The 113,307-nt window shown below is 71.2% G+C and carries 105 protein-coding genes and 2 tRNA genes (1 of these 107 only partly in view); 39 read left to right on the forward strand and 68 right to left on the reverse strand.

The features are described from left to right. Positions 1-23: 23 nt before the first annotated feature. Entirely contained in the window at positions 24-506 is a 483-nt protein-coding gene (locus tag R8Z57_RS08315) for a DNA starvation/stationary phase protection protein (RefSeq protein ID WP_318353287.1), read from the forward strand. Between the two features lie 52 nt (positions 507-558). Here R8Z57_RS08315 and R8Z57_RS08320 read toward each other — a convergent pair whose 3' ends face one another. The 7 genes from R8Z57_RS08320 to R8Z57_RS08350 all read right to left on the reverse strand — a co-directional run bounded on the left by R8Z57_RS08320 (position 559) and on the right by R8Z57_RS08350 (position 7,924). After that, the gene (locus R8Z57_RS08320) at positions 559-1,227 is read right to left on the reverse strand and encodes a response regulator transcription factor (protein ID WP_318353288.1); all 669 of its coding nucleotides are present in this window, start codon (positions 1,225-1,227) and stop codon (positions 559-561) included. 20 nt (positions 1,228-1,247) lie between these two features. Beyond that, on the reverse strand, positions 1,248-2,657 hold the full coding sequence (locus tag R8Z57_RS08325) for a sensor histidine kinase (protein ID WP_318353289.1): 1,410 nt from the start codon (positions 2,655-2,657) through the stop codon (positions 1,248-1,250). 187 nt (positions 2,658-2,844) lie between these two features. Further along, positions 2,845-4,389 carry an amidohydrolase gene (locus R8Z57_RS08330; protein WP_318353290.1) on the reverse strand — a complete coding sequence of 515 codons (1,545 nt, stop codon included), beginning with the start codon at positions 4,387-4,389 and terminating at the stop codon, positions 2,845-2,847. Continuing rightward, positions 4,386-5,027 carry an FMN-binding negative transcriptional regulator gene (locus R8Z57_RS08335; RefSeq protein ID WP_318353291.1) on the reverse strand — a complete coding sequence of 214 codons (642 nt, stop codon included), beginning with the start codon at positions 5,025-5,027 and terminating at the stop codon, positions 4,386-4,388. Before R8Z57_RS08335 ends, R8Z57_RS08330 begins: the two co-directional genes overlap by 4 nt. A 55-nt stretch (positions 5,028-5,082) precedes the next feature. Next, positions 5,083-6,081 carry an Fpg/Nei family DNA glycosylase gene (locus R8Z57_RS08340; protein ID WP_318353292.1) on the reverse strand — a complete coding sequence of 333 codons (999 nt, stop codon included), beginning with the start codon at positions 6,079-6,081 and terminating at the stop codon, positions 5,083-5,085. A gap of 4 nt (positions 6,082-6,085) precedes the next feature. Then, on the reverse strand, positions 6,086-6,640 hold the full coding sequence (locus tag R8Z57_RS08345) for a ribose-5-phosphate isomerase (protein WP_318353293.1): 555 nt from the start codon (positions 6,638-6,640) through the stop codon (positions 6,086-6,088). Between the two features lie 84 nt (positions 6,641-6,724). Next, complete coding sequence (locus R8Z57_RS08350; protein WP_318353294.1) at positions 6,725-7,924, reverse strand: ferrochelatase; 1,200 nt, start codon at positions 7,922-7,924, stop codon at positions 6,725-6,727. A gap of 207 nt (positions 7,925-8,131) precedes the next feature. Here R8Z57_RS08350 and pepN point away from each other — a divergent pair, with 207 nt between their 5' ends. The 9 genes from pepN to R8Z57_RS08395 all read left to right on the forward strand — a co-directional run bounded on the left by pepN (position 8,132) and on the right by R8Z57_RS08395 (position 18,352). Then, complete coding sequence (gene pepN / locus R8Z57_RS08355; protein ID WP_318353295.1) at positions 8,132-10,678, forward strand: aminopeptidase N; 2,547 nt, start codon at positions 8,132-8,134, stop codon at positions 10,676-10,678. 139 nt (positions 10,679-10,817) lie between these two features. Continuing rightward, complete coding sequence (locus R8Z57_RS08360; RefSeq protein WP_318353296.1) at positions 10,818-11,729, forward strand: ABC transporter ATP-binding protein; 912 nt, start codon at positions 10,818-10,820, stop codon at positions 11,727-11,729. Next, positions 11,726-12,535, forward strand: a complete 810-nt coding sequence (locus tag R8Z57_RS08365) for an ABC transporter permease subunit (protein ID WP_318353297.1) — start codon at positions 11,726-11,728, stop codon at positions 12,533-12,535. The genes R8Z57_RS08360 and R8Z57_RS08365 overlap by 4 nt, the downstream gene beginning before the upstream one ends. Positions 12,536-12,545: 10 nt before the next feature. After that, positions 12,546-13,850, forward strand: a complete 1,305-nt coding sequence (locus R8Z57_RS08370) for a histidine kinase (RefSeq protein ID WP_318353298.1) — start codon at positions 12,546-12,548, stop codon at positions 13,848-13,850. Beyond that, on the forward strand, positions 13,847-14,554 hold the full coding sequence (locus tag R8Z57_RS08375; protein ID WP_318353299.1) for a response regulator transcription factor: 708 nt from the start codon (positions 13,847-13,849) through the stop codon (positions 14,552-14,554). Before R8Z57_RS08370 ends, R8Z57_RS08375 begins: the two co-directional genes overlap by 4 nt. 46 nt (positions 14,555-14,600) lie before the next feature. After that, positions 14,601-15,716, forward strand: a complete 1,116-nt coding sequence (locus R8Z57_RS08380; protein WP_318353300.1) for a mechanosensitive ion channel family protein — start codon at positions 14,601-14,603, stop codon at positions 15,714-15,716. Continuing rightward, positions 15,713-16,225: a globin gene (locus tag R8Z57_RS08385; protein ID WP_318353301.1), complete on the forward strand. Its 513-nt coding sequence runs from the start codon at positions 15,713-15,715 to the stop codon at positions 16,223-16,225. Before R8Z57_RS08380 ends, R8Z57_RS08385 begins: the two co-directional genes overlap by 4 nt. 40 nt (positions 16,226-16,265) lie before the next feature. After that, positions 16,266-17,930 carry an FAD-binding dehydrogenase gene (locus R8Z57_RS08390; RefSeq protein WP_318353302.1) on the forward strand — a complete coding sequence of 555 codons (1,665 nt, stop codon included), beginning with the start codon at positions 16,266-16,268 and terminating at the stop codon, positions 17,928-17,930. 2 nt (positions 17,931-17,932) lie between these two features. After that, positions 17,933-18,352: a GNAT family N-acetyltransferase gene (locus R8Z57_RS08395; protein WP_318353303.1), complete on the forward strand. Its 420-nt coding sequence runs from the start codon at positions 17,933-17,935 to the stop codon at positions 18,350-18,352. Positions 18,353-18,370: 18 nt separating this feature from the next. On the opposite strand, the gene R8Z57_RS08400 is transcribed toward R8Z57_RS08395, so the two are convergent. Beyond that, positions 18,371-19,048: a hypothetical protein gene (locus R8Z57_RS08400; protein ID WP_318353304.1), complete on the reverse strand. Its 678-nt coding sequence runs from the start codon at positions 19,046-19,048 to the stop codon at positions 18,371-18,373. A gap of 111 nt (positions 19,049-19,159) precedes the next feature. On the opposite strand from R8Z57_RS08400, the gene R8Z57_RS08405 reads away from it, so the two are divergent. Next, entirely contained in the window at positions 19,160-20,020 is an 861-nt protein-coding gene (locus R8Z57_RS08405; protein WP_318353577.1) for an acyl-CoA thioesterase II, read from the forward strand. Between the two features lie 147 nt (positions 20,021-20,167). On the opposite strand, the gene R8Z57_RS08410 is transcribed toward R8Z57_RS08405, so the two are convergent. The 4 genes from R8Z57_RS08410 to R8Z57_RS08425 all read right to left on the reverse strand — a co-directional run bounded on the left by R8Z57_RS08410 (position 20,168) and on the right by R8Z57_RS08425 (position 23,714). Beyond that, complete coding sequence (locus R8Z57_RS08410; RefSeq protein ID WP_318353305.1) at positions 20,168-20,689, reverse strand: thioesterase family protein; 522 nt, start codon at positions 20,687-20,689, stop codon at positions 20,168-20,170. 71 nt (positions 20,690-20,760) lie between these two features. After that, positions 20,761-22,440 carry an energy-dependent translational throttle protein EttA gene (gene ettA, locus R8Z57_RS08415; RefSeq protein ID WP_318353306.1) on the reverse strand — a complete coding sequence of 560 codons (1,680 nt, stop codon included), beginning with the start codon at positions 22,438-22,440 and terminating at the stop codon, positions 20,761-20,763. Positions 22,441-22,596: 156 nt separating this feature from the next. Further along, on the reverse strand, positions 22,597-22,926 hold the full coding sequence (locus tag R8Z57_RS08420) for a DUF6993 domain-containing protein (RefSeq protein WP_318353307.1): 330 nt from the start codon (positions 22,924-22,926) through the stop codon (positions 22,597-22,599). Between the two features lie 245 nt (positions 22,927-23,171). Next, on the reverse strand, positions 23,172-23,714 hold the full coding sequence (locus tag R8Z57_RS08425; RefSeq protein WP_318353308.1) for a single-stranded DNA-binding protein: 543 nt from the start codon (positions 23,712-23,714) through the stop codon (positions 23,172-23,174). Positions 23,715-23,941: 227 nt separating this feature from the next. Between R8Z57_RS08425 and R8Z57_RS08430 the strand changes: the two genes are divergently transcribed. Continuing rightward, positions 23,942-24,202, forward strand: coding sequence for a hypothetical protein (locus R8Z57_RS08430; RefSeq protein ID WP_318353309.1), 261 nt, complete (start codon positions 23,942-23,944; stop codon positions 24,200-24,202). 21 nt (positions 24,203-24,223) lie between these two features. Here R8Z57_RS08430 and R8Z57_RS08435 read toward each other — a convergent pair whose 3' ends face one another. Beyond that, positions 24,224-25,648, reverse strand: coding sequence for a PLP-dependent aminotransferase family protein (locus R8Z57_RS08435; protein ID WP_318353310.1), 1,425 nt, complete (start codon positions 25,646-25,648; stop codon positions 24,224-24,226). A gap of 61 nt (positions 25,649-25,709) precedes the next feature. Here R8Z57_RS08435 and R8Z57_RS08440 point away from each other — a divergent pair, with 61 nt between their 5' ends. Next, on the forward strand, positions 25,710-26,318 hold the full coding sequence (locus tag R8Z57_RS08440; protein WP_318353311.1) for a hypothetical protein: 609 nt from the start codon (positions 25,710-25,712) through the stop codon (positions 26,316-26,318). 35 nt (positions 26,319-26,353) lie between these two features. Here the strand turns inward: R8Z57_RS08440 and R8Z57_RS08445 are convergent, their stop codons facing one another. Next, complete coding sequence (locus R8Z57_RS08445; RefSeq protein ID WP_318353312.1) at positions 26,354-26,566, reverse strand: methyltransferase; 213 nt, start codon at positions 26,564-26,566, stop codon at positions 26,354-26,356. Between the two features lie 107 nt (positions 26,567-26,673). Here R8Z57_RS08445 and R8Z57_RS08450 point away from each other — a divergent pair. The 6 genes from R8Z57_RS08450 to R8Z57_RS08475 all read left to right on the forward strand — a co-directional run bounded on the left by R8Z57_RS08450 (position 26,674) and on the right by R8Z57_RS08475 (position 28,759). Beyond that, positions 26,674-26,746: transfer RNA gene (locus R8Z57_RS08450), tRNA-Arg, on the forward strand. Positions 26,747-26,823: 77 nt separating this feature from the next. Then, positions 26,824-27,450 (forward strand): oligoribonuclease, encoded by a 627-nt coding sequence (orn, locus tag R8Z57_RS08455; protein ID WP_318353313.1) that lies wholly within the window; start codon positions 26,824-26,826, stop codon positions 27,448-27,450. 37 nt (positions 27,451-27,487) lie between these two features. Further along, a tRNA-His gene (locus tag R8Z57_RS08460) sits at positions 27,488-27,563 on the forward strand. A gap of 55 nt (positions 27,564-27,618) precedes the next feature. After that, positions 27,619-27,969, forward strand: a complete 351-nt coding sequence (locus tag R8Z57_RS08465) for a metallopeptidase family protein (RefSeq protein ID WP_318353314.1) — start codon at positions 27,619-27,621, stop codon at positions 27,967-27,969. Positions 27,970-27,977: 8 nt separating this feature from the next. Further along, entirely contained in the window at positions 27,978-28,268 is a 291-nt protein-coding gene (gene clpS / locus R8Z57_RS08470) for an ATP-dependent Clp protease adapter ClpS (RefSeq protein WP_318353315.1), read from the forward strand. Then, the gene (locus tag R8Z57_RS08475; protein ID WP_318353316.1) at positions 28,265-28,759 is read left to right on the forward strand and encodes a DUF2017 family protein; all 495 of its coding nucleotides are present in this window, start codon (positions 28,265-28,267) and stop codon (positions 28,757-28,759) included. The genes clpS and R8Z57_RS08475 overlap by 4 nt, the downstream gene beginning before the upstream one ends. Before the next feature lie 5 nt (positions 28,760-28,764). Here the strand turns inward: R8Z57_RS08475 and R8Z57_RS08480 are convergent, their stop codons facing one another. The 6 genes from R8Z57_RS08480 to gatC all read right to left on the reverse strand — a co-directional run bounded on the left by R8Z57_RS08480 (position 28,765) and on the right by gatC (position 34,457). Next, on the reverse strand, positions 28,765-29,358 hold the full coding sequence (locus R8Z57_RS08480) for a hypothetical protein (protein WP_318353317.1): 594 nt from the start codon (positions 29,356-29,358) through the stop codon (positions 28,765-28,767). Continuing rightward, positions 29,333-29,653 carry a hypothetical protein gene (locus tag R8Z57_RS08485; RefSeq protein ID WP_318353318.1) on the reverse strand — a complete coding sequence of 107 codons (321 nt, stop codon included), beginning with the start codon at positions 29,651-29,653 and terminating at the stop codon, positions 29,333-29,335. The genes R8Z57_RS08480 and R8Z57_RS08485 overlap by 26 nt, the downstream gene beginning before the upstream one ends. Before the next feature lie 90 nt (positions 29,654-29,743). Beyond that, positions 29,744-31,006 (reverse strand): DNA polymerase IV, encoded by a 1,263-nt coding sequence (gene dinB, locus R8Z57_RS08490; protein WP_318353319.1) that lies wholly within the window; start codon positions 31,004-31,006, stop codon positions 29,744-29,746. A 98-nt stretch (positions 31,007-31,104) separates the two neighbouring features. After that, positions 31,105-32,628 (reverse strand): Asp-tRNA(Asn)/Glu-tRNA(Gln) amidotransferase subunit GatB, encoded by a 1,524-nt coding sequence (gene gatB, locus R8Z57_RS08495; protein ID WP_318353320.1) that lies wholly within the window; start codon positions 32,626-32,628, stop codon positions 31,105-31,107. Continuing rightward, positions 32,628-34,148 carry an Asp-tRNA(Asn)/Glu-tRNA(Gln) amidotransferase subunit GatA gene (gene gatA, locus R8Z57_RS08500; RefSeq protein WP_318353321.1) on the reverse strand — a complete coding sequence of 507 codons (1,521 nt, stop codon included), beginning with the start codon at positions 34,146-34,148 and terminating at the stop codon, positions 32,628-32,630. Before gatA ends, gatB begins: the two co-directional genes overlap by 1 nt. Positions 34,149-34,157: 9 nt before the next feature. After that, positions 34,158-34,457 carry an Asp-tRNA(Asn)/Glu-tRNA(Gln) amidotransferase subunit GatC gene (gene gatC / locus R8Z57_RS08505; RefSeq protein WP_318353322.1) on the reverse strand — a complete coding sequence of 100 codons (300 nt, stop codon included), beginning with the start codon at positions 34,455-34,457 and terminating at the stop codon, positions 34,158-34,160. A gap of 121 nt (positions 34,458-34,578) precedes the next feature. On the opposite strand from gatC, the gene R8Z57_RS08510 reads away from it, so the two are divergent. Continuing rightward, positions 34,579-36,279, forward strand: coding sequence for a long-chain-fatty-acid--CoA ligase (locus tag R8Z57_RS08510; protein WP_318353323.1), 1,701 nt, complete (start codon positions 34,579-34,581; stop codon positions 36,277-36,279). A 3-nt stretch (positions 36,280-36,282) separates the two neighbouring features. On the opposite strand, the gene R8Z57_RS08515 is transcribed toward R8Z57_RS08510, so the two are convergent. From R8Z57_RS08515 to R8Z57_RS08530, 4 genes are all read right to left on the reverse strand, one after another. After that, positions 36,283-36,591, reverse strand: coding sequence for a YciI family protein (locus tag R8Z57_RS08515; RefSeq protein ID WP_318353324.1), 309 nt, complete (start codon positions 36,589-36,591; stop codon positions 36,283-36,285). Positions 36,592-36,598: 7 nt separating this feature from the next. After that, a complete protein-coding gene (gene ligA / locus R8Z57_RS08520) occupies positions 36,599-38,971 on the reverse strand; it encodes an NAD-dependent DNA ligase LigA (RefSeq protein WP_378722323.1) in 2,373 nt (790 codons plus the stop codon). 78 nt (positions 38,972-39,049) lie between these two features. Beyond that, positions 39,050-40,147 carry a tRNA 2-thiouridine(34) synthase MnmA gene (gene mnmA / locus R8Z57_RS08525; protein ID WP_318353325.1) on the reverse strand — a complete coding sequence of 366 codons (1,098 nt, stop codon included), beginning with the start codon at positions 40,145-40,147 and terminating at the stop codon, positions 39,050-39,052. 116 nt (positions 40,148-40,263) lie between these two features. Further along, positions 40,264-41,430 (reverse strand): cysteine desulfurase family protein, encoded by a 1,167-nt coding sequence (locus R8Z57_RS08530; protein WP_318353326.1) that lies wholly within the window; start codon positions 41,428-41,430, stop codon positions 40,264-40,266. Between the two features lie 121 nt (positions 41,431-41,551). Between R8Z57_RS08530 and glgX (R8Z57_RS08535) the strand changes: the two genes are divergently transcribed. The 3 genes from glgX (R8Z57_RS08535) to glgB all read left to right on the forward strand — a co-directional run bounded on the left by glgX (R8Z57_RS08535) (position 41,552) and on the right by glgB (position 47,971). Further along, complete coding sequence (gene glgX / locus R8Z57_RS08535; protein WP_318353327.1) at positions 41,552-43,636, forward strand: glycogen debranching protein GlgX; 2,085 nt, start codon at positions 41,552-41,554, stop codon at positions 43,634-43,636. Positions 43,637-43,850: 214 nt separating this feature from the next. Next, positions 43,851-45,797, forward strand: coding sequence for a maltotransferase domain-containing protein (locus R8Z57_RS08540; RefSeq protein WP_378723216.1), 1,947 nt, complete (start codon positions 43,851-43,853; stop codon positions 45,795-45,797). Next, positions 45,794-47,971: a 1,4-alpha-glucan branching protein GlgB gene (gene glgB, locus R8Z57_RS08545; protein ID WP_318353329.1), complete on the forward strand. Its 2,178-nt coding sequence runs from the start codon at positions 45,794-45,796 to the stop codon at positions 47,969-47,971. The genes R8Z57_RS08540 and glgB overlap by 4 nt, the downstream gene beginning before the upstream one ends. A 109-nt stretch (positions 47,972-48,080) precedes the next feature. Here glgB and R8Z57_RS08550 read toward each other — a convergent pair whose 3' ends face one another. Together R8Z57_RS08550 and R8Z57_RS08555 are read right to left on the reverse strand one after the other, a co-directional pair. Then, the gene (locus tag R8Z57_RS08550; protein ID WP_318353330.1) at positions 48,081-49,025 is read right to left on the reverse strand and encodes a tetratricopeptide repeat protein; all 945 of its coding nucleotides are present in this window, start codon (positions 49,023-49,025) and stop codon (positions 48,081-48,083) included. Beyond that, positions 49,022-50,896, reverse strand: coding sequence for a glycosyl transferase (locus tag R8Z57_RS08555; RefSeq protein WP_318353331.1), 1,875 nt, complete (start codon positions 50,894-50,896; stop codon positions 49,022-49,024). Before R8Z57_RS08555 ends, R8Z57_RS08550 begins: the two co-directional genes overlap by 4 nt. A gap of 145 nt (positions 50,897-51,041) precedes the next feature. Here R8Z57_RS08555 and R8Z57_RS08560 point away from each other — a divergent pair, with 145 nt between their 5' ends. Next, positions 51,042-52,109 (forward strand): AI-2E family transporter, encoded by a 1,068-nt coding sequence (locus R8Z57_RS08560; RefSeq protein ID WP_318353332.1) that lies wholly within the window; start codon positions 51,042-51,044, stop codon positions 52,107-52,109. 31 nt (positions 52,110-52,140) lie between these two features. Here the strand turns inward: R8Z57_RS08560 and R8Z57_RS08565 are convergent, their stop codons facing one another. The 9 genes from R8Z57_RS08565 to rpsB form a co-directional block, all read right to left on the reverse strand. Then, positions 52,141-52,869 (reverse strand): alpha/beta hydrolase, encoded by a 729-nt coding sequence (locus R8Z57_RS08565; protein ID WP_318353333.1) that lies wholly within the window; start codon positions 52,867-52,869, stop codon positions 52,141-52,143. Between the two features lies 1 nt (position 52,870). Beyond that, entirely contained in the window at positions 52,871-53,155 is a 285-nt protein-coding gene (locus tag R8Z57_RS08570; RefSeq protein WP_318353334.1) for a hypothetical protein, read from the reverse strand. A gap of 3 nt (positions 53,156-53,158) precedes the next feature. Further along, entirely contained in the window at positions 53,159-53,887 is a 729-nt protein-coding gene (locus tag R8Z57_RS08575; protein ID WP_318353335.1) for a lytic transglycosylase domain-containing protein, read from the reverse strand. Positions 53,888-53,945: 58 nt separating this feature from the next. After that, positions 53,946-54,509, reverse strand: a complete 564-nt coding sequence (locus tag R8Z57_RS08580) for a DivIVA domain-containing protein (RefSeq protein ID WP_318353336.1) — start codon at positions 54,507-54,509, stop codon at positions 53,946-53,948. Continuing rightward, positions 54,506-55,549 (reverse strand): phosphatidate cytidylyltransferase, encoded by a 1,044-nt coding sequence (locus R8Z57_RS08585; protein ID WP_318353337.1) that lies wholly within the window; start codon positions 55,547-55,549, stop codon positions 54,506-54,508. The genes R8Z57_RS08580 and R8Z57_RS08585 overlap by 4 nt, the downstream gene beginning before the upstream one ends. Positions 55,550-55,558: 9 nt before the next feature. Beyond that, positions 55,559-56,113 carry a ribosome recycling factor gene (frr, locus tag R8Z57_RS08590; RefSeq protein ID WP_318353338.1) on the reverse strand — a complete coding sequence of 185 codons (555 nt, stop codon included), beginning with the start codon at positions 56,111-56,113 and terminating at the stop codon, positions 55,559-55,561. A 51-nt stretch (positions 56,114-56,164) separates the two neighbouring features. Next, positions 56,165-56,884 carry a UMP kinase gene (pyrH, locus tag R8Z57_RS08595; RefSeq protein WP_318353339.1) on the reverse strand — a complete coding sequence of 240 codons (720 nt, stop codon included), beginning with the start codon at positions 56,882-56,884 and terminating at the stop codon, positions 56,165-56,167. 105 nt (positions 56,885-56,989) lie between these two features. Next, positions 56,990-57,817, reverse strand: a complete 828-nt coding sequence (gene tsf, locus R8Z57_RS08600; RefSeq protein ID WP_318353340.1) for a translation elongation factor Ts — start codon at positions 57,815-57,817, stop codon at positions 56,990-56,992. Between the two features lie 101 nt (positions 57,818-57,918). Beyond that, a complete protein-coding gene (rpsB, locus tag R8Z57_RS08605; RefSeq protein WP_318353341.1) occupies positions 57,919-58,824 on the reverse strand; it encodes a 30S ribosomal protein S2 in 906 nt (301 codons plus the stop codon). 336 nt (positions 58,825-59,160) lie between these two features. Between rpsB and R8Z57_RS08610 the strand changes: the two genes are divergently transcribed. Continuing rightward, entirely contained in the window at positions 59,161-59,721 is a 561-nt protein-coding gene (locus R8Z57_RS08610) for a M23 family metallopeptidase (RefSeq protein WP_318353342.1), read from the forward strand. A gap of 9 nt (positions 59,722-59,730) precedes the next feature. On the opposite strand, the gene R8Z57_RS08615 is transcribed toward R8Z57_RS08610, so the two are convergent. The 9 genes from R8Z57_RS08615 to R8Z57_RS08655 all read right to left on the reverse strand — a co-directional run bounded on the left by R8Z57_RS08615 (position 59,731) and on the right by R8Z57_RS08655 (position 66,928). Next, entirely contained in the window at positions 59,731-60,636 is a 906-nt protein-coding gene (locus R8Z57_RS08615; protein ID WP_318353343.1) for a tyrosine recombinase XerC, read from the reverse strand. 124 nt (positions 60,637-60,760) lie between these two features. Then, positions 60,761-61,945, reverse strand: a complete 1,185-nt coding sequence (gene dprA, locus R8Z57_RS08620) for a DNA-processing protein DprA (protein ID WP_318353344.1) — start codon at positions 61,943-61,945, stop codon at positions 60,761-60,763. Beyond that, positions 61,942-63,465 (reverse strand): YifB family Mg chelatase-like AAA ATPase, encoded by a 1,524-nt coding sequence (locus R8Z57_RS08625; RefSeq protein ID WP_318353345.1) that lies wholly within the window; start codon positions 63,463-63,465, stop codon positions 61,942-61,944. Before R8Z57_RS08625 ends, dprA begins: the two co-directional genes overlap by 4 nt. Continuing rightward, a complete protein-coding gene (locus tag R8Z57_RS08630; protein WP_318353346.1) occupies positions 63,462-63,830 on the reverse strand; it encodes a YraN family protein in 369 nt (122 codons plus the stop codon). Before R8Z57_RS08630 ends, R8Z57_RS08625 begins: the two co-directional genes overlap by 4 nt. 111 nt (positions 63,831-63,941) lie before the next feature. After that, complete coding sequence (locus R8Z57_RS08635; RefSeq protein WP_159843786.1) at positions 63,942-64,265, reverse strand: DUF2469 family protein; 324 nt, start codon at positions 64,263-64,265, stop codon at positions 63,942-63,944. Between the two features lie 80 nt (positions 64,266-64,345). Further along, positions 64,346-65,005 (reverse strand): ribonuclease HII, encoded by a 660-nt coding sequence (locus R8Z57_RS08640; RefSeq protein ID WP_318353347.1) that lies wholly within the window; start codon positions 65,003-65,005, stop codon positions 64,346-64,348. After that, positions 65,002-65,778 (reverse strand): signal peptidase I, encoded by a 777-nt coding sequence (lepB, locus tag R8Z57_RS08645; protein ID WP_318353348.1) that lies wholly within the window; start codon positions 65,776-65,778, stop codon positions 65,002-65,004. Before lepB ends, R8Z57_RS08640 begins: the two co-directional genes overlap by 4 nt. A 132-nt stretch (positions 65,779-65,910) precedes the next feature. Next, on the reverse strand, positions 65,911-66,261 hold the full coding sequence (gene rplS, locus R8Z57_RS08650) for a 50S ribosomal protein L19 (RefSeq protein WP_318353349.1): 351 nt from the start codon (positions 66,259-66,261) through the stop codon (positions 65,911-65,913). Positions 66,262-66,430: 169 nt separating this feature from the next. Continuing rightward, positions 66,431-66,928 carry an MFS transporter permease gene (locus R8Z57_RS08655; protein WP_318353350.1) on the reverse strand — a complete coding sequence of 166 codons (498 nt, stop codon included), beginning with the start codon at positions 66,926-66,928 and terminating at the stop codon, positions 66,431-66,433. 119 nt (positions 66,929-67,047) lie between these two features. On the opposite strand from R8Z57_RS08655, the gene map reads away from it, so the two are divergent. Next, positions 67,048-67,830 carry a type I methionyl aminopeptidase gene (map, locus tag R8Z57_RS08660; protein ID WP_318353351.1) on the forward strand — a complete coding sequence of 261 codons (783 nt, stop codon included), beginning with the start codon at positions 67,048-67,050 and terminating at the stop codon, positions 67,828-67,830. 35 nt (positions 67,831-67,865) lie between these two features. On the opposite strand, the gene treZ is transcribed toward map, so the two are convergent. The 3 genes from treZ to glgX (R8Z57_RS08675) are packed head-to-tail and all read right to left on the reverse strand — an operon-like array spanning position 67,866 to position 74,162. Further along, on the reverse strand, positions 67,866-69,599 hold the full coding sequence (treZ, locus tag R8Z57_RS08665; RefSeq protein WP_318353352.1) for a malto-oligosyltrehalose trehalohydrolase: 1,734 nt from the start codon (positions 69,597-69,599) through the stop codon (positions 67,866-67,868). After that, entirely contained in the window at positions 69,596-71,938 is a 2,343-nt protein-coding gene (treY, locus tag R8Z57_RS08670; protein WP_318353353.1) for a malto-oligosyltrehalose synthase, read from the reverse strand. The genes treZ and treY overlap by 4 nt, the downstream gene beginning before the upstream one ends. Positions 71,939-71,948: 10 nt before the next feature. Next, positions 71,949-74,162 (reverse strand): glycogen debranching protein GlgX, encoded by a 2,214-nt coding sequence (glgX, locus tag R8Z57_RS08675; protein ID WP_318353354.1) that lies wholly within the window; start codon positions 74,160-74,162, stop codon positions 71,949-71,951. A 310-nt stretch (positions 74,163-74,472) separates the two neighbouring features. Here glgX (R8Z57_RS08675) and nirB point away from each other — a divergent pair, with 310 nt between their 5' ends. Genes nirB through R8Z57_RS08695 form a run of 4 tightly spaced genes read left to right on the forward strand, consistent with a single transcriptional unit; the run spans position 74,473 to position 79,359 of the window. Continuing rightward, a complete protein-coding gene (nirB, locus tag R8Z57_RS08680; protein WP_318353355.1) occupies positions 74,473-77,052 on the forward strand; it encodes a nitrite reductase large subunit NirB in 2,580 nt (859 codons plus the stop codon). Further along, a complete protein-coding gene (gene nirD / locus R8Z57_RS08685) occupies positions 77,049-77,447 on the forward strand; it encodes a nitrite reductase small subunit NirD (RefSeq protein ID WP_318353356.1) in 399 nt (132 codons plus the stop codon). Before nirB ends, nirD begins: the two co-directional genes overlap by 4 nt. After that, positions 77,444-78,226, forward strand: coding sequence for a uroporphyrinogen-III C-methyltransferase (gene cobA / locus R8Z57_RS08690; protein WP_318353357.1), 783 nt, complete (start codon positions 77,444-77,446; stop codon positions 78,224-78,226). The genes nirD and cobA overlap by 4 nt, the downstream gene beginning before the upstream one ends. After that, entirely contained in the window at positions 78,223-79,359 is a 1,137-nt protein-coding gene (locus R8Z57_RS08695) for a uroporphyrinogen-III synthase (RefSeq protein WP_318353358.1), read from the forward strand. Before cobA ends, R8Z57_RS08695 begins: the two co-directional genes overlap by 4 nt. A 34-nt stretch (positions 79,360-79,393) precedes the next feature. Here R8Z57_RS08695 and trmD read toward each other — a convergent pair whose 3' ends face one another. Beyond that, complete coding sequence (gene trmD / locus R8Z57_RS08700) at positions 79,394-80,107, reverse strand: tRNA (guanosine(37)-N1)-methyltransferase TrmD (protein ID WP_318353359.1); 714 nt, start codon at positions 80,105-80,107, stop codon at positions 79,394-79,396. A 202-nt stretch (positions 80,108-80,309) separates the two neighbouring features. Here trmD and R8Z57_RS08705 point away from each other — a divergent pair, with 202 nt between their 5' ends. After that, positions 80,310-81,743, forward strand: coding sequence for an MFS transporter (locus R8Z57_RS08705; RefSeq protein WP_318353360.1), 1,434 nt, complete (start codon positions 80,310-80,312; stop codon positions 81,741-81,743). A 235-nt stretch (positions 81,744-81,978) separates the two neighbouring features. On the opposite strand, the gene R8Z57_RS08710 is transcribed toward R8Z57_RS08705, so the two are convergent. The 4 genes from R8Z57_RS08710 to rpsP all read right to left on the reverse strand — a co-directional run bounded on the left by R8Z57_RS08710 (position 81,979) and on the right by rpsP (position 87,520). Further along, positions 81,979-86,046 (reverse strand): bifunctional nitrate reductase/sulfite reductase flavoprotein subunit alpha, encoded by a 4,068-nt coding sequence (locus R8Z57_RS08710; RefSeq protein WP_318353361.1) that lies wholly within the window; start codon positions 86,044-86,046, stop codon positions 81,979-81,981. A 113-nt stretch (positions 86,047-86,159) separates the two neighbouring features. Beyond that, positions 86,160-86,804, reverse strand: coding sequence for a ribosome maturation factor RimM (gene rimM, locus R8Z57_RS08715; RefSeq protein ID WP_318353362.1), 645 nt, complete (start codon positions 86,802-86,804; stop codon positions 86,160-86,162). 49 nt (positions 86,805-86,853) lie between these two features. Continuing rightward, complete coding sequence (locus R8Z57_RS08720; RefSeq protein WP_109210617.1) at positions 86,854-87,084, reverse strand: RNA-binding protein; 231 nt, start codon at positions 87,082-87,084, stop codon at positions 86,854-86,856. 4 nt (positions 87,085-87,088) lie between these two features. Next, the gene (rpsP, locus tag R8Z57_RS08725) at positions 87,089-87,520 is read right to left on the reverse strand and encodes a 30S ribosomal protein S16 (RefSeq protein WP_318353363.1); all 432 of its coding nucleotides are present in this window, start codon (positions 87,518-87,520) and stop codon (positions 87,089-87,091) included. A 265-nt stretch (positions 87,521-87,785) separates the two neighbouring features. Between rpsP and R8Z57_RS08730 the strand changes: the two genes are divergently transcribed. Continuing rightward, positions 87,786-88,949 (forward strand): glutamate--cysteine ligase, encoded by a 1,164-nt coding sequence (locus tag R8Z57_RS08730; protein ID WP_318353364.1) that lies wholly within the window; start codon positions 87,786-87,788, stop codon positions 88,947-88,949. Between the two features lie 83 nt (positions 88,950-89,032). Here the strand turns inward: R8Z57_RS08730 and R8Z57_RS08735 are convergent, their stop codons facing one another. The 4 genes from R8Z57_RS08735 to R8Z57_RS08750 form a co-directional block, all read right to left on the reverse strand. Then, positions 89,033-90,733, reverse strand: coding sequence for a glycosyltransferase (locus R8Z57_RS08735; protein ID WP_318353365.1), 1,701 nt, complete (start codon positions 90,731-90,733; stop codon positions 89,033-89,035). After that, positions 90,730-91,890 (reverse strand): hypothetical protein, encoded by a 1,161-nt coding sequence (locus tag R8Z57_RS08740; protein ID WP_318353366.1) that lies wholly within the window; start codon positions 91,888-91,890, stop codon positions 90,730-90,732. Before R8Z57_RS08740 ends, R8Z57_RS08735 begins: the two co-directional genes overlap by 4 nt. Before the next feature lie 183 nt (positions 91,891-92,073). Next, a complete protein-coding gene (gene ffh, locus R8Z57_RS08745; RefSeq protein ID WP_318353367.1) occupies positions 92,074-93,636 on the reverse strand; it encodes a signal recognition particle protein in 1,563 nt (520 codons plus the stop codon). Positions 93,637-93,706: 70 nt separating this feature from the next. After that, positions 93,707-94,702 carry a TetR family transcriptional regulator gene (locus tag R8Z57_RS08750; protein ID WP_318353368.1) on the reverse strand — a complete coding sequence of 332 codons (996 nt, stop codon included), beginning with the start codon at positions 94,700-94,702 and terminating at the stop codon, positions 93,707-93,709. 190 nt (positions 94,703-94,892) lie between these two features. Here R8Z57_RS08750 and lipB point away from each other — a divergent pair, with 190 nt between their 5' ends. Next, positions 94,893-95,531, forward strand: coding sequence for a lipoyl(octanoyl) transferase LipB (gene lipB / locus R8Z57_RS08755; protein WP_318353369.1), 639 nt, complete (start codon positions 94,893-94,895; stop codon positions 95,529-95,531). Continuing rightward, a complete protein-coding gene (lipA, locus tag R8Z57_RS08760; protein ID WP_318353370.1) occupies positions 95,528-96,556 on the forward strand; it encodes a lipoyl synthase in 1,029 nt (342 codons plus the stop codon). Before lipB ends, lipA begins: the two co-directional genes overlap by 4 nt. 19 nt (positions 96,557-96,575) lie before the next feature. On the opposite strand, the gene R8Z57_RS08765 is transcribed toward lipA, so the two are convergent. The 3 genes from R8Z57_RS08765 to smc all read right to left on the reverse strand — a co-directional run bounded on the left by R8Z57_RS08765 (position 96,576) and on the right by smc (position 101,593). Then, complete coding sequence (locus R8Z57_RS08765; protein ID WP_318353371.1) at positions 96,576-97,076, reverse strand: DUF2004 domain-containing protein; 501 nt, start codon at positions 97,074-97,076, stop codon at positions 96,576-96,578. Positions 97,077-97,147: 71 nt separating this feature from the next. After that, a complete protein-coding gene (gene ftsY, locus R8Z57_RS08770; protein WP_318353372.1) occupies positions 97,148-98,020 on the reverse strand; it encodes a signal recognition particle-docking protein FtsY in 873 nt (290 codons plus the stop codon). 15 nt (positions 98,021-98,035) lie between these two features. Further along, positions 98,036-101,593 (reverse strand): chromosome segregation protein SMC, encoded by a 3,558-nt coding sequence (gene smc, locus R8Z57_RS08775; protein WP_318353373.1) that lies wholly within the window; start codon positions 101,591-101,593, stop codon positions 98,036-98,038. A gap of 482 nt (positions 101,594-102,075) precedes the next feature. Here smc and R8Z57_RS08780 point away from each other — a divergent pair, with 482 nt between their 5' ends. From R8Z57_RS08780 to R8Z57_RS08790, 3 genes are all read left to right on the forward strand, one after another. Continuing rightward, on the forward strand, positions 102,076-102,351 hold the full coding sequence (locus R8Z57_RS08780; RefSeq protein ID WP_318353374.1) for a hypothetical protein: 276 nt from the start codon (positions 102,076-102,078) through the stop codon (positions 102,349-102,351). A gap of 80 nt (positions 102,352-102,431) precedes the next feature. Next, positions 102,432-103,514 carry a GNAT family N-acetyltransferase gene (locus tag R8Z57_RS08785; RefSeq protein ID WP_318353375.1) on the forward strand — a complete coding sequence of 361 codons (1,083 nt, stop codon included), beginning with the start codon at positions 102,432-102,434 and terminating at the stop codon, positions 103,512-103,514. After that, positions 103,507-104,607, forward strand: a complete 1,101-nt coding sequence (locus R8Z57_RS08790; protein WP_318353376.1) for a GNAT family N-acetyltransferase — start codon at positions 103,507-103,509, stop codon at positions 104,605-104,607. Before R8Z57_RS08785 ends, R8Z57_RS08790 begins: the two co-directional genes overlap by 8 nt. Here R8Z57_RS08790 and mutM read toward each other — a convergent pair whose 3' ends face one another. From mutM to R8Z57_RS08825, 7 genes are all read right to left on the reverse strand, one after another. Continuing rightward, positions 104,608-105,543, reverse strand: coding sequence for a bifunctional DNA-formamidopyrimidine glycosylase/DNA-(apurinic or apyrimidinic site) lyase (gene mutM / locus R8Z57_RS08795; protein ID WP_318353377.1), 936 nt, complete (start codon positions 105,541-105,543; stop codon positions 104,608-104,610). After that, positions 105,536-106,237 carry a ribonuclease III gene (gene rnc, locus R8Z57_RS08800; protein WP_318353378.1) on the reverse strand — a complete coding sequence of 234 codons (702 nt, stop codon included), beginning with the start codon at positions 106,235-106,237 and terminating at the stop codon, positions 105,536-105,538. The genes mutM and rnc overlap by 8 nt, the downstream gene beginning before the upstream one ends. A 16-nt stretch (positions 106,238-106,253) precedes the next feature. Continuing rightward, complete coding sequence (gene rpmF / locus R8Z57_RS08805) at positions 106,254-106,463, reverse strand: 50S ribosomal protein L32 (RefSeq protein WP_050721097.1); 210 nt, start codon at positions 106,461-106,463, stop codon at positions 106,254-106,256. Positions 106,464-106,495: 32 nt separating this feature from the next. Continuing rightward, the gene (locus R8Z57_RS08810) at positions 106,496-106,978 is read right to left on the reverse strand and encodes a YceD family protein (protein ID WP_378722524.1); all 483 of its coding nucleotides are present in this window, start codon (positions 106,976-106,978) and stop codon (positions 106,496-106,498) included. 95 nt (positions 106,979-107,073) lie between these two features. Beyond that, complete coding sequence (coaD, locus tag R8Z57_RS08815; protein ID WP_318353379.1) at positions 107,074-107,571, reverse strand: pantetheine-phosphate adenylyltransferase; 498 nt, start codon at positions 107,569-107,571, stop codon at positions 107,074-107,076. 42 nt (positions 107,572-107,613) lie between these two features. Continuing rightward, complete coding sequence (locus tag R8Z57_RS08820; protein WP_318353380.1) at positions 107,614-109,776, reverse strand: ATP-dependent DNA helicase RecG; 2,163 nt, start codon at positions 109,774-109,776, stop codon at positions 107,614-107,616. Positions 109,777-109,814: 38 nt separating this feature from the next. Beyond that, positions 109,815-110,405: a hypothetical protein gene (locus R8Z57_RS08825; protein WP_318353381.1), complete on the reverse strand. Its 591-nt coding sequence runs from the start codon at positions 110,403-110,405 to the stop codon at positions 109,815-109,817. Between the two features lie 93 nt (positions 110,406-110,498). Here R8Z57_RS08825 and rsmD point away from each other — a divergent pair, with 93 nt between their 5' ends. Continuing rightward, a complete protein-coding gene (rsmD, locus tag R8Z57_RS08830; protein ID WP_318353382.1) occupies positions 110,499-111,071 on the forward strand; it encodes a 16S rRNA (guanine(966)-N(2))-methyltransferase RsmD in 573 nt (190 codons plus the stop codon). A 29-nt stretch (positions 111,072-111,100) separates the two neighbouring features. Here the strand turns inward: rsmD and thiL are convergent, their stop codons facing one another. Then, positions 111,101-112,096, reverse strand: coding sequence for a thiamine-phosphate kinase (gene thiL / locus R8Z57_RS08835; RefSeq protein ID WP_318353383.1), 996 nt, complete (start codon positions 112,094-112,096; stop codon positions 111,101-111,103). Positions 112,097-112,170: 74 nt separating this feature from the next. Here thiL and R8Z57_RS08840 point away from each other — a divergent pair, with 74 nt between their 5' ends. Beyond that, complete coding sequence (locus tag R8Z57_RS08840; RefSeq protein ID WP_318353384.1) at positions 112,171-112,671, forward strand: DUF3515 family protein; 501 nt, start codon at positions 112,171-112,173, stop codon at positions 112,669-112,671. On the opposite strand, the gene R8Z57_RS08845 is transcribed toward R8Z57_RS08840, so the two are convergent. Continuing rightward, positions 112,660-113,307 carry the 3' portion of a D-alanine--D-alanine ligase family protein gene (locus R8Z57_RS08845; RefSeq protein ID WP_318353385.1) on the reverse strand. It continues 471 nt past the right edge of the window, so the window shows 648 of its 1,119 coding nt (coding positions 472-1,119); its start codon lies beyond the right edge, outside the window; its stop codon occupies positions 112,660-112,662. The genes R8Z57_RS08840 and R8Z57_RS08845 overlap by 12 nt on opposite strands.

The following is a 113,307-nucleotide window of genomic DNA, read 5'->3' on the forward strand; positions in this document are numbered from 1 at the left end:
TCCGCACGATGGAGGCGAGAGACATGACGAACACCCAGACCACCCCCGCAACCGCCGCGAACCCCGACGTCGCGGCAGCCACGGCGCAGTTCCTCACCCCCGTCGTCCTGGGCCTGCAGGCCCTGGCCGTGAACGGGAAGCAGGCGCACTGGAACGTGCGCGGCGCCAACTTCATCGCGATCCACGAGCTCCTCGACTCGGTCGTTGCCCACGCGCAGGACGGTGCCGACCAGGCCGCAGAGCGCATCGTCGCTCTCGGGCTCCCGATCGACGCCCGCGTGAGCACGATCGCGGCCAAGACGGCGACCGCCGTGCCGGCCGGCTTCACGCAGTGGGACGCGCTCATCCGCACCGTCATCAGCGACATGGACACCGTCATCGCGGACGTCCAGGCGGCGATCGACGGACTCGACGAGTTCGACCTCACCAGCCAGGACATCGCGATCGGCATCAAGGAGTCGCTCGAGAAGGACCGCTGGTTCCTCTTCGCGCACCTCGCCGAGTGAGCGGAGTGCTCGACCACGAAGACCCCCGGATCATTCGGGGGTCTTCGTCGTCTCACGGATGCTGCAGGTAGGCGAGCACGGCGAGCACGCGCCGATGCTCGGTGCCGGACTCCTCGAGGCCGAGCTTGGCGAAGATCGCGCTGATGTTCTTCTCCACCGCTCCGACGCCGATGAAGAGCCGCTCGGCGATGCTCGCGTTGCTTCTGCCCTCGGCCATGAGCGTGAGGACGTCGCGCTCGCGCGGCGTGAGGCTCGACAGCGGATCCGGACGCGCCGAGAGCAGTCCCTGCACCACGAGCGGATCGAGCACCGTGCCGCGTTCGCGGACCCGGCGCACGGCGTCGGTGAACTCGTCGAGCGAGGTGACCCGGTCTTTGAGCAGGTAGCCGACGCCGCCCTCTCCCCCGGCGAGCAGCTCCCGGGCGTACACCGCTTCGACGTACTGGCTGAGCACCAGGATTCCCACCTCGGGCAGCGCGGCGCGCAGCGCCAGGGCGGCGCGGATGCCCTCGTCGCGGAATCCCGGCGGCAGGCGCACATCGAGGATCGCGACATCGGCGCGCGCCTCCCGCACCCGGTCGACGACGTCCTCGGCATCGCCCCACGCACCGGCGGTGGCGTAGCCCGCCTCGTCGAAGAGCCGGACGAGTCCCTCGCGCAGGAGGACCGAGTCCTCGAAGAGGACGACGCGAAGGGCGGCGGAGGCGTGCGGGGCGGCCATCCCCTCAGGATAGGGACCGTTCATGGTGCGACCGCCAGCGGGATGTGCGCCCCCACCGAGGTCGGACCGCCGAGCGGGCTCTTCACCACCAGCTGCCCGCGCAGGCCTGCCACGCGCTCCCGCAGGCCTTCCAGGCCGTGACCCGACCGGAGGGCAGCGCCGCCCCGTCCGTTGTCGACGACCCAGACGTCGAGGTGGGTGTGCGCGCCCGACGCGGAGCGGCGCAGCGACGCCCGGAGCGTGACGCCGGTGGCGCCGGCGTGCTTGACCACGTTGGTCATCAGCTCGGCCACGACGAAGTAGACGGTGCGCGCCACCTCCTGGCTCACCGCGCGGTCGATCGCCGGATCGATCTCGATCTGCACCCGCAGGGGCGAGCCGGCCGCCAGCGCATCGAGCGCCGCGGCGAGACCGCGGTCCTGCAGCAGCGGAGGGGCGACGCCGCTGGAGAGCGCTCGCAACTCGTCGAGGGCGGCCTTGGCGTGCCCCCGGGCCTCTCGCGCGAGGTCGGCTGCGGCATCCGCGTCGCCTGACTCCGCCCGTCGCTCGAGGGCGGCGAGGTCCATCTGGAGGCGGACCAGCCGCTGCTGCGGGCCGTCGTGGATGTCTCGTTCGAGCCGGCGGAGCGCGACGTCCTCGGCGTGCACCGCGGCGCCGCGGGCAGCCGCCTCGGCGCGCACCTCGGCGGCCAGGTCGTCGGACTCCCATCTGCCGAGCATCCCGCGGCCGATCGCGTGATGAGCCCGCGCGAGTCCGCCGAACACCCACGGCATCGTGCCGGTGAAGAGGATGCCGGCGATCAGGTACAGCACCACTTCCACGGCCCAGCCCGACCAGCCGCCGAAGAGCCACGGCACCGCGTCCGCCACGTAGTGGCCCCACTCCCCGCCGTCGCCGTCGCCGCGGTCGCCGCGCGGCAGGAAGGCGCCCCAGAACCAGTAGGTCAGACCGCCGAGGCCCACGCTCAGCCACACCGTCGTCAGCGCGAACGAGATCGTGCTGACGACAGGGCTCACGATCATGCCGTGGACGAGGTACACCCAGTAGTGGGGGTTGCGGATCGGGCGGGTCAGCGTCGCCCAGAAACCATCGCCCGCAGGGCTGTCGCGGTTCCACTCCGGCTCGACGATCGGGGGCAGCCCGGCGAGCAGCAGCAGGAACCGGTCGGCGACCCCGAAGCCGCGGGCGATGAGGAGCGTCAGCACGCCCAGCGGCAGGCCGACGACGATGACGAGCAGACCGACGCTCGTCCAGAACAGCGCGGCCAGGACGCTCAGCGAGAGCATGGCGAGCACGAACACCACGAGGAGGTAGACCGCGCTGCCCGGCGTGCGGGCCCACGCTCGACCGTACGCCGCCCAGAAGCCGCGGGCCTCGTGCACCGGGGGGCCGGCGGCGGGCAGGTCCGCTGCGGGGGTCGTGGTGGTCATGGCTGTCTCCCTCGGGACGAGTCCGATCGGGCTGCTGCCCGCTTCGACGCCCCGGAACCGTCCCCATCATGCCCCGGTGGGCGGGTGTTCCGGAGGTCGTGCCTCCAGCATCGCGAGCGGGCGTCGGCTGCGGCATCCGACCCGCTCCCGCACGCATACGGGGGTTCACCCCCGGACGCCCGTCGGTTCACGCGACGTGCGTCAGCCGCCCGCCCAGGAGGGTCGCCGACACGCGCATGGAGCGCAGCTGCGCCTCATCGGCCGCGAGCGGATCGTGCTCGCACACCGCGAGGTCGCCGAGGTCGCCGGGCTCGACGCGCGCCGGGCGGGCGGAGCCGCCGCGAGTCGAGGCGGAGAGCGCGGTCGCCGCGTCGACGCGCTGGTGCGGCTGCCACGGCTCGCGGCCGTCGCGGGTGCGGAACACCGCCGCCGCCATGGCCGCCCAGGGGTCCAGCGGCGACACCGGTGCGTCGGAGCCGAACAGCAGATTCGCGCCGCTGTCGGCCAGCGCGCGCAGCGGGTAGGGCTGTGCGGTCTGCCCCGCCCAGACCGTGTCGGTGAGGTCCCGGTCGTCGACCGCGTGCTCGGGCTGCACGCTCGCACCCACCCCGAGCCGTGCGAAACGCGGGATGTCGGAGTGCGCCACCAGCTGCGCGTGCTCGATCGTGCCCCACGCGCCCGTCGCCGTGAACGCGTCGAGGGCGTGGGAGTTGGCGACGTCGCCGATGGCATGGATCGCCGACGCGATGCCCGCGGCGGTGGCGCGCGTCATGAGGTCGACGAGTGTCGCCAGGTCGACGCTGATCACCCCGTGATTGTGGGGATCGCCCGGGTATGCGTGCGAGCACGCCGCCGTGCGGGTGCCGAGCGAGCCGTCCGTGATCACCTTGAGCGGGCCGACGCGGACGAGTTCGGATGATCTCGATCCGGTCGCAGAGCGAGCACTCGATCCGGATGCCGCGCCTCGCGCGACGTCGCCGGTCTGCAGTCCTTCGGCGATCGCGCGGTCCAGGAACTGCGGGTAGATCCCGAACGACACCCGCAGCGCGTCGAACCCAGCCGCGAGGCGGCGGACCCACGCATCCTCGTTCCACGACATGTCGAGGTCGACGAGCCCGACGACGCCGCGGGATGCGGCATCCGTCGCCATCCGGTCGACGAGCGGGTCGGACACCGACGCGTCGACGGCGTTGAGGCGCCGCGAGATCTCGAAGGCCGGCTCCTCGCGCAGGATCCCGCTGTCATCGGGCTCGAACCCCTCGCGGCGGAGCGCGGCGGTGTTCAGCCACACGCTGTGCACATCCGCGTTGATGAGATAGGTCGGCACGTCCCCGGTGGCCGCGTCGAGCGTTGCGAGCGCCGGGGTGTCGGGCCAGAAGGCGTCGCGGAAGCCGCTGCCGACGCGGCGCCCGTCCGGGAGCGGCGCGGCGGCGCCCATCAGCGCGGCCGCGTGCGCGGCGGAGGTCGCGCCGCCGAGCGGCACGCGCTGGGCCGACAGCGCCCACTGCACGGTGTGCACGTGGTGGTCCCAGAGTCCCGGGACGACCCATCCGCCGTCCGCGTCGAGCACGCGCCCGCTGCGAGGCAGGGCGCCGGCCGGTGCGACGTCGACCACGAGGCCGTCGGCGAGGTGGATGTCGACGGGGTCCGACCCGAACGGGTCGGTGCGGTCGGAGCCCGTCAGCCGAGCGTCGGCGATGACGTCGGGAGCCTCCCCGCGCCCGAGGCTCACCGGGCGGCCTTGCGGGTGTCGAGGTCGCGACGCATCTCGCCGGCGAGTCGTGGGTCGGCATACGGGCCGGTCCCGGCCTCGAGACCGGCGATGACGGTCTCGACGATCTCGTCGGACTTGTTCTGGCTGAGCTTGCGCTTGCCGACGACCCTGGTGGGCGTGAGGCGGAACCCGACGGTGCCCTTCTCGAGGCGCCGCACGAACTCCGGATCGTTCGGCGCCTCCCACATCAGCCGGGGCTGCGGCATCGCGCTCTCGAAGCGCGCCACGAGGCGCTCGAGCACCTCGAGGTTCTCCTGCGGGGTCAGGATCTCGGGGACGCCGCTCAGGTGCGCCGAGACGAAGTTCCAGGTCGGCACGCTCTGCACGTCGCCGTACCAGCCCGGTGATACGTACCCATGCGGGCCCTGGACGACCACGAGCAGCTCCCGCTCGCCGAGCCCGTGGATGAGGTCGTCGGGCTTGCCGACATGCCCGACGATGGTGAGGTCGTCGCGGTCGGGATCGAGCAGCACCGCGTAGTGCGAGGCGACCAGTCCGTCGTCGGTCGCGCTGACGAGAGTGACCCAGGGGTTCTGCTCGATGAGCCGGCGGATCTCGCCGACGTCGGCCATCGCGAAGCTCGGGTTCTGACGCATGCGCCCAGCCTAGGGTCGCCGGGATCACACCTTCGACGCGCGTTCGCCGCCGACGTCATCGCTGGCAGTACGGGCACCAGTAGAGCTTGCGGCCGGCGGCCTCCTCGACGACGATCTCGGTGCCGCAGACGCGGCACGGCAGGCCGGCGCGGTGGTACACCCAGTGGCGGTCGTCCCGACTGGCCATGGCCCGCCGGTAGGCGTCGGGGTCCAGGTCGTCCATCGTCATCATCTGGCCGGTCTCGACGCCGATGGCGAGCAAGCGCACCCAGTCGCGCCAGATCTCGCGGACGACCTCTTCCGGCACGTCGCGGCCCGGGGTATGGGGGTTCTGGCGGGCACGGTACAGCAGCTCCGCGCGATAGACGTTGCCGATCCCGCTCACCACGTTCTGATCCATCAGCAGCAGGCCGATCGGCGTCGGCTTGCGGCGGACGACGGCGGTGAACCGCTCCTCGCCCTCGGCGATGTCGTCCACCAGCGGATCGGGACCCAGCTTGGCGACGGTCGCGGCCACCTCATCCGGAGTCTGCAGCTCGCACGCGGTCGGTCCGCGCAGGTCGGCGCACGTGACCTCGGTGAGCAGCCGGAGGCGCACCTGGCCGACGACGGGCGGCGGCCACTGGTCGCCCTCGTCCGCGAGCCCCGTCGTCTGCTCCGACATGCGCACGTGCACGCGTGCACGTCGCGGTGCGCCGATCGAGCTCAGCGAGTTCTCGCCGGCGGCATCGAGGATCGGCTCGCCGAGGTCGGTGCCCCGCTGGTTCGTCTGCCCCATCCGGCCGTTGGCCGACGCGATGGTCGGATCGACGAGGATCTCGCCGGCGAAATCCCAGGCGCCGTACACGCCGAGGTGCACCCGCAGCCACAGGTCGTCGTCGAACTCGAGGAACATCTGCTTGCCGACGGCGCGCACCGACATGGCGGTGCGACCGCTGATGAGGGCCGCGCCCTCTGCGAACCGGCCCTGAGGGCTCGAGGCGGCCACCGCGCGCCCCACGATGTTGCGCTCGAACTGCCGGGCGATGCGGTGGACGGAATGGCCCTCGGGCATCGGGTCAGCCGGCCTCGGGATCGAACGAGCTGTCGTCCGCAGCGAGCACGTCGGGCTGCACCGGTGCCCCCTGACCGGCGCGCGGGTCGGGCTCGAGCGAGCCGTCCTGCTCGTAGGCCGCCAGCTGCGCGATGCGGCGCGCGTGGCGCTCCTCGCCCGAGAAGGGGGTGGCGATGAAGCGATCGATGAAGGCCGCAGCCTCGTCGAACGTGTGCTGGCGCGCGCCGATCGCGATGACGTTGGCGTCGTTGTGCTCCCGCGCGAGCTCGGCGGTCGCGATGCTCCACACCAGCGCGGCGCGCACGCCCAGCACCTTGTTCGCGGCGATCTGCTCGCCGTTGCCCGAGCCGCCGAACACGACGCCGAGCGTCTCGATCCCTTCGGCCTGATCGCGCACGACCGCCTGGGCGGCGCGGATGCAGAACGCCGGGTAGTCGTCGAGCGGGTCGTAATCGATCGGACCGTGGTCGACGACCTCGTGACCGGCGGCGGCGAGATGGTGCTGCAGCTGCGTCGAGAACTCCAGGCCGGCGTGGTCGGTCGCGATGTGGATGCGCATGCGCTCCATCCTAGAGAGGGCGCGACAGCGGAGGACGACGGGATGCCGCGACCCGGCGGGCGACCGGAAACCCGCCCTCAGGGGTCAGGGCGCGATGCCGGCGGCGGCGGGCTTGAAGCCCGCGCGCACGTTCTCGCAGCAGGCCGGGCGGCAGACGTCGAACCAGGGCCCGAGATCGGTGAGGTGGGGCCGCTCTGCGGCGGACGTGCCGTTGAGCCGCTCCTCCACGAGATCGACCAGCCCGGCGACGAAGGCGGGGTCGACGCCCGGGGTCGGCGTGCGGACCGCGCGGATGCCGGCCTCCTCGGCCGCTTCCATCGCCTCGGTGTCGAGGTCCCACAGGACCTCCATGTGGTCGCTCATGAAGCCCAGCGGCGCGATGGCCACCGCCGCGACGCCGGCCGCAGGAAGCTCGGCGATGACGTCGTTGACGTCGGGCTCGAGCCACGGCTGGCTCGGCGGCCCCGACCGCGACTGGTAGACGAGGTCCCACGCGATGTGCTCGGCGCCCGGCACCTCGGCGGCCACCGCGGCCATGACGACCTCCGCCACGGCCAGATGCTGCGCGGCGTAGGCGCCGCCCTCTCCCAGATCGCGGTGGAGCTCGTCCCCCTCGCGCGGACCGGAGCGCTCGGCATCCGCGGTCGGGATGCTGTGGGTCGAGAAGAGGACGCGGACCGCGTCGGCTGGGACGCCGTCGGCGAGAAACGCCGCGATCGCGTTGCGGACGCCGTCGATGAACGGCTGCACGAAGCCCGGGTGGTCGAAGAACTGCCGCACCTTGTCGATGGTCACGGAGCCGGCGAGACCCGTCTCGGTGAGCACGCGCGCGAAGTCCTCGCGGTACTGACGGCAGCTCGAGAACGACGAATAGGCGCTGGTCGCGAGGCCGAGCAGGTTCGTCCGGCCGGCGGCCGCGGCATCCGTCACCGCCTCGCCCAGGTACGGCGCCCAGTTGCGGTTGCCCCAGTACACCGGCAGGTCGATGCCACGGTGCGCGAGCTCGGCCTCGAGCGCTGCCTTGAGCGCGCGGTTCTGCGCGTTGATGGGACTCACACCGCCGAAGTGGCGGTAGTGGTGCGCGACCTCTTCGAGGCGCTCATCGGGGATGCCGCGCCCCCGGGTGACGTTGCGGAGGAACGGGATGACGTCATCCTGGCCCTCCGGGCCCCCGAACCCGGCGAGGAGGATCGCGTCGTAGGCGACCGGCTGCTCCACGTGCGGGGAGCCGGCGACGGCGGCGGGTGAGGCGAAGGGGACGACGTGCTGCTCGGCGGAAGTCACCCCACCATCCTGACACTCCCCCCGCCCGCGGCCGCCGCTTCCCGACACGCCGGCCCTCCTTCTCCACAGCCTGGGCCGCCCCCACGCGCCTGGCATAGGCTGGGACGGTTGTCATCGGGGCCATCAGCGCTGGTGGCGGCCGCCGGACCGACGTCCGTGCAACCGGCCTAAGAGACCGACCACACCACACCTTTGGGAGCCGAAGCAGTGCCTGGAGAGAATCTCACCCGCATCGAGGCGCAGGAGCGCCGAGCGATCGTCGACACGCAGTCGTACGAGATCGCCCTCGACCTGACGAAGGGCGACGAGGTCTTCGGGTCGCGCACGGTCGTCCGGTTCACGGCGACGCCGGGTGCTGCCACGTTCATCGATCTCATCGCGCGCGACGTGCGCGAGATCACGCTCAACGGCCGTTCGATCGACGCGGCCGCCGCGTTCGCCGACTCGCGCATCGCGCTGGACGACCTCGCCGCCGACAACGAGCTCGTGATCGACGCCGACTGCCTCTACACCAACACCGGCGAGGGCCTGCACCGCTTCGTCGACCCCGTCGACGGCGAGGTGTACCTCTACTCGCAGTTCGAGGTACCCGACTCCCGCCGGGTGTTCGCCGTGTTCGAGCAGCCCGACCTCAAGGCGACCTTCGCCTTCACCGTGACCGCCCCCGAGCCGTGGAAGGTGGTCTCGAACTCCCCCACGCCCGAGCCGAAGAAGCACGGCGACGGCACCGCGACGTGGCGCTTCGAGCCGACGCCGCGCATCTCGTCGTACATCACCGCGCTCATCGCCGGCCCGTACGAGGCGACGTTCTCCGAGCTCACGAGCGCGTCGGGCCGTGTCATCCCCCTCGGCGTCTACGGCCGCAAGAGCCTCTGGCAGCACCTCGACGCCGACTACATCTTCGACAAGACGCGTCAGGGCTTCGCCTACTTCGAGGAGAAGTTCGACTACCCGTACCCGTTCGCCAAGTACGACCAGCTCTTCGTGCCGGAGTTCAACGCCGGCGCCATGGAGAACGCCGGCGCGGTCACCTTCACCGAGACGTACGTGTTCCGCTCAAAGGTGACGGATGCCGTGAAGGAGCGCCGCGTCGTCACGATCCTGCACGAGCTCGCGCACATGTGGTTCGGCGACCTCGTCACGATGAAGTGGTGGAACGACCTCTGGCTCAACGAGTCGTTCGCCGAGTGGGCCTCGACCATCGCCACCGCGGAGGCCACCGAGTGGACCGAGGCGTGGACCACGTTCAACGCGATGGAGAAGACCTGGGCGTACCGCCAGGACCAGCTCCCGTCGACGCACCCGGTCGTCGCGCAGATCAACGACCTCGAAGACGTTCAGGTGAACTTCGACGGCATCACCTACGCCAAGGGCGGGTCGGTGCTCAAGCAGCTCGCCGCGTGGGTCGGCATCGAGGCGTTCTTCGCCGGCGTCGCCGCGTACTTCAAGAAGCACGAGTGGTCGAACACCGAGGTGGGCGACCTGCTCGCCGAGCTCGAGGCCACCAGCGGCCGCGAGCTGTCGACGTGGTCGAAGAAGTGGCTCGAGACGGCGGGCGTCAACACGCTCTCCCCCGAGATCGTGACGGACGTCGACGGAACCATCACGCGCTTCGCGATCGTGCAGACCGCTCCGGCCGACTACCCCACGATCCGCCCGCACCGCCTGGGGGTCGGCTTCTACGACCTCGACGGCGGCGCACTGGTGCGCGTGCACCACGTCGAGCTCGACGTCGACGGCGACCTCACCGAGGTTCCCGAGCTGAAGGGCCGCAAGCGGCCCGCACTCGTGCTGCTCAACGACGAGGACCTCGCCTACGCCAAGATCCGTCTCGACGACCAGTCGCTGCGCACCGCGATCGACCACCTCGGCAAGATCAGCGATCCCCTCGCCCGCTCGCTCGTGTGGGGCGCCGCATGGGACCAGACGCGCGACGCCGAGGCATCAGCCTCGGACTACGTCGACCTGGTGCTGCGCAACATCGGCGCCGAGTCCGAGTCCACCACCGTGCGCACGACCCTGGCGCAGCTGCTGCTCGCGGCGAGCTCGTACGTGGCCCCCGAGAAGCGCGACGCCACGCGCGCCAAGGTCGCCGACGCGCTGTGGGAGCTGGCGCTCGGGGCCGAGCACGGCAGCGACAGCCAGCTGCAGTTCGTGACCGCCTTCGCCTCCGCCGCCGCCACGCCCGGTCAGTGGGGGAAGGTCCGCCAGGTTCGCGACGGCGAGGTGACGTTCGGCGGCCTCGAGATCGACACCGACCTCTCGTGGCAGCTGCTCGTGTCGCTCGCCGCGGGCGGCGTCGTGACGGCGGCCGACATCGATGACGCGCTGGCGGCCGACAACACGGCCAAGGGCGGCGAGTTCGCCGCTCAGGCGAAGGCCGCGCTGCCGAGCGCCGAGGCGAAGGCCGCCGCGTGGTCGTCGCTCGTCGACAGCGACGACCAGCCGAACACGATCGTGCGTGCGGCAGCGGCGGGCTTCGTCCACCCGGCCGGGCGCGACCTCCTCGACGAGTTCGTCCCGCGCTACTTCGACGCACTGCTGCCGATCTGGGACTCGCGCACCTACCAGATCGCGCAGTACCTCATCGTGGGCCTGTACCCCGCCCCGCTCGCGAACGTCGCGCTGCGCGACGCGACGCGCGCCTGGCTCGAGGCGCACGGCGACGCGGCTCCGGCGCTGCGCCGCCTCGTGGCCGAGAACCTCGCCGGCGTCGAGCGCGCGCTGTCGGTGCAGGACCGCGACGCCCAGTAGGTCATGACCGGATGCCTCGGCCCCGCGCGACGCGGGGCCGAGGCATCCGTCGTCTTCGGCACCCAGGTACCACTCCGTCGCCGACTGTTCATCCCGCAGGCGGACGCGCGCGACCATAGCGGCCTCATAGCGTGGGGCCATGATCGTTGCAGAACAGCTCACGAAGCGCTTCGGAGACAAGACCGCCGTCTCGAACGTCTCGTTCACCGTGCAGCCGGGGAAGGTCACCGGGTTCCTCGGACCCAACGGCGCCGGCAAGTCCACCACCATGCGGATGATCGTCGGCCTCGACCGCCCGACGTCCGGCACCGTGACCGTCGGCGGGCAGTCCTACGCGCACCTGCGGTCGCCGCTCACCGAGGTCGGCGTGCTGCTGGACGCCAAGGCCGTCCACACCGGGCGGTCCGCCCGCAACCACCTCCGGGCGATGGCCGCGACCCACGGCATCGGCCGCGCGCGCGTCGACGAGGTGATCGAGCTCACCGGCATCCAGTCCGTCGCCGGCAAGCGGGCGGGCAAGTTCTCGCTCGGCATGGGGCAGCGGCTCGGCATCGCCGCGGCACTCCTCGGCGACCCCCGCACCCTCATCCTCGACGAGCCGGTCAACGGGCTCGACCCCGAGGGCGTGCGGTGGGTGCGTCAGTTCGTCCGGCATCTCGCCGCCGAAGGGCGCACCGTGCTGCTGTCCAGCCACCTCATGAGCGAGATGGCGCAGACCGCCGACCACGTGATCGTGCTCGGGCGCGGTCAGGTGCTCGCCGATGCGGAGCTGTCGGAGCTCGTGCGCGCCTGGACCACCAACAACGTCGTCGTGCGCTCGCCCCGCCTCTCGGAGCTCGCCGCCGCGCTGGCGGGGCCCGACGTCACCGTGACCGCCTCGGCACCCGGCGTCGCCGAGGTGTCGGGGGTCACCGCCGCTTCGGTCGGCGACCTCGCCGCCTCGCTCGGCATCCCCGTCCACGAGCTCACCTCGCGCACCGGGTCGCTCGAAGACGCCTACCTCGCGCTCACCGGCGACGCCGTCGAGTACACCTCCAAGGAGATCGCATGACCACCGTCGCCCCCGCCACCCGCGCCGAGTCCGCTGCCCGCGCCGACTCGACGCACCGCCTCTCGTTCGCCCACCTGCTGCGCAGCGAATGGATCAAGATCACGACGCTGCGCTCCACCTGGTGGTCGCTCGGCATCACCGCCCTGCTCTCGATCGGCATCTCGATGATGATCGCGTCGGCCTCGGCCGAGTTCGGCGGCGGCTACCCGGCCGTCAGCGCGATCCTCTCCCCCACCCAGTTCACGATGCTGGTCGCGGGCATCCTCGGGGCGATCGTCATCACCGGCGAGTACTCCACCGGCATGATCCGCTCCACGCTCACCGCCGAACCGCGCCGCGGCGCGGTCGTCGCCGCGAAGGCGGTCGTGGTGGGAGTTCTGATCGCGCTGACGACGGTGGTGATCTACGCCGTGGCCCTCGCGGCGACCGCGCCGTTCGTCGCGGAGGGGATCGACTGGTCCGACCCCGCGCAGTCGAGCATCCCGCTGGCACTCGGCGTGGTCTCCATGGTGGTCTTCACGTTGATCGGTCTGGGCTTCGGCTTCATCCTGCGCAACGGCGCGGGCGCGATCGCCGTCACGGTCGGCGTGCTGTTCGTCCTGCCGATCGTGTTCAGCCTCTTCGGCATGTTCGGTGAGAGCTGGAGCTGGGTCGCCGATCTCGCCGAGTACCTGCCGATGAACGCCGCCGCAGAGGCGACCGGTCCGGGCGCGGAGGAGCTCCTGGCACCCGTGCTCACGCTGGCCGCCTGGGCGCTCGTGCCGCTGGTCGGCGGCTGGGCGGTCCTGCGAAGCCGCGACGCGTAGAGTCGACCGGATGTCGCAATCCGACCGCACGGCCGTCGTCGGTGCCCCTCAGGGCGCCGACGACGGCCTGCTGCTGCCGCGGCCGCCGGGAGTCTTCCGCCGCTTCTGGGCGCGTCATCCGCGGACGGCCGACGGGATCGTCGCCGCCATCGCCTTCCTGCTGTCGGCGCCCTCCGCCGCGATCCGCTCCGAGTATCCGGTGCCACCCACGGGCGGTCAGACGGCGCTGGCGATCGCCCTCGTGCTGATCGGGTGCGCCGCGCTCCTGCTGCGGCGCTCGCGCCCCGTCCTCGTCTTCATCGTCGCGGCACTGCCGCTGGTGATCCTGCCCCCCAGCCTCGTGCCCGCGGCGCACCTCGTTCCCGCCTTCGCGATCTACGCGATGGCGGTGTATCGCTCGGTGCGCGCCTGCTGGATCGGCTTCGGCACAGCTTCGGGCCTCATGGTGCTGTACACCGTCGCGGCCGGCCTCGCGGCTCCGGCGACCTGGGGATTCTTGATCACCTCACTGGTGTCGGGGGTCATCGCGCTCCTCATCGGCGCGCTCATCGGAATCAACGTCGGCAACCGCCGCCGGTACCTGGAGGCGCTGATCGACCGGTCGCGTCAGCTGCTCGTCGAGCGGGACCAGCAGGCGCGTCTGGGGGCGGCGGCCGAGCGCACGCGCATCGCCCGCGAGATGCACGACATCGTCTCGCACAACCTGACCGTCGTCGTGGCCCTGGCGGAGGGGGCAGCCGCGACGCCCGACCCCGCCCGTTCACGCGCGGTCGCCGAGCAGATCGCCGACACCGCGCGCGGTGCGCTCGGTGAGATGCGGGCGATGCTCGGCGTCCTGCGCGATCCCGATCTCGCCCCCGACGCTCCCCTGGCGCCGGTCGAGTCGGCGTCGCTCGCCGATGCGGTGGAGGCCGCGCAGCGGGCGGGGTTCCCGGCCGTGCTCCACGTCGAGGGGCGGCTCGACGACGTGCCGGCCGAGGTCCGGTTCGCGGTGGCGCGGATCGTGCAGGAGTCGCTCACGAACGCGATGCGGCATGCACCGCTGGCCACGACCATCGACGCCCGGATCACGGTGCGTTCCGACGCCGTCGGCCTCGACATCGTCAACGACGGCGTGCGCTCCGGTGCCGACCTCGGCGACCCCGGCGGGCGCGCGGGCTTCGGCCTCCCCGGACTGCGCGAGCGCGCCGCGCACGTGGGCGGAACACTGGAGGCCGGGCCCGTCGACGGCCGGAAGTGGGCGGTGCGCGCCACACTCGCCGTGCCGGCGCCGCAGCCGGCGGCGACCGCCGATACGGAGGATCACGGACGATGACGACACCCATTCGCGTGCTCCTGGTCGACGACCAGGAGCTCATCCGGCTGGGCTTCCGGCTCGTGCTGGAGGCCGAGCCCGACATCGCCGTCGTCGGGGAGGCCGCCGACGGCGAGGAGGCGGTGCGCGCGGTCGCCGAGAGTGGGCCGGACGTGGTCCTGATGGACATCCGGATGCCGCGCACCGACGGCATCGCCGCCACGCGGGCCATCGTCGGTGCCCATCCCGAGACGCGCGTGCTCGTGCTGACGACCTTCGACCTCGACGAGTACGCCTTCGGTGCGCTGGACGCCGGCGCGAGCGGGTTCCTCCTCAAGGATGCCCAGCGCGCCGAGCTCACGTCGGCCATCCGTGCGGTGCACCGCGGCGATGCCGTCCTGGCGCCGGCCGTCACGCGGCGCCTCATCGAGCGGCTTCACGACGCGCCGGCACCCGCAGTGGCCCACCAGGCGCCCGAGCTCACGGCGGCGCTCACGGACCGGGAGAACGACGTCTTCCTCGCGATGGCCGAGGGCATGACGAACGCCGAGATCGCCGGGCACCTGTACCTCAGCGAGTCGACGGTCAAGACCCACGTCGGCCGCGTGCTCGCGAAGATCGGGGCGCGCGACCGCGTGCACGCGGTGATCCTCGCCCACCGGCTGCGTCTGGTGGACCCGGCCGCGCCGCTTCCCACCGACGCGCGCGGCGAGGCGTCAGGCTGAGTGACGGCTCAGTTCGGCGTGCACCGATCTCGTTAGGATCGTCACGATGATCAGCGCCCCCCTTGCGACCACGCCGCCTCCCGATGCCCCCGATCTGACAGACGCGGAGCTGTGGAAGGGCATCGGCGAGTTCTTCGTGAAGGCGGGCTGGAATCTTCTTGCGGTGGCCGGCATCATCGTCGGCGCATTCCTCCTCGCGTGGATCCTGAAGTTCGTACTCCGCCGCGTGGTGAACCGGATCGTCAACGGCGCCAAGTCGAAGGCCAACGTCGACGACACGCAGGCACTCGAGCGATCACCCCTGGCCTCCGTGCGCCTCGTGCAGCGCACGCGGACGCTCGGCTCGATCCTCCACAACGTCGTGAACGTGACGATCGTCGTGATCGCGATGCTGCTGATCATCAACGTCCTCGCGCCTACGGCGCTCGGCTCGCTGACGCTGCTCACGGCGGCCGTCGGCGCCGGCCTCGGCTTCGGTGCCCAGAACATCGTCAAGGACGTGCTCAACGGCATCTTCATCGTCGCCGAGGACCAGGTCGGCATCGGCGACGTCGTGGATCTCGGCCTCGCCACCGGCATCGTCGAGTACGTCAGCGTGCGCGTGACGCACGTGCGCGACGTCAACGGCACCCTCTGGTACGTCCGCAACGGCGAGATCACACGGATCGGCAACCTTTCTCAGGGCTGGTCGCGCGTCATCATCGATCTCTCGGTGGCCGTCGACTCCGACATCGACGAGGTGGAGCGCACGATGCTCGACACCGCGAAGGGCCTCGCGAAGGACCCGAAGTGGCGCACGCGCATCCTCGAGCAGCCCGAGGTCTGGGGCCTGGAGTCCATCTCCGGCGACGCGCTCGTCATCCGCCTGGTGATGAAGACACGCGCGAACGCGAAGGACGACGTCGCACGAGAGCTGCGCATGCGACTCAAGCACAGCATCGACGAGATGGGCATCACGCTGCCCGCACTCACCGCCGTCATGCCCTCGGGGATCGAGGGAGCGCAGCGCGTCCGGGGCGCGAATCCCCCGAAGACCAAGCCGAACCCGGTGCCGCCGGCGGTCGAACGGCCGGTGTGGAAGCCCAAGCGCCCGAGCAAGAAGGCGCCCGGGGCGGGCGGGGACGGTGCGTCCACCGACGGCGCCTCAGGAGGAACCCCATGACCGATGAGCAGCAGCCCGCCGCCGAGACGGCCGCGGGGGCCGTCCCGCTCAGCTTCTACGACGAGGTGGGCGGGCACGAGACGTTCGTCCGGCTCGTCGACGCGTTCTACCGCGGCGTCGCCGACGACGACGTGCTGCGGCCGATGTACCCCGAGGAGGACCTCGGCCCCGCGAAGGAGCGCCTCACGCTCTTCCTCGCGCAGTACTGGGGCGGTCCGACCACGTACAGCCAGGAGCGCGGCCACCCGCGGCTGCGGATGCGTCATGCCGCCTTCCACGTCGACCCCGACGCCCGCGACCGCTGGCTCGCGCACATGCGGGTCGCGCTGGACGAGCTCCAGCTCCCGCCGCTGCATGAGGCGACGCTCTGGGACTACCTGCAGCGGGCCGCCTATGCCATGGTGAACACGTTCCAGCCGTCGGGCATCGGACCCGCGGCCGGAGCCAGGGCCGCGGCATCCCTCCCCGTCACGGCGGCGCCGCCCGCCGACACCGATCCCCCTCGCTGACTCAGCCTGATCCCCCACCCTCGCCGACGAAGGAGTCGCCATGCCCGCCGCCGTCCACCACACCGACGTCCTCGTGATCGGCTGGGGCCTTGCCGGCCTCGTCGCCGCGTCGGAGGCCGTCGCCGCCGGGAAGCGCGTCACGATCCTGGATCAGGAGCCGCGCTCGAACCTCGGCGGGCAGGCGTGGTGGTCGTTCGGCGGGCTCTTCTTCGTCGACTCCCCCGAGCAGCGACGCCTCGGCATCCGCGACTCGCTCGAGCTCGCGCGGCAGGACTGGTTCGGCAACGCCGGGTTCGACCGCGAGGAAGACCTGTGGCCCCGCCGCTGGGCCGAGGCGTATCTGCAGTTCGCCCACGAGGAGAAGCGCTCGTGGCTGCGCGAGAAGGGCGTCGGGTTCTTCCCGATCGTGGGCTGGGCGGAGCGCGGCGGCTACACGGCGACCGGCCCGGGCAACTCGGTTCCCCGCTTCCACATCACCTGGGGCACCGGCCCCGGCATCGTGGCGCCCTTCCAGGCGGCCGTCGAGGCGGGCGAGGCCGACGGCCGGGTGACGATCCTCCCCCGGCATCGCGTGACGGCGTTGAGCGTCGTGGACGGCGTCGTCACCGGCGCGACCGGCGACGTGCTGGCGCCGTCGGGCGCCGCGCGAGGGGCTGCCAGCTCGCGCGAGGTCGTCGACGAGTTCACGGTGACCGCCGGCGCGACGATCGTCGCCTCGGGCGGGATCGGCGGCAACCACGATCTCGTCCGGCAGTGGTGGCCCGAGCGACTGGGAACTCCCCCGGCGACCATGGTCACCGGCGTGCCCGCCTACGTGGACGGGTCGATGCAGCCCGTCAGCGCCGCGGCCGGCGCCCGCCTCATCAACGGCGACCGCATGTGGCACTACGTCGAGGGCATCCAGAACTGGGATCCGGTCTGGCCGGATCACGGCATCCGGATCCTCCCCGGTCCCTCCTCGGTCTGGCTCGACGCGACCGGCACCCGTCTGCCCGTCCCGCTCTTCCCGGGATTCGACACGCTCGGCACGCTCGCACATCTGCGCGGAACCGGGTACGACCACTCGTGGTTCGTGCTCTCGCAGAAGATCATCGAGAAGGAGTTCACGCTGTCGGGGAGCGAGCAGAACCCCGACCTGACCGGCAAGGACGTGCGGCTGCTGGCGAAGTCCCGGCTCGGCAAGGGCGCGTCGGGGCCGGTGCAGGCGTTCATGGACCGCGGTTCGGACTTCGTCGTGCGCGACACCCTCGACGACCTCATCGCGGGCATGCAGGCGCTTCCGGGCGGCGAGGCCCTGGACGCAGAGCGCGTCCGGTTCGAGATCGAAGCACGGGACCGCGAGGTCGACAACGACTTCACCAAGGACGCGCAGATCGCCATGCTCCGCTCCGCGCGCGCGTTCCGCGGCGACCGCCTCATCCGCACCGCCAGTCCTCACCGCATCCTCGACCCGCAGTCGGGCCCGCTCATCGCGGTGAAGCTCCACGTGCTCACCCGGAAGTCGCTCGGGGGCATCGAGACCGACCTGTCGGCGCGCGCGCTGGGCGCGGGCGGCGAGCCGGTGAGCGGCCTCTACGCGGCGGGCGAGGCGAGCGGATTCGGCGGCGGCGGCGTCCACGGCTACCGCGCGCTGGAGGGCACGTTCGTCGGCGGATGCCTGTTCTCCGGGCGGGTCGCCGGCCGCGCCGCGGCAGCCGCGCTCTGACGATGCCCGCCATCGAGCTCGCAGACCGGATCCCGACGCCGGCCGAGCACCGCGCGATCGCCGAGGCCGTCGGATGGACCCACGCTTTCGACTGGGACACGATCGGCGCGTCGCTGGCGGGTTCCATCGCCGGTGTCGTCGCGCTGCAGAACGGCGTGGCCGTGGGGATGGGCCGATTGGTGGGCGACGGCGTGAAGTACTTCTACGTGCAGGACCTCGCCGTCGTTCCGGCGGCGCAGGGCCACGGACTCGGCACGGCGCTCCTGGACCGACTGCTCGATCAGGTCGCCGCACAGGCGCCCTCCGATGCCTTCGTCGGCCTCTTCGCGACGCCGGAGGGCGACGCGCTCTACCGGTCGCGGGGATTCGCCGCAGGCGACATGACCGGCATGTTCCGCATCGTCGCGCCGCACGGCGCGTGAAGCCGCGCGGAACGGGCGTCAGTTCGCGGAGGTCCCCGTCCGACGGACCGGAGTGAGACCGGTCGCCACCGGTCCGCGCACCAGCACGTGGCCGCGCGCGAGGCTGACGCGGGTCCAGGGGCCGTTCACGAGCACACGCGCGGTCTCGCTGCCGCTGATGAAGCCGAGGCTCAGCGCGGCGAACGCCACCCCCAGCGGCAGCCCGCCGAGCTCCGGATCGGGGGCGCCCCATACGGCCGCGCGGACCGTGCGCACGACGTCCTCGCCCGAATCCGTGGGCACCGTGTCGGCCACGCGCGCGATACCGCCCTGGGCCTTCGCGGCGAGAGCCGTGGCCTCGATGCCGGGGCGGGCTTCCCACCCGCTGCGCGGCGGTGTGATGCCGGCCCACGCCGGTGAGAGGGCCGTCTCGGGGAGGAGGATCGCCCGGCGGTCGTCGGGAGCCGGCACGAGGGCGGATGCCTCGACCACGAGGTCGCAGACGAGCTCGGGATCGGCGGCGAGAGTGCGCAGTGCCAGCACCGTCGGGGTCGGGTCGCCGAAGCCCCGCGGCGCAAGAGCCGCCGCCGTCATCGCCAGGATGCCGCCGGAGGCCTGGAGGCGCACACCTTCGACCGTGAAGCGCGCCGCGCGCCCGGCAAAGGTGAGGGCGTCGGAGGCGGAGTCGGGATCGGCGAGCAGCAGGCGCGGAGACATCGCCCCTAAGCTACCAAGCGGACCGACGGGCGGCCGTCGCGCCGGAGAGGAGCACCTGTGGACGCTGAGCCGAACGCCGAGGCCGAGCCGGAGCCCGATCCCGTCGCCTCGATGCTGTCGGTGATCGACCTCAGCGAATCGGACGCCCGCACCACGGAGGACATCTTCACCGGAACGTCGCAGTCGATGCCCCTCGGGCGGGTCTACGGCGGCCAGGTGCTCGCGCAATCGATCGTCGCCGCATCGCGCACGATCCCCGAGGACCGCAACGTCCACTCGATGCACGGCTACTTCCTCCGCCCCGGGGACTCTGCCAAGGGGATCACGTTCGCGGTCGACCGGATCCACGACGGCCGATCGTTCTCGACCCGGCGGACCCAGGCCTTCCAGGAGGGGGTGCCGATCTTCTCGATGATCGCGTCGTTCCAGGACGAGGACCCCGGTGTCGACCACCAGGCGCCCATGCCCGGCGACGTCCCCGGCCCCGACGAGCTCCCCGACATCGAAGCGCACCTGCAGGGGCTGCATCCGATGTCGAAGCGGCTGTTCACCGATCGGCCGGTCGACCTCCGGCACATCCCCTCCCCCATCTACCTCACGGTCGAGGGTGAGCGGGTTCCGCGGCAGGCGGTCTGGATGCGGGTCCGGCGCCAGATCCCCGACGATCCCGCGATCCACCGCGCGGCCCTCGCCTACCTGAGCGACCTGACGATTCAGGAGTCGATCCTGCGCGCTCACGGCGTCGCCTGGTCCACGCGCGGCCTCAAGGTGGCCAGCCTCGACCACGCCATGTGGTGGCACCGCTTCGGGCGCGTCGACGAGTGGATGCTGTACGTCCAGGAGTCGCCGAGTGCCCGCGGTGGCCGCGGGCTCGCGACCGGCCGCATCTACGCCGCCGACGGCACCCTGCTCGCGAGTGTGGCGCAGGAGATCATGGTCCGCATCCCGGACGAGGACGCCGCCGGTCGCTGAGCGGTCGGTCAGGGCGGCGACTCCGCGGCGCGACGGTGGCGTTCAGCGGCGCCGGGTGCCCATCAACGCCGGGTGCCCGGTGCCCCGTCAACGCCCGGCGCCGGGTACCCGTCAACGCCGGGTGCCGGGCAGCGTCGTCGGGTCCCCTCAGCGCCGATGCGCGTAGGCGAGCGGCTCGCCGACGTACGGCTGCCACGCGGCGCGCTCGGCGGCGCTGAGGCGCATCGGGCGGCCGGTCTCGGCATCCACCTTCACGATCACCGTCGTGGCTCGAGCGTAGAGAGTGCGTCCGGCGTCGGCGCTCTCGGGGGCCGTGCGCACCTCGTAGCAGACCTCGATGCTCGAGCCGCCCAGCTTCCCGAACCACATCTGCACGTCCAGCGGATGCCGCTGGTACGGCACCGGTGCGAAGTACTCGATCTCCTGTCGCGCGATGAGCGTCAGCATGCCGCTGAAGATGCTGGAGTCGAGCACCGCGGTGTCGGGAGCGTCCTCACCCGCCTCCGGCAGCCAGAAAGCGCGCACGCGGGCTTCCTCGAGGAGTTTGAGCATCGAGGTGTTGTTGACGTGATTGAACGCGTCGAGATCGCCCCACCGGAGGTGAATCGGGATGTGGAGGCGGCGGCCGCCTCCGAGGGGCGCGGCCGCCGCACCCGTGCTGTCAGTCACGTGTGCTCCTCGCTTCGCTCGTCAACACGCCCGCATCGTCCCGGCATTCGAGCGGGCTCGGTGCCTTCGAATCAATCGCGCGTGAGCTTGCGGTAGGCGGTGCGGTGGGGGCGCGCCGCCTCGGCGCCCAGACGCTCGATCTTGTTCGCCTCGTACGCCTCGAAGTTGCCCTCGAACCAGTACCACTGGTCGGGGTCCTCGTCGGTGCCCTCGTACGCGAGGATGTGCGTCGCGATGCGGTCGAGGAACCACCGGTCGTGCGTGATCACCACGGCGCAGCCGGGGAACTCGAGGAGCGCGTTCTCCAGCGACTGCAGCGTCTCGACGTCGAGGTCGTTGGTCGGCTCGTCGAGGAGCAGCAGGTTGCCGCCCTCCTTGAGCGTCAGGGCGAGGTTCAGGCGGTTGCGCTCACCGCCTGAGAGCACACCGGCCTTCTTCTGCTGGTCGGGTCCCTTGAAGCCGAACTTCGAGACGTACGCGCGGGAGGGGATCTCGGTCTTGCCCACTGTGATGATGTCGAGCCCGTCCGATACGACCTCCCACAGGGTCTTGTTCGGATCGATGCTGGCGCGCGACTGGTCGACGTAGCTGATCTTGACCGTCTCGCCGATCTTCAGATCGCCACCGTCGAGGGGCTCGAGCCCGACGATCGTCTTGAACAGCGTGGTCTTGCCGACGCCGTTGGGGCCGATGACGCCGACGATGCCGTTCGGCGGCAGGCTGAAGGTCAGTCCGTCGATGAGCGAACGGCCGTCGAAGCCCTTCTGCAGCTTCTTCGCCTCGATCACGACGTTGCCCAGACGCGGCCCCGGCGGGATCGTGATCTCCTCGAAGTCCAGCTTCCGGGTGCGGTCGGCCTCTGCCGCCATCTCCTCGTAGCGGGCCAGGCGGGCCTTCGACTTCGCCTGACGGCCTTTCGCGTTCGAGCGGACCCAGTCCAGCTCCTCGGCGAGACGCTTGGCGAGCTTCGCGTCCTTCTTGCCCTGGATCGCGAGGCGCTCCGCCTTCTTCTCCAGGTAGGTCGAGTAGTTGCCCTCGTAGCCGATGAGGCGGCCGCGGTCCACCTCGGCGATCCACTCCGCGACGTTGTCGAGGAAGTACCGGTCGTGGGTGATCGCGATCACGGCGCCGGGGTACTTCTGCAGGTGCTGCTCGAGCCACAGCACGCTCTCGGCGTCGAGGTGGTTGGTGGGCTCGTCGAGGAGCAGCAGGTCGGGCTTCTGAAGCAGCAGCTTCGTGAGGGCGACGCGGCGCTTCTCTCCGCCGGACAGCGGGCCGATCTGGGCGTCGCCCGGAGGCGTGCGCAGCGCGTCCATCGCCTGCTCGAGCTGGGAGTCGAGGTCCCAGGCGTCGGCCGCGTCGATCTCCTCCTGGAGGACCCCCATCTCGGCGAGCAGGGCGTCGAAGTCGGCGTCCGGGTCGGCCATGAGCCCGGAGATCTCGTTGAAGCGATCGACCTTCGCCTTAATGGCGATGCCGTCCTGAATGTTCTCCAGCACCGTCTTGGTCTCGTCGAGCTCGGGTTCCTGCATCAGGATCCCGACGGTGAACCCGGGGCTCAGCTTGGCCTCGCCGTTCGACGGCGTGTCGAGGCCCGCCATGATCTTGAGGATCGTCGACTTGCCGGCGCCGTTCGGACCGACCATGCCGATCTTCGCCCCCGGGAGGAACGCCATGGTGACGTCGTCGAGGATCAGCTTGTCTCCGACCGACTTGCGGGCGCGGACCATCGAGTAGATGTACTCAGCCATGCGGGTTCTGTTCTCCTTGGACTTCAGACGTCAGCGTCCCAGCCTACCGGCCGTCGGCCCGACGGGCGTGAGCGGGCCGTGACGCGAGTGGCCGGGTGCGTCGGCGACGCGCCGTGACGCGAGTGGCCGGCTGCGTCGGCGACGCGCCGTCCGGACTCACCAGTCGATCGGGCGGGTCTGTCCGACGAGGCAGGTGCCCTCGGCGAGCACCGGTACCACTACGGCCACCGGCTCCCCGGTCGCCGGACCGACCTGGCCCACGAGGCACTCGTCGCCCCAGCGGACCGAGAACTGGATGCTCTCCGCGGGATTGCCCACCGTCGACCGGTCCTCGGTGACCTGCATGGCCGCTTTGTCGAACCCCGCGCCGACGAGGGCATCCACGTACGCGCGACCGGACGCGCGGTTCTCCGAGTCCCACACCGTGACCGTGACGGTCTGGAACAGCGGCAGATTGTCGCTGGCGGAGCCTTCCGGCACCAGCACCGGGGCCGCCGGCGCGGTCGGCGCAGAGGTGGGACTCGCGTCTCCGGTGGCCTCCCGGCTCGTCGACGGTGCGGGTGTCGCCTCAGGGGCGTCCGGCGTGCACGCCGCGAGGACGACAGCGAGCGCTGAAGCTCCCGCGACGGCGGCCGCCCGTCGACGCAGGCTGTCCGGTCGGGAACGGATCGAAGGGTCGCGGCGCACGGGGAGAGTTTAGGGCCGTCGACCTCCGCACGCGCCGAGACGCCTCAGAAGGGAGTGTCGCCGATCTCGCCGCTCGGATCGCCCCCGCCGACGGCCACGAGCATCGGCGCCTGGGTCTCGTCGACCGTGGCAGCCACCTCGCCCGAGCTGTCGAGGCCGGGCGCCGCCCAGGAATCCGTCGTGGACGGGGGCGTCACGTGGGAGGCGGAGTCGGCCGACCCGCGGGCGTCCTTGACGAACGTGGTGGTTCCCCACAGCAGATCGTGGCCGATGGCGTCGGCGTCGATCTCGACGGCGATCCCCCGCCGGGTGCCGTTGTCCCATTCGCGCAGGCGGAGGCGACCGGTGAGCAGCACGCGATCGCCCTTTTGCAGCGAGCGGTACGCGTGATCCGCCAGCGAGCGGAAGACCGAGACGGTGTACCAGTTGGTTCCCGAATCCGCCCAGGTGCCGGCGTCGCGGTCGTACTTGCGCCGGCCGCTGGCCACGCGGAACGTCGTGATCGCCACGCCGGCTGCCGTGCGCTTGAACTCGGGGTCGCTGGCCACGTTCCCGGTGATGGTGATGGTGTCGCCGGTGTCGCTCATGTCTCATCCTTTCGTCGCTTCCGAGGACCGTCCCCGGGTACCGCCGGCGCCCCGTGCCCGATGAAGGCGCCGGCGGTCCTCTCAGCCTTGCGAGCACGGGCTCGCTCGAGACACCGGAGGCCCCGATCTGGGGATGACTTGCGGCCCGGGGGTGCTGTGGAGGAGCGGGCATCTGCCGCCGCCGCGATGTCGGAGGTCGTACATATCTTCGAGCGAAGGAGGATGACATGATCCAGGATCACGACGAGCTCCCGCTCATTCCCGCCCTCGCCGCAGGCACGCGCCTACGACTGACGCCGGCCGCGCCGTCCCTCTGGCGGGTCCTCGACGCGCGCGGGCTGGTCGTCGGCCATCTGCAGGAGATCGCCAACGCCGCAGGCGTCCGCTTCCGCGCGCGGAGGTTTCACGCGGCGACGCATGCCTTCCGCGATCTAGGGGACTTCTGGAACATCGACGATGCGATCGATTGCCTGAGGTTCACGCGATGAGGCGACGCAGCGATCCGGCGCTCAGATCACGGCACCGGCCGGCTCCGCCAACGACACCCTGGCGCCCGCCCTCACCGACGTCCACGCGTCAGCGAGGACGCGCGCCGCTCGGTCCATCTCGTCCGGCGGTCCGGTGAAGGGCAGGCGCAGGTGGCGGTCGTGGCCACCGTCCACCGAGAACCTCGGGCCGGCGGTCAGGAGCACCCCTCGGGCCCGCGCCTCCATCACCAGCGCCGAGCTGAGCGCGGCATCCAGCCCGATCCAGAGCGAGACCCCTCCCGGCGTCTCGGGGAGGTGCCATGCGGGCAGGTGTCGCTGCACCGAGGCCACGACGGCGTCCCGACCCTCGCGCAGGAGGTGCGACCGCTGGGCGACGACGTCGTCGAACCGGGTGAGCAGGCGGGTCGCCAGCGCCTGCTCGAACTCGGGCGTCCCCAGGTCATGGGTCGGGCGCGCCGCGACCAGGCGCCGGATGAGGTCGCCGTCCGCCCGCACCCACCCCAGCCGCAGCCCGCCCCACACGGTCTTGCCGAGCGAGCCGATCCGCACGACCGTGCCGGGCTCGGCGCCGTCGAAGCCGGGTGCGAGGCGTCCGCGGTCGATGTCGAGGTCGGCCGTGGTCTCGTCCAGCACCAGTACCGACCCCGCCCGCTCACCGGCGGCGAGGAAGACGCTGCGCTCGACGTCTGTCATGCTGCGCCCCGTCGGGTTCTGGAAGTCCGGCATCAGGTACGCCATCACCGGAAGCGTGCGGCCGAACGCCTGCTCGGCGCGGTCGGTGTCCCATCCCTCCCCGGCGGTCACGGGGACGCCCACGAGACGCGCCCCGGCGCGACGCAGCGCGTCCACCGCGTGCGGATAGGTGGGAGTCTCGACGAGCACGCGATCGCCGCGACCGATGAGCACCGACGAGACCAGGTGGATCGCGCTCTGCGCGCCGGTCGTGACCAGCACCTCGCCGGGATCGGTGGCGATCCCGCGCTCCGTGTACCGGCGGGCGATCGCCTCACGCAGCTCGATGCGACCCAGCACGTCATATCCGACTCGCGAGACGAGCGCCGAGGCCGACGCACCGACCTCCGCCATGAGGCCGGCGAGACCGGGCCACGCCGGCGGGCTCGCCTGCTGCAGATCGATCATCCCGTCGGTGGGATCCATCCGGCCGGGATCACGTCGGCCCAAGGGCAGCGTCACACTGCCGGACCCGCGAAGGCTCGAGATGTGGCCGGTGTCGCGCAGGCTCCGGTAGGCGGCGGCGACGGTGCTCCGGCTGATGTGGAGCGCGGCTGAGAGCTCCCGCTCCGCCGGCAAGGCGGTCCGCGGGGCGAGCCGATTGTCCAGGCAGAGCAGCCGGATGCTGTCGGCCAGTGCTTCGTACGCCGGCTCCCGCGTGCGCCAGCCTCCGACGGCCGCGGCCAGCGCCCGCGCGGACATTCGTGAATCCATGAGGCCAGCGTATCGGCATTGGCCTGCCCGGTACGGGCCAATCTTGCGATTGGATGGGCATATGCCCCGCAGGATCGCCCAGCTGCTCGTCGGTCTCTTCCTCTATGGCGCCGGCTGCGCGCTGACGATCCAGGCCGGTCTCGGCGTGGATCCGTGGACCGTGTTCGCCCAGGGGCTCTCCGTCCGCACCGGTATCGGCATCGGCTGGATCACGAACCTCGTCGGCTTCTTCGTCCTCCTCCTGTGGATCCCGCTGCGACAGAAGCCCGGTGTCGGCACCGTGGCCAACATCCTCCTCGTCGGCACGAGCATGCAGCTGGTGCTGGCAGTCTTCCCGCCGGTGAGCGGATGGCTGGCGCAGTCCGCCACACTCCTCGGCGGGATCGTGCTCGTGGCCCTGGCATCCGGCCTCTACATCGGCGCGCACTTCGGACCGGGGCCGCGCGACGGGCTGATGACCGGCATGAACTCCCGGCTCGGCTGGCCGATCTGGACCTGCCGAGCCCTCGTGGAGGTGTCGGTTCTCCTCGTGGGGTGGATGCTCGGCGGAACGGTGGGCATCGGCACGGTCCTGTTCGCGGTGCTGATCGGCCCGCTCGTGCACATCGCACTGCCGCTGCTCGACACACGCCGCAGGCCTGCTCCGGTCGTCACCGAGACGCCCGCCTGACCCGATGCCACCGCCGGGTTCGCCCTGCGGGTCCCTCAGTGCTCGCGGAACAGCGGCCAATCGCTCCCCGGTGCCATGCGCGAGTGGAGGGCGCTCTTCGCGATCTCCATCGACGGATAGGTGCCCGCCGCCTGGTCGGCGCCCGCCATCGTCACGGTGTAGCCGTCATCGTCCTTGCGGATGCTGCCGGCGACCCCTGACGCGCCGTACGCGACCCAGAGGGGGTGGTGCGTCTCCGTGGTGCTCATCTGTAGAACTCCTCTCGATGCCTCCTTCGCCGACGCTACGCCCGCGCGCGCGGTTTTGCCAGCATCCGCGGCCATGCGGCACGACCCGGTAGGGTGAGAGCACCCATCCCTCCGTAGCTCAGGGGACAGAGCGAGCGGTTTCTACCCGCCAGGTCGGGGGTTCGAATCCTCCCGGAGGGGCACCGGGTTCCGGCGTGGGAGTCGGAACCTGCGTCCAGGCCCGTGGGATGTCTGGACCTTTCACAAGGATGGAGCACATGGTGGGGGCATCCGAGAACGATCGTCTGGTGTGGATCGACTGCGAGATGACGGGGCTCGACCTGGGGGTCGACGAGCTGGTCGAGATCGCCGTGGTCGTCACCGACTTCGAACTGCGACCACTCGATCCCGGCTTCGCGGTCGTGATCAAGCCGGACGACTCCGCGCTGGCCAACATGAACGAGTTCGTCACGAACATGCATCGCACGTCGGGCCTGCTCGAAGAGATCCCCCACGGCGTGAGCCTCGCGGATGCCGAGTTCCAGGTGCTGGAGTACATCCAGCGCTTCGTCCCGCTCGAGGGCAAGGCGCCGCTCGCCGGCAACACCATCGGCACCGATCGCATGTTCATCGCGAAGTACATGCCGCGCGTGGATCGCTGGCTGCACTATCGCAACGTCGACGTGTCGAGCATCAAGGAGCTCGCCCGCCGCTGGTACCCGCGGGCCTACATCCACGCCCCGGCGAAGGACGGCGGCCACCGCGCCCTCGCCGACATCCTGGAATCCATCCGCGAACTGGCGTATTACCGCCAGGCGGTGTTCGTGCCCGACCCCGGACCGACCAGCGACGGGGCACGCGCCGCGGCCGCTGCTGCCGTGTCGTCGTTTGCTCCCGAGGTGTGAGAGAATCGTCTGGTTGCCCGCGCAGGCGGGAGACATGGTGGGTATAGCTCAGTTGGTAGAGCACCTGGTTGTGGTCCAGGGGGTCGCGGGTTCAAGTCCCGTTACTCACCCCATTTCGACCGGATGGGGCGCGCGCATCGCGCCCCATTCGCGTCTGATCGAGGCATCATGATGGAGATGGATGCCGCGACGTTCGAGCAGCTGGTGATCGACGAGCTGGATGCGCTCCCCGACGACATGGTGGAGGGCCTCGACAACGTCGTCTTCGTCGTCGAAGACCGTCCCGAGGACGGCAGCCTGGATCTGCTCGGTCTCTACGACGGCTGGGCGCTCACGGAGCGCGAGCGCTACGGCGTCGGCGAGCTCCCCGACCGCATCATCGTCTATCGCGAGCCCCACCTGGCCGCGTGCGACGGAGACGACGAGCTGCGCGACGAGGTCCACACGACGCTGGTCCACGAGATCGCGCACTTCTACGGCATCGACGACGACCGGCTGCACGAGCTGGGGTGGGCCTGATGACGCCGATGGCAACGCCTTCCGTCGACGAGGAGCTCGACCAGGCGCTGCGCGTGGAACCCGACCAGCCCTGGCAGACGGTGGTCTGGGACGACCCCGTCAATCTCATGAGCTACGTCACGCACGTGTTCCGCGAGTACTTCGGGCTGCCCCGCCCGGTCGCCGAGCGCCTCATGCTGGCGGTGCACAACGACGGACACGCCGTCGTCGCCCAGGGCGCGCGGGAGCAGATGGAGCTTCACGCGCAGGCGATGCACGACTACGGACTGTGGGCCACCGTGCGGAAGGTGCCGCAATGAGCGAGCGGATCGTGGTCATGGAGCTGGCGCGCCTCGAGGCGGCGCACCTCTCAGGACTGGTGGGCCAGTTCAGCGAGCTGATCGACGAGTCGGCGCCGCAGGACGACGACCCGGCGCTCGCGCGGCTGGCGCCGCCGGCGTACCACGACGACGAGGCTGCGGCCGAGGAGTTCCGTGCGCTGACCCGCTCGGATCTGCTGGAGCGGCGGAGCGCCGATGCGGCCGTCGTGCTCGCCAGCCTGCACGAGGCAGCGCAGATCTCCGATGACCCCGACGACCCCGCGCTCCGCGAGCTGGTCGAGATCCGGCTGCAGCCCGAACAGGCGCGCGCGTGGCTGCGCACGCTCGCCGCGGTCCGGCTGGTGCTCGCGACGCGGCTGGGAATCACCGAGGTCGACGACCATGACTCGGAAGATCCGCGGTTCGGCATCTACGACTGGCTGGGATTCCGCCTGGACGGACTCGTCGCCGCCGTCGACGACGCGCACTGATCAGGTCACGGAACGCGAAAGACGTGGGTCGCGCGGTCGACCGGGTCGTCACGCTCGACGTGCCGCTGCTCCTGACGGGCCCATCGCTCCCAGTGGGGTCGGTACGTGTCGCCGTCGCGCGTCAGCGCACGCTCCTTGCGCGAGGACGGCGGAGACTCCAGCCACACCCGCACGTCACCGAGCCGAGCCGTCGCGTCCGTCAGCAGGCCCGATCCCTCGACGATGAGCGGCAGCGACGGGTCGACGGCGTGAGCCTCTGCGGACGCGCCGACGGTCCAGTCCCAGCGCTGCCAGACGCCGATCACCCCGCGCGCGTGAGGGATGAGGATCGACTCCCGCACGATCTCCACTCCGGCTTCGAGTCCGTCCCACCCCGGGTAGATCGAGTCCAGTGCGACGAGCTGCACGCGTCCCCGGAGCGGCCACCGTGCCACGAGGGCGCGTGCGACCGACGACTTGCCGGCGCCGCTGCGTCCGTCGATCAGGACGACGGGGTTGGATGCCGCGACCCCGGCGACCGCGGCCGCGATCTGCGCGACCGCCTGCGCCAGGGAGGAGCCGACTGCGTCCTGGCTACTTCTTGAGGGCGCGGATGACACGGCTGAGCGCGCGGCCGGCGAAGAAGACGAAGGGCACGGCGACAGTGAGCAGCGCGATGACGTTCGGCTCGAAGCGCAGGTCGTCGCCGCGGCGGATGTACGCCCCGACCGGGATCGCCCAACCACCGCCGCCGCCGGCGCCGTTTCCGGCCTCGTCGGATCCGCCGCCGAATCCCGACCACGTCAGCGCGACCGGGATCATGCGGACGCCGTCGACATCCTGCTGCTCGCCGTAGGCGCTGTTCACGCCGAGGGCCGCGGACTGCTTGCCGAGTTCGAGTGCGATGTTGGGCATGGGTCAACGGTAGCGGGCGCGCGGCCTCGCGCGCACCCGCCGACTCCAGCTGGGCGCCGTTGCCCCGCCTCAGCTGTCGGATCGAAGGGGTCAGCCGGGATCGGGGCGCGGGGCGGGTGGGCTGGATGGCAGCGTTCCGCCGCCTCGAGCGCCGAGAAGAGTCGCACGCGTGACCGCCCCGCGCCCGAAGCGCGCAGTGGCCCCGTCGAGCGCGTCCTCGATGCGCCGCCAGCCCTCGTCGTCGTCCCACAGCGTCGGCGCGGACGAGCCGGCAGGGCGCAGGCGCTCGGCACGCACGCCGATCAGGCGCACGGGAAGAGAGCGGTCGACGGATCGGAAGAGGTCGTGCGCGGCATCCCCGATCCGCTGGCCGACGGCCGTCGGCTCCGACAGGGTCTGCGACCGCGAGATCGTCGTGAAGTCGGCGAAGCGCACCTTGATCGCCACCGTCGACGCCTCCCAGCCGCTGCCGCGCAGGCGCGCGCCGACACGGTCGGCGAGCCGCCGCAGCTCCGAACGCAGGATCGCCGTATCGGCGATGTCTTCGTGGAAGGTCTCTTCGTGCCCGACGCTCTTCTCGACGCGCTCCGTGTCGACCTCGCGGGCATCCAGTCCGCGCGCGAGGTGCCACACGCGGTCCCCCATCGCCGGGCCCAGCGCGCGGTCGAGCACGTCCCGCGGCGCCTCGAGGATGTCGGCGATGGTGCGGATGCCGCGGCTCTCGAGCGCCTCGGAGGCTTTGGGCCCGACGCCCCACAGCGCCCGCACCGAGCGCGGCCCGAGGAATGCCGCGGTGTCGGCCGCGGCCACGATGAGCAGACCGTCGGGTTTGCTGAGGGTAGAGGCCATCTTGGCGACGTGCTTGGTCGCGGCGACGCCCACGCTGCACGTGAGGCCGGTCTCATCGACGACCCGCTGCCGCAGCATCCGCGCGATCCGACCCGGGCTCCCCCACAGCCGGCGGGCGCCTCGCACGTCGAGGAACGCCTCGTCGATCGAGAGCGGCTCGACGAGCGGCGTCACCTCGCGGAAGATGTGCATCACGCGCGAGGACATCTCGAGGTAGCGCTCGAAGTGGGGAGGCACCACGATCGCCGTGGGACACAGTCTCATGGCCTGGCCGACGGGCATCGCGGACCGCACGCCGAAGCGACGCGCCTCGTATGAGGCGCTGGAGACGACCGACCGGCTCTCGGGTGCGCCGATGATGATGGCCCTGCCGCGCAGCGACGGATCGTCCAGCTGTTCGACGGACGCGTAGAACGCGTCCATGTCGACGTGGAGGATGCCGGTGCCGTTGTCATCGGCCTCCGCCGGCGACACCAGGCGGCCCGATCCGTCACCGCGCCCCATGGTCCCGATCCTTCCACGAGGTTCCGACACGGCGCGAGGAGGGGCGCCCCCGACGGGGCCGCCCTCCTCGCGCCGTCGATCGGTGCGCGGCTCCAGGTCTACGCGTCGGCGGCCGCCGCGCGCTCGAGGATCAGCTCGCGCACGCGCGCGGCATCCGCCTGACCCTTCATCGCCTTCATGACGGCGCCGATGACCGCCCCGGCGGCCTGCACCTTGCCGTCGCGGATCTTGGCGAGCACGTCGGGCTGCGAGGCGAGCGCCTCGTCGATGGCCGCGATCAGCGCCCCGTCGTCCGAGACGACCGCGAGGCCGCGCGCGTCGACCACCTGCTGCGGCGTGCCCTCGCCGGCGATGACCCCTTCGAGCACCTGGCGGGCGAGCTTGTCGGTCAGCGTGCCGGCGTCGACGAGCGCCTGCAGCTCGGCCACCGTCGCCGGCTCGACGAGCTCGGCGGGTTCCCTGCCCTCGGCGTTCGCGATGCGCAGGAGCTCGCCCGTCCACCACTTGCGCGCGGCCGCGGGCGACGCGCCGGCGGCGATGGTCGCCTCGACCTCGGCCAGCAGCCCCGCGTTCACGACGCCCTGGAAGTCGATGTCGCTGAAGCCCCAGTCGTCCTTCAGGCGGCGACGACGCGCCGCGGGCGGCTCGGGAAGAGCGGCGCGCAGCTGCTCGATGAGCTCGGCGGACGGGGCGACCGGAAGAAGGTCCGGCTCGGGGAAGTACCGGTAGTCGTCGGCGTCCGACTTGGGGCGGCCGGGTGACGTGGTGCCGGTGTCCTCGTGCCAGTGGCGGGTCTCCTGCGTGATCGTGCCGCCCTCGGCCAGAATGGCCGCCTGCCGCTGGATCTCGTAGCGGACCGCACGCTCGACGGACCGCATCGAGTTCACGTTCTTCGTCTCGGTGCGGATGCCGAGCTTCTCCTGGCCGCGGGGGCGCAGTGAGACGTTGGCGTCGCAGCGGAGGTTGCCGCGCTCCATCCGCGCCTCCGAGATGCCGAGCGCGATCACGATGTCACGGATCGTCGCGACGTACGCCTTCGCGATCTCGGGCGCACGGTGCTCGGCGCCGAAGATCGGCTTGGTCACGATCTCGACGAGCGGGACGCCCGCGCGGTTGTAGTCCACCAGCGAGTACTCGGCGCCCTGGATCCGCCCGGTCGAGCCGCCGACGTGCGTGAGCTTGCCGGCATCCTCCTCCATGTGCGCGCGCTCGATCGGCACCGTCACGATCGATCCGTCGGTCAGCTCGATGTCGACCGAGCCTTCGAACGCGATCGGCTCGTCGTACTGCGAGATCTGATAGTTCTTGCCGAGATCGGGGTAGAAGTAGTTCTTGCGCGCGAACCGGCTCGACGGCGCGATGGAGCAGCCCAGCGCCAGGCCCAGGCTGATCGAGTACCGCACCGCGGTCTCGTTGACCACCGGGAGGGCGCCGGGCAGACCCATGTCGACCGGCGCGACCAGCGTGTTGGGCTCGGCACCGTGGTTCGCCGAGTGGGCCGGGTTGGCCGCCGCTGAGAACATCTTGGTCTCGGTGTTGAGCTCGACGTGCACCTCGAAGCCGAGCACGGGCTCGAACAGCTCGAGCGCCTTGTCGAAGTCCATCAGCTTGTCCTTCGCCATCAGCGGCCGCCTCCGTTCGTGCCGAGGGCCGGGGCCCGGTCGAGGAGCGGACCGCCCCAGGAATCGACGAGCAGCGACTCCAGCGCCGCTCCCACCCGGTACAGGCGCGCGTCCTCATACGCCGGCGCCAGGAACTGGATGCCGACGGGAAGGCCGTCCTCGGCGGCGAGCCCCGAAGGGATCGAGATGCCGGGCACGCCGGCGAGGTTCGCCGGGATGGTCGTCACGTCATTCAGGTACATCTGCAGCGGGTCGTCGATCTTCTCCCCCAGCCGGAACGCGGTGGTGGGCGCCGACGGCGTGGCGATGACGTCGACCTGGGCGAAGGCCTCCGCGAAGTCGCGCTGGATGAGCGTGCGCACCTTCTGCGCCGAGCCGTAGTACGCGTCGTAGTAACCGGCCGACAGTGCGTAGGTGCCGAGGACGATGCGGCGCTTGACCTCGTCGCCGAAGCCGGCGTCGCGCGTGGCCGCCATGACGTCCTCCACCGTGCCGCCGGGCACGTCGACGCGGAGCCCGAAGCGCACCGAGTCGAACTTGGCCAGATTGCTGGATGCCTCGGCCGGGAGGATGAGGTAATACGCCGCGACGCCGTACTCGAAGTGCGGCGCGCTGATCTCGACGATCTCGGCGCCCTGCGCCTCCATAGTGGCCAGCGCCGCGCGGAACGACTCCGACACACCGGCCTGGAAGCCGCTGTCGGGGAGTTCGCGGATCACGCCGACCTTGAGGCCCTTGAGCACCTGACCGGTGGCGCCCTCGCGCGCGGCCGCGGCGAACGACGGCCACTCGTGAGCGAGGGACGTCGAGTCGTGCGGGTCATGCCCGCCGATCGCGTCGTGGAGCAGACCCGCGTCGAGGACCGTGCGGGTGACGGGACCGACCTGGTCGAGGCTGGAGGCCAGCGCGATCGCGCCGTACCTGCTCACGCCGCCGTACGTGGGCTTGATGCCGACGGTTCCCGTCACGTGGGCGGGCTGACGGATCGAGCCGCCGGTGTCGGAGCCGAGCGCGAGCGGCGCCTCGAAAGCCGCGACCGCCGCGGCGGATCCACCGCCCGAGCCACCCGGGATGCGGGTCAGGTCCCACGGGTTGCGGGTAGGACCGTAGGCCGAGTGCTCCGTCGAGGACCCCATGGCGAACTCGTCCATGTTGGTCTTGCCGAGGGGCACCATGCCGGCCGCGCGCGACCGGGCGACCACCGTCGCGTCGTAGGGCGACATGTAGCCCTCGAGGATCTTCGACCCGCTCGTGGAGGGCATGTCGGTCGTGACGAGCACGTCCTTGATGGCCAGCGGCACACCCGCGAGCGGGCCGAGGTCCTCGCCGCCCGCTCGGCGGCGGTCGATGTCGGCCGCGACGTCGAGCGCGTGCGCGCTGACGTGCAGGAACGCGTGCACGTCGGCGTCCACCGCGGCGATGCGGTCGAGGTGGGCCTGCGTGGCCTCCACGCTCGACGCCTCGCCGGCGGTCAGCTTGTCTGCGAGCGCGGCAGCGCTCAGCTTCGTGAGATCGGTCACGGGGGCCCCTTACTGCTCTTCGCCGAGGATCGCTGTCACCCGGAATCGGCCGTCCGCGGAGTCCGGTGCGTTCTGCAGCACCTGCGCGGGCGTCAGCAGGTCGCCGGGGACGTCGGAGCGGAAGACGTTCTCGAGGGCGATCGGGTGGCTGGTGGCGGCGACGTCGGGCGTGGCGACCTCGGAGACCTTGGCGATGTTGTCGACGATCGCGTCGAGCTGGCCGGTGAGGCGCTCGACCTCGCCGTCGCTCAGCTGGATCCGGGCGAGCACACCGAGATGGCGCACGAGATCGGGAGTGATTTCAGACACCCGGACAGTTTAGACGGGCGCGCGCGTCCGCCCGCGGCGGGGAGGCGACCCTGGGAGGTGTTGCGGCGCCGCACCGCGACACGCCGGTGGCGATGCTCGCGCCCGGCGTAGGCTGTCGGCCGTGACGACGTACGACCCGCCTCGCCCCTGGATCGCCAGCTACGCCGAGGGGGTGCCGCAGGACCTCGCACCCGTCACGGGATCGCTCGTCGACATCGTGGACGCGTCGGCGCGGGACTACCCCGATGCCCCCGCGCTGCAGTTCTTCGGGCGCGAGACGTCGTATCGCTCGCTCCACGAGCAGATCGAGCGTGCGGCGGCAGGGCTCCGCGACCTCGGCGTGAAGGCCGGCGATCCCGTGGCGATCGTGCTGCCCAACTGCCCGCAGCACATCGTCGCGTTCTACGCGATCCTGCGACTGGGGGCCGTGGTCGTCGAGCACAACCCGCTCTACACGCCGCGAGAGCTCCGCAAGCAATTCGAGGACCACGGCGCCAAGCACGCGATCGTGTGGACCAAGGTCGTGAAGACCGTCCAGGACTTCCCCGCGGACCTCGCCGTCACCAATCTCGTGTCGGTGGAGGTGATCAAGGCGATGCCGTTCGGCACACGGCTCGCCCTGACGCTTCCCCTCAAGAAGGCACGCGAAGCGCGCGAGGCGCTGAGCGAGCGGGTGTCGGGAACCGTGCCGTGGGAGACGGTCGTCGGAGCGGCCGCGCTCCCGGCATCCCACCCGCGACCGGGAACCGACGACCTGGCACTGATCCAGTACACGAGCGGGACGACGGGCACCCCGAAGGGTGCGGCGCTGACGCATCGCAATCTGCTCTCGAACGCGGCGCAGGCGCGCGCATGGGTGCCCTCGATCGTCCGGGGTGACGGCTGCGTCGTCTACGCCGTGCTGCCGATGTTCCATGCGTACGGGCTCACGCTGTGCCTGACGTTCGCGATGTCGATGGGCGCGCGCCTGGTGCTCTTCCCGCGGTTCGATCCCGACATGGTGCTGGACGTGACCAAGAAGCACCCGGCCACCTTCCTGCCCCTCGTGCCGCCCATCGCCGATCGCCTCCTCAAGGCGGCGCGCGAGAAGGGCGTCTCCCTCGCCGGCACCGAGGTCGCGATCTCGGGCGCCATGGCCCTGCCCCACGAACTCGCCGTGCCGTTCGAAGCCGCCTCCGGCGGCTTCCTGGTCGAGGGCTACGGGCTCAGCGAGTGCTCACCGGTGCTGATGGCCAACCCGGTGGCCGACAACCGGGTTCCCGGCACCGTCGGTCTGCCGCTGCCCGGCACCGAGTGCCGCGTCGTGGATCCTGACGACCCGACGCAGGACGTCCCCGCGGGCGAGCGGGGCGAGCTGGTGGTGCGTGGCCCGCAGGTGTTCGGCGGCTACTACGGCAAGCCCGAAGAGACCGAGGCCGTCTTCGCCGACGGGTGGTTCCGCACCGGCGACATCGTCACGATCGACGAGGCCGGCTTCGTGCGCATCGTCGACCGCATCAAGGAGCTCATCATCACGGGCGGGTTCAACGTGGCCCCGACCGAGGTCGAGAACGCGCTGCGCCAGCATCCGCACGTCGAGGACGCCGCGGTCGTCGGCCTCCCGAGCGAGCATTCCGGCGAGGAGGTGGTCGCGGCGATCGTCGTCTCACCGGGCCAGGACGTCGATGTCGAGGCGGTCCGCGAGTTCGCCCGCGGCATCCTCACCCCCTACAAGGTCCCGCGCCGCATCTACGTGGTCGACGAGCTGCCCAAGTCCCTCATCGGCAAGGTGCTCCGCCGCCAGGTGCGCGACCGGCTCCTCACCCTCAACTCGGGAGCCTGAGAGTCACTCCTCCAGTCCGTCGCGGGCGACCGCGATGCGATAGGCGTGGAGCGTGGCGCGGAAGACGCCGGCCGCGACGGCGGGGGCGGACTCCATCACCGCGCGAGCCGAAGACTCGTCGGCTGCCTCGAAGACGGTAATGCCGAAGGTGCCCTCCGTCTCCTGTGTGCGCCCGGCGAGGATCAGCGCTCCCCGGTCGCGCAGCGCGACCAGGTAGTCGAAGTGGGCCGCGACGATCTTCTGCTCCTCCGGCGTCGCGTCGGCGACCATCTCAGGACGAGAGGGCTCGATGCGATACAGCCACTGCGACACGATCGGGTCACCCCGCATCGGGCGCCAGCGCGTCGAGGGCCTCGGGACCCTCGGTGACGAGGATGTGGAACTGGGCGGCGTCGAGGATGCGGATGCCGAGTTCCTCCGCCTTCGCGAGCTTCGAACCGGCACCGGGCCCGGCCGCGACGAAATCCGTCTTCTTCGAGACGCTGGAAGCCGCCTTGCCGCCGGCCTTCAGGATCGCCTCCTGGGCGCCCTCCCGGCTGTATCCCTCGAGCGAGCCGGTCGCGACGACCGTGAGGCCGTCCAGCACGCCGCCCGCTGTGACCGCGGCGCCGGGACCCGGGTGCCCGGGCGTGGCCAGCTGTGCGCCGGCGGCGGCCCATCGGTCGACGATGTCGCGATGCCAGTCGATTTCGAACCAGTCCAGGAGCGAGTCCGCGATGATGCCGCCCACGCCTTCGACGCCGGCGAGCTCGTCGCGGGACGCCGCGCGGATCGCCTCGACCGACCCGAACCACTGGGCCAGGGCGCGTGCCGCGACCGGACCGACATGACGGATGTTCAGAGCGACGAGGAAGCGCCAGAGATCCTTCGTCTTGGCACGCTCGAGCTGATCGATGAGGGTGAGCGCCTGGGCCGAGGGCTGCGGTGCGGTCACACCGGCCTTCTTCTCGGCCGGAGACGGATGGCGCCGGAAGGGCGCACGGCGCACGACCTCCCCCGTCTTCTCATCGATCCGGGGCTCGCCGGTCTCGGCGTCCCGCACCACGACCTCGATCGGCACGAGCTGCTCGAGGGTCAGATCGAACAGGCCCGCCTCGGTCTCGAGCGGCGGCCGTTCGGGCACCGAGGGCTGCGTCAGCGCCGCCGCCGTTACCTCGCCGAGCGCCTCGATGTCGAGCGCGCCGCGGGAGCCGATGTGCTCGACGCGGCCGCGCACCTGAGCGGGGCATGCTCGCGTGTTCGGGCAGCGGAGGTCGATGTCGCCCTCCTTCGCGGGCGCCAGAGGCGACCCGCACTCGGGGCAGTCGGCGGGCATCACGAACTCGCGCTCCGAGCCGTCGCGCAGCTCGACCACCGGCCCGAGCACCTCGGGGATGACGTCGCCCGCCTTGCGCAGCACCACGGTGTCGCCGATCAGCACGCCCTTGGCGCGCACGACGTCCTGGTTGTGCAGCGTCGCCTGCCGGACGACGGATCCGGCGACGCGCGCCGGCGCCATCACGGCGAAGGGCGTCGCGCGACCGGTGCGTCCGACCGAGACCACGATGTCGAGCAGCTTCGTGTTCACCTGCTCGGGCGGGTACTTGTACGCGATCGCCCACCGTGGCGCGCGGCTCGTCGCGCCGAGCTCGTCGTGGAGGGCGAGCTCGTCGACCTTGACCACCACGCCGTCGATCTCGTGCTCCACGTCGTGGCGGTGCTCGCCGTAGTGGGCCACGAAGTCGAGCACCCCCTCGATGTCGTCGGCGGTGCGGAAGTACGGGCTGGTCGGAAGCCCCCACTCGGCGAGCAGTCCGTACGTCTCGCTCTGCGAGTCGACCGGCGGCCTGCTCCACGCGCCGATGCCGTGCACGAACAGCCGCAGCGAGTCCAGGCGGGCCTGACCGGCCTCGCGCTCGAGGCCGTCCTTCTTGTCGAGCTGCTGGCGCAGCCCGCCCGACGCCGCGTTCCGCGGATTCGCGAAAGACGGGAAGCGCCGCTCCGCGCTCAGTCGCGCCTTGGCCTCGTCGAACGCCCGGCTGCGCGCCCGCGTCTCGGCGACCGCGCGGTCGCGCATGTCGGCCTGCAGGGCGTTGAGTCGCTCGAATGCCGCGACGGGGATGAACACCTCGCCGCGGACCTCGACGAGGTCGGGGTGGCCGGTGCCCGCCAGCCGCTGCGGGATGCCTGCGACGCGGATGGCGTTGATCGTCACGTCCTCGCCGGTGCGGCCGTCCCCGCGGGTCGCCGCCGACGTGAGCACCCCGCGCTCGTAGCGGAGGCTGATCGCGAGCCCGTCGATCTTCAGCTCGGTGAGCCAGCGCACGCGGCGGCCGGCAGCGGTCTCGGCCTTGAGGCACCACTCGCGCAGCTCGTCGAGGCTGAACACGTTGTCGAGGCTGAGCATGCGCTCGGCGTGCTCGACCGGGGCGAACATCGAGCTCTCGGCCGCGCCGACGGTCAGCGTCGGCGAGTCCTGCCCCTGCAGCTCGGGGTGCAGGCGCTCGAGCTCTTCGAGCCGCCGCATCCAGGCGTCGTAGGTCGCATCGTCGACGATCTCGGCGTTGCGGCCGTAATAGGCGTCCCGCGCGTCGAGGATCCGCTCGGTCAGCTCCCGCGCCTCGGTCCGCGACGCCTCCAGTCCGGCGTCGGCGGGAAGTCCCGGGGCCTCGTCGACCGCAGCAGGACCTGGCGTAGCGAGCTCATCCGTCACCCCGCCAGTCTAGGAGCGGGGTGCGACAGCGCAGGGGGACTCCCGGACGCGCCGGGACGCGGCATCCCTTCGCCGCCGTCAGGCCTCGGCGGGCACGGCGGAGACCGTGCGGTCGATCGTGAACTGGCCGATCACACGCGTGCCGTCGTAGAGGACCGCCGTCTGCCCCGGCGCCACGCCGTCGAACGGCGTCTCCGGCACCACCGTCAGCGCGCCGTCGACGAGCGTGGCGATCGCCGGCACCGGGTCGGCATGGGCACGGATCTGCACGTGGCACGCGAAGTCGCCGGGGGGCTGCGGACGCCCCGCCCACGAGTATCGCCCGCCCGAGATCTCGGCGGTCGCAAGCGCCTCCTTGGGGCCCACCACGACCGTGTTCGACACCGGCCGCACCTCGAGCACGAACCGCGGCTTGCCGTCCGGCGCGGGGACGCCGAGCTGGAGGCCCCGGCGCTGGCCGACGGTGAAGGCGTGAGCGCCGTCGTGCGTGCCCACCACCGCCCCGGCCCGGTCGACGATGTCACCCTGCGCGGCGCCGACCTTCTCGGCGAGCCAGCCGCGCGTGTCGCCGTCAGGGATGAAGCAGATGTCGTGGCTGTCGGGCTTCTGCGCCACCGTCAGGCCGCGGATCTCGGCCTCCGCGCGGACGAGCGCCTTCGACGGCGTCGCACCCAGCGGGAAGTAGGTGTGCGCGAGCTGCTCCGCGTTCAGGACGCCCAGCACGTACGACTGGTCCTTCGCCGCGTCCGACGCCCGGTGCAGCTCGAGCCCGTCGGGACCCTCGACGAGGGTGGCGTAGTGGCCGGTGCAGACCGCATCGAAGCCGAGCTCGATGGCGCGCTCCAGGAGAGCTGCGAACTTGATCTTCTCGTTGCAGCGCATGCACGGGTTCGGAGTGCGTCCCGCGCGGTACTCCGCCACGAAGTCGTCGATGACGTCGTCGCGGAAGCGCTCGGAGAAGTCCCACACGTAGAACGGGATGCCCAGGCGATCCGCCGCCCGCCGCGCGTCCATGGCGTCCTCGATCGTGCAGCAGCCCCGGCTTCCGGTGCGCAGCGTCCCGCCGGCGCGGGAGAGGGCCAGATGCACGCCGACGACGTCGTGGCCCGCCTCCACGGCCCGAGCCGCCGCGACGGCGGAGTCCACTCCCCCGCTCATGGCCGCAAGAATCCGCATGACCCCAGTCTACGAACCCCGCCTGATCACGGGCCGGACGCCGTGCGCCCCGCGAGCGACGGGGGACGGATGCCCCGCATGCCGCGAGCGACGCGGGACGGATGCCGCGTCCGCCGTCAGCGGCGCGTCGCCGCGCGTGCGCGCTCCACCGCGCCGGGCAGCACCGCGAGGAGCTCCGCGACGTCGCCGTCGACGGTGGTGCGCCCGAGCGTGAACCGCAGCACCTGGCGGGCCTCGGCATCGGTCCGCCCCATCGCGAGCACGACGTGGGACGGCTCGGGCACGCCCGCCTGGCAGGCCGACCCCGTCGACACGGCGATGCCGGCGCGGTCGAGGAGGAACAGGAGGGTCTCGCCGGAGGCTCCGGGGAACAGCACGTGCGCGTTGCCGGGCACGCGGTCGGCGGGATCGCCGAGCAGCTCCGCGCCGGGGATGGTGTCGTGGATGCCGCGCACCAGGCGGTCTCGCAGGGCTCCGAGGCGTGCGGCCTCGGCCTCGCGCTCGCCCGCCGCGAGCTCCGCCGCCACGGCGAAGGCGGCCGCGCCCGCGACGTCTTCGGTGCCGGCGCGCAGACGCCGCTGCTGGCCACCGCCGTGGATGAGCGCGGAGACCTCCGCCGAGCGGGAGACGACGAGCGAGCCGACGCCGGCAGGACCGCCGATCTTGTGCGCCGACACGCTCATCGCGACGAGTCCCGAGCGCCCGCTCGCGTCGCCGCGCCACCGGCGGAACGACACGGGCACGTGCCCGAAGGCGGCGACCGCGTCGAGGTGCAGCGGCACGTCCGACGCCGCGGCCGACGCCGCGAGGGCCGGCGCGTCGTTGACGGTCCCGGCCTCGTTGTTCGCGACGAGCGCCGTGGCCAGCGCCCCGCCCGGCAGCGCCTCGGCGAACGCCGCGGGCCGGATGCGCGCCCACTCGTCCAGGGCGACGGGGCGAACCCGCGCCCCCTGCGTCTCGAGCCACGACACCGCGTCGAGGGTCGCATGATGCTCGCCGTCCGGCAGCACGACGGTCGCGGCATCCGTCCTCCGCGCCCACCACAGGCCCTTGAGCGCGAGGTTCACGGCTTCGGTCCCCCCGGAGGTGAACACGACCTCGATGGGGTCGGCATCGACCACGGCCGCCAATCGCTCGCGCGACTCCTCGAGCAGGCGACGGGCGCTCTGGCCGGCGCCGTGGATCGACGAGGCGTTGCCCGCGCTCTCGGTGGCGGCGAGCCACGCGTCCCTGGCTTCCGGGCGCAGCGGGGTCGTCGCGGCGTGATCGAGATAGATCGGCACCCGGACTCCTTCGCTGTCGCCATGTCGGCGGGCCGATGACGGGGCCTGCGCTCCAGTGCCGCACACACTGGGACCCGGTGCCGTAACACCCGCGACTCGGACCATGGTTATGGTAGTCCGCATGATCAGCCCGGAGTCCGTCATGTCGCCGCCTGCCGAGGGCCTGCTCAGCGCGCAGCTCGACGGGCTGGGCGTCACGCTGCTCGGCGATTCCGCCCGGCTGCGGGTCTGGTCGGAGGCCGCCGACGCGATGGATCTCGTCGTCTTCGACGACTCCGACCTCGACTGGATCACGGCGACCGAGCCCCTCTCGCCGGTCGGTGGCGGGGTGTGGGAGATCACGACGACGCTGCTGCGGCCCGGCGTGCGCTACGCCATCCGGGTCGACGGACCGCCGGGCCCGGGCAACACGTTCAACCGGGGCACGCTCCTGCTGGAGCCGTACTCCCGCGGGCTCGTCCGCACCGGGTACGACGGCTGGCGGTCCGTCGTGGTCGAGGGCTCGTTCGACTGGGGCGGTGTGACGAAGCCGGCCGTCCCGCTGGACCGCACGGTGCTCTACGAGGGCCACCTCAAGGGTCTGTCGAAGCGGCATCCCGGCGTCCCCGGCGCCCTGCGCGGCACGTACGCGGGTCTCGCGCACCCCGCGATGGTGGAGCACCTCCTCGACCTCGGGGTCACCAGCATCGAACTGCTCCCGGTGCACGCGTTCACCACCGAGCCCCGTCTGCTGCAGCACGGGCTCGCGAACTACTGGGGGTACAACACCCTCAACTTCTTCACGCCCCACGCCGCCTATGCGACCGAAGACGCTCGCCGCGAGGGACCCGACGCGATCCTGCGCGAGTTCAAGGGCATGGTGAAGCTCCTGCACGAGGCCGGACTCGAGGTGATCCTCGACGTCGTCTACAACCACACCGCCGAGGAGGGCATCGGCGGACCCCGCTCGAGCCTTCGCGGCATCGACAACCGCGCCTATTACCGGCAGCAGGAGGACGGCGCGTACATCGACGTCACGGGCTGCGGGAACTCGCTGAACACGTCGACGGATGCCGCGTCCCGCCTGGTCCTGGATTCGCTGCGCTACTGGGCGCAGGACGTGCAGATCGACGGCTTCCGCTTCGACCTGGCCGCCACGCTGGGCCGTGACGCCGCCCATGCGTTCACCCCCGACCACCCGCTGCTGCGAGCCGTCCTGGACGACCCCGTCCTCGCCGGGGTGAAGAAGATCGCCGAGCCGTGGGACGTCGGGATGGGAGGCTGGCAGACCGGCAACTTCGGCGACGGCTGGAGCGAGTGGAACGACCGCTACCGCGACCGCGTGCGCAACTTCTGGCTCAGCGACGTCGACTATGCGCGGCGCGCCTCCACCTCCCCGGTGGGCATCGGCGGTTTCGCCACACGCCTCGCCGGCTCGGCCAACACGTTAGACGAAGCACGTGGGCCGCTCGCGGGCATCAACTTCGTCACCGCGCACGACGGCTTCACGCTGCGGGACCTGGTCTCGTACGACGTCAAGCACAACCACGGCAACGGCGAGCAGAACCGCGACGGCGCCGACACCAACAGGTCGTTCAATCACGGGGCCGAGGGCCCGACCGACGACGAGAGCATCCTCGCCACCCGCCGCAAGGCGATGCGCAACCTGCTCGGCACGCTGCTCCTCTCGGCGGGCGTGCCGATGCTGACGGCGGGCGACGAGTTCGCGCGCACCCAGCGCGGCAACAACAACGCCTATTGCCACGACTCCGCACTGACGTGGCTGTCGTGGGAGCACGCGCCCTGGCAGCGCGATCTCTACGCGCACGTCCGCCACCTGATCCGGCTCCGCCGTGAGAACTCCGCGCTGCGGCCCGGCCGCTTCGCGCGGCTGGGCGAGCACACGCCCTCGGCGTCGGTGATGGAGTGGTACGACGAGCACGGTGAGACCATGTCGATCGAGCGCTGGACCGATCCGGCGCACCGGACGCTCCAGTACGTCGCGTCCTCCACCCCCGAGTTCGAGCAGCTCAACCGCGTGCTGCTGATGGTGCACGGCACCGAGCGGCCGACCGAGGTGACGCTGCCTGAGATCGACGGCGTCGCGCGCTTCGTCTCGCTGTGGTGCAGCGCCGACGAGACGCCCGCCGTATCTGGGGCCGCCTACGCGCCCGGCGGCACGGTCCCATTGGCCGGGACATCGATGCATCTGTTCCGCCTCGAGTAGAGGATCGACCCCCGAACCGGCGACGCGCGCGGTCGTGCCGCTCCCATCCAGGTCGAGCGCGCGATAGGTTCGAGTCGTGGTCACGACGACGCGCGCTTCGCGCTCCCGCCCGTGGCGGAGCGCCTCGGCCCTCCCCGTCCGCGATACCCGCGCCTGGCAGACGGAACGCGACACCGCAGCGCGGCGCGTCCCCCTCGCCCAGCCCTCCCCGGCCGTGCCGTGGGGTGATTACCGGCCCAAGGCGTTCGCCGGCGAGGTGGTGCCCTTCCGTGTCACGTCGTTCCGAGAGGGTCACGACCGCATCGGCGTGCACGTCCGGCTGCACTCCCCCTCCGGCGACGAGTCGCTGCACCGGCTGCGGCCGCTTCAGGACGGCTTCGATCGCTGGCAGGCAGACATCGCCCTCCTCGAGCAGGGCGTCTGGCGCTTCCGGTTCGAGTCGTTCGGCGACGACTTCGCGACGTGGGAGCACGCCGCATCGCTCAAGATCGCCGCGGGAGTGGATGCCGCGGTCATGCGCGAGATGGGCGCGCTGCTGTTCGATCGGGCACGCGCCGAGAAGGGCCGCCCTGCCGCCGAGCGCAAGACGCTCGCCGGGGCTGCGGCATCCCTTCGCGACCCCGCCGTCGGCGACGCGGCGGCACTCCTCATCGTCGAAGATCCGACGATCGCGGAGTTCTTCCGTCAGCGCCCGCTCATGTCGCTGGCGACGCTCGGCGACGACCTCGAGCTGCTCGTCGAGCGCGAGCGCGCCGGGGTGGGCGCGTGGTACGAGTTCTTCCCGCGCTCGGAGGGCGCGCGCCGCGCGAAGGACGGCACCGTCAAGAGCGGCACCTTCCGCACCGCCGCCAAGCGCGTTCCCGCGGTGGCCGAGATGGGCTTCGAGGTGCTCTACCTGCCGCCCATCCACCCGATCGGCACGCTCAACCGCAAGGGGCCCAACAACACCCTGGATGCGGGGCCCGGCGATCCCGGCTCGCCGTGGGCGATCGGCTCCGCCGCCGGCGGACACGACACTGTGCACCCCGACCTCGGCAGCCTGGCCGACTTCCGCTCGTTCGTCCGCACTGCGCGCTCGGCCGGGGTGGAGGTCGCCCTCGACCTCGCGCTGCAGGCCGCACCCGACCACCCGTGGGTGGCCGAGCATCCGGAGTGGTTCACGACGCTTCCCGACGGCTCGATCGCCTACGCGGAGAACCCGCCCAAGAAGTACCAGGACATCTACCCGGTCAACTTCGACAACGACCCCGCCGGGATCCGCGCCGAGGTGCTGCGCGTGGTGCGGCACTGGATCGCGCAGGGAGTGCGCATCTTCCGCGTCGACAATCCGCACACCAAGCCGCTGCAGTTCTGGGAGTGGCTCATCTCGACCGTGACGGCCGACGAGCCCGATGTGGTCTTCCTCGCGGAGGCCTTCACCCGGCCGGCACCCCTGCAGAGCCTCGCGGCGGCGGGCTTCCAGCAGAGCTACACCTACTTCACGTGGCGGAACACGAAGGCCGAGCTCGAGGAGTTCCTCTCCGGTCTCGCGCACGAGACCGACGCTTTCGTCAGGCCGAACCTGTTCGTGAACACCCCCGACATCCTCACCGAGTACCTGCAGTTCGGCGGGCGGCCGGCCTATCGCATCCGGGCGGCCATCGCGGCGACGGCCGCCCCCACCTACGGCGTGTACGCGGGGTACGAGCTCTACGAGAACGTCGCGCGCCCGGGTTCCGAAGAGAACATCGACAACGAGAAGTACGAGTACAAGTTCCGCGACTGGGCGGGTGCCGTCGAGCGCGGCGACTCGCTCGCGCCCTTCCTCACCCGCCTGAACGAGATCCGCCGCGCCCATCCCGCGCTCCGGCAGCTGCGCAACCTCAGCATCCACTGGAGCGACGACGACGCGATCCTCGTCTACGCGAAGCACCTCGACGCGGCGCTCTCGCCCGACGGCCGCAGCGACACCGTCATCGTGGTCGTCAACACCGACCCGCACTCGGTGCGTCAGACGATGGTCCATCTCGACACGCGCGTGTGGGGCGTCGAACCCGGCGAGCCGTACGACGTCGAGGATCTCATCACGGGCGCCCGGTGGACCTGGGCCGATCACAACTACGTGATGCTCGACGCGTTCACCGAGCCCGTGCACATCCTCCACGTGAAGGAGCCCCGATGACGCTCTCCGATCAGCTCCTGGACGCGGTGGCGGAAGGCTCGCACCACGATCCCCACGCCGTGCTCGGCATCCATCCCGACACCGACGCCGAAGGCACCGCCACCTGGACGGTCCGCGCCCGGCGCCCGCTCGCCCGCAGCGTCACCGCGGTCTTCGACGACGGCACGCGCGTCCCGCTCGAGCACGTGCGCGGAGGGATCTGGGAGGGCACGCGGGCCGGCGCCCGCGGGCGCTACGAGCTGTCGACGACCTACCCGCAGGGGCCGGACTACGTCGCGGACGACCCCTACCGTCATACCCCGACGATCGGCGAGCTCGACCTGCACCTCATCGGCGAAGGGCGCCACGAGGAGCTCTGGCGGGTGCTCGGCGCACACGAGCGCGAGCACGACGGCACCCGCGGCACCGCCTTCACGGTGTGGGCGCCCAACGCACGCGCCGTCCGGGTCGTCGGCGACTTCAACGGCTGGGACGGCCGTGGGCACGCGATGCGCTCCATGGGCGGGAGCGGCGTGTGGGAGCTGTTCGTCCCGGGCATCGGGCGCGGCACCACCTACAAGTTCGAGATCCGCGGCCGCGGCGGGGATTGGGCGCTCAAGGCCGATCCGATGGCCCGGTTCGCCGAGGTGCCGCCCGCGACGGGGTCGGTCGTCGTGCACTCCGCCTACAGCTGGGGAGACGCCGCATGGCTCGCCCGGCGCGCGAAGACCACGCCGGTCTCGCAGCCGATGTCGGTGTACGAACTCCACTTCGCCTCGTGGCGGCAGGGCCTGTCGTACCGCGACGCCGCCGACCAGCTGATCGACTACGTGACGGCGCAGGGCTTCACCCACGTCGAGTTCCTCCCGCTCGCCGAGCATCCGTTCGGCGGCTCGTGGGGATACCAGGTCACCGGGTACTACGCCCCCACCAGCCGCTTCGGGCACCCCGACGACCTGCGCTACCTGATCGACCGGCTGCATCAGGCCGGCATCGGCGTGATCATGGACTGGGTCCCCGGTCACTTCCCCAAGGATGCCTTCGCCCTCGCCCGCTTCGATGGGGAGCCGCTCTACGAGCACCCCGATCCGCGGCGCGGCGAGCACCGCGACTGGGGAACGTACATCTTCGACTACGGGCGCAACGAGGTGCGCAACTTCCTCGTCGCCAACGCGCTGTACTGGTTCGAGGAGTTCCACGTCGACGGTCTGCGCGTGGACGCGGTCGCCTCGATGCTGTACCTCGACTACTCGCGCAACGAGGGTGAGTGGGCGCCGAACGTCCACGGCGGTCGCGAGAACCTCGAAGCGATCCGCTTCCTGCAGGAGGTGAACGCCACCGCCTACAAGCGGTACCCCGGCATCGCCATGATCGCCGAGGAATCCACCAGCTTCCCCGGCGTGACCGCGCCGACGAACCAGGCGGGCCTCGGATTCGGCTTCAAGTGGAACATGGGGTGGATGAACGACTCGCTCCAGTACATCAAGCGCGACCCGCTCTACCGCTCGCACCATGAAGGCGAGCTGTCGTTCTCGTTCGTGTACGCGTTCAGCGAGAACTACGTCCTTCCCATCAGCCACGACGAGGTCGTGCACGGCAAGGGCAGCCTCTTCTCGCGCATGCCCGGCGATCACTGGCAGCAGCTGGCCAACATGCGGGCGTTCCTCGCCTACATGTGGGGGCATCCGGGCAAGCAGCTGCTGTTCATGGGCCAGGAGTTCGGTCAGCTCTCCGAGTGGTCCGAGGGACGCTCGCTGGACTGGTGGCTGCTCGACCAGCCGACGCACGCCCAGCTCCATCAGTTCGTGGCGGTGCTCAACAATGTCTACCGCGACCACTCCGCGCTGTGGGCGCGCGACAGCGACGGCGCTGCCTTCACCCGCCTGGGCGGACCGAAGTGGAACCCCAACGTCATCGCCTTCGCCCGCCGCGACTGGCACGGCAACACCGTGGTCGTCGCCGCCAACTTCTCGGGGTCGCCGATCGCGGCGTACGAGCTGGATCTGCCCGAGACCGGCGTGTGGCACGAGATCCTCAACACCGACGCCCAGGCGTACGGTGGATCGGGCGTCGGGAATCTCGGAGTCGTCCACGCCGGTGCCGCGGGCCGCGCCAGCCTCGTGCTGCCGCCGCTGGGCGTGCTGTGGCTGCGGCACGACCCGGAGGCGCACATCCCGTCGCCCACGAAGGGCTGACGCGGCGGGCCCGGCGGGTTGAAGAGGGAAGGTCGGGCCCGGCAGGCCGGATCGGCCCTGCCGGACCCGCCCGGGCCGGGTCAGACCACGGTGCGCTCAGCCGGAGACGTCAGAACAGCAGCGACGCCAGGCGACCACGTGCCGCGATGACTCGCGGGTCGCCGTCGCCGACGAGCGCGAAGAGCTCGAGCAGCCGCTCGCGCACCGGCGTGCGCTCGTCGCCGGGGAGCTGCGCGAAGAGTTCGAGCAGCCGGCCGAAGGCGTCTTCGACGTGCCCGCCGGCGAGATCCAGGTCGGCGACCGCGAACTGCGCGGCCACGTCCGTGGGCGCGGCGGCCGCCGCAGCGCGTGCCTGCTGCAGATCGAGGGACTGGACGCGGTCGAGGAGCCGGACCTGACCGAGCCCCGCGCGAGCCTCGGCGTCGCGGGGGTTCTCGGCGAGGGCCTGCTCGTAGGCCGAGACGGCACGGGCATAGTCGCCGGCCTCGATCGCCTCGAACGCCTCGGCATGCAGCGGCGGCAGCGGCGCCTCGGCCGGAGGCTCGTCGGCAGGGGCCGCGTCGGCGTCGGCCGCGGCCGAGCCGGTGACGCCGTTCTGCGCCGCGAGCTGCAGGAGCTGGGCGAACACCTCACGGACCTGCTGCTCGGGCACCGCGCCGGTGAACAGCGGCACCGGCTGGCCGGCGACGAGCGCCACGACCATGGGGATCGACTGAGCGCGGAACGCCTGCGACAGCTGCGGGTTGGCGTCGACGTCGACCTTGGCGAGCACGAGACGGCCGCCGAGCTCGGCGACCACCTTCTCGAGCACCGGGCTGAGCTGCTTGCACGGTCCGCACCACTCCGCCCAGAGGTCGACCACGACCGGGACGGTGCGCGAAAGCTCGAGCACCTGGGGGAACGTCTCGTCGGTCACATCGAAGACGAGCGACGGGACGGCGATCGCATCACCGGCAGGCGGAGCCTCACCGGGTGCCGCGGGCGCGGGACGGTTGCGCAGGGCCGACAGGTCTACGGCGCCACGGACGGCGGCACCCAGGGTGGGATCACTCACGAAAGAACCTTCGCATCGAGGATGTCGGACGAATAGCCGAGGACGCGGATCTTCTCGTCGGAGCCCGGTCCCGGGACGTAGAAGAAGATCTGGTCGCTGTACGTGGTCGTGAAGCCCGTGGACGACTGATCGGCGCCGGCGAGGGTCTTCACCGTCGGCTGCGCCTTGACCACGGCATCCGCGTTGGTGGGCTTGACGTTGTCGAGCTCGTTGAGGTTCACCGCGACGATGGCGCCGCTCTCGACGGTCTGCAGCGCGAACGGGGGCTGGGCGCCCGCCGCGGCGGTGTACTCGAGCGTGGCGGTGGACGCCCCTGTCTGGTTGAACTCGTCGAGTCGTCGCTGCCGGTCGGCGGCGATACTCGCGCGCAGCTGGTCGCCCTCGACCTCGAAGAGGTCGTAGTACTGGCTGGCCTCGCCGTTGTTGATCACGTCCGCGTAGGCGGCGGCGATCTGGTCGGGCGGCAGCAGGAGGAACGGAGAGTCCGGCTCGACCTGCGGGGCGCCGATGTAGGCGGGCGCGAGGTCGGGCAACGACGTCGACGCCTCCAGGCTGCCGATGTACGACAGCTTGTAGTCCGCCCAGGCGTCCTGCTGGGTCATCACCATGATGCTCGAGGTCTTGGACTCGGCGTCATCGGCCACCGCGATCACCGACCGGGGCCATTCGTCGTACGCCTGCGGGAGGATGATCTTCAGCGGCTTGGCGAGGATGGGCGCGAGCACCGGGTGGTCCGGGAGCGCGCTGCGCAGCTTGTAGTTCGTGTCACGAGCTGCGAGGGCCGCGCCCTCCAAGCGAGTCTCGGCCAGATCCCCGTCGAGAGCGGCGTCGGCGTCGGCCACCGTCGCCGCGATGCGGGTGAGGATCCGCTCGGCCTGCGCTTTCGTGACGGCGGGCGCCTGCTGCCCCTCGGGCGCGATCACGGTCGCGGTCGGCGACGGTGTGGGCGTAGGCGCCAGCTGCGGCCACGCGTCGGCGGAGCAGCCGGTGAAGAGCAGCGCCGACACGGCGACGGCGGGCACGACCGCGAAGGCGCGGCGTCCGGCCGTGACGGAGCGTCGCGTCCGCGAGGGCGAGCTGCTGATCACGCCCTTGTCGTCCTCGACCATCGAGATGTCGATCGGCTCGGTCACCGGCAGCGGCAGGCCCTTGCGTCGAGGCCCGCGCTTGCGGCGGGCATGGCGGATGCCGAGGATGTACAGGAACACGCCGACGGCCATCAGGATGCCGCCGCCCACGATGAGCGGACCGGCCCACGGGGTCGAGGTCTGCAGGGGCCACGTGACCGTGACCTTGCTCGGAGCGGGCGCCGTGCCGTCGGCGGCGACGAGGACGCTCATGCCCTCCGGCAGTTGCAGGGGCGCGATGAGCAGATCGGTCTGCTGGTACTCGTCGAGCCAGAGGTCGGAGCCGACCGGCGTCCGGGCACTCGGCGCCGCCTCCGCCGCGGCATCCGTCGTCGCGTCGCCCGCCGCGGCATCCGTCGTGGGCGCCGTGTCGTCCGCGACGGCGTCGAGCTCGGGCTTCACGACGACGGTGGCGACCTCGCCCGGAGCCTCGAGCGTGACATGGGTGTAGGTGGAGTCCGCGAGCCACGACTCCATGTCGGCCGTCCGGCCGTACGAGGCGAACAAGTCACCCTGCGCCTGGGCGCGCAGCGTCTGCGTGCCGGGCATCTGATTGAGCACGGCGCCGTCGATGAGGAGATACGGCGTCTCCTCCTCGACCGAGATCGCCGTGGTCTCGGTCTTGGGTCCCTGGAAGATCGTTCGCTGGGCGATGCCCGCACCGATCATCACGGTGGCGAGCACGAACGCCGCCACGGCCCACACGAAACGCACGAAGAACACCTTTCCCGGGCGCGCGGACATGGCGCGGCCCTTCGATTCGACATTTCAGACTAGCGAATTCGACCTGGGAGGCGCGTGGGAGGGGCCATTCCCGGAGCTGGGGGTCACTGATGCGTATCCTGGGCGGACGATGCTTCGACGCCTGGTCGAGCGGAGGGGGATCTCGATGAAGCTGCACAGTCCGTTCCGCACGGCCCTCCTCGCGACGCTCGGTGTCGGCCTCGGACTGCTGCTCATCGGAAGCATCCAGAATCTGCAGACGATCCTCCTCTACGTCGGCACCGCGCTCTTCCTCTCGCTCGGTCTCGACCCGATCGTCGCGTGGCTCGAGCGACGCAAGCTTCCCCGGTGGGCGGCGGTCCTCGTCACCATCCTCGGGGTGCTCGCCGCGTTCGCCGGCATCATCCTCATGATCGTGCCGATCATCGTGCAGCAGATCGGCCAGCTGGTCAGCGCCATCGAGAAGCTGGCCGAGGAGGGCATGTTCGATGACCCGGTCGGCGCTATCCAGGACTGGCTCCACGCCGTCTTCCCGGCGCTCGACGTCGACGAGGTATGGGGCTACATCGAGGACTGGTACGCCTCGCTGGACGTCGGCGCGATCGGCTCCGAGGTCGGTGGCAGCATCATCACCATCATCGGGGCGCTCATCGCCGGCTTCGCCGGTGCCTTCATCGTGCTGATCCTCACGATCTACTTCACCGCGTCGACGCCCAATCTGAAGCGTGCGGTCTACCAGCTCGTGCCCGCCTCGAAGCGCGCCCGCTTCATGGATCTCGGCGAGCAGATCACCGACTCGGTCGGCTACTACGTCATCGGACAGGTGACGCTGGGCGTCATCAACGGTGTGCTCAGCGCGATCTTCCTGTCCATCATCAACGCGCCCTTTCCCGCGGTGCTCGCGGTGATCGCGTTCTTCTTCTCGCTGATCCCGCTCGTGGGCACCCTCACGGGCTCGACGATCATCGTGCTGACGTGCCTCGTGGTCGGGTCTCCCACGACCGCGCTGATCGCGGCGATCTACTACCTGATCTACATGCAGATCGAGGCGTATGTGATCTCTCCCCGCATCATGAGCCGCGCCGTGTCGGTGCCCGGTGCGGTCGTGGTCATCGCCGCGCTCGCCGGAGGCTCGCTCCTGGGCCTGCTGGGCGCCCTGGTGGCGATCCCCGTGGCCGCGAGCATCCTGATCATCTACCGTCAGGTCGTCATCCCGCGCCAGAACGAGCGGTGATTCCGCGGCGCCGTCCCGGGCACGATGGCGCTCACACGTCGGGGGCGATCGGCCCGTCCCACTCCACCGGCAGCGGCAGCGCGTCGGGGTTGACGGCGGCCACGATCTCGGTCAGCACCCGCCGCGTCTGGTTCTCGCCGACCCAGAGGTGCTTGCCGCCCTCCACCGGGATCAGCACCGCCTCGGGCACGGCCGCGAACCGCTCTGCTGCGGCATCCGGCCGGAGATAGTCGTCGAACTCGGGAACCAGCACGACCAGACGGCGCTCCTCCCCCGCCCACGCGGCGACGTCCTCGTCGGTGGCACGATGCAGCGGCGGCGACAGGAGCACGGCGCCCTCGATCGCGTGATCCCGCCCGTACTTGAGCGCCAGTTCGGTGCCGAACGACCAGCCCACCAGCCACGGCCGCGGCAGACCCCGGGCCTGCACCAGATCCATCGCGGCGGCGACGTCGAACGCCTCGGCCCGGCCGCCGTCGAACGCGCCCTGGCTCGTCCCCCGCGGCGACGTGGTGCCTCGTGTATTGAACCGCAGCACTGCGAGGTCGGCGAGTGCCGGAAGCCGGCCGGCCGCCTTGCGCAGGATGTGCGAGTCCATGAACCCGCCGGCGGTGGGAAGCGGATGCAGGGTCACCAGGGTCGCGACCGGGTCGCGCGTCTCGGGCAGCGCCAGTTCGCCGACCAGCGTCAGGCCGTCGAGCGTCTCGAGCTCGACGTCCTCCCGCCGCGCGGGGAGCAGCATGGGGCCGCGGATCTCCATGTCAGGCCACCTTCCAACAGTGCTGATGCCAGTGACGGCGCGCCGCGAGATCAGCGGCGTCGCCGAGGACGCCGTCGGCGCGCCACGTCACGACGTGCGCGATCCCGACGTCGATCTGTCCGCCGCAGCCGGGGCACGTGTACTGCTTCTGGGCCTGGGCGGCCGACACCGGCTGAACCGTCCACTCGACGCCACGGCGCGTCTCAGTGCGCTTCCAGCCGGCGAGCAGGCGCTCGAACGAGTCGTCGCCGCTGGATTCCGGGCGGCGACGGTGCGACCGCGGCACGGCTCAGTACCAGCCCGTGCGCTGCGAATGGTCCCAGGCGCCGCAGGGCGTGCCGTACCGGCCGCCGATGTACCCGAGACCCCACGTGATCTGCGTCGCGGGGTTCGTCTCCCAGTCGGCACCGGCGCTGCCCATCTTGCTGCCCGGAAGCGCCTGCGGGATGCCGTACGCACCGCTGCCGGCGTTGTAGGCGTTGACGCGCCAGCCCGATTCCTTCTTCCACAGCGCCACCAGGCAGGCGAACTGGTCGTCACCCCACCCGCGCGCGAGCACCATGTCGTACGCGATCGCCTGGGCCGTGCCGGGATCGGGTGACACGAACGGCGGCCGCCATCCACTGGACGACGACGTCGACGCCACGGGCTTGGGCGTCGGGGTGGGCTTCGGCTTGACATACACCGAGTAGCTCTCGCGGTTGAGTGCCGCGGGCTCGGCAGCGGCCGCCTCGTCGCCGGCGAGCGACTGCACGTCGTCGAGCGAGCTGGCGTACAGCGAGACGCTCTCATCGTCGTCGGCACCCTGCTGGGCGAGCGCGAGGCCGGTCGGGCCGATGTAGGCCGCGACGAAGCCCAGCACCGCGAAGGCGGCGAACGCACCCACCACGCCGCGTCGTCGCGACCAGCGAGCGGCGGCCGGTCGGGCGGGGACGGCGGCGGTGCGCTGTGAGGAGCGGGTCGCGACCTGGTGACGACGGTCTCGTCTGGTCGGATTCAGCTCGGTTCCAGAAGTCACAGTGTCCCGATTCTCGCACAGCGGCCCGCTGCGATGCCATCCGGGCCGCCCCGTGTCGTCATCGCACCGCGAGCATGACCTCGACGACGGCGTCGAGCACGGCGTCGACCTGTCCTTCGCGGTACCCGCCGCGCTGCATGCGGAAGGCGACCGAGCGCACCTGCTCGACCGTCACGGACTCCCCCGTCTCGAGGTACCGCGCGAGTTTGTCGGTCACGAGGTCGACCTCGGCGATGCGGTAACCGTAGCGGAGCGCCGACACCCGGTCGAAGCGTCGCTTGGCCGGCCGCGCCAGACGGTCCAGCACCTCCTGCGCCAGTTCGCGGGTGTGGCCCACCCATGCGCCCGCGCCCGACTCGGCGACCGCCGACGAGCGCTCACGGGCCGCGAAGGCGTCCTCGATGCGCCCCAGAGCGGCGTCCACCGATGCGATCGAGTAGCCACGCCGCACGAGAGGGAACGCCGCCTGGCGGATGTCGGCCGCCGTCAGCGAGGAGGATCCGTCCTCGAACGAGGCGCGCGCACGGGCGAGGAACTCGTCGACCGGCTGCTTCTCGTACCCCTTCTCGCGCCCGCGGGCCTCGGGGAACGGCGTGCGCGCCGTCGTGTCGGATGCCGTCATGATGCCACCAGCGGAGTGAAGAGGTAGTAGAGGGTGAGCGCGGCGACAACCGACAGGAGGATCGAATCGAGGCGGTCGAGCACGCCGCCGTGCCCCGGGAGCCACGAGCTCATGTCCTTGATCCCGAGATCGCGCTTGATCATCGATTCTCCCAGGTCGCCGACGGTCGCCGTGACCAGGATCAGGATGCCGAAGACGGCGCCCATCCACCACTCGAGCCCGAGCAGGAACAGGCCGACGAGCACGCCCGCCGCGATCGCGGCGACAGCGGCGCCCGCGAACCCCTCCCACGTCTTCTTCGGGCTGATCCGCGGTGCCATCGGGTGCTTGCCCAGCGTGATGCCCGCCGCGTACGCGCCGGTGTCGACCGCGACGGCCACGATGATGAACGAGAGCACCCACCATTCGCCGCCCTCCTTGCTCAGCAGCACGACGCACAAGCTGCCGAGGAAGGCCACGTAGAGCTGGAGGAACGCGGCCAGGAGCACGTCGCCGAGGACTGCCGAGTACGAGCGGCCGTCGTTCGCGGCCATCTGGGCGACCAGCCGCCACACGACCACGAACGCCAGCGCGACGAAGAGCACCACCCACAGCAGCCCCGCGTCGATGAAGTACGCCGAGAGCACCAGCACGGCACCCGCGATCAGCTGCGGCACGAGGTCGACCCGTCGACCGCTCACGATGAGAGCGCGGCCGAACTCGAAGAGGGCCAGCAGCGCCGCCGCGAGGGCGAACGGCACGAACGCCCACTTCACGAACAGGAGCGACCCGAGAAGCACCGCGCCGATCGCCAGCGCGATGAGGATCGCGACGATGAGGTCGCGACCGGTGCGCTCCTTGATGCGCTCGTTCGCCTCTTCGAACTCCGCCCGAGCGTGGGCGACCTGGTTCTCGAACTCGCTCCGCGCGGCGCGCAGATGCGACTGCCGAGCCGGGCCGGTCTCCGGTGGGTCGGTCGCGCGACGACTGTCACCGGCGGCCCGTCGCGACGGCGGAACCACCGGTTCGTCGTCGCGCGGCGGGTCGGATGCGTCGGTCATGCGCGGTTCTCAGACCTCGAGGAGCTCTGCCTCTTTGCGCTTGAGCGCCTCGTCGATCCCGTCGACGTGGGCGCGCGTCAGCGCGTCGAGCTCCTTCTCGGCACGGGCGAGCTCGTCCTCGCCCACCTCGCCCTTGAGGGCGTCGATGTCGTCCTTGGACTTGCGACGGATGCCGCGCACATGCACCTTGGCGTCCTCGCCCTTGCTGCGCACGAGCTTGACGTACTCCTTGCGCCGCTCCTCGGTGAGCTCGGGCATCGTCACACGGACGATGTTGCCGTCGTTCGTCGGGTTCGCGCCGAGGTTGGGGAGGTCGCGGATGGCCTGCTCGATGGCCTTCAGAGCCGACTTGTCGTACGGCGTCACGATGAGCGTGCGCGCCTCGGGGTTGTTGATCGACGCCAGCTGGGCGAGCGGCGTCGGGGTGCCGTAGTAGTCGACGAGGACCTTCTGGAACAGCTGAGGGTTAGCTCGACCGGTGCGCACCGTGGCGAAGTCCTCCTTCGCCGCCTCGACGGCGCGGTCCATGCGCTCTCCGGCATCGGCCAGGACGTCCGCGATCACAGTGTCTCCTTCGAGTAGATGGGGCTCGTCAAGTGTATCGGCGGCAGGCTCTCACGCTGTGACGAGCGTGCCGATGGAATCGCCCAGGAGTGCCTTCGTCACGTTGCCGGCGGGCTCCATGCCGAACACGCGCATGTCCATGCGGTTGTCCATGCACAGGCTGAACGCGGTGGAGTCGACCACCTTGAGTCCCCGCTGCAGCGCGTCCAGGTAGGTGATGCGGTCGATGCGGGTGGCCGAGGCATCCTTCTTCGGATCCGCGGTGTAGACACCGTCGACGCCGTTCTTGGCGACGAGCACCTCCTGGGCGTCGATCTCGAGCGCACGCTGCGCGGCGACCGTGTCGGTGGAGAAGTACGGCAGGCCCGCACCGGCGCCGAAGATGACGACGCGGCCTTTCTCCATGTGACGCTCGGCCCGTCGCGGGATGTACGGCTCGGCGACCTGGGTCATCGAGATCGCCGACTGCACACGGGTGGCGGCGCCGGCCTGCTCGAGGAAGTCCTGGAGGGCGAGGGCGTTCATGACCGTGCCGAGCATGCCCATGTAGTCGGCTCGGCCGCGATCCATGCCGCGCTGGCTGAGCTCGGCGCCGCGGAAGAAGTTGCCGCCGCCCACGACGACGGCGATCTCGACGCGGTCCACCGCGGCGGCGATCTCGCGCGCGATCTGGCTGACCACATCGGGGTTGACCCCCAGCTGGCCTCCGCCGAACGCTTCGCCGGAGAGCTTCAGGAGGACGCGGCGGCGTCCGGTGTTCTCGTTGATCACTGTGGTCCTCTCGATGACGACAAACTATCGGGCAAATGGCGTGAACGGCCGAAGGGCATGAGAAAAGGCCCGCATCGGATCGCCGATGCGGGCCTTCTCAGGCGATCAGGCGCCGACCTTGAAGCGGGCGAAGCCCGTCAGGGTCAGACCGGCGTCCTTCGCGACCTGCGCGACCGACAGCTTGTTGTCCTTGGCGTAGTCCTGGTCGAGCAGCGAGACCTGCTTGAAGAACGCGTTGACGCGACCCTCGACGATCTTCGGGAGAGCAGCCTCGGGCTTGCCCTCGTTGCGCGAGATCTCGGTGACGATCTCACGCTCCTTCTCGACCTCGGCCTCGGGCACCTCGTCGCGCGACAGGTACGACGGGTTGGCGAACGAGATGTGCTGCGCGAGGCTCCGCGCCGTCTCGGCGTCGTCGCCCGAGTAGGCGAGCACCACGCCGACCTGCGGCGGCAGGTCCTTGCTGGTCCGGTGGAGGTAGATCTCGAACTTGTCGCCCGAGAGCGTGGCCACGCGACGCAGCTCGACCTTCTCGCCGATGATGGCGGCCTCGTCCGAGATGAGCTCGGCGACGGTCTGGCTGCCGGCCTGCGCGGCGAGGGCGGCCTCGGCCGAGTCCGCGTGCGCGGCGGCCGCGGCGTCGAGGACCTTGTCGGCCAGCGCGATGAAGCGGTCGTTCTTCGCGACGAAGTCGGTCTCGGTGTTGAGCTCGATGATCGTGACCTGACCCTCGACCTCCTTGGCCGCGACGAGACCCTCGCTCGTCGAGCGGTCGGCGCGCTTGGCATTGCCCTTGGCGCCCTTGAGGCGAAGGATCTCGACGGCCTTCTCGAGGTCGCCGTCGGCCTCCTCGAGCGCCTTCTTGGTGTCGACCATGCCCGTGCCGAGCTGCTCGCGCAGCGTCTTGATGTCGGCGATCGTGAAGTTTGCCATGGGTGGCGGCTCCTTGATGTGGTGAGTTCTCGTGGATGCCTCGGCGGGACCGTCCGAGCCGTGCGGCCGGGGCGATCCCGCCGAGGCGGAGTGAGTGGGCTTTACTCGGCGGGGGTCGCCTCGGCGGCCTCAGCGGTCTCGGTGGCCTCCGCGGTCTCTGCGACCTCAGCGGCCTCGGCGCCGGCCTCGTCGGCGGCCGACTCGGTCGCGGCGGTCTCGACCTCGGCGACGTCGGTCACGACGGGCGCGCCCTGCTCGAGCAGCTCGCGCTCCCAGTCGGCGAGGGGCTCCGCGTCAGCGGTCTCGTCGGTGGGCTGGTGGCGCTGGATGAGGCCCTCGGCGGCGGCGTCGGCGATGATGCGGGTGAGCAGGCCCACCGAGCGGATCGCGTCGTCGTTGCCGGGGATCGGGTACTGGAACTCGTCCGGGTCGGCGTTGGTGTCGAGGATGCCGATCACCGGGATGCCGAGCTTGGACGCCTCGTCGATCGCGAGGTGCTCGCGCTTGGCGTCGACGACCCAGATGGCCGAAGGGGTCTTCTGGAGGTTGCGGATGCCGCCGAGCGACTTGTGCAGCTTGTCGAGCTCGCGCTTCTTGAGGAGGAGCTCCTTCTTGGTGAAGCCGCTCGCGGCCGGGTCCTCGAAGTCGAGCTCCTCGAGCTCCTTCATGCGCGCGAGGCGCTTGGACACGGTCGAGAAGTTCGTGAGCAGACCGCCGAGCCAGCGCTGGTTGACGTAGGGCTGGCCCACGCGGGTCGCCTGCTCGGCGATGACTTCCTGCGCCTGCTTCTTGGTGCCGACGAAGAGGATGGTGCCGCCGTGCGCGACGGTCTCCTTGACGAACTCGTACGCCTTGTCGATGTACGTGAGCGACTGCTGGAGGTCGATGATGTGGATGCCGCTGCGCTCCGTGAGGATGAAGCGCTTGACCTTCGGGTTCCACCGGCGGGTCTGGTGTCCGAAGTGGACGCCGCTGTCGAGCAGCTGGCGAATGGTGACGACGGCCATGGCCGTTCTCCTGTTCCGGCGCATGCGCGCCTGTTGCGGTTGTTCTCGCGCCGGCACATGCGACCGGCGAGCCTGGTGCCCGGCTCATTCCCGCCCCGCTCCCGCTCGTGAGCGTTCGCAGGGACCGTTGGGATGGGATGCCGCGCCGCACCCTTCGTCGAACTCGGGGCTTGCGGCGCTGTGGGCACGCGGAGTCACCCCGACATGCGGAGTGCTCCCCCAGTGTATCAGGAGGCGGGGTCGAGCCCCTCCTCCCCCGTGCGCGCCCGACGGCGGTTCTCCACCTCCTCGCCTCCGTGTCCCCGGCACCGACTCTCCGCAGGGCAGGCTCGCCCCATGACGACCACTCCGCGCCACGCTCGGCGTCGCCGCTGGATGAGCTGGACCATGATCGCGCTGGTGTGCACGGCGCTGTCGCCGGCAGGTCCGGCCGGGGCCTGGCCCACGGCGTCGGTCGACGCCCCGGCGGACGGCGGTGCCGCGCTCCTCGAGCGGGAGTGGCGCTGGCCCCTCCACCCGTTCCGCATCGAGCGCGCCTTCGTGGCGCCGGCCCACGCTTATGGGCCCGGTCATCGCGGAGTCGATCTAGCGCCACTCGGCGATGCGTCGGTGCGGACCCCCGCCGCCGGGGTGATCGCCTTCTCGGGCCAGGTGGCGGGGCGACTGCTCGTGACCATCGATCACGGGGACGGACTGGTGTCGACTCTCGAGCCCGTGGAATCGTCTCTCGTCGCGGGGACCCCGGTGGCGGGCGGCGACGAGGTGGGCCGGATCACGGCGGGTGGCCATGCGCAGCCGGGGAGCCTGCACTTCGGAGTGCGGCTGGACGGCGAGTACATCAACCCGCTGGTGCTCCTGGGCGGTGTCCCGCGTGCCGTCCTGCTTCCCTGCTGTTGAGCCGGCTGGTCAGGCCCGCGGATGCGCGAGCCGGTAGGAGGCAGTGAGCCGCTCGCTCGACACGTGCGTGTAGATCTGGGTGGTGCCCAGGCTCGCGTGGCCGAGGATCTCCTGCACCGCCCGCAGATCGGCGCCGCCGTCGAGCAGGTGCGTGGCGGCCGAATGGCGCAGCGCGTGCGGGCCGACCTGCGCGCCGAGCTCGGGGCCGAGTTCGCGGGCGACGAGGTCGTACACCGCGCGCGGCCCGATGCGCCCGCCCTTGGCACCCAGGAACAGAGCCGGGCCCGCGGCCGGGTCCTCCCTTCGCGCGAAGAGCGCCGGTCGTCCACGGACGAGGTAGGCCTCGACGGCGCGGAGCGCCGGGAGCCCGAACGGCACGGTGCGCTCCTTCGATCCCTTGCCGAGCACCCGCGCGGTCCGCCGCTCGCGATCGACATCGTCCACGTCGAGGCCGCAGAGCTCCGAGACGCGGAGGGCGGCGCCGTAGAGCAGCTCCAGGACGGCGTGGTCGCGCAGTGCGAGCGGATCGCCGTCGGCGCCGCGCGCCTCGAGCCGCGCGAGAACGCCGTCGAGCGTGTCGGCCGTCGCAACCTTGGGCAGCGTGCGCCCTCGTTTCGGCGCGATCAGCCGCAGACTCGGGTCAGCGGGGACAAGGTTCTCCTCGGTCGCCCAGGCGAAGAGACCGCGCGCGGCGGCCGTGCGGCGCGCGATCGTCGCGCGACTGTCGCCCCGTTGCACCGCCCGCCACAGCCAGTCCCGCAGATGCTCGAGGTCGACCTGGTCGATGTCGATGCCCCCGCACGCGGTCGCGAGCCCTGTCAGGTCGGCGCGGTAGGCGCGCACCGTAGCGGGCGACAGGCGCCGCACGTCAGCCAGGTGGCGCAGGTACCGTCCCGACGCCTCGGAGATCTCCACGGCACCAGCATGGGCCCGGCGTGGCGCTCTGCGCCGCTGCGACGCGCGGCGGCGAGCACGACGTGAGGCGGCCCGAAGCAGGCGAGCGCCACGCCGACGCTGCGAGGTGCCGCGCGCGCCTGCTTCACCGCCGGTCGTCAGGCCGCCGCAGCAGCCAGCCGTCGGCGTCGCACTCGGCCGCTCCCTCCAGCGCCAGCAGGCCGAGGATCGCGGCCACGGAGTCGACCGACATCCCCGCCCGCCGCGCGATGCCCACCACGTCACGTCTGCTGCGCGTGCTCAGCGCATCGCGCACGCGGGTCGCGTCGTCGGTGAATCCGCCTGTGGTGGCGTTCGCTCCGGCGGCGGTCGAGAGCCCCAGCAGCTCCCGGACGTCGTCCGCGCCGGTGATGCAGTGGGCGCCGTACTCGCGGATGAGGCGGTGCGTGCCGGCGGACGTCGCGGCGGTGATCGGTCCCGGCACGGCGCCCAGCGGTCGTGCCAGCGCGGCGGCGTGGCCCGCGGTGTTGAGCGACCCGCTGCGCCAGCCCGCCTCGACCACGATCGTGACCGTCGCCAGCGCGGCGATCAGCCGGTTGCGCTGAAGGAATCTCCACTTCGTGGGCGCCGAGCCGCACGGCACCTCGCTGACCACCACCCCGGTGCGCGCCACATCGTCGATGAGCTGCGTATGGCCGGCGGGATAGGCGCGGTCGGCGCCGCCGGCCAGCAGGGCGACGGTCAGTCCGCCCACCGTGAGCGCGGCGCGGTGCGCGGCGCCGTCGATGCCGTACGCGCCCCCGGAGATCACGGCGATCCCGCTGCCGGCGAGCTCCGCGGCGAGTTCGGTCGCCACGTGATCGCCATAGCGTGAGGCGGCGCGCGCGCCCACGATGGCAACGGAGGCCTCCAGCCGCGGCAGTGCGGCGACATCGCCGCGCACCCAGAGGCACAGCGGCGCGTGCGCGCCGAGGTCGTCCAGCTGCGCCGGCCATTCGGCGTCTGCGCGGGTCACGAGTGCGACGCCGCGCGCCGCCGCGGACGCCACGGAGTCGGCGATCGCGCGCGCCGAAAGACGAGGCAGCCAACGTTTGCGGGCCTCGGCCAGCTCTCGCGGCGACACCTCGGCCGGCGCGGCGCCGTCGAGCACCGCCTCGAGCGCGGCGGTGGCGCCGCGGGCTGCGACGAGGCGCCCGGCCACCGAGTCGCCCGGTTCGATGAGATGGCACCACACGACCGTCGCGTACCGCTCCCGGGCCCCGTCGTCGTCGCCGCCGAGCGCCGCCATCGCGCGGCGCGCCGCGTGGTCGCTCAGGTCGAAGGCGATCACAGGGCGAGGCCCTTCTTGAGGAAGAGGGCGCGCCCGATGTGCTCGGCGCTGAGCTGGCCGCGCCCCTCGATGTCGGCGAGCGACCATGCCACGCGGAGCACGCGATCGTAACCGCGCAGGGTGAGTGCGCCGCGATGCAGCGCGGCGTCGAGCGGCCGCCGCACGATCGGCGCCGGCGCCGCCGGCCCCTCCCGCAGCCACGAACCCGGCACGTCAGCGTTCACGGCCCACGGCGTGCCCGCCAGTCGATGACGCGCACGGGCACGCGCTTGTGCGACCCGCTCGCGCGCGGCGGCGGTCGAAGGGGACGCGGCATGGCGTCGCTGTGCGACCGATACACGCGTGAGCGTCAGCTCGATGTCCATGCGGTCCAGGAGCGGACCCGACAGCCGTCCCAGGTACCGGCGGATCGCGGCGGGCGGGCAGGTGCAGGTGCCACCGCGGATGCCGTAATCGCCGCACGGACACGGGTTCGTGGCCATCACCAGCTGGAAACGCGCGGGGTACTGCGCATGTGCACCCGCGCGGTGGATGGAGATCGAGCCGGACTCGAGCGGCTGCCGCAGCGCGTCGAGCGCACTCGCGGCGAACTCCCCCGCCTCGTCGAGGAAGAGCACCCCCTCGCTCGCCCGCGCGATCGCACCCGGGCGCACCACACGCGAGCCGCCGCCCACGAGCGCGGCGACGCTCGCGCTGTGGTGCGGCGCCTCGAACGGCGGCGTGCGCGACAGCTCGACCACGCGCGAGCCCGCGAGGCTGCGGATCGAGGCGCTCGCGAGCGCGGCGCGATCGTCGAGCGGCGGCAGGATGCCCGGCAGCCGGCGGGCGAGCATCGTCTTGCCCGCGCCAGGCGGGCCGCACATCAGCAGGTGATGCCCGCCCGCGGCAGCCACGACGAGCGCCTCGACCGCTTCGCTCTGCCCGATCACGTCAGCGAGGTCGGGCGCCTCCCCCTCCTCGCTCTCGTCCTCGGGAAGCGCGACCGGCTCGTCGTCCGCGACCTCCACGTCCGCGCCATGCGAGGCGAGGACCTGACCGAGGTTGACGGCCGCGAGCACCTCGATGCCCTCGACGAGAGAGGCCTCCGCCCCGTTCGCATGCGGCACCACGACCCTCCGATGGCCCGCGCGGCGCGCCGCGACCACCGCGGGCAGTACCCCCGGCACCGGCCGCAGCCTGCCATCGAGCCCGAGCTCGCCGATGTGCACCGTCGCCGCCACCGACGCGGCATCCATCGACGATTCGGTCGCCAGCGACGCGACCGCGATGGCGACGTCGAAGCCGGAGCCCTGCTTGGGCAGACTCGCCGGGGAGAGATTCACGGTCAGGCGTCGCCGCGGCAGCGGAGTGCCGCTGTTGGCGCAGGCATTGTGCACGCGCTGGACCGCCTCGCCGAGGGCCTTGTCGGGCAGGCCGATGATGCGGAACTCGGGAGTCTGCTTCGACAGGTCCGCCTCGACCTCGACGCACTCGCCCTCCGCGCCGACGAGGGCGACCGCCCACGTCCGCGCGACGTTCACGGCACCTCCACATCGACGAGATGCTCGAGGAGGGCAGTCGCCGGCTCGGCGCCGGTGAGCCCCACGGCATCGATGCGAAGACGGCGGCCTTGCACCTGCGCCCGGTGAGAGCTCGCCCAGGCCACGGCGAGACGCCACAACCGCGCGCGCTTGCGCGCGTCGATCGCCTCGAACGGGTGGCCGAACTCGTCACCGCGGCGGGTCTTCACCTCCACCACGACCACGGCAGCCGCATCGGCGACGATCAGGTCGATCTCGCCGTCGCGGCACCGCCAGTTGCGGTCGAGGACGGCGAAGCCCAGGTCCTCGAAGTAGCGGGCCGCGCGGTCCTCGCCCGCGCGCCCGAGCACATCCTTGTCTGCCATTCCGGCATCGTCGCGCGCGTGCACACCCGCGTGGACGCCGGGAGGCGGCATCCGTTCAGAAGACGCTCGGTTCCCCCGATCGAGGTGCCTGGGGAGGAAGGGCCGGGCGCGTCAGCTGTCGAGCGAGAGCTCTTCGGGCAGGTGGAAGTCGCGCCGCGAGAGCTCCTCGACGTTGACGTCCTTGAAGGTCAGCACGCGCACGGCCTTCACGAAGCGGTCGGCGCGGTAGATGTCCCACACCCAGACGTCCGACATCGAGATCTCGAAGTAGAAGTCGTGCTCGGTGTCGCGGCGCACGACGTTCACCTCGTTCGCGAGGTAGAAGCGTCTCTCCGTCTCGATCACGTACTGGAACTGCGAGACGACATCCCGGTACTCGCGGTACAGCGCGAGCTCGAGTTCGCGGTCGTAGTCTTCGAAGACCTCGTCATCCATGGTGGTCCCATCCTATGGGCGCGGGAGGCCCGCGCATCCCGCCCCGTCGTGACGCTGCATGTCAGAAGCGGGTGGGCGTGTCAGAAGAGGGTGGGCGCGTCGCCGAGCGACCACGACGCCCGGTGGTGCCTGCTGATGCCGTGCGTCCGGATGGCCTCGCGGTGGTCGGCGCTCGCATAGCCCTTGTTGCGCGCCCACTGGTAGGCGGGGAGCTCGTCGTGCAGCTGCGTCATCAGCTGATCGCGCGCCACCTTCGCGATGACGGATGCCGCAGCCGCCGACGCGCAGTCCCGGTCGGCCTTGATGACGGGCCGGATCGACAGGCCCCACGCGCCGGCAGGGCTGATGTAGTCGTAGTTGCCGTCGAGGATCACGATCGCCTCCTCGGGGACGACGCCGTGCGCCCGCAGGTCGGCCAGAGCCCGGATCGACGCCAGGCCGAGCGCCCGCATGATGCCCACCTCGTCGATCTCGGCGGAACTCGCCCAGCCGACCGCGCTCGCCGCCACCCAGGAAGCGGCCCGCGCGGCGACGTCCGCCCGTTTGGGCTCGGGGACCAGCTTGGAGTCCCGCAGACCCTGCGGCACGCGTTTTCGCGACCGCGGGGCGTCCACGACGGCGGCGCCCACCGCGACCGGCCCGGCGAGGGCCCCGCGCCCGACCTCGTCGCACGCGATGACGAGCGCGTGCTCGCGCAGGAGTCGGCGCTCGAGCGTGAGCCGGGGCTCGGCGACGGTCACTGCCGGTCGTCCCCCGCGTCCGCTTCGGGGACGCCCGCGAAGACCTCGTGATGGAAGTCGAGCAGGCCGAAGCGGTCGAACGGCCAGGTCACCAGGAATGCGCGCCCGACGAGGTTGTCGACCGGCACGAAGCCCTTGCCGGGCTGGTCGGTGTTGTATCGCGAGTCCTTCGAGCGGTACCGGTTGTCGCCGAGCACCCACAGGCTGCCGGCGGGCACGACGACGTCGAACGCGTCGCCGGAGGCGGCCGTCTCCCCCGCCGGGAGCTTGAGATAGGCGCTCTCGTCGATCGGCACGTCGTTGACCGTGATCTGGCCGATGGCGTTGCAGCACACGACGTGGTCGCCCGGCAGGCCGATGATGCGCTTGACGAGATGGTCGTCGCTGTCGGGAGCCGCGAGGCCGACCAGCGACAGCACCCACTCCACGCCCTCCACGAACGGCGGCCGCGCGGGCTCGGTGCTGGGCGGCAGCCAGCCGCCCGGATCCTGGAACACGACGATGTCGCCGCGCTCGTACGCGCCGAAGCGCGGCGTGATCTCGTCGACGAGGATGCGGTCCTTGATGTGGAGGGTGTCTTCCATGGATCCCGACGGGATGTAGAACGACCGCACCAGGAACGTCTTGACGACGAGCGAGACGAGGACCGCGATGACGATGATGACGAGGACGTCGCGCAGGAAGACGAGCCAACCGCGCCGCCGCGGTGCGATCGTCGCCGCGGGCTCGGCGCCGGGGGCCGACTCGGCCGGAGCCGCCTTCTCGGTCGTCATGGGAGTCCTTCGCGGGCGCCGACGGTCGCGGGGGCCCGCCTTCAAGGGTCGCACATTCCCGGCCCTGCCGAGAACGACGAAGCCCCGGACCACACGGGTCCGGGGCTTCGAGGAGAACGCTGCGGAAGAGCGTCAGTTGCTCTCGCGCTTCTCCTTGATCTTGGCCTTCTTGCCGCGGAGGTTGCGCAGGTAGTACAGCTTCGCGCGACGCACGTCACCGCGGGTCACGACCTCGATGTGGTCGATGACCGGGGAGTGCACCGGGAAGGTGCGCTCGACGCCGACCTGGAAGCTGATCTTGCGGACCGTGAAGGTCTCGCGCACGCCGTCGCCCGAGCGGCCGATGACGACGCCCTGGAAGACCTGGATGCGGGAGCGGTTGCCCTCGGTGATGTTGACGTGCACCTTCACGGTGTCGCCGGGGCCGAAGGCCGGGATGTCGGAGCGGAGCGAAGCCGCGTCGACGGCGTCGAGGATCTGCATGATCGTCTCTCTCTGCGGCCGCCACAGGTCGACCGCGGGAAGGATGGTAAAGGACGTTGGTGTGCCGAAGGCCTCCGGCGTGACGCCGTACAGCTGGTTCCCCTGAGGCAGAACCGGTCAGGGCACAAACATCCATTCTGCCATGGATGCCGCCCCCCGCCAAAACGCGTCAGCTCGCGGGCGGCGCCTGCTTCTCGGTGACGACGATGACCTCGCGGGGTGCGGTCGTCTGCGGTTCCTCCGCCTGGGACGGGATGTAGGCCATGCCCTCCGACGTGTGCAGGACGAAGCGCGACGGGCGCGCCTCGCTCCACAGCTGCCAGAGCTCGAGCCAGAACAGTGCGATGCCCGCGACGATCGCCAGCACCATCATCGGCGCCCACCACGACTCCGCGAAGAAGCCGAGCGAGATCACGAGTCCCTGCCACACCGTGAACCCGAGCACGTCCCACCACGACACCGCACGGTGGGCGCGTACGGTCCCCCTCGCGCGGACCAGGAGCGTCAGCAGCAGCTGCCACAGGAAGACGCCGGGGATGGCGAGGAACAGCACCCACAGGAACGCCCAGCCGCCCGCGTTGAAGACGGCCCAGCCCACGAGCAGCCACAGCGGCAGCAGGAAGGCCGACGGAATGAGCCAGCCGAAGAACGCGCGACGCAGCCACATGCTTCAGATGGTACGCCCGCCCGGGTCTGCGCGTGGGCCCTTCCGTGCGTCGCGGAGCATCCTCCCAGCCACATCCCGGTGGGTCCGACAGAATGGTCTCCGACGAGAGGAATTCCTGAATGATCGAGCTGCGCACCCCTGCCGAGATCGAAGCGATGAAGCCCGCGGGGCGATTCGTCGCCGAGACGCTCGCGACGCTGCGCGACGAGACCAAGGTCGGGACCAACCTCCTCTCGATCGACCGTCGCGCGCACGACCTGATCCGCCGCGCCGGCGCGGACTCCTGCTACGTCGACTACCACCCGTCCTTCGGCGCCAGCCCCTTCGGCAAGGTCATCTGCACGTCGGTCAACGACGCCGTGCTCCACGGTCTCCCGTTCGACTACGCGCTGCGCGACGGCGACCTCGTGACCCTCGACTTCGCCGTGGCGGTGGACGGCTGGGTCGCCGACTCTGCGGTCTCGTTCGTCGTCGGCACGCCCCGCGACGAGGACCTCGCACTGATCGACACCACGGAGCGGGCGCTGGATGCCGCGATCCAGGCGGCGACGGTCGGACACCGCATCGGCGACATCTCCGCGGCCATCGCCGCCGTCGCCCACGGCGACGGCTACTCGATCAACACCGACTTCGGCGGGCACGGGGTGGGGCGCGAGATGCACGGCGACCCGCACGTCGCGAACGACGGCAAGGCCGGCCGGGGATACCCGCTCCGCGCCGGCCTGGTGCTCGCGCTCGAGCCCTGGTTCCTCCAGACGACCGACGAACTGATCACCGACCCCGACGGATGGACGCTGCGGTCGGTCGACGGGTCGCGCGGCGCGCACTCCGAGCACACGGTCGCGATCACGGAGGACGGCCCGGTGGTCCTCACCGACCGGTCCTGGCTCGGCGTGCGCTGAGCTCAGCCGGCGACAGACACCACGACGATCCGCGCTCAGCCGACGGCCGGGGCCATCACGAGCGCTGAGCGCGGCGGCAGCTCTGCCGACCTTGCGACGAGCGCGGTGCCGGGATCGGTCGCCAGCAGCACGACGCGTCCCGTGTCGACGGGAAGACTCACCGTCTCCTGGCCGAAGTTGACGAGGATCTCGGCGCCGCCACGACGCAGCCGGAACCAGCGACGCTCCTCGTCGGCGGCAGCCTCGAGGCGGCCGAACCGGGGGTCGCTGAACTCGGGCCGCGCCCGGCGGAGGGCGAGGAGCGCGCGGTAGAGGTTCAGGATGCGGGCGTGGGCTCCGGCATCCTTCTCCTCCCATCGCAGCTTCGAGCGCTGGAACGTCGCCGGATCCTGGGGGTCGGGGACCACCGACTCGTCCCACCCCATCTGCGCGAACTCCGCCTTCCGGCCCCGAGCGGTGGCCTCGCCGAGCTCGGGCTCGGGGTGCGAGGTGAAGAACTGCCAGGGGGTGGAGGCGGCCCACTCCTCCCCCATGAACAGCATCGGCGTGAAGGGTGCGAGGACGGTGAGCACCGCGGCGATGGCGAGCCCGCCCTCGTCGAGCGTCTGCGACAGCCGGTCGCCCGCGGCGCGGTTGCCGATCTGGTCGTGGTCCTGCGCGAAGACGACGAGGCGTGACGTCGGAATCCGGGGGTCGATCGGCTGCCCGTGGTGGCGCCCCCGGAACGACGACCACGTGCCGTCGTGGAAGAACCCGCGCGTCGACGCCTTCACGAGTGCCGCGAGCGGTGCGAAGTCGGCGTAGTACCCGTCGGTCTCACCGGTGAGCGCGACGTGCAGCGCATGGTGGTAGTCGTCGCTCCACTGCGCGCCGAGCCCGTACCCGCCGGCTTCGCGTGCGGAGATGAGGCGCGCGTCGTTGAGGTCGGACTCGGCGATCAGTGTCAGCGGCCGGCCCACGTGGGCGCTCAGCGCGTCGACGGCCTCGGCGAGCTCCTGCAGGATGTGCACCGGCGCGGCGTCCTTGAGCGCGTGCACCGCGTCCAGGCGGAGCCCGTCGACGCCGTGGTCGCGGAGCCACATCAGCGCGTTCTCGACGATGTAGCGTCGGACCTCCGCCTCGTCGAGGTCGATGGACGCACCCCACGTGTTGGCCTCCGCGTCACGCAGGTAGGGCCCGAACTCGGGCAGGTAGTTGCCGCTCGGACCGAGATGGTTGTAGACGACGTCCTGGATGACGCCGAGACCCACCGCGTGGCACGCGTCGACGAATCGGCGGTACGCCGCGGGTCCGCCGTACGGTTCGTGCACGGCGTACCAGAGCACGCCGTCGTAGCCCCAGTTGTGGACGCCGTTGAAGCCGTTGACCGGCAGCAGCTCGACGAAGTCGACCCCGAGTCGCACGAGGTGGTCGAGGCGGCCGGCCGCGGCATCCAGTGTCCCCTCGGGGGTGAAGGTGCCCACGTGCAGCTCGTAGATCACGCCGCCGGCGAGCTGCCGCCCGCGCCACGAGCCGGCATGACCCGGCTCGACCGTCGGCTCGTACACCGCGCTGAGGTCGTGGACACCGCGCGGCTGGCGGCGCGAGCGCGGGTCGGGCCGGGCGTCGGCCGCGTCGTCGAGCACGAAGCCGTACTCCTCACCGTCGGTCAGGTCCCAGGGCGACCGCCACCAGCCACCGCCCATGGCGTCCATCGCGGTGTCGGCGCCCCGGCCCGGCGCGCGCAGCTGCACCCGCGTCGCGCGCGGGGCCCAGACCTCGGGGATCATGACGCCTCCCCCGGAACGAGCAGCGCGACGGGGTAGACGTCCAGGAGCTCGGCCAGCGCGATATGGCCGGTGAACGTGCGGCCGGTGAGGACGTCGGTCGTGGCACCCGCGTGGCGCAGCAGGGTCGTCGTGCCCCACGGCGATCCGCCGGCCGCCGAGCGCCGGGCGAGGCCCACGGGGAGGCGCGTCGCCACGGCGACCGCGCCGCCCCGATCGACGGCGATCGCGTGATCCACCGCATCTCCGACGACCGTCATGGGCGTGTACCGCGTGAAGAGATCGGGGCGGTCCCGCCGCAGTCGCAGCGCCCGTGAGGTGACGAGGAGCTTGGCCGCGCCGGAACGGTCGACGACCGGCTGCTCCCCCGCATCGATCCGGGCGAGGATGCGACGGCGCTCGTCGAAGTCCACGGCACGCCGGTTGTCGGGATCGACCAGGCTCTGCTCCCAGAGCTCGCTGCCCTGGTACACATCCGGCACGCCGGGACCTGTCAGCTGCAGCAGCTTGGCCGAGAGCGAGTTCGACCACCCCGCCCCCTCGATCTCGGCGACGAACGACTCGACCCGGGCGGCCACGGCGGCATCGTCGAACGCGGCGTCCACGGCCGCGTGCATCCGCCGCTCGAACCCCGCGTCGGGATCCAGCCACGACGTCGCCTCGGCGGCCTCGCGCGCCGCCTTCTCGGCGTAGGCGTGCAGACGGTCACGCGAGGCCGGCCACGCTCCGACGATCGCCTGCCACAGCAGGGCGTCGAAGGGGCCGTGGCCGGTGGACGCGGCATCCGTCAGCTCTTCGAGAACCTCGGCCCACCGCCGCGGGATCTCGGCCAGCACGCTCAGGCGCGCACGGACGTCTTCGCCCCGCTTGGTGTCGTGAGTGGAGAGCGTCGTCATCGCGTGGGGCCACGAGGCGTGACGTGCCGCCTGCGCGGCGTGGAAGCCCTCCACACCGAGGGCGAAGACCGAGGGATCGGCGCCCACCTCCGTGAGGGTGCCGAGGCGGGTCGCGCGATAGAAAGCGGTGTCTTCGACGCCCTTGGCCATCACCATGCCGCTCGTCTGCTGGAAGCGCAGTGCGGCCGGATGCCGGGGGTCGGCGAGGGAGGGCAGCACGGCGTCCAGCGCCGGGGCGAGGTCGGGGCGGTGTGCGCGCGCCGCGGCGGCTGCGCTCGCGAGGTGCTCGCCGCCGGCGGGCAGGTACGACCGGTACACGGGGAAGCGCGAGAGAAGCTCGACGAGCGCGTCCTCGGTCGCGGGGTCGTCGGGAGCACCGAGGTCGCGCGCGAGCCGGCGCACCTCCGAGCGCAGGATGCCGGTGGCGATCGCCCGCTTCGTGCCGGCGATGACGTCCGGCCACGGCTGCGCCTCACCGAGGCCGGTACGCTCGCGCAGACGCGCGTCGAGCGCGTCGAGCTCGCCCTCACCGGACGGATCCACCAGCACACGGTCGATGTCGGCGAGCGTCTCGTACCCCGTCGTGCCGTCGGTGGCGAAGAACTGCGGCAGCGTCTCGCCGTGCTCGAGGATCTTCTCCACCACGACGTACCCGCCGCCGGTGAGCTCGTCCAGTCGCTCCAGGTACTCCCCCGGCGCGCGCAGTCCGTCGGGGTGGTCCACACGCAGACCGTCGACGATGCCGTCGGCGAACCAGCTGCGGATCTCGCGGTGGCTCTCTTCGAAGACCTCGGGGTCTTCCACACGGACCGCGGCGAGGCTCGACACCCCGAAGAAGCGGCGGTAGTCGAGGTCGGAGCCCTCGCGCTGCCAGAGCATGAGCTCGTAGTGCTGGCGGGCGTGGACGGTCAGGACGTCGTCGTCGTCAGGCTCGCTGCCCGGAGCCAGCGGGAAACGGTGCTCGTGGTAGCGCAGCTCGCCCTGTTCGATGCGCAGCGCACCGGAGGCCGCCGCCTGCTCGGGGCTCTCGCCGAGAACCGGCAGCCGCACCTTGCCGCCGCCGAAGCGCCAGTCGATGTCGAAGGCGGAGGCGAATCTCGATGACGGGCCGTGCGCCAGCACGTCCCACCACCACGCGTTCTCCTCGGCGCGCGCGACGCCGAGATGGTTCGGGACGATGTCGACCAGGATGCCGCGGCCGGCGTCGTGGAAGACGCGCGCCGCCCGCTCGAGCCCGGCACGCCCCCCGCGAGCCGGGTCGACGGTCGTCGGGTCGACGACGTCGTAGCCGTGGTCGGATCCTTCGGCGGCGGTCAGCAGCGGTGAGAAGTAGACCCAGTCGACCCCGAGGTCGTGCACGTAGTCCCGGAGAGCGGCCGCGTCGTCCAGCGTGAACGACGGCCGGATCTGCAGGCGATACGTGGAGATCGGACGCCTCGTCGCCATGGCGGCCTCCTCAGCGGCTGAGCTCGGGCCGCGGAGCCGCACCCGGCACCTCGTCGGCGCCCGGCACGGCCGTGACGGCGAGCGACGCGGCGACCGAGTGGCCGATCTCGGGTTCGGGCACCTCGTGCTCGCACAGCACCATCAGCGATCGGGCGGGGACGGAGAGGGTCGAACCGGGAACGACCGGCGACGTGTTCGCGTGGCGGCCGGCGGTGTCGACGATCACGTCCCACTCGGGGCTGAACTCGACTTCGGGGATCATGAAGTCCACGTCATCGTCGCCGGCGTTGAAGAGCACGATGAAATGGTGGTCCGAGATGGGCTCACCGCGGCGGTCGCGCTCGCGGATGCCGTCGCCGTTCAGGAACACCGCCACCGCGCGCCCGAATCCCGAATCCCAGTCCTCCGGCTGCATCTGCGAGCCGTCGGGGCGCGCCCAGACGATGTCGGGCAGCGGCGCACCCTCCTCCCGGCGCACGGGACGGCCGTCGAAGAAGCGGCGCCGCCGGAACGTGGGATGCTCGCGGCGCAGCCGCGCGAGTGCCGCGGTGAACTCCACCAGCGGCTGATCGGGCGACGACCAGTCGACCCAGGTGATCTCGTTGTCCTGCGCGTAGCCGTTGTTGTTCCCCTGCTGGGTGCGGCCGAGCTCGTCACCGTGCAGCAGCATCGGCACGCCCTGCGACAGCAGCAGGGTCGCGATGAAGTTCCGCTGCTGCCGCGCGCGAAGCGCCAGCACGTCCGGATCGTCGGTCGGGCCCTCGACGCCGCCGTTCCAGGAGCGGTTGTCGTCGGCGCCGTCGCGGCCTTCCTCGCCGTTGGCCTCGTTGTGCTTGTCGTTGTACGAGACGAGATCGCGCAGGGTGAAGCCGTCGTGGGCGGTGACGAAATTGATGGATGCCACGGGCCGGCGCCCGGAGTGCTCGTACAGGTCCGACGAGCCGGTCAGGCGGGAGGCGAACTCGCCGAGCGTCGCGGGCTCGCCCCGCCAGAAGTCGCGCACCGTGTCGCGGTACCTCCCGTTCCACTCCGTCCACTGCGGCGGGAAGTTGCCGACCTGGTAGCCGCCCGGGCCGACGTCCCACGGCTCGGCGATGAGCTTCACCTGCGACACCACCGGGTCCTGCTGCACGAGCTCGAAGAACGCCGCGAGGCGATCGACCTCGTAGAACTCCCGGGCGAGCGTCGAAGCCAGATCGAACCGGAAGCCGTCGACGTGCATGTCGAGCACCCAGTAGCGCAGCGAGTCCATGATGAGCTGCAGCGTGTGGGGATTGCCGACGTTGAGGCTGTTCCCGGTGCCGGTGTAGTCCGTGTAGTAGCGCTTGTCGTCGTCTTCCAGGCGGTAGTAGGCCTCGTTGTCGATGCCGCGCATCGAGAGGGTGGGGCCGAGATGGTTGCCCTCTGCCGTGTGGTTGTAGACGACGTCGAGGATCACCTCGATCCCCGCGGCGTGCAGCGCCTTGACCATCGCCTTGAACTCCTGCACCTGCTGACCCCGTTGCCCGCTCGACGAGTAGGTGTTCTGCGGGGCGAAGAACGCGATGGTGTTGTAGCCCCAGTAGTTGGAGAGGCCCTTCTCCTCCAGCACGGAGTCGTTGACGAACTGGTGCACGGGCATCAGCTCGATCGCGGTCACCCCGAGCTTCTGCAGGTGCTCGATGATCGCCGGGTGACCGATCGCACTGTAGGTCCCGCGGATCTCCTCGGGGACAGCGGGGTGCAGCTGCGTGAGACCCCGCACGTGCGCCTCGTAGATGAATGACTCGGAGTACGGCGTCTTCGGCTGGCGGTCTCCGCTCCAGTCGAAGTAGGGGTTCACGACGACGCCCATCATCTGGTGCGTCGCGGAGTCCGCGTCATTGCGCGAGTCGGGATCTCCGAAGTCGTACCCGAAGACCTCCTGACCCCACTGCACCTGGCCCTCGACGGCCTTGGCATAGGGGTCCAGCACGAGCTTGTTCGCGTTGAACCGCTTGCCCGACGTCGGGTCGTACTCCCCGTGCACGCGGTAGCCGTAGCGCTGCCCGGGCTGCACCGCGGGCAGATAGCCGTGATGGACGAACGCGTCCACGTCCACCAGGTCGACACGCGTCTCCGCCCCGGCGTCGTCGAAGAGGCACAGCTCGACACGCTCGGCCCCCTCGCTGTAGAGGGCGAAGTTGGTGCCGCTTCCGTCGAAAGTGGCACCCAAGGGGTAGGGCGATCCCGGCCAGATCTGCATGCGACCTCCATTTCGGCGGGGACTTCACCCTAGCGAGCGCCGGTGACCGGCGTCCGGGGGTGGCGCATGCGTCGCCGAGAGGGTAAGCAGCGGTTGCGGCATCCGCTCCTCACATCCTCTCGCCGACGCGTGTGAGAGAAACGTTCGCTCGGGGTAACCGCCGCTCGCCGCGCGGTGAAACACCGCGCTCGTAGCGTCGCCGTCACCGAACCTTCCGCCCTCAGGAGGAGCCATGGCCCACCGCGACCGTGTCAACAGCCGGAAACATGACGCTGACGCCGCTGCAACATCACCCGCGTACGGTGACGGCATGAGCACCACCCCCGCCCTCGGCACGCATGTCGTGGTCGTGGGTGCGGGCATGGTGGCGCACCGTTTCGTCGAGAGCCTGCTGAGCCGGGCCGGCGACGCGTGGCATGTCACCCTCATCGGCGAGGAGGAACGCCATCCCTACGACCGGGTCGGGCTGACCGGGTTCTTCGCGGGCGCCTCCCCCGAAGACCTGGAGCTCGAGCGGGCGGTGCTCGAGGACGACCGCGTGCGGTTCCTCCGCGGCGACGCCGTCACGCGCATCGATCGGGCGGCGCGACGCGTCACCACTCGCGGCGGCATCAGCGTGGCCTACGACCGGCTCGTCCTCGCGACCGGCTCGTACGCCGCGCGCCTGGCGGTCGACGGCTTCGGGCTGGAGGGCTGCTTCGTCTACCGGACGCTCGACGACGTCGAGAAGCTCGAGGCGTTCGTGGAGCGCCGGTCGGCCGAGCTCGGGCGTCCCCTCGTCGGCACCGTCATCGGCGGCGGACTGCTGGGACTCGAGGCGGCCGGTGCGCTCCAGGGCCTCGAGGTCGCCTGCACCGTCGTGCAGTCCTCCGACCGGCTGATGTCGGCGCAGCTCGATCTGCCGGCCGGCAACGCGCTGCGGCGGCTGATCGAGTCGCGCGGCATCGCCGTGAAGACCGAAGCGGTCACGACGCGCCTCGACCCCGACCGATCGGGTCAGGTGACCGGACTCGAGTTCCGCGACGGGACGTACGCGCGCACCGACGTCGTGGTGTTCACGGTCGGCGTCCGGCCGCGCGACGAGCTCGCGCGCGGCGCGGGGCTGGATGTCCACGAGCGGGGCGGCGTGCTCATCGACGCCGGCTGTCAGACCTCCGATCCCCGGGTCCTCGCCATCGGCGAGGTCGCCAACTACGACGGCATGTGCGTGGGGCTGGTGGCCCCGGGCTATGCCATGGCGGAGGTCGCGGCCACGCGGCTGCTCGGGGGCGAGGCATCCTTCCCCGGATACGACCTGTCGACGAAGCTCAAGCTCTCGGGCGTCGACGTGGCGAGTTTCGGCGACGCGTTCGCCGAGACGCCCGGCGCGCTCGATGTCACCTACGCCGACCCCGTCGCCGGCGTGTACAAGAAGCTCGTCCTGTCGGACGATGCCAAGACGCTGCTCGGCGGCATCCTCGTGGGCGACGCGTCGGCGTACGGCGCATTGCGCCCGCTCGTCGGCAGCGCGCTGGGCGGCGACCCCGCCGCCTACCTGATGCCGGAAGGCGGGGTGGCGGCGCCGACCGGCGATCTCCCCGACGAGGCGCTCGTGTGCTCGTGCAACAGCGTGACCGCCGGGGCGATCCGCCACGCCGTGCACGACGAAGGCTGCACGGATGTCGCGGCGATCAAGTCGTGCACGAAGGCGGGGGCTGCCTGCGGCTCGTGCGTGATGATGGTCAAGAAGATCGTCGGCACCGAGCTGGCGAAGTCCGGAGCTGCACTCAGCAACGCGATCTGCGAGCACTTCGACATGTCGCGTCGTCAGCTCTTCGACGCGGTGCGCGTCTCAGGGCTCGAGACGTTCAGCGCGGTCATCGAGCGGTTCGGCACCGGCCGCGGCTGCGACATCTGCAAGCCGGCCCTGGCGAGCATCCTGTCGACGCTGGTGCGCGGGCACGTGCTGGACGGCGAGAACGCCACGCTGCAGGACACCAACGACCACGTGATGGCGAACCTGCAGAAGGACGGCAGCTACTCGGTCGTCCCGCGCATCCCGGGTGGCGAGATCACGCCGGAGGGCCTGCTCGTCATCGGGCAGGTGGCCAAGGACTTCGGGCTGTACACGAAGATCACGGGCGGCCAGCGCATCGACATGTTCGGCGCCCGGCTGGAGCAGCTGCCCGACATCTGGAAGCGGCTCGTCGACGCCGGCTTCGAGTCGGGCCACGCGTATGGGAAGTCCCTCCGCACGGTGAAGTCCTGCGTCGGATCGACCTGGTGCCGGTACGGCGTGCAGGACTCGGTCGGCATGGCGGTTCAGCTGGAGCTGCGCTACCGGGGACTGCGCTCGCCGCACAAGATCAAGCTCGGGGTCTCGGGCTGTGCCCGGGAGTGCGCCGAGGCGCGCGGCAAGGACGTCGGTGTGATCGCCACCGAGGCGGGCTGGAACATGTACGTCGGCGGCAACGGCGGCTTCACGCCTCGTCACGCCGTCCTGCTGGCCGAGGGCCTCAGCGACGACGAGCTGCTCACCGCGATCGACCGGTTCCTGATGTACTACATCTTCACCGCCGACCGCCTGCAGCGCACCGCGCCCTGGTTCGAGGACCTGGACGGTGGCATCGAGGGGCTCCGCGAGGTCATCTTCGACGACAGCCTCGGCATCTGCGCCGACCTCGACGCGGCGATGGCCGCACACCTCGACGCGTACGAGGACGAGTGGAAGGCGACGCTCGAAGACCCCGACAAGCTCCGTCGCTTCGCCTCGTTCGTCAACGCGCCCTCCACCCCCGACCCGTCGCTGGCGTACACCGCCGAGCGCGGGCAGCCCCGACCCGCCACCGAGGACGAGCGCGCCGACTCGCGTGTGCTCATCGCCGGAACGACCCTGGAGGTGCGCCGATGACCCTCGTCGACCCGCAGACCGCCGAGTACACCGCTCCCGCAGGGTGGGTGCGCGTGTGCGCACTTGACGACCTGGAGGTGGAGCGCGGCCGGGCCGCGCTCCTCGGCGGCACGCAGATCGCGCTGTTCCTGCTGCACGGCCCCGACGGGGGCGGCGGACGCGTCCACGCGGTCTCGAACCTCGACCCCTACAGCCACGCGCATGTGATCTCGCGCGGGATCGTCGGCACCCGGCAGGAGGTGCCCACCGTCGCGTCGCCGATGTACAAGCAGGTCTTCGATCTGCGCACCGGCGCGTGCCTCGACACCCAGGGCAAGGAGCCGAAGAGCCTCCACGTGTGGCCCGTGACCATCGACGACGGCCACGTGCTCGTGCGCTGGGAGGACGCGTCGTGACGGGCTCGGGCACCGGCTCCGCGAGCGGCTCGGGGCGCGTCGACCTCGTCGGCGGCGGTCCGGGGCCGCTTGACCTCCTCACTCTGCGCGCGTGGCGCCTGCTGATCCGCGCCGACGTCGTCGTCATGGACAGGCTCGGGCCGACCGACATCCGCGATCACCTCGGTCCCGACGTCGAGGTGATCGACGTCGGCAAGCACCCGGGCCACCATCCGGTGCCCCAGGACGAGATCAACGAGATCCTCGTCGCGCGGGCGCGGGAGGGCAAGCGGGTCGTCCGGCTCAAGGGCGGCGATCCGTTCGTCTACGGCCGCGGCGGCGAGGAGGTGGCGGCGTGCCTTGCGGCCGGGATCCCGGTCGATGTCGTCCCCGGCATCTCCAGCGCGGTCGCCGTGCCCCAGGCCGCCGGCATCCCGATCACCCATCGCGGCGTCGCCGGCACCGTGCACATCGTCAACGGCCCGTCCGAGATCGGCGAGGCGACGCTCGCCGCGCTGCGCGACGGCTCCGTGACCACCGTGATCCTCATGGGCGTCGGCGCTCTCCCCCGCATCGTGGCCGACGCGCTCCGCGCCGGCGCGCCGGCGGATCGGCCGGTCGCCATCGTCGAGCGCGGGCACCACCGCGACCAGCGCACCACCCGCAGTACGCTGGGCGCGGTCGTGCTCGACGCCGGGCGCGTCGGCGTGCGCAACCCCGCGGTGATCGTCGTCGGTGAAGTCGCCCGAGCCGGCCTCCTCCTCCCCGACCACCAGCTGACAGGTGACGCCGTCCGTTGAGCTCCACCACCCGCCCCACCCTCTCGGCCGCTCTCGACGGCTGCACGATCGTCATCGCCGTCGACCGCCGGTCGCTGGAGCTCGCCGCCGCCCTCGAGCGCCACGGCGCCCAGGTGCGTCACGCGCCCGCGCTCACGATCGTGCCGCACATCGATGACGACGCCCTGATCGCGGCGACGCGGGAGCTCATCGCGCGGCCGCCGGACGTCGTGGTGGCCACCACCGGCGTCGGGTTCCGGGGCTGGATGGAGGCCGCCGATGAGGCCGGGCTCCTCGACGAGCTCCAGCATGCGATCGCCGGGGCGCAGATCGTCGCGCGCGGGCCCAAGGCCCGCGGAGCCATCCAGCAGGCGGGGCTCACCGCCGACTGGGTCGCCGAATCCGAGACCTCGGCGGAGCTCGGCGAGTTCCTGCTGGCCGAGGGCGTCGCCGGCCGGCGCGTCGCCGTCCAGCACCACGGGTCGGGCGCCGACGGCCTCGACGAGCTCTTCGCACGGGCGGGCGCCGACGTGGTCAGCCTGACCGTGTACCGGTGGGGCCCGCCTCCCGACCCGGCCGCCGTCTCTCGCTCGGTCGTGTGCGCCGCGCAGGGCGAGGTGGACGCGGTCCTGTTCACCTCGGCCCCCGGTGCGGCCGAGTGGCTGGCCGCGGCGCGCAGCGAGGGCATGCTCGAGCCGATCGTCGCCCGTGCCGCGGAGGGCCGACTGCTGATGGCGGCAGTGGGTCCCATCACCGCAGGCCCGCTGGAGGCAGCGGGGATGACGCCGCTCATCGCCGAGCGCGGGCGGCTCGGGTCGCTGGTTCGCGCGGTCGTGACGCACTTCGGCGGCGGCGGGTGCGCGTCACTGCTCACCGCGGCGGGGCGGCTCGAGCTGCGCAGCAGCGGCATCGTGCTCGAGGGGCGGCACATCCCGCTCTCGCGGAGCGCCACCGACATCGTCGCCGCGCTGTTCGACGCGGGGGGCGGTGTCGTCTCGCGCCAGCGCCTGCAAGCCGTGCTGCCGCGCTCCGGCGAGAACACCCACGCCGTGGAGATGGCGGTGGCCCGCCTGCGCGAGGCACTGGGCGTCCCCGACCTCGTGAAGACGGTGGTCAAGCGCGGCTACCGGCTGAACGTCGTCGATCCGGCCTGAGCCGCGGACGCGTCACGGCGTGTACGTCACCCTGTCACGGCGCGTCGGCCGCATCCCGCACGCGGTCGGTGTCGGGAAGCAGATCCGGGCGATGCGCCCGCGTCCGCTCGAGGCTCTGCTCCTGCCGCCAGGCGGCGATGGCGCCGTGATTGCCGCTGAGGAGCACCGGCGGAACGTCCAGATCGCGCCACACCGCGGGCTTGGTGTAGCTCGGATACTCCAGGAGCCCGAGCTCGTGGGACTCCTCCACCAGACTGTCGGGGTTGCCGACGACGCCGGGGATGAGGCGCGATACCGCCTCGATGACCGCCATGGCCGCCACCTCGCCGCCATTGAGGACGTAGTCGCCGAGGCTCACCAGGCGCACCCGCCCCCGGGTCGCGTAGTGATCCACCACCCGCTGATCGATGCCCTCGTACCGGCCGCACGCGAACACCAGGTGCTTCTCGTGGGCGAGCTCACGGGCCATGGGCTGCGAGAACAGCTCGCCCGCCGGCGACGGGACCAGCAGCACGGCCTCGTCGTCGAGGATCTCGTCGAGTGCCTCTCCCCAGGGCTCGGGCTTCATCACCATGCCGGCTCCCCCGCCGTACGGGGTGTCGTCGACGGTGCGATGACGGTCGTGGGTCCAGTCGCGCAGATCGTGGACGTGCATGTCGAGGATGCCGCGGTCACGCGCCTTCCCGATCAGCGAGACGCCGAGCACGTCGAAGAACGTCGGGAAGATCGTGACGATGTCCACGCGCATGACTTCGAGGTTACCGTGGCGCGTTTCGCCGCGACGCGCCCGTGTTTCCGCCGTGTGACGACGCGACCACCTCACGGCGCCCGGATGGGTGATCGAGAAGTGATCGAGAGGTAACCCCACCGGTCTGCGGGCCGAAACACCGGATTCCTAGCCTGGAGGCACACGCACCACCCCCGTGTCCGCTCACCCTCAGGGAGGCGCCATGACCACGACCGACACCCCGTCGACGACGGCGACCGCAGCTCCGCCCCGCACCACCTCGCCGGCCGACGCGCCGGTTGCCCTCTCCCACCGCCCCGGGCGTTGGATCGACGGCTGGAACGCCGAGAACCCCGCCTTCTGGGAGACGCAGGGCCGTGCCATCGCCCGGCGCAACCTCGGCTGGTCGATCTTCGCCGAGTTCCTCGGGTTCATCATCTGGCAGCTGTGGAGCATCGTCGTCGTGATGCTGCCGGCCGCCGGCTTCACGCTGTCGAGCTCGGAGCTGTTCTGGCTGATCTCGGTGCCGAGCCTCGTCGGGGCGACCCTCCGCTTCCCGTACACGTTCATGGTGGCGATCTTCGGCGGCCGCAACTGGACCATCGTCTCGGCGGGCCTCCTCCTCATCCCGGCGGTCCTGCTCGGCGTCGTCGTCGGCAACCCCGACACGCCGTTCGGCGTCCTGCTGCTGGTCGCGGCCCTCGGCGGCGTGGGCGGCGGCAACTTCGCGAGCTCGATGGCCAACATCACGTACTTCTTCCCGCAGAAGGAGAAGGGCTGGGCGCTGGGCCTCAACGCGGCCGGCGGCAACCTCGGCACCTCGGTCGCCCAGTTCGCCGTCCCGATCGCCGTGACCATCGGCGCCGGCGCGACGCTCAACATCTCGCTGGCGGGCTGGATGTGGATCCCGCTCATCCTGGTGGCGATGTACGGCGCATGGCGGTACATGGACAACCTGTCGTCGGCGAAGGCCGATTTCGGCAGCTCCGCCGCCGCGCTGCGCGAGCCGCACCTGTGGATCATGGCTCTGCTGTACATCGGCACCTTCGGCTCGTTCATCGGCTTCGCGAGCGTCTTCCCGAAGCTCATCGCCGACCAGTTCCCCGAGTTCTCGACGTTCCAGATCGGATCCGCGTCCATCACGCTGGCGTTCCTCGGCGCGCTCGTGGGGTCGCTCGCCCGCCCCTACGGCGGCCGCCTCGCCGACCGGTTCGGCGGCGCCCGCGTCACGGTGGGCGCGTTCTCCGTCATGGCACTCGGCGCGCTCGCCCTCGTCTGGACCCTGCCCCTGAACAACTTCGTCGTCTTCCTCGGCTGCTTCCTCGTGCTGTTCGCCGCGACGGGTATGGGCAACGGCTCGACCTACCGCATGATCCCGAGCATCTTCGCCGCGCGGTCGCAGGCCAGGGGCTTCCTGCCGGGCACGCCCGAGGCCACGAAGATGCTGCGCAAGTCGGCGGCGGCCCTGGGACTCATCTCGGCGATCGGCGCCTACGGCGGGTTCCTCGTGCCGCAGGTGCTCAATGCGTCGCAGCTCGCGACGGGCGGCTACCAGGCCGCGTTCTACGGCTTCGTCGCCGCGTACGTCGGTCTGCTCCTGCTGACGGTGTTCGTCTACGTCATCCCGCGCGCGTCGCTCGCGAAGCAGCGGATCTGACGCCCGAAACCCCTGAGAGAAGCGGATGCCTCGGCCCGAGGCATCCGCTTCTCTTCTGTGTCGGCGAGGCCCGACCCTTTCCCAACCGCACTCCCCGTCGCGCGTCGCCGCCATGTCCCACTTTCGTTCTCATAAGACCGCCGGAACGGGCGAAATCGGGACATGAAGGCCAGAAACCGGGACATGCTGCAGAAGAGCAGCGGGTCAGTAGACGTCGCGGACGCGGCGGAGCGGGTCAGTAGACGTCGCGGACGTAGCGGCCGTCGGCGGCGAGTGAGCGCACGTGCTCGGCGGCCGCCTCCTCGCTCAGCCCGCCGTGCTGCTGGGCGATGGCGACCAGCGTCGCGTCGACGTCCTTGGCCATGCGCATGGCATCACCGCACACGTACACGTGCGCGCCGTCCTGTAGCCAGCGCCACAGCCGGGCGCCGTGCTCGACCATGCGGTCCTGCACGTAGATCTTCTGCCGCTGGTCGCGCGAGAAGGCCACGTCCAGGCGGGTGAGGAAGCCGTCGTCGTGCATCGCTTCGAGCTCGTCACGGTAGTAGAAGTCCGTGGCGGCGTGCTGCTCGCCGAAGAAGAGCCAGTTGCGGCCGGTGTGGCCGTCGGCCCGGCGGTCGTGGAGGAATCCGCGGAAGGGCGCGACGCCGGTGCCCGGCCCGATCATGATCATGGGCGTGTCGGCCCCCGACGGCGGCCGGAACGCCGGTGAGCGCTGCAGGTAGACCGGCGCGGTGCCGGCGCCGCCGTCGGCGAGGAACGTCGAGCAGACGCCACCGCGCGCGCGACCCGTCTCGGTCTCGAAGCGCACCACCGAGACGGTCAGCTCGACGGTGTCGGGATCGGTCTTCGGGCTCGACGAGATCGAGTACTGCCGGGGCTGGAGCCGCTTCAGCACGCCTGCCCAGTCGGCCGCCGTCGCGCGCACCGGAAAGTCGCGGACGAGGTCGACGGCCTGCTGACTCCACAGGAACTGGTCCAGCCGGCTCTTGTTCTCGCGCCGCAGCAGGGCGCCGAGCGTCGCGTCGCCGCTGCGCTCGGCGACGAAGCGCACCAGGTCGACGGGGGTCTTCGTGATGTCCAGCCGCGTGCGCAGCGCGTCGGCGAACGTCCGCTCCTCGCCGTCGAGCTCGACGATCGCGTCCGGCGCGATGCCCGTGGCGTCGAGCCACTCCGCGACGACGCCGGGGGCGTTCGCGCACACCACGCCGAGCGAGTCGCCGGCCTCGTAGGCGGCGCCCGAGTGCGACAGGTCGAACGCGAAGCGCCGCACCTCCTTCTTCGACCCGGTGCCGCTCAGCAGGTCGTTGCGCACGAGCGGTGCCTGCACCGGGTTGGCGCGGCTGAACAGGCGCTTCGCCGGCGCCGCCGGAGCGAGGACGGATGCCGCGGCCGAGGCATCCGCCCCCTCCTCCGCGAGCGTCTGCAGGATCTGCGCCAGCCAGGCCTCGCGCGGCTCCTCGGCATCGGGCTCGAGGTCGACGCGCTCGAGGAGCGCTGTCGCGCCGAGCTCGCCCAGACGGGCGTCGAGCCGGCGCCCGTGGCCGCAGAAGTCGTCGTAGTTCGAGTCGCCGAGCGCCAGCACGGCGTAGCGGAGGCCCGAGAGCTCCGGAGCGCCGTCGGCATTGAGCTCGTGCCAGAGCGCCGCGGCGTTGTCGGGCGGCCCGCCGTCGCCGAAGGTCGAGGTGACGACGAGCAGGCGCCGCACCGCCGTGAGATCGGTCGCGCGCAGCTCCGCCATGCTGCGGGCGCGGGCCGGGATGCCGCGCGCCCCCAGGGCGGCGGTCGCCGCGGTGGCGAACTCCTCCGCGTTGCCCGTCTGCGAGCCCCACAGCACCACGACCTCGTCCGCCGCGCCACCCGCGTTCGTGACGCCGCTCTCGCGCGCGCGTGAGAACGCACCCGCGAGCACGCCGTCGAACCAGGCGCGGGCCCTCCCACCGAGAGGCGCCTCGAGCGGCAGGACGGGGACCTCGCCGGGCGCGAGCTCGACGGAGCGCACCGTCGACAGGAACCCCGCGAGGTACGCGCCCTCGAGATCGCTGAGCGGCGGCGGCGCGAGGTCCACGCCGGCGCGAGCGAGGGCGTCGTCCGCCGCCGCGGTCGACGGCGCTGCGTCGGCCCGAGCCGGCCCCACCCGCCGCAAGGTCACCGCCGCGTACTTGAACTCCGGCTGCGCCGACAGCGGATCGACGGCGTCGTTCGTGACGGCGTTGACGGTGACGTACTCACCGTGCTCGTCGTTCCAGTGGAACGGGGCGAAGAGCGCCCCCTGCTGGACGCGGTCGGTCACGATCGCAGGCACGACGAAACGGCCGCGACGCGAGGCCACCTCCACCTCGTCGCCCTCGCCGATGCCGTGTGCGGCGGCATCCATCGGGTGCACCTCGACGAAGGGTCCGGGGTGCAGCTTCGCGAGCTTCGCGACGCGACCGGTCTTCGTCATGGTGTGCCACTGGTGCGGCAGCCGGCCGGTGTTCAGCACCCACGGGTAGTCGTCGTCGGGCAGCTCCGCCGGTGCGAGGTGCGGCCGCGCCAGGAACTGCGCCCGCCGCGACGGCGTCGCGAAGGCCAGCCGCGGGAGCGTCCCGTCGTCCTCGACGTGCAGCGACTGGCTGACCCCGTCGTTGAGATAGCGGATCGGATGCCGCGTCGCCGCGTCGTCGGGCGGCGCCGGCCACTGCACCGGCGTCTCGCGCAGACGGGCGTACGTGACCCCGCGCAGGTCCCATCCGGTCTGCGGATTCCAGAAGCGGCGGATCTCGTCGAAGACCTCTTCGCTGGAGGTGAAGTCGAACCCCTCGAAGCCCATGGCACGCGCGATCTGGCAGATCGTCAGCCAGTCCGGCTGCGCCTCGCCCGGCGCGGGCACGATGTCGCGCACCAGCGTCAGCGTCCGGTCGCTGTTGACGGTGACGCCGTCCGCCTCGACCCACAGCGTGGCGGGCAGCAGGATGTCGGCGTACGCGGTCGTGGCCGTCTCGGTGTACACGTCCTGCGCGATGACGAGGTCGGCGGTCTCGAGCGCCTCGATCACCGTCTTGCGGTTCGCCACCGACGCCACGGGGTTGCTGCAGATGATCCAGACGGCCTTGATCTCGCCTTCGGCGGCTCGATGGAACATGTCGATGGTGCCGGCGCCGGACTCCGCGCGGATCGATCCCGGCTCGAGGCCCCACACCCCTTCGACGAAAGCGCGGTCGGGCGCGCTGAAGACCGCGCGCTGACCGGGCAGCCCGGGGCCCATGTACCCCATCTCGCGGCCGCCCATGGCGTTCGGCTGCCCGGTCAGCGAGAACGGGCCGCTTCCCGGCCGGCAGATCGCGCCCGTGGCGAGGTGGAGGTTGCAGATGGCGTTCGTCGACCATGTGCCGTGGGTGGACTGGTTGAGCCCCATCGTCCACAGCGTCATCCACTCGCCGGCCTCGCCGATCCAGCGCGCGGCGGTGCGGATGTCGTCCTCGGCGAGGCCCGTGAGCTCGGCCACGCGCGCCGGCGGATAGTCGGCGAGGAGTTCCGCCATGTGCTCCCACCCCTCGGTGTGGGCGGCGATGAACTCCTCGTCGATGTCGCCCGCTTCGACCAGCAGACGAAGCAGGCCGTTGAGGAGAGCCAGGTCGGTGCCGGGCCTGATCTGGAGGAAGAGGTCGGCCCGGTCGGCGGTGGTGGTGCGGCGAGGGTCGACCACGATGAGCTTCGCCCCCTGCTTGAGCCGGTCGGCCATGCGCAGGAACAGGATGGGGTGGCAGTCAGCCGTGTTCGAGCCGATGACGAAGAAGAGGTCGGCCTTGTCGAAGTCCTCGTACGATCCGGGCGGGCCGTCCGCCCCGAGCGACTGCTTGTACCCCGTGCCGGCCGACGCCATGCACAGCCGCGAGTTCGATTCGATGTGGATGCCTCGCAGGTACCCCTTGACGAGCTTGTTCGAGAGGTACTGGGCCTCCATGCTCATCTGTCCGGAGACGTACAGGGCGATGGCATCGGGCCCGTGCTCCTCGAGGACGGCGCGGAGGCGGGCCGCGGCATCCGTCACCGCGTCCGCGAGTGCGACGGGCGCCGCCGCCTCACCGCGCGCGGGCCGCACGTGCGCCGAGGTCATGCGCCCCGGCGCCTGCATCAGCTCGGCGTGCGTCGCACCCTTGGTGCACAGGCGACCGGCGTTCGTGGGGTGCTCGCGGTCTCCGGCCACCTTCGCGACTGCGAGCGGATGCCCCGCCCCGGCGTCGGTGGTCGTCACCGAGATGCCGCAGCCGACGCCGCAGTAGGAGCACACCGTGCGCACCGGTGAACGAACATCGCCCATGCCCACGATGATCCGGCAGGGAGGTTCCGGGACGTTTCCCGTCGTGTTTCCCGCAGATCACATCTGTCGCACGGGCCGGGATAGCGCCTCGTGAAGCGGTGCCGGCGGGCGCGTCAGGCCGAGGTGGGCGGCTCTGCGTCGGTGTCGGCGTCGGCGTCGTCGGCGCCCCCGCCGTCGGGGCCGTCCGCGTCCGCGCCGTCGGCGTCGTCCGCGAGCTCCTCGAAGAGACCGGCCGGCGGGGTCACGATGAGGCGGCCCGCCGCCACGTCGACCTCGGGCACGATCGCCTTGACGAACGGGACGAGCACCTCGTCGTCTCGCACCTTCACGATCAGCAGATCCTGCGCGGGCAGGTGGTCCACGCGGGCGACCCGCCCGACGACCTCGCCGTCGCGCACGACGTCCAGCCCGACCAGCTGGTGGTCGAACCAGGCATCCTCCTCGGCCGGCGAGGACTGCGCGTCCTCATCGACCCACAGGATCGCGCGGATGAGCCCCTCGGCCGCGTCACGATCGTCGACGCCCTCGAAGAACGCCACCGGATGGCTGTTCATCCACTTGAACTCGCGCACGGTGAGCGGCTTGCCGTGCCACGGCGACGACTCCGGCACCTGGAGCGTGAAGGTGGCGCCCGGGACGAAACGGCCCTCGGGGTCGTCGGTGTACAGCTCGAGCTTGATCGCGCCCTTGAGGCCGTGGGCCTTCACGAGGCGGCCGACGCGGAGCTGGGTCTTGCCGGTGGGGGGTACAGCGTTCACGGGCTTGCGGGCCTCAGCGCCCGATCCCGTGGTGTTCTCGCCTGACACCTCAGTCGTCCGCGACGTCGACGCGCACGCGGCGTCCGTCGGCGAGAGCGGTGATGAGGGTGCGCAGGGCTTTGGCCGTGCGGCCGCCGCGCCCGATCACGCGACCCCGGTCCTCGGGGTGGACGTGCACCTCGAGCACGTCACCACGGGGCGACGTGGACGAGTCGATGCGGACGTCGTCCGGGTGATCGACGATCCCCTTGACGACGTGTTCGAGCGCGGCGGCGAGCAACGGATTACTCGGCGGACTCGGCGGCCTCGTCGGCCGCGTCGGTCGCCTCGTCGGCGGGAGCCTCGACGGGCTCCTCGGCCTTCTTCTCAGCCTTGGGCTTCACAACCGACTTCTTCGAGGCGTCGGCTTCGAAGGCCGCCTTGTCCTCGCGGGTCTTCACGGTCGAGACGGCGTTCTTGTCGCCCTTGAACTGGCCCCAGTCGCCGGTCAGCTTGAGGATGGCGAGCACCTGCTCGGTCGGCTGGGCGCCGACGGACAGCCAGTACTGCGCGCGCTCCGAGTCGACCTCGATGAACGAGGGCTCCTCGGTGGGGTGGTACTTGCCGATCTCCTCGATGACACGGCCGTCGCGCTTGGTGCGCGAGTCGGCCACGACGATGCGGTAGTAGGGCGCACGGATCTTGCCGAGGCGCTTGAGACGGATCTTGACAGCCACGATTCTCCTGAATGTGTGGAAAGTGAACGAACCGGTCGCCTGGAGCGTGGGGTGCACACCCGGCGGAAGCTCTGAAGGGAGGATCTCCGCGCTGGATAGAGGGTCGAGCGGGTGATCCAGCCCACTATTCTGCCAGAACGCAGGAGCCCCCGCGAACACCCCGCCCTCCATATCGCAGGAGCTCCCGCGAACACCCCGCCCACCAAATGTCCTCGGGTTCCGAGAACCAACGAGGCCCGGCGGGTCGCCGTGCCAGACTGTGCGCATGACGGTGCCCTTCGCGACATCCTCCCGCTCGTCCGTGGGTCTGGAGTGGGAGCTCATGCTCGCCGACACCGCCACCGGCGACCTCATCCCCCGCGGCCCCGACCTGCTCGAGGCGCTCGAGGAGGACTCCTCCCTCGAGCGCTACACCGTCACCGGCGAGCTGCTGACGAACACCGTCGAGGTGACGAGCGGCATCGGGAGCACGGTCGCCGCGGCCGTCGATGACATCGCCGACGCGATCGCGGCCGTGCGCACGTACACCGACCAGCACGGCGTGGATCTGCTCTGCGCCGGCAGCCACCCGTTCGCACAGTGGTACGACCAGAGCGTCACCGACAAGACGCGCTACCACAAGCTCATCGAGCGGACCCAGTGGTGGGGCCGCAACATGATGATCTGGGGCATCCACATCCATGTGGGCGTCGACGACGTGCACAAGGTCTTCCCGATCATCAACGCCCTCGCGGTGTACCTGCCCCACCTGCAGGCGCTGTCGGCGTCGAGCCCGTTCTGGGCGGGCGAACGCACCGGGTACGCCTCTAACCGCGCCCTGGTCTTCCAGCAGCTGCCGACGGCAGGACTGCCGTGGCCGCTCCAGGACTGGCGCGAGTTCGAGGGCTACCTCGACGACATGGTGCGCACCGGGGTCATGGAGGACGCCACCGAGGTGCGCTGGGACATCCGTCCCGCGCCGCGCTGGGGCACCATCGAGGTACGCGCGTGCGACGGCATGTCGACCCTGCCGGAGCTCGCCGCGGTCGCGGCACTGGTGCAGTCGCTCGTCGAGCACTTCTCCCGCCGGCTCGACGAGGGCCTGCCCCTCGAGACGATCCAGCCGTGGTTCATCCGCGAGAACAAGTGGCGCGCGGCGCGCTACGGACTCGACGCCCGCGTGATCGTGGACCATGCCGGCACCCAGCGCCTGGTCTCGGAGCACCTGCGCGAGACGCTGGAAGAGCTGGCCGACATCGCCGTCGAGCTGAAGTGCGCACGCGAGCTCTCGGGAATCGAGTCGATCCTCACCGGCGGCGCCAGCTACTCGCGGCAGCTCGCGATCGCGGACGCGACCGACGGCGACCTCCGCCAGGTGGTGCGGCACCTGGTCGGCGAGTTCCGCTCCGGCCCCACCCTGCGCGAGCACCTGGCCGCCCTCGGACACTGACCGCCCGGCACCCGCGCCCGGCGCGCGGGACGGCAGTGTAAGACGGAGGCCGCGGGCCGAGGCATCCGTCTCCGCCCCCGCTGTCAGCGCGCCGACACGCCGTCCGAGGTCTGCGCGCCGGCCGCCGCAGCGCCGGAGCCCTCGAGCGTGAACTGCGACATGCCGTGCTCGGTCTTCTGCCAGTAGTGCGGCTTGGTGATCAGCTGCCAGAGCGCCTTGTACGACGCCAACGAGTGCAGCAGCCAGTACACCGGGTTGAGGACGGCCCAGCCGACCAGCCAGAACGCCCCGCGCTTGTACGGCCCCATCATGTTGAGATACACCATCAGCGCATTGCCGATGAAGAAGTTGAGCAGGCAGATCCACAGGATCGCCGGCGGGAACGCCGGGCCGACGTCGGCCCACGGGATGAAGAACGACAGCAGCGTGAGCGCTGTGAAGGGCAGCACGCCGAGGAACGTCAGGGGTGTGCCCGCGATCAGCAGCGCGAAGGCGGCGAACCGCCGGAGACCGATCTTGCCGATGAGCGCCATCGGGCGGCGGGCATGGACCAGCGCGGTCTGCATGTAGCCCTTGATCCATCGGCTGCGCTGGCCGATGAAGATGCCCATGTGCGACGTCGCCTCCTCCATGGTGGTGGAATCGACGACGCCGACCCGATACCCGAGCGCGCTGGCACGGATGCCGAGATCGGCATCTTCGGTGACGTTGTAGGGGTCCCAGCCGCCGAGCTCGCGAAGGGCGGAGGTGCGGAAGTGATTGGAGGTGCCGCCCAGCGGAATCGGCAGATCGCGGATGTCGAGACCGGTGAGCATGTAGTCGAACCAGTAGCTGTACTCCAGCGAGAACATGCGCGTGAGGACGTTCTCGCGGGCGTTGAAGTAGTTCAGGGCGGCCTGCATGACGACCACGGACGGGGCGGCACGGCTGAAGGCGATGACGGTCTTCTTCAGCTGGTCCGGCTCGGGAGCATCCTCGGCGTCGTAGATGACGAGGAACTCGCCGCGCGCGACCTCGAGACCGACATTGCACGCCCGGGGCTTCGTCTGCGGTGCGCCCTTCGGCACCGTGACCACGATGAAGTGCGGCGGCGGCTCCGACCCGGCGATCGCGTCGCGGGTCTCGTCGTCCTCCTCCTCGACGAGGATGATCACTTCCAGCTTCTCGGTGGGGTAGTCCAGCCGCCCGAGGTTCTCCACGAGCCTGCCGACGATGCGGGCCTCGCGGAACACCGGCACCAGGACCGTGTAGACGGGGAGCTCCTCGTCACGGATCGCCGCGACCTCCTCGGGCCTGACGCGGGCGACCAGGTCGTACCGGGATCCGCGCAGAGCGACGAAGAACTTGAACAGCGTGCTGGCGAGGAAGATGACGCTGGCGCCGCCGATCAGCGTCATGAGCGTGGGAACGGGCCACACCAGGGCGCAGCCCAGAACGATGAGCGCCGTGCCGATGGCGAGCACCTTCTGCGAGCGCGACAGCACGTAGCGCGCGGAGAGGACGGGATCCAGGCGGTAGAGCCCGTCCGCAGCCTGCGACGCATACTCGTCGCGGAACACCGACGTCAGGGCCTGGACGATGGCCCCCTGCGACACCGCGCGCACGTGCACCCGGTCGCCGACCACCGCCTCGAGCGCGGCCTGCCGTCGCGGCGTGAGCGGCGCGGAGACGGCCACCTCGACGCCGTCCGGGGTGCGCCGGAGCGGCAGCCACCCCTCGCCGGCGTATCGGCGCCGCAGGGCCGGATCGAGGAGCTCTCGCTCCACCTCCAGATGCGCCGTCATGACGCTCCTCCCATGAGCGTGCGGATCCAGGCACCGACGGTCTCGCTGGTGAGCGCCTGCATCCAGCCGATGACCCACAGCACCACCGACGTCGCGCAGACCACCAGCGTGCTGGGCACCGTGACCGGGCGAGGTACGACGGCGACCGCCAGCAGGAGCATGAGCAGGTAGTTGATCCCGGCGAGACCGGGAGGCGTGAGGCCGAGGATGTACGCGAGGAGGATCATGCCCGTCATCACCGGCGCGACCACGCCGACACCCGGGTACCGCAGCGCGACCGCCGCGACGATCACCACCGCGGTGGGCGCGAGGTACAGCAGCCCGGACGGGCTGAGCAGCAGATCCGCCACGGTGGTCGCCCGCTCCGCGTCCCACACCAGGTCCCCGCGGATCATCGCCAGAGGTCCGAGGCGGAAGGCGATGCCGAGCACCACGAGAGATCCCAGGAGCGCCAGCGTCGGGAAGACGACCACGATGGCGTTCGCCAGGCGCGACGCAGACCGCGAACGCACGATGAGAGCCGCCGCCATCGCGGCGACGAGGGCGACGAACAGCCCGGTCGAGTCCGCCATCGCGGAGCACGCGAAGAGGAGCCCGGCGCGGAAGCCGGCCTGGGTGTTGGCGTACGTGACGAATCGCACCAGGTCGATCATCCCGAGACCGAAGAAGGTCAGACCGAGCGCCGCTTCGAAGCTGGTCGTGACGACGTAGGCGAAGAGCGGGGTCAGGGCGAGGGTGCCGATGAAGACCAGCCGCACCGGCCGCGGGAACTCCTTGCGCTGCATCGACTGAAGGACGAGCTGCAGCAGCAGACCGCCCACGAGCGCGCCGGCGATGCCCAGTCCGAGCGCGCCACCGGGGACGATGAGTGCGAGCACACTCGAGATGATCGGATACAGCTCCGCGAGCGCCGCCACATCGGAGGAGCCCCAGGGCAGCTCCGACACGCGGGCCGCCAGTGCGCCGTTCGCGGTGCCGGACCAATCGCCGCCCGATCGGACCTGGAACCACACGGCGACCAGCACGAACGGCATAGCCGCAGCCAGGCGCAGACCCCAGCGGAGCCAGGCATTGCGCGGGTAGCGGTCGATGCGTCCCGATTCGCTCTCGATGTAGAGCGGGGTGTCACGAGCGAAGACGCTCTCAGCCGTTGTCACACACGCAACCGATCCCCCCAGATCGTCCAGAAGCCGGACGTCGCGCCCGGCCGGTCCCCCAATCTAGCGGTGACGTCCGCTCTCCGGCACCTCGCCGCGCCGGAACGACGTCACGGGCGCACACCGGCGCATGACGGATGCCGCGGCCCGCGGCATCCGCTCATCCGCGGTCGTCGGGAGGTGTCAGCCGCGCCCCAGCATCTTCTGCAGCTCGGCGAGATCGGCCTCGGTGGGCGCACCCTTCGCGCCGCCGCCGAGACCGAAGCCGGACCCCGTCGGAGCCTCGGCGACCTGGGCGGCGATGCCGGCGTTCTCGGCCGCGCGCTTGGCCGGGTTGCCCGAGCGCGAGCCCTTCGCCTTCTGCTGCTTGCCGCGCTTCGACGACGCGCCGGGGCGCCCGGCTCCCGGGATCGGGCCCATGCCGGGGATGTTCGGCACACCGCCGCGGGCGACGGTCTTCATCATCTTCGCGGCCTGCTCGAAGCGCTGGACGAGCTGGTTGACGTCGGTGACGGTCATGCCCGAGCCGCGCGCGATGCGCAGGCGGCGGGAGCCGTTGAGGAGCTTGGTGTTGCGGCGCTCGGCGGGCGTCATCGAGCGGATGATCGCCTCGGTGCGGTCGATCTCGCGCTCGTCGAAGTCGTCGAGCTGCTGCTTCATCGAGCCCATGCCCGGGAGCATCCCGAGCATCTTCTTCATCGAGCCCATCTTGCGCATCTGCTGCATCTGCTCGAGGAAGTCCTCGAGCGTGAACTGCTCCGTCGCGAGCTTCTCGGCGACCTTCAGCGCCTCGGCCTCGTCGAACGCCTGCTGCGCCTGCTCGATGAGGGTGAGGATGTCACCGAGGTCGAGGATGCGCGACGCCATGCGATCGGGGTGGAACGCCTCGAGGTCGTCGAGCCCCTCGCCGGTCGAGGCGAAGATGATCGGACGCCCGGTGACCGAGGCCACCGACAGAGCGGCGCCACCGCGGGCGTCACCATCGAGCTTCGACAGGACGACACCGGTGAAGTCCACGCCCTCCTGGAAGGCCTTCGCGGTGTTCACGGCGTCCTGACCGATCATCGCGTCGATGACGAACAGCACCTCGTCGGGATTGGTCGCCTTGCGGCTGTTCGCCGCCTGCTTCATCAACTCGGCATCCACGCCCAGACGGCCGGCGGTGTCGATGATGACGACGTCATGCTGCTGACGGCGAGCGACCTCGACGCCGTCCTTGGCGACCTTGACCGGGTCGCCCACGCCATTGCCCGGCTCGGGGGCGTAGATCGCGGCACCGGCACGCTCGGCGACCACCTGCAGCTGATTGACGGCGTTGGGGCGCTGGAGGTCGGCGGCGATGAGGAGCGGCGTGTGGCCCTCCTTCGCGAGCTGACGCGAGAGCTTTCCGGCGAACGTCGTCTTGCCCGAGCCCTGGAGGCCGGCGAGCATGATGACGGTCGGCGGGTTCTTGGCGAACTGCAGGCGACGCTGCTCACCGCCGAGGATCGCGATGAGCTCCTCGTTGACGATCTGCACCACCTGCTGGGCGGGATTCAGCGCCCGGTTCACCTCGTCGCCGAGTGCGCGCTCGCGGATCCTGGCGGTGAACTCCTTGACGACCGGCAGCGCCACATCCGCGTCGAGCAGCGCGCGCCGGATCTCGCGGACCGTGCCGTCGACGTCCGCGGGCGTGAGCTTGCCCTTGGTGCGGAGGTTGCGGAAGGTCTCGGTGAGCCGGTCGGAGAGAGTGCCGAAAGTCGCCATGATGCCCCGATTCTACGCGAGCGGTTGCCGCATCCCGCCGCCCGAGCCGCCCGCCGGCGCGGCCGTCGGCTCAGTGCTCGGAGCCGAGCTCCTGGAAGAGCGTCAGCTGCAGGCCCCCCGGACCGCGCAGGCGGGCGTTTCGAGAGTTCCACGGCGTGACCCGCGCCGTCGCCTCGACCTCGGCGCCGCCGTGCTCGAGCCTGGTGACCGCGGCAGCGGTGTCGGCCACCTCCAGCGCGAGGCGGATGCGGTCGCTCGGCGCGTCGCCGTCGGTCTCGACGCGGTCGATGAACTCGACCTGCGCCGGGTTGGCGATCTCGAGCGTGGCACGCCCCGCGGCGAGGATCGCGACGCGCGCGCCCCCGTCTGCCTCGTACGCCTCTGCCTGCGGCATGCCCACCACGTCACGGTAGAACGCGAGGGTCTGCTCGAAGGCGGAGGCCTGCACGACGACGCGAAGCTGGGCGACCTCGCCCGACGGCGCCGTGGACGACACCGGCGCCGCCGCGTCGGCGGCCAGCGTGAGGAAGCGCACGAGCGACGTCCGGCCGGCGCCATCGTGGGCCCACGCCTCGATCGCGGCGAGGACGGCGCCGCCCCACGCGGCGCCGATGACCTCGGCGCGCACGCGGTCCGCTCCCCCGTCGGCGAACCGGGCTGCGACCGCTCGCGCGACCCGACCGCGCCGCAGAGCGGCATCCCGCTCGTATTCGGCCTCGAGGCCCATCGCCTGCGCGTTGACGATGCCGAGCGCCAGGCTGTCGGGAGCGAAGGCCTCTGCGATCGCCAGTGCCGCCGCGCGGACGGCGGTGGCGGCATCCGTCCCCTCCGATGCGGCGAGACGCTGCTCGAAGACGGTGATCCGCTCGTCGAGCCCCGCCCAGAGCACATCGGACTTGGACGCGAAGTAGTTGAAGAAGCTCGACCGGCTCACGCCGGCGCGCTGCGCGATGTCGACGATCGAGGTCTGCTCGTACCCCTGCTCGAGGAACAGCTCGCAGGCCGCCTCGGCGATGGTCTCGCGCGACGACGCCTTCGGCCGGCCCGCTCGCTGCTCGGTGGACATGCCGCCACTCTAAGCCGCGACGGGATCGAGGTTGAGAAACCACGCAGAGGTCGAGACGCAGGTGAGACTCGAAGTCTCAATGCGGACGTGGTCGCTCGATCGCAGGAAGTGGCCGCCGCACCGGCCCCCGAGAGGTGGCGTATTGTTGGACGCGATCCAGTAATCGCCACGAGCGAAACGAAGGAGCGCGATGCTCGACATCCGGACGGTCGGCCTCTCCCCCGACTACGTGCCATATCTCGACGGCTGGGCCCTGCAGCGCAGCATCCACGCGGACGTCGTCGCCGGCACCCGCCCCGACACCCTGCTGCTCCTCGAGCACGAGGCGGTGTACACCGCGGGTGCGCGCACGGCGCGCCACGAGCGTCCGACCGACGGCACGCCGGTGGTGGACGTGGATCGGGGCGGCAAGATCACCTGGCATGGTCCGGGTCAGCTCGTCGGGTACCCGATCGTGCGCCTCGCCGAGCCGGTCGACGTCGTGGCGCACGTGCGGCGCCTCGAGCAGGTGCTGATCGAGGCGCTGCGCGAGCTCGACATCGACGGGTACCGCGTCGAAGGGCGCAGCGGCGTCTGGGTGCGCCGGCCGCTCGGCGAAGACAAAGTCGCCGCGATCGGCGTCCGGGTGCAGCGCGGCGTGACGATGCACGGGTTCGCACTCAACTGCGACAACTCGCTCGCGGGCTTCCGCGGCATCATCCCGTGCGGCATCACGGATGCCGGGGTGACGACGATCAGCGAGATCCTCGGCGCCGATGTCGGCCCCAGCGACGTGGTCGACACGGTCAGCAGGATCTTCGCCGCGGACTTCGCGGGGGTGCCGGCATGAGCGCCTGCGGGACCGGAGCCTCGGCGGCTCCGGCGAACGGACCGGAGGGCCGCAAGCTGCTGCGCCTCGAGGTGCGCAACGCGCAGACGCCCATCGAGCGCAAGCCGGAGTGGATCAAGACGAAGGCGAAGATGGGGCCGGAGTACCAGGCCCTGCACTCGCTGGTGAAGACGGAGGAGCTGCACACCGTCTGCCAGGAGGCCGGCTGCCCGAACATCTACGAATGCTGGGAGGACCGCGAGGCCACGTTCCTCATCGGCGGCTCGCAGTGCACGCGGCGGTGCGACTTCTGCCAGATCGACACCGGCAAGCCCGCCGACTACGACACCGACGAGCCGCGCCGAGTGGCGGAGAGCGTCGTGCGCATGAACCTCCGGTACGCCACCGTCACGGGCGTCGCCCGGGACGACCTGCCCGACGGCGGCGCGTGGCTCCACGCCGAGACGGTCCGCGCCATCCACGCGGCGAACCCGAACACGGGGGTCGAGATCCTCGCCACCGACTTCAACGGCGATCCGGCGCTGCTCGGCGAGGTGTTCGACAGCCGCCCGGAGGTGTTCGCGCACAACGTCGAGACGGTCCCGCGGATCTTCAAGCGCATCCGGCCCGCGTTCCGGTACGAGCGGTCGCTGGATGTGCTAGCGCAGGCCCGTGACGCCGGTCTCATCACGAAGTCGAACCTCATCCTCGGCATGGGCGAGGAGCCGGAGGAGGTCGTGCAGGCTCTGCAGGACCTGCACGACGCCGGCACCGACATCATCACGATCACGCAGTACCTGCGCCCCTCCCCCCGGCACCTCCCGGTCGCGCGATGGGTCAAGCCTCAGGAGTTCGTGGAGTTCAAGGACGAAGCCGAGCGCATCGGGTTCCTGGGCGTGCTGGCGGGCCCGCTCGTGCGGTCGTCGTACCGCGCCGGCCGGCTCTGGGCGCAGTCGATGCTGTCGAAGGGCCACGAGATCCCGGCCCATCTCGCCCACATCGCCGAGGACGTCCACGTCGAGCGCGGATTCGCTCAGGCCGTGTGACGGACCGACGGGCGCCGGCTCAGTCGGCGCTCGTCACCGACAGCACCGCGCCGTCGGAACCGAGGTTCACCAGCAGCACATCGTCGGTGGCGTCGGGGTCGAGCGCGTACTCGAGGACGGCGAAGGGATCAGCGCCGCCGTGCTCGTCGGCGAGGATGGTCATGCTCATGAGCTGCAGCGACCGGATGACGTCGATTTGCACATCTCCCGAGATGTCGACCAGGACGTCCTCGAGGGTGTCGCCCAGCGCCTCCTGCTGCTGCAGGATGTACTCGGTCACCTCGCTGGTGCGGTCGCTCAGCTCGTTCACCATGGCGTTGCGCGCGTTGCGGTCGATCTCCTCGAGCGACGAGATCAGCGCGGCGGCGACATCGAGGGCGGCCTCCGACACGTCGTCCTGATCGGGCGCCGTGAGGTCGACGGTGACGGACTGGTCCCCCAGCTCCACGTTCTCCGACCAGAAGATCGATCCGTCAGGCCCCGATTCCAGGAGTCCGAAGTAGTCGTGCTCGATCGCCATGACCCCATGAAACCGCAACGCGCGGTTCGGCGATAGACCGAACGTGGTGTGGCGCGGAACCGGCCGGGCGATCAGTCGACGAGCGCTGCCGCGAACACGTGCGGGGTGAAGCCGGTGAGGTCGCCGATGCCCTCGCCCTGACCGAGCAGCTTCACCGGGATGCCGGTGCGCTCCTGCACGGCGAGCACGAACCCGCCCTTGGCCGACCCGTCGAGCTTCGTGATGACGAGACCGGTGACGCCGGCGTGCTCGAGGAATGCCTGCGCCTGCATCACGCCGTTCTGCCCGGTGGTGGCGTCCAGGACGAGGAGCACCTCGCTGATCGGCGCCTGCTTCTCGATCACGCGCCGGATCTTGCTCAGCTCGTCCATGAGCCCGCCCTTGGTGTGCAGGCGTCCGGCGGTGTCGACGAGCACGATCTCGGTGCCGGTGCTCTTGGCGTACTCGATCGTCTGGAAGGCGACGGATGCCGGGTCCTGCCCCTCCTGCTGCGGCCGGACGATGGTGGCGCCGCCCCGCTCGGCCCAGGTCGCGAGCTGGTCGACGGCGGCGGCGCGGAACGTGTCGGCGGCTCCGACGACGACGGAGCGGCCGTAGCGCTGCAGGAACTTGGCGAACTTGCCGATCGTGGTGGTCTTCCCGACGCCGTTCACCCCGACGACGAGCACGACCGCGGGCCGCTCCGTGAGCCGGAGCGTCGTGTCGAACTTCGCGAAGTGCTCTTCGAGCGTCTCCTTCAGCATGCGCTGGAGGTCGCGCGGATCCGTCGTGCGGTAGCGGTCCACCTTGTCCCGCAGCTCGTCGACGATGCGCTCGGTGATGTCGGGACCGAAGTCGGCGGTCAGCAGAGCCGTCTCGAGGTCTTCCCACGTGTTCTCGTCGATCGTGGGCTTGACGAACATGCCGCGCAGCGCGCGACCGAGCGACCAGGAGCTCTCTGCCATTCCCCCAGCCTACGGTCAGGAGGCGACGCGCTCGGCGATCCGCTGCCCGACGACGGCCGAGACGCCGTCCTGTCGCATGGACACGCCGTACAGCGCGTCGGCGATCTCCATGGTCCGCTTCTGATGCGTGATCACGATGAGCTGGCTCGATGCCCGCAACTGCTCGAAGACGCCGAGGAGCCGCCCCAGGTTCGCGTCGTCCAGCGCAGCCTCCACCTCGTCCAGGATGTAGAACGGGCTCGGCCGCGCCTTGAAGATGGCGGTGAGAAGGGCGACCGCGGCCAGCGATCGCTCGCCCCCGGACAGGAGCGACAGTCGCTCGATTTTCTTGCCCACCGGTCGCACCGCCACCTCGATGCCCGTCGTCAGCGGGGAATCGGGATCGGTCAGCGCGATCGAGCCCGTTCCGCCCGGGAAGAGGATCGGGAACACCTCACCGAACGCCGTTCTGGTGTCTTCGAAGGCGGCGAGGAAGATCGTCTGCATGCGCTCGTCGAGCTCTTCGATGATCGTGAGCAGATCCTTGCGGGTCTGCGTGAGGTCGGCGAGCTGCTCGGTCATGAACTTGTGGCGCTGCTCCAGCGCCGCGAACTCCTCCAGAGCCAGCGGATTCACACGCCCGAGCTGCGCGAGCTTGCGCTCCGACTCCTGCAGCCTGCGGCGCTGGTGCGCACGATCGTATGCAACAGTTGCCGGACGGCCTGCGAACTGCTCGGGGGCATCATCCTCGGCCGCGGCGGCCGACATGTCGACAGGAACCGGCTGATCCGGCCCATATTCTGAAACAAGAATATCCTCGTCGAGGCCGAGTTCGGACTGCACGCGCTCGAGCACCCCGGTCACGTGCAGACGCTTCTCGTGGATCTGCAGCTCGAGGCTGTGCACACTCTCGGTGAGCCCCGCGAGCCGCTCCCGCACGGACGATTCCTGGCGCCGCAGCTCGCCGAGCTCGGTGGTGAGGGCCGCGCGCTCCGACTCCGCGGCGCTCAGCTCGGCCCGCGCCTGCGCGAGCGAGCGATCGACCGAATCGATGACGGCGGGCAGCTGTCCGGCGACCCCCGCCGCGATCTCGCGCTGAGCGCGGCGGACCACGGCACGGCGGGCGGCCTCAGCAGCGGCCTCCCGCTCACGTTCACGCTGCCGCTCGAGGGCGGCGACGCGCGCCTCGCCGGCGCGGATACGCTCCCGCAGCGTCTCGACCTCGAGACGCGCACCCATCTCGGCATCGCGGGCCTCCTCGAGCGATGCCAGCATGCCCTCCCGCGCCGACGCATCGAGGATGGGCCGCGGCGCCTCGAGCGCGGCCGTCAGCTGATCCTCGGCCGTGCGCGCGGAGCCCTCCGCGTCTTCGACCGCCGCCTCCGCCTGCGCCAGTCCCGCGGCGAGCCGTTCGCACTCGGCCACTGCCGCTTCATGGCGCAGGGTCGCGCGGTTGACCTGCTCGGCGTGCGCGGCCAGGGCGGCGTCGTGCTCGCGGAGCGTGGCAAGCGTCGACTTGGTCCGCTGGCGGGCGGACTCGAGCTCGCGAGCCGCGTCGCCGAGGGCCTCCCGCAGCGAGTCCGCCACCACGGTGATCTCGTCGCGGCGGTCGGCCGCGGCATCCCTCTCCGCCGCCAGTTCGAGCCGCGACCGCGAGGCGCCCGTGCCGGCGCGCAGCGAGTACTCGGTGTAGACCTCGCCGCGGCGGGTGACCACGGTGACCGGTGCGCCGACCGCGCCCCTGGTGAGCGCGGCGCCGGCGTCGCGCGCAGCGGCGAGATCGTCGGCCACGACGACATGCGAGAGCAAGCCCAGCACGCCCTCCGGCGCCGCGACGACCTCCCGGGCGGGCACGATCCCGGGCAGTACGGGAAACTCCGGGCGCGTCGCGGCGGCTGCGGCAATGACGATGTCGACGACGCCGGCGTCGGCGCCCCGCGCGGCATCCGCGACCGCGAAGGCTGCCGGGCGGTCGTCGACGAGCACGCCCTCCGCGACCGGCCCCAGCACCGCGGCGATCGCCGCTTCGAAGCCGGGTGCGACCTGGACGGCGTCGCCGACCAGACCGCGCACGCCGTCGAGGTCCTGCGCGATGAGCGCCGACGCGCCGTTCTTCACGTCCAGCGCGCGACTCAGCGCCGCCGTCTGGGCGGTGAGCGCCTCGCGCTCGCGTTCCGCCGCATGCAGGCGCTCGCGGAGCGAGCCGACCGTCGGCTCGGCCTCGGCCGCATCGCGCTGAGCCCGCTCATAGGCCGCGGCGTGATCGGCGGATGAGCTCTCGGGAACGAGATCGGGGTCGACGCCGGCAAGGATCTCCTCGGACTCGGCGCGCCGGACGAGCGCCGCATCGAGCGCCTTCTGCTGGCGCTCGACCCCGGCGCGGACGGCCGACAGAGCGGATGCCGCAGCCTCCGCGGTGCCGCGCAGCGCCGTGATGCGCATGTCGTGCTCCGACACCAGGGCGCTCTGCGCGGCGATGTCGGCGTCGAGCGCATCGAGCTCCGCGCGCGCACGGACGACGTCGCGCCCCGCTTCGGCCGCGGCGTCCTGGGCGGCACCGAGGCCGTCCGACACGTCGTCGATCTCGGCGCGCGCCTCGTCGATCATCGCCTGCGAGACGGTGGTCAGCTCGATCCGGTCCTCGTCCTCGGCGTCGCCGAGAAGAGCCAGGCGCTGCCCGGCGAGCGCGTAGAGTCCGCGCAGCCGTTCCTGCACGCGCTCCAGCCCGTGCGCGACCCGACGCGCGCGGTCCACGTTCTCGGAGCGCTGGTCGGTCTCGAGCTGCTCGATCCGCACGCGCGCGTTGTCGAGACGCTCCTGCAGCACCATGCGCTCGGCGTGCCGCTCCTGCTCGCTGTGCGCGTGAGAGGCGAGCTCAGCTCGCAGCCCGACGATCTCGTCGGCGAACAGCCTGGCCTTCGCGTCACGCACGACCGCCGCGATCGACGCCGCCTCGCGGGCGATCTCCGCCTGACGGCCGAGCGGCTTCAGCTGCCGGCGCAACTCCCCCGCGAGGTCGCTCAGGCGGGTCAGGTTCGCCTCCATCGCGTCGAGCTTGCGGAGTGTCTTCTCCTTGCGCCGACGATGCTTGAGGATTCCGGCGGCTTCCTCGATGAATCCGCGGCGGTCCTCGGGAGTGGCCTGCAGCACGCTGTCAAGGCGACCCTGGCCGACGATGACATGCATCTCGCGACCCAGCCCGGAGTCGCTGAGCAGCTCCTGGACATCCAGGAGCCGGCACGATTCGCCGTTGATCGCGTACTCGCTGGTGCCGTTGCGGAACAGCGTCCGGCTGATGGTCACCTCGGAATACTCGATCGGCAGCGCTCCGTCGCTGTTGTCGATCGTGAGCTGCACTTCGGCGCGCCCCAGCGGACCGCGGGTGGCGGTCCCCGCGAAGATGACGTCCTCCATCTTGCCGCCGCGCAGCGTCTTGGCGCCCTGCTCGCCCATCACCCACGCCAGCGCGTCGACGACGTTGGACTTGCCCGAGCCGTTGGGACCGACGATGCAGGTCACTCCGGGCTCGAGGGCGAAGGTCGTCGGCTGGGCGAACGACTTGAACCCCTTGAGCGTCAGGCTCTTCAGGTGCATGGCCCGCCCTCCGCCACGGTCGACTACGCGCCTACGCTACCGGAGGACCTCGCCGTTTCCGGGAAGACGGGCCGCACCGCATGACCCGCGCGACACGCCATGCGACACCCGAATCTGCGAATTCGCTTGACGTGCGTACTCGGGACGGAGTAACGTCACTCTCCGCGTCTGAAGTCGAGAAAGGAGGTCCCCTCATGATGCTGATGACACCAACAGGAATCGCCACCCGTGATGGTGGTGCGATTCGTGCTCTCACGTCGGGGACCGACTCCTTCGGCGCTGTGCTGAGCGGCCGCTTCCCCGCCGCCATCTGATCCCCGCAGGGGACGAGTCTGCCCGTTTGCGGGCGACGACCGTCTGCTGCGCCGCACCCGCCTCGTGGTGCTGAGCGCGCGCATCCTGCATTCATCCCGTCGTGCTGCGGCACGGCATCTCCGCCGCCGGCGCCCGCCGGCGGCACCACTCCCATCGAAAGAACCAACATGAACACTCTTCTCGCGCCGCAGCGCCGCGACCCCTACCAACGCGTAGAGGCACTCCCCGCCACGCTGCAGCTCTCGAGCCGCGACACGCGCACCTCCCTCGTCGACCGTGCGGCCCTGCACCTGGGCCTGCGGCTGCTGCTGTGGAGCACGCGGACCCCGCGACTCGCGGACGACCGAACCCGGCACGCGCAGGCGTTCCGGCATCAGGAGGCCACCGCGCAGCGTGAACGCGCCTACCTCTGCGAGGCCGCCGCACTCGCACCCCGGCAGTGACTGCCGACGGGTCCGCCGCCCGCCTGCGGGCGGCGGACCCCACGCCCCTCCATCCCTCACGACTTCAAGGACGAACTGACATGACCACCCTCACGGGCGTGGAGATCCGCCCCCTCGTCATCCCCGACTCCCTCGACGCTCCCGACGCCGGCGACTTCGCCGAGATGGTGCGGGTGCGCAACCTCATCTACCGCGAGATCTCCGGGCACGACGACCACCGGATCAGCGCCGACGAGCTTCTCCCTCACTACCGGCCCACCGAGTACCAGACCCGCCTGGCGTGGGTGATCGTCGACGACGGGGCGATCGTCGGCCGAATCGGCATCGACATCCCGCACGAGGAGGGGTCGAAGGCCGCGTTCTGGCTCATCGAGCTCCTCCGCGCGACATGGAGTCGTGGCATCGGTTCCGCCGCCTACGAGCTGGTCGAGAAGACCGCACGCGAGCACGGTCGCACCGTGCTGCAGTCGTGGGCGGAGCACCCCCAGGCTCCGGGTCCGCGTCTGGCCCCGCCGACGGGATTCGGCGACATCCCCGAGGACCACGTCGCCCGCTTCTACCTGCGCCACGGGTACAAGCTCGAACAGGTCGAGCGCAACAGCGCCTTCGACCTCACCGCCTCCTTCGACGAAGTCGAGCGGCTCCTGTCCGAGGCCCGTGCCGCCTCGCCGGACTACCGGGTGGTGCAGTGGTTCGCGCCGACACCCCCCGAGTACGTGGCCGGGTATGCGTGGATGAAGTCGCGGATGTCGACGGATGCGCCCGCCGCCGCACTGGAGTTCGACGAGGAGACCTGGGACGCCGCGCGCATCGCCGAACACGACGGGCGCTATACGTCGACGGGACGCACGATCCAGGTCACGGCAGCACAGCACATCGAGACCGGCGAGCTCTGCGCGTTCAACGAGCTCGTGATCGGCAAGGACCGCACCGAGGCCTCTCATCAGGAGGACACGCTCGTGCTCAAGGAGCACCGCGGCCACAAGCTCGGAACGCTCGTGAAGTGCGCCGGGCTGCTGTCCTGGCGCGAGGTCGCGCCCGCATCCACGCGCGTCATGACCTACAACGCAGAGGAGAACCGTCCCATGCTCGACATCAACGAGGCGATCGGGTTCGCGCCGATCGCGTACGAGGGCGCGTGGAAGAAGGTGCTCGATGACTGACCTGGCCGAACCGCACGTGACGGTGGTCGAGCCCATCCCGATCCCCGCGACGACGGATGCCGCCGACGCCGGCCTCTTCGTCGAGATGGTGCGCATCGCGAACGCCGTCTGCCTGGCGGACGCCGGGCACGACGCGCTCCACGAGGAGCCGGAGGAGATCCTCGGCTTCTGGCAGGACCAGACGGACTGGAGCCAGCTCGGATTCGTGGTGAAGGACGGCGACGAGGTCAGAGGCGCCGTCAAGCTCATGATCTCGACGCAGCCCGATGCCCGCACGGTCGAGTTCGACCTGATGGTCGAGCCCGCCCGTCGCGGTCGCGGCTACGAGGAGCTGCTGCTCGCCGAGGTCGAGCGCGTCGCGCGCGAGCGCGGCATTGCGACCATCCAGACCTGGACGCTGCACCGGCCCGGCAGCACGGGCGAGCGCCTGGCGCCTTCGACCGGCTGGGGCTCCGTACCGGCCGCCGATCCCCAGACCCGATTCGCGCTGCGCAGCGGCTTCACCCTGGAGCAGATCGAACGCAACAGCGTGCTCGACCTGACGGGTGACTTCGGGCCGGTGGAGCGCATGCTCGCCGGGGCACTCGAGATCGCGGGTGACGAGTACCGCTCGATCGTCTGGACGTCCCCGACACCGCCGGAGCACCTCGACGGGTTCGCTCACGCGATCTCGCGGATGTCGACGGACGCGCCGCAGGGCGGCATGGTCGTCGACGAGCAGCACTGGGACGCCGCGCGCGTGCGCCGTCGCGACGCCCGGCTCCAGGCACAGGGCCTCACGGTGTCGGTCGCGGCGGTGCTCCATGTGCCCACCGGGCGGATCGCGGCCTACAACGAACTCGCCATCGGCGAAGACCGCACCGCGGCGACGCAGCAGTTCGGCACCCTGGTGCTGAAGGAGCACCGCGGTCACCGGCTGGGAACGATCGTGAAGTGCGCGAACCTGCTGCGCTGGCGCGAGCTCGTACCGCAGTCGCCGCGGGTCTCGACCTTCAACGCCGAGGAGAACCGCCCGATGCTCGACATCAACGAGGCGATCGGCTTCGTCCCCGCCTCGTACGCCGGGGCGTGGAAGAAGGTGCTCGACCTCTGATCAGCCGAGACGAGGGCGGGGCACGCGCTGGCAGTGCGCGCAGTAGTGACTCGAGCGGTTGGTGAACGACACGCGCACGATCGGACGGCCGCATCGGGGGCAGGGCTCCCCGGTGCGGCCGTACGCGTTGAGGGAGTGCGCGAAGTAGCCCGCCTGGCCGTTGACGTTCACGTACTGCGCGTCGAAGCTGGTCCCGCCCTCGGCCAGTGCCTTCTGCAGCACGTGACGGACCTCGACCAGCAGGCGGTTCACCGCCCGCGTCGGCAGTTCGCGCGCCGGCGTCTCCGGGTGGATCCGCGCCGCCCACAGCGACTCGTCGGCATAGATGTTGCCGACCCCGCTGATGACGGTCTGGTCGAGCAGAACGCGCTTGATCGCCGAGTCCTTGCGCACGAGCGCCGCACGGAAGCGGGCATCGGAGAAGGCGGGATCGAGCGGGTCGCGCGCGATATGGGCGACCTGGGAAGGAACGGATGCCTCGTCCCAGCCGTAGCCGCCGGCGGCACCGTCCGAGGTCGCCACCAGTGCGTCGACGGCGAGCGATCCGAAGGTGCGCTGATCGGCGAAGACCACCGACAGCTCGCCGTGGACCGGGTGGGCCAGGTCGATGCGCACCCGTTCGTGCCGCTCGGGAGCCGCGCCCGGCGCCCGCAGCAGCATCTGGCCGCTCATGCCGAGGTGACCCACCACAGCCTCGCGGGCGGGTGCCTCGGGCTCGATGGGATCCGCGGCGTCGAGCGGGAGCCAGAGGAACTTGCCCCGCCGTGCGGCCGCACGGACCGTGCGCCCGGTGAGCCGGGACTCGAAGTCGGCGCCGCCGCCATCGTGGCGCGTGAGCGCACGTTCGTCGGCAACCGTGACGCCGAGCACCAGGGCGCCGGAGACGGCGGGGGCGAGGCCGGCGCGGACGACCTCGACCTCGGGAAGCTCAGGCACGTCCGCTGAGCTCGCGCCACGCGGTGAGGGCGGCGGCCATCTCGGCGTGCTTCTTGCTGGTGCCCGCGCCCACGCTGGTGACGTCTCCGACGATCACGGTCGCCGTGAAGCGGCGGTCGTGATCAGGACCGGTCGAGGTGACGGAGTAGACCGGGGGCTGGAGCCCGCCGTGCGCGGCCAGTTCCTGCAGCGCCGTCTTCGGGTCCATCGCCGCGCCGTAGCGCTCGGGATCCGCGAGGAGCGGCTCGACAAGGCGCAGCACCAGGCCGGTGGCGGCATCCGATCCCGTCGAGAGGTACGTCGCCCCGAAGATCGCCTCCATCGTGTCGGCGAGGATCGAATCCTTGTCACGGCCCCCGGTGAGGATCTCACCGCGGCCGAGCTTGAGATGTGCGCCCAGGCCGATGCCGCGCGCGATCTCGGCGAGGGCCACCGTGGAGACGACGCCGGCGCGCCGCTTCGCGAGAGCACCCTCTTCCAGTTCGGGATGCCCCGTGAACAGCCGCACGGTCACCGCGAGTCCGAGCACGGAGTCGCCGAGGAACTCGAGGCGCTCGTTGTGCGGGACCTGCCCGTTCTCATACGCCCACGAACGATGCGTGAGCGCCAGCGACAGAAGCTCGGGGTCGATATCGACTCCGAGCTTCTGCGTGAGGTCTGCGAGCGTGTTCGGCTCGGCAGCGACGTCGGTCACGTCAGGTGCGCGACGATCAGACGTCGGCGACCTTGCGGCCCTTGTACTCCAGGAACAGCTCGGTGCCCTGCGAGTCGGTGACGACCTTCGCCTGGTGCGGACGGCTGTAGACGACCTTGCCGTTCTCGACCGTCTTGACGAGGGCGGGGGCTTCGGCCTTCCACTGCGCGCGACGCGAGCGGGTGTTGGAACGGGAGACCTTCCGCTTCGGGGGGTTGCCTGCCATGGCTAGCTCTTCTCTGTGTTCTCGATGACGTGTCAGCCGCGGGAGCGCGGTGATTCGTCGTCGTTGGTCGTGGTGAAGTCCTGGAGCGCGGCCCATCGTGGATCGAGAGGCTCGCTCTGCTGCGTTCCGGCGTTCTCGGCCAGTCGCTCACCCGTGGCCGGGTCGAGGCCGGGGCAATCCGGCTGACACACCGGCTGAAACGGAAGCGACAGGACGACCGCTTCCCTGACCAGAGTTTCAAGATCCACGTGGTCGTCTTGAACCTCGAAGTCAGCTTCTTCCTCCCCAGGATACGCGAAAAGCTCCTGAAACTCGACTTCGACGCCCTCGGCGATGTCGGTGAGGCACCGGCTGCAGACGCCGACGTACCGCGTGTCGACGTCTCCGGAGGCGAGGATGCCCTCATGGACCGACTCCAGACGGAGGTCGACCACCACCGTCTCCCCGTGTGGGACGGAGACCAGTCCCTCGCCCCACTTCTCGGGAGCGGACACCTCGAGGGTGTGCTCCCGCATCTCGCCGGGACGGTGGACGATGTCGCGGACCGGGAGGACGAAGGGTCCCGTCACATGCTTTCTGACCACGGCTCCAGCCTAGCCGCGGTTCGAGGTCAGATGCCCCGCGCCCCGGTGTCGAGGAACCGGGCGACGGCCGGGGGAACGAAAGGCGACACGTCGCCGCCGAGAGAGGCGACCTGCCGCACCAGTGAGCTCGAGACGAGCGCGTGGGCGGGGTCGGGCAGCAGGAACACCGTCTCGACGTGGGCGAGATGGCGGTTCACGATCGCCATGGGCGTCTCGTAGGCGACGTCGACCTGCGAGCGGATGCCCTTCACGAGGACCCCGGCTCCGACATCGGTCGCGTAGTCCACGAGCAGCCCCACGCTCCAGGACGCCACGACGACATCGCCCTCGATCCCCTCCTCGGCGATCGACTGCTCGAGCAGCGACTGCCGCTGCGCGATCGGCAGCATCGCCTCTTTGCCGGGGTTGTGCACGACGAGCACGTGGAGCTGGTCGTAGAGGGCCGCGGCACGGCGGATGACGTCGAGATGACCGAGGGTCGGCGGATCGAAAGACCCCGGGACGACGGCGATCCGGCTGCTCATGCGACCAGCCTAGTGCGCGCGCTCGCGTGGACCCGACGGCGGTCAGTTCTTGGCGAGAGCGGCGCGCTCGGCCATCCCGACGTTGCGCTCGAGCGCCGCGGCCAGGCCGGGATGACGCAAGAGGGCGGGATCCTCGGCGAGCACCTGCTCGGCGGCCACCCTCGCCTCGGCGATGATGTCGGCGTCCTTCACCACGCGCAGCAGCCGCAGCGACGATCGGGCACCCGACTGCGCATCTCCCAGCACATCGCCCTCCCCACGCAGCTCGAGGTCCACCTCGGCGAGGGCGAAGCCGTCGAGGGTCGAGGCGACGGCATCCACCCGCTCCCGGGCAGGCGTGCCCAGCGGCGCCTCGGTGACGAGCAGGCACAGACCGGGCACGCCGCCGCGACCGACGCGCCCGCGCAGCTGGTGCAGCTGTGACACACCGAACCGGTCCGCCTCGAGGATGGTCATGGTGGAGGCGTTCGGCACATCCACGCCGACCTCGACCACCGTCGTGGCCACGAGCACGTCCACGTCGCCGCGCGCGAAGGCCTGCATGACGGCATCCTTCTCGTCCGCGGGCATCTTGCCGTGCAGGATCTCCACACGGATGCCGGTGAAGGATTCGTGCCGAGACAGGAAGTCCGCGATCTGCACGACGCCCCAGCGGGTGCGGCTCGCTTCTCCGCCCTCGTCGCCGGGAACCTCGTCGGCCGTGTCGTCCTTGGTGAGCGCCTCGGCATCGATCGCCGCGCACACGACGAAGGCCTGTCGTCCTTGCGCGACCTCCTCGGCGATGCGCTCCCAGACGCGGGCGAACCAGCCCGGGCGCTCGGCGAGCGGCGCGACGAACGTCTCGATGCCGGCGCGGCCGGCGGGCATGGTGCGGATCGTCGAGACGTCGAGGTCGCCGAACACCGTCATCGCGACGGTGCGCGGGATCGGCGTCGCGGTCAGCACCAGCGCGTGCGGCGACGAGCCCTTCGCCCGCAGCGACTCGCGCTGCTCGACGCCGAACCTGTGCTGCTCGTCGACGACCACCAGGCCGAGGTCGGCGAACGTCGTGCTCTCGCTCAGCAGCGCATGCGTGCCGACGACGATGCGCGCCTGCCCGGACGCCGCGCGGAGCGCCGCCTTGCGGCGTTCTGCGGCGGGCAGCTGACCGGTCAGGAGCGTGGGCATGAGCTCGGGCGCGAGCTGGGGTCCGAGCATGCGGGCGATCGAGCGGAGGTGCTGCGCGGCGAGCACCTCGGTCGGGGCGATCAGCGCGGACTGACCGCCGTCCTGCGCGACCTGCAGCATCGCTCGCAGCGCGACGAGGGTCTTACCCGATCCCACCTCGCCCTGCACCAGGCGGTTCATCGGCCAGTCGCCCTGCAGATCCCGTGCGATGTCGTCGCCGACCGTCACCTGATCGGCGGTGCGGGGGAAGGGCAGCGCATCGTCGAACCGCTCGAGGAGCGATCCGGGCGCCCGACGCGTCGCCGAGAGGGCGCGCACGAACTGGCGCTGCTGCAGCAGGGCGACCTGCAGCACGAAGGCCTCCTGCATGCGGAGGGTGGCGCGGGCGGGCTCGACCTCCTCCATGGCCGCAGGCCGGTGGATGCGTTCGATCGCCGTCCGCGCGTCGAGCAGGCCGTGCCGCGCGCGCAGCTCGTCGGGAAGTGGATCCGGCACGTCGCCGAGACCGTCGAGCACGAGATCGACGATCTTCTGCAGCTGCCAGCTGGCGACGGTGCTCGTGGCGGGATAGATGGGGATCGGAAGGTTCGCGTTCGCCTCGGCCTGCAGGCGCGCCGTCGCCTCGTCCTCGAACAGCTCGTAGTCGGGGTGCGCCAGCTGCTTCACGCCGCGGTACTCCCCCACCTTTCCCGCAAAGATGCCGCGGCGCCCCGGCCGGAGGTCTTTCGAGCGCCACGCCTGGTTGAAGAACGTGAGCGACAGGTCGCCGTTTCCGTCGCTGATCACGACCTCGAGCAGCGACCCGTTGCGGTTCTTCATCCGCCGCTCGTTCACGCGCCGGACCTCGGCGACGATCGTCACCGCCTCGCCCACCGGCAGCGACGAGATCTGCGTCAGCTCGCCGCGACGCGCATAGCGCCGCGGATAGTGCCGCAGGAGGTCGCCGACCGACGACATGCCGAACGCGCGCTCGAGAGCCGCCGCCGTCTTGCCGCCGATCGCGCCACCGAGGCTCGAGTCGAGCGTGAAGGAGGCCACGGCACGAGTCTAGGTTCGACCGCCGACGTGCCCGTGCGTCACGCGAAGATCGACTGCACGATCTCCGAGAGGAGAGCTCGTCCGTTGCGGTTGACAGTGGACAGGTAGATCCACACGCCGTCCCGCGCCACGATCATCTCCTCCGTGTCGGGAGCCGGTCCGGGGAGCACGCAGAACTGCGCGCCGAAGTCGTCGGACATCTGGCAGGTGTAGCCCTCGGCGGGCAGTTCGGCCACGGCGGCCGAGACCGCCTCCGGTGTCGCCGTGCTGATGAGCAGGAGCATGCCGGTGGCGTCGCCGACGATCCAGTCGCAGCCCAGCGCGAGGGTGGCGCCTGCCGGCGCCGGGCGCACGAAGCCCTCGCCGTTGCTCTGCAGGGTCATGTCGCCGACCGTCTCCTGCCAGGTCTCGGGCGTGCCGAGGTCGTTGCAGTCGGTCGGCAGCGTCGGAGCGGCCGCCGTCGGCTCCGGTGTCGGGTCGGACGTCGGCGATGCCGACGTCGTGGCGGACGGCTGGACCGTCGCGGACGGCGTGGGCCCCTCACCCCCGGCCGCGCACGCCGACACGGCGATGACGGACGCCAGCAGTGCGACCACCGCCGACGAAACCCTGATCCTGTTGCGAATCATCTCGGACCCCCGATCGATACCGGACTCCCCCACCCGTGATCCTAGGGGCCGGTGCGCCCCGGATCGACGGCGGTCCGCCGATATCGTGAACGGGTGACGCGCATCATCGCCGGTCGAGCGGGCTCTCTCCCCCTCGACGTCCCCGACGCCGGCACCCGGCCCACGAGCGACCGGGTGCGCGAATCCCTCTTCGGTGCACTCGAGTCGGCCGACGTGCTCGACGGCGCCGCCGTGCTCGACCTGTACGCCGGTTCCGGCGCGCTCGCGCTCGAGGCGGTGAGCCGCGGCGCGGCATCCGCCGATCTCGTCGAGAAGTCGGCGCGGGCGGCCGCGGTGGCGCAGCGCAACGCCGGCCGCGTGGCGAAGGCCGTGGGCACGGACGCCGTCATCCGCGTCCACCGCAGCGCCGCCGACGCCTACCTGAGGGCGGCGCGCGGGCCGTTCGACCTCGTCTTCCTCGATCCGCCGTACGACGTCGGCGAGGCAGAGCTCGCCGCGACGCTGGCACTGCTGGTGCCGCTGCTCGCGCCCGGCGCCGATGTCGTCATCGAACGCGCGGCGCGCTCGCCGCAGCCGTCGCTGCCGCCCGGACTCGCCGCGACCCGCGACAAGCGCTACGGCGACACCGCCCTGTGGTGGGCGACCACCGCGGACGCCGCGGTCTGACCGCCGAGCGGCCGGCGCCCCGGCGTAGATCAGCCGGTGCGGGAGTCCCAGTCGAGGTAGGGGTCCCAGCCGCCCCGGCCGACATACGGGCGTCCGTCGACCAGCACACGATCCGCGCCACGCGCGTGCACCGAGCCGATCCTGGTGAACCCGTGCGGCAGCGCACGGCCTACCGGGAACGTCGCCAGCAGAGCGTGATCCTCTCCGCCGGCGAGCGCGTCCTCGACGTCGGACCCCAAGGTCGCCGATTCGAGGGCGATCGTGACATCGGATGCCTCGGCCAGCCGCGATGCGTCGAGCACGAGGCCGTCCGAGACGTCCATCATCGCCGAGGCGCCCGCCTCCGCGGCCGCCGGCCCCAGGGCGACGGGCGGCCCGGGCCGCAGCTGCGCCGCCAGGTCGTCGCGCTCGCCCGGGCTCAGCGTGGTCTCGTCGACCGGCACCGGGTGGCCTCCGGCATCCGTGAATCGCTCGAACAGCAGTCGCAGTCCGCGGGCGGAGCGTCCGAGCCGCCCCGCCACGGCGACCGCGTCGCCGGGCCGGGCACCGGAGCGCAGCACCGGCTCGCGACCGGCCAGCGCCCCCAGCGCCGTCACCGCGACGGTGAGCGTGTCGGAGACGGTCAGGTCGCCACCCTCGACGCGACAGCCGGGGGCGAGCTCGCGGCAGGCGGCGCGCAGGCCGTCGGCAAGCCCCGTCACGAACGAGAGCCGCGTCGCATCGGGCATCGCGAGGGCCACCAGCAGCGCCGTGGGAGTCGCGCCCATCGCCGCCACGTCGGCCAGGTTGACGGCGGCCGCCTTGTACCCCAGGTCGAACGCGCTCGACCAGGCCAGGCGGAAGTCGGGGCCGTGCACGAGCGTGTCGACCGTCGCGACGACGCGGCCATCGGCCGCCGCGATAACGGCGGCGTCATCGCCGGGCCCGACGATCGCCTGCGACTCGCCGAGTCGCTCGAGGATGCTCCGCAGGATGCGGCCCTCGCTGAGTTCGCCCACCGTCGGATCGCCGTGTTCCACACCCACACGACCACGCTACCGTCGCGGGCAGGGGCGGCGAGAGCGTCTGCGGCGCTCGGGACGGCGGTTAGCCTGGATGGGTGCGTCAGCTCTCTCGTCTCGCCTTCGCGGCCCTTGCGGCCACCGCCGCCATCGGCCTGACCGGCTGCACGACCACCGTCGACCTCGACCCGGCCGCCGAGGCGAACGATCCCGCCTGCGCCGAGGTGAGCGTCCGGCTGCCCGACACCGTCGACGGACAGCCGCGGCGCTGGACCGATGCGCAGGCGACCGGAGCATGGGGCGACCCGTCCGCCATCCTGCTCCGCTGCGGCGTCGAGGCCCCCGGCCCGACCGAGGCCCGCTGCATCACGCTCGGCGGCGTGGACTGGATCGTCGACGAGTCCCGGGCGCCGCAGTACCTCGTCACGACCTACGGCCGGACGCCGGCGGTCGAGGTGTTCATCGACAACGAGAGCGTCTCGCCCAACGAGGCGCTGACGCAGCTCGCCGAGACGGCCGTGCTGAACGGGACCACGGCGGTCAGCGCCTGCACGCTCACCGAAGAGCTGCTTCCCGACGCCACGGCCTCAGGCGGCTGAGCCCACCCGTGCCGTGCCCGGCGTCCGCTCGAGCGCGGTGTCGATGAGCTCGGTGATGAGCTGCCCGTACGACATGCCCGAGGCGATCCAGCACTTGGGGAACATCGAGATAGGCGTGAAGCCGGGCATCGTGTTCAGCTCGTTGACGTACAGGCCGTCGGCCGCGAGGAAGAAGTCCACGCGCGCCAGGCCCTTGCCGTCGACGGCCTGGAAGGCGCGGATGCCGAGCTCCTGGATGGCGGCGGTGTCGCCCTCCGAGAGCTCAGCCGGGCACACCACGTCGGCGCCGTCGCCGCCGAGGTACTTGCCTTCGAAGTCGTAGAACTCGCGCGTCGTGAGCACGATCTCGCCCGGCAGCGAAGCCCGGGGCATGTCGCCGTCGCGACCCTCGAGGATCGCGACCTCGACCTCGCGGCCGACGATCGCCGGCTCGATGAGCACCTTGTCGTCTTCGGCGAACGCCAGCGCGAGAGCCGCGTCGAGCTCGGAGGCGTCGTGCACCTTCGACACGCCCACGCTCGACCCGGCCCGCGCGGGCTTGACGAAGGACGGCTCACCCATGGTCGCGGCATCCGCTCGCACACCGTCGGGGTCGCTCTCCCACCGGGCACGCGTGACGGTCACCCACGGCGACAC

The sequence above is a fragment of the Microbacterium sp. M3 genome (assembly GCF_033548675.1).
GTDB classification, from domain to species: Bacteria; Actinomycetota; Actinomycetes; order Actinomycetales; family Microbacteriaceae; genus Microbacterium; species Microbacterium arthrosphaerae.

Coding starts and splice junctions, on each gene's coding strand:
- R8Z57_RS08315 (WP_318353287.1), top strand. CDS start 24: ATGACGAACACCCAGACCACCCCCGCAACCGCCGCGAACCCCGACGTC.
- R8Z57_RS08320 (WP_318353288.1), bottom strand. CDS start 1,227: ATGGCCGCCCCGCACGCCTCCGCCGCCCTTCGCGTCGTCCTCTTCGAG.
- R8Z57_RS08325 (WP_318353289.1), bottom strand. CDS start 2,657: ATGACCACCACGACCCCCGCAGCGGACCTGCCCGCCGCCGGCCCCCCG.
- R8Z57_RS08335 (WP_318353291.1), bottom strand. CDS start 5,027: ATGCGTCAGAACCCGAGCTTCGCGATGGCCGACGTCGGCGAGATCCGC.
- R8Z57_RS08340 (WP_318353292.1), bottom strand. CDS start 6,081: ATGCCCGAGGGCCATTCCGTCCACCGCATCGCCCGGCAGTTCGAGCGC.
- R8Z57_RS08345 (WP_318353293.1), bottom strand. CDS start 6,640: ATGCGCATCCACATCGCGACCGACCACGCCGGCCTGGAGTTCTCGACG.
- R8Z57_RS08360 (WP_318353296.1), top strand. CDS start 10,818: ATGATCGTTGCAGAACAGCTCACGAAGCGCTTCGGAGACAAGACCGCC.
- R8Z57_RS08365 (WP_318353297.1), top strand. CDS start 11,726: ATGACCACCGTCGCCCCCGCCACCCGCGCCGAGTCCGCTGCCCGCGCC.
- R8Z57_RS08370 (WP_318353298.1), top strand. CDS start 12,546: ATGTCGCAATCCGACCGCACGGCCGTCGTCGGTGCCCCTCAGGGCGCC.
- R8Z57_RS08375 (WP_318353299.1), top strand. CDS start 13,847: ATGACGACACCCATTCGCGTGCTCCTGGTCGACGACCAGGAGCTCATC.
- R8Z57_RS08380 (WP_318353300.1), top strand. CDS start 14,601: ATGATCAGCGCCCCCCTTGCGACCACGCCGCCTCCCGATGCCCCCGAT.
- R8Z57_RS08385 (WP_318353301.1), top strand. CDS start 15,713: ATGACCGATGAGCAGCAGCCCGCCGCCGAGACGGCCGCGGGGGCCGTC.
- R8Z57_RS08390 (WP_318353302.1), top strand. CDS start 16,266: ATGCCCGCCGCCGTCCACCACACCGACGTCCTCGTGATCGGCTGGGGC.
- R8Z57_RS08395 (WP_318353303.1), top strand. CDS start 17,933: ATGCCCGCCATCGAGCTCGCAGACCGGATCCCGACGCCGGCCGAGCAC.
- R8Z57_RS08400 (WP_318353304.1), bottom strand. CDS start 19,048: ATGTCTCCGCGCCTGCTGCTCGCCGATCCCGACTCCGCCTCCGACGCC.
- R8Z57_RS08405 (WP_318353577.1), top strand. CDS start 19,160: ATGCTGTCGGTGATCGACCTCAGCGAATCGGACGCCCGCACCACGGAG.
- ettA (WP_318353306.1), bottom strand. CDS start 22,440: ATGGCTGAGTACATCTACTCGATGGTCCGCGCCCGCAAGTCGGTCGGA.
- R8Z57_RS08425 (WP_318353308.1), bottom strand. CDS start 23,714: ATGAGCGACACCGGCGACACCATCACCATCACCGGGAACGTGGCCAGC.
- R8Z57_RS08430 (WP_318353309.1), top strand. CDS start 23,942: ATGATCCAGGATCACGACGAGCTCCCGCTCATTCCCGCCCTCGCCGCA.
- R8Z57_RS08435 (WP_318353310.1), bottom strand. CDS start 25,648: ATGGATTCACGAATGTCCGCGCGGGCGCTGGCCGCGGCCGTCGGAGGC.
- R8Z57_RS08440 (WP_318353311.1), top strand. CDS start 25,710: ATGCCCCGCAGGATCGCCCAGCTGCTCGTCGGTCTCTTCCTCTATGGC.
- R8Z57_RS08445 (WP_318353312.1), bottom strand. CDS start 26,566: ATGAGCACCACGGAGACGCACCACCCCCTCTGGGTCGCGTACGGCGCG.
- orn (WP_318353313.1), top strand. CDS start 26,824: ATGGTGGGGGCATCCGAGAACGATCGTCTGGTGTGGATCGACTGCGAG.
- R8Z57_RS08465 (WP_318353314.1), top strand. CDS start 27,619: ATGATGGAGATGGATGCCGCGACGTTCGAGCAGCTGGTGATCGACGAG.
- clpS (WP_318353315.1), top strand. CDS start 27,978: ATGGCAACGCCTTCCGTCGACGAGGAGCTCGACCAGGCGCTGCGCGTG.
- R8Z57_RS08475 (WP_318353316.1), top strand. CDS start 28,265: ATGAGCGAGCGGATCGTGGTCATGGAGCTGGCGCGCCTCGAGGCGGCG.
- R8Z57_RS08485 (WP_318353318.1), bottom strand. CDS start 29,653: ATGCCCAACATCGCACTCGAACTCGGCAAGCAGTCCGCGGCCCTCGGC.
- dinB (WP_318353319.1), bottom strand. CDS start 31,006: ATGGGGCGCGGTGACGGATCGGGCCGCCTGGTGTCGCCGGCGGAGGCC.
- gatB (WP_318353320.1), bottom strand. CDS start 32,628: ATGGCGAAGGACAAGCTGATGGACTTCGACAAGGCGCTCGAGCTGTTC.
- mnmA (WP_318353325.1), bottom strand. CDS start 40,147: ATGCGGATTCTTGCGGCCATGAGCGGGGGAGTGGACTCCGCCGTCGCG.
- glgX (WP_318353327.1), top strand. CDS start 41,552: ATGATCAGCCCGGAGTCCGTCATGTCGCCGCCTGCCGAGGGCCTGCTC.
- glgB (WP_318353329.1), top strand. CDS start 45,794: ATGACGCTCTCCGATCAGCTCCTGGACGCGGTGGCGGAAGGCTCGCAC.
- R8Z57_RS08555 (WP_318353331.1), bottom strand. CDS start 50,896: ATGTCCGCGCGCCCGGGAAAGGTGTTCTTCGTGCGTTTCGTGTGGGCC.
- R8Z57_RS08560 (WP_318353332.1), top strand. CDS start 51,042: ATGAAGCTGCACAGTCCGTTCCGCACGGCCCTCCTCGCGACGCTCGGT.
- R8Z57_RS08565 (WP_318353333.1), bottom strand. CDS start 52,869: ATGGAGATCCGCGGCCCCATGCTGCTCCCCGCGCGGCGGGAGGACGTC.
- R8Z57_RS08580 (WP_318353336.1), bottom strand. CDS start 54,509: ATGACGGCATCCGACACGACGGCGCGCACGCCGTTCCCCGAGGCCCGC.
- R8Z57_RS08585 (WP_318353337.1), bottom strand. CDS start 55,549: ATGACCGACGCATCCGACCCGCCGCGCGACGACGAACCGGTGGTTCCG.
- tsf (WP_318353340.1), bottom strand. CDS start 57,817: ATGGCAAACTTCACGATCGCCGACATCAAGACGCTGCGCGAGCAGCTC.
- rpsB (WP_318353341.1), bottom strand. CDS start 58,824: ATGGCCGTCGTCACCATTCGCCAGCTGCTCGACAGCGGCGTCCACTTC.
- R8Z57_RS08610 (WP_318353342.1), top strand. CDS start 59,161: ATGACGACCACTCCGCGCCACGCTCGGCGTCGCCGCTGGATGAGCTGG.
- R8Z57_RS08630 (WP_318353346.1), bottom strand. CDS start 63,830: ATGGCAGACAAGGATGTGCTCGGGCGCGCGGGCGAGGACCGCGCGGCC.
- R8Z57_RS08635 (WP_159843786.1), bottom strand. CDS start 64,265: ATGGATGACGAGGTCTTCGAAGACTACGACCGCGAACTCGAGCTCGCG.
- lepB (WP_318353348.1), bottom strand. CDS start 65,778: ATGACGACCGAGAAGGCGGCTCCGGCCGAGTCGGCCCCCGGCGCCGAG.
- rplS (WP_318353349.1), bottom strand. CDS start 66,261: ATGCAGATCCTCGACGCCGTCGACGCGGCTTCGCTCCGCTCCGACATC.
- R8Z57_RS08655 (WP_318353350.1), bottom strand. CDS start 66,928: ATGTGGCTGCGTCGCGCGTTCTTCGGCTGGCTCATTCCGTCGGCCTTC.
- map (WP_318353351.1), top strand. CDS start 67,048: ATGATCGAGCTGCGCACCCCTGCCGAGATCGAAGCGATGAAGCCCGCG.
- treZ (WP_318353352.1), bottom strand. CDS start 69,599: ATGATCCCCGAGGTCTGGGCCCCGCGCGCGACGCGGGTGCAGCTGCGC.
- treY (WP_318353353.1), bottom strand. CDS start 71,938: ATGGCGACGAGGCGTCCGATCTCCACGTATCGCCTGCAGATCCGGCCG.
- glgX (WP_318353354.1), bottom strand. CDS start 74,162: ATGCAGATCTGGCCGGGATCGCCCTACCCCTTGGGTGCCACTTTCGAC.
- nirB (WP_318353355.1), top strand. CDS start 74,473: ATGAGCACCACCCCCGCCCTCGGCACGCATGTCGTGGTCGTGGGTGCG.
- nirD (WP_318353356.1), top strand. CDS start 77,049: ATGACCCTCGTCGACCCGCAGACCGCCGAGTACACCGCTCCCGCAGGG.
- trmD (WP_318353359.1), bottom strand. CDS start 80,107: ATGCGCGTGGACATCGTCACGATCTTCCCGACGTTCTTCGACGTGCTC.
- R8Z57_RS08705 (WP_318353360.1), top strand. CDS start 80,310: ATGACCACGACCGACACCCCGTCGACGACGGCGACCGCAGCTCCGCCC.
- R8Z57_RS08710 (WP_318353361.1), bottom strand. CDS start 86,046: ATGGGCGATGTTCGTTCACCGGTGCGCACGGTGTGCTCCTACTGCGGC.
- R8Z57_RS08730 (WP_318353364.1), top strand. CDS start 87,786: ATGACGGTGCCCTTCGCGACATCCTCCCGCTCGTCCGTGGGTCTGGAG.
- R8Z57_RS08735 (WP_318353365.1), bottom strand. CDS start 90,733: ATGACGGCGCATCTGGAGGTGGAGCGAGAGCTCCTCGATCCGGCCCTG.
- ffh (WP_318353367.1), bottom strand. CDS start 93,636: ATGGCGACTTTCGGCACTCTCTCCGACCGGCTCACCGAGACCTTCCGC.
- R8Z57_RS08750 (WP_318353368.1), bottom strand. CDS start 94,702: ATGTCCACCGAGCAGCGAGCGGGCCGGCCGAAGGCGTCGTCGCGCGAG.
- lipB (WP_318353369.1), top strand. CDS start 94,893: ATGCTCGACATCCGGACGGTCGGCCTCTCCCCCGACTACGTGCCATAT.
- lipA (WP_318353370.1), top strand. CDS start 95,528: ATGAGCGCCTGCGGGACCGGAGCCTCGGCGGCTCCGGCGAACGGACCG.
- R8Z57_RS08765 (WP_318353371.1), bottom strand. CDS start 97,076: ATGGCGATCGAGCACGACTACTTCGGACTCCTGGAATCGGGGCCTGAC.
- ftsY (WP_318353372.1), bottom strand. CDS start 98,020: ATGGCAGAGAGCTCCTGGTCGCTCGGTCGCGCGCTGCGCGGCATGTTC.
- smc (WP_318353373.1), bottom strand. CDS start 101,593: ATGCACCTGAAGAGCCTGACGCTCAAGGGGTTCAAGTCGTTCGCCCAG.
- R8Z57_RS08780 (WP_318353374.1), top strand. CDS start 102,076: ATGAACACTCTTCTCGCGCCGCAGCGCCGCGACCCCTACCAACGCGTA.
- R8Z57_RS08785 (WP_318353375.1), top strand. CDS start 102,432: ATGACCACCCTCACGGGCGTGGAGATCCGCCCCCTCGTCATCCCCGAC.
- R8Z57_RS08790 (WP_318353376.1), top strand. CDS start 103,507: ATGACTGACCTGGCCGAACCGCACGTGACGGTGGTCGAGCCCATCCCG.
- rpmF (WP_050721097.1), bottom strand. CDS start 106,463: ATGGCAGGCAACCCCCCGAAGCGGAAGGTCTCCCGTTCCAACACCCGC.
- R8Z57_RS08810 (WP_378722524.1), bottom strand. CDS start 106,978: ATGCGGGAGCACACCCTCGAGGTGTCCGCTCCCGAGAAGTGGGGCGAG.
- coaD (WP_318353379.1), bottom strand. CDS start 107,571: ATGAGCAGCCGGATCGCCGTCGTCCCGGGGTCTTTCGATCCGCCGACC.
- R8Z57_RS08825 (WP_318353381.1), bottom strand. CDS start 110,405: ATGATTCGCAACAGGATCAGGGTTTCGTCGGCGGTGGTCGCACTGCTG.